This is a genomic window from Cohnella sp. GCM10027633, from assembly GCF_042675445.1.
In the GTDB taxonomy this organism is placed as follows: Bacteria; Bacillota; Bacilli; order Paenibacillales; family Paenibacillaceae; genus Cohnella.
Genome location: NZ_JBHTGV010000001.1, coordinates 746625 through 860220, shown reverse-complemented (window position 1 = coordinate 860220; position 113596 = coordinate 746625). Strand labels below are relative to the sequence as shown.

Sequence of the window (113596 nt, the reverse complement as noted above, 5' to 3'; positions counted from 1 at the left end):
CGCGCTGCACGACAGTCCGGCGAACGGGCTGTGCGTCTGCACGGGCTCGCTCGGGGCGAATCCGGACAACGACATGCCGGCGATCGTCCGCCGCTTCGGGGCGCAAGGACGCATCAACTTCATGCATCTGCGCAACATCCGGTTCACGGGAGAGCGTTCGTTCGAGGAATCCGCGCACTTGTCGTCGGCCGGCTCGGTCGACATGGCGGAAGTCGTTCGCGCGTTGCGGGACGTCGACTTCGAAGGTCCGTTCCGTCCGGACCACGGCCGCATGATCTGGGGCGAGACCGGCAAGCCGGGGTACGGCTTGTACGACCGCGCGCTCGGCGCCGTCTATTTGAACGGCATGTGGGAAGCGTTGACGAAGGAGCGGGCGCGCCGCTAAGACGAATCCCGTTCGAACGTAAAGAAACGCTAATGAACATTATCAAACTTTTTTATCGGTCTATCTAGTGGCGCGGGCTTGCGCATGGTGTTACACTAGAGGGCAAAACGACGCAATGACGGGGGCGAATCGGTCGATTCGTCCTTTCGTCCGCACAAAGGAGCTTATTATGTCTTCCGAACTGATGCAATCGTTGCAACGCGAAAAAATCGTGGCCATTATCCGGGGCATCTCCGCCGAATCCGGCGACGCGACGGCGAAGGCGCTCGCCGAAGGCGGCATCGTCTTCCTCGAAGTGACGCTGAACACGGACGGCGCGCTCGGCATGATCTCTCGCTTCCGCGAGCAATACGGCGACCGGATGCGCATCGGCGCGGGCACCGTGCTCGACTTGGGACAAGCGAAGGAAGCGATCGCGGCCGGCGCGGAATACATCATCTCGCCGAACTTGGACGAGGAGGTCGTCTACCACGGCGTCGAGCAAGGCGTCGAAGTATGGCCGGGCACGATGACCCCGACGGAAATCGTGCGCGCTTACAAAGCGGGCGCTTCCGCGGTTAAGGTATTCCCGATGGGCTCTCTCGGCATCGGCTACCTGAAGGAAATCCGCGCGCCGCTCGGCCATATTCCGATGGTCGCGACGGGCGGCGTCAATCTGCAGAACATCCGCTCCGTACTCGACGCCGGCGCGATCGCGGTCGGCCTCGGCGGCAACCTCGTCGACAAGCAGCTCGTGAAGGACGGCAAGTTCGACGCGTTGGCCGAGCTCGCTAGATCGTACGTGAACGAGGTGCAAGGGGCGAAGACGGTATGATGGCGGCGGGTTCGCGCGCGGTCGACGTCGTCACGATCGGCGAGAGCATGCTCTCGATGCAGCCGATGAGCGAAGGGGCGCTGCAATACGCGCCGCTGTTCACGCGCACGATCGCCGGCGCGGAATCGAACGTCTCGATCGGGCTGTCCCGGCTCGGATTCAAGGTTCGGTGGGTAAGCCGCCTCGGAGCGGATCCGTTCGGAGACGTCATCTCCGCGACGTTGGCCGGCGAAGGCATCGACGTGTCCGAAGTCGTGCGCGACGGCGGATTCCCGACAGCGCTTTACTTCAAGGAGTTCAAGGGCTACGGCGATCCGAACGTCTACTATTACCGCCGCGGCTCGGCGATGAGCCAGGTGTCGCCGGACGACGTGAAGGACGCATGGTTCGCGGGCGCGAAGCATTTGCACGTAACGGGCATTACGCCGGCGCTCGGAGCTCGGTCGGCCGACGCGATTCGCGAGGCGATGAAGCGGGCGCGCGAGCTGGGGCTGACGGTATCGTTCGATCCGAACTTGCGCCGCAAGCTATGGAGCGAGGAAGAGGCTCGGCGTACGTTGTTGTCGCTTATCCCGCTGTGCGATATTTTCTTGCCGGGCGACGAAGAAGCCGAGTTCCTGGCCGGCGTCTTGGACGAGGAAGCGTACGGCAAGCATTTCCTCGCGATGGGACCGAAAGTCGTCGTCCTGAAGCTGGGCGAACGCGGTTCCATGGGCTTCTTCGGCGACGAGATCGTTCGCGCGGCTCCGCATACGGTGAAGCGCGTCGTCGACACGGTCGGCGCGGGCGACGCTTTCGCGGCAGGCCTGCTGTCCGGGCTCGTCGAGTTCGGTCCGCTGGATGCGGGGCACAACCTACTCCGCGCGCTCGAGCGGGCGAATACGATGGGCGCGATCGCCACGCAGTTCAAAGGCGACTGGGAAGGGCTGCCGAAGCGCGAAGAGCTGCTTCGGCTCCTCTCGGGCGGCCGTGAAGTAACGCGGTAACATAAGAAGGGACGGCACGGGGCGATTGTCCCGTTGCCGTCCCTTTTTGGTAGGAGCACGCAGTTTGACTAATCCGAACTGTGGTGCGCCGGAGTCCCGGTATCGAGCGTGCAGTTTGACCAATCCGAACTGGGGTGTGCCGGAGTTCCGATAACGAGTGTGCAGTTTGACTGATCCGAACTGTGAGGTGCCGGAGTCTCTGTATCGAGCGTGCAGTTTGACTAATCCGAACTGGATTGCGCCGAAGCCCCGACATCGAGTGTGCAGTTTGACTAAACCGAACTGGAGTGCGCCGAAGTCTCTGTATCGAGCGTGCAGTTTGACTAAACCGAACTGGTGTGCGCCGAAGTCTCGGTATCGAGCGTGCAGTTTGACTAATCCGAACTGTGGCGCGCCGAAGTCCCGGTATCGAGCGTGCAGTTTGACTAATCCGAACTGTGGAGCGCCGGAGTCGCGGTATCGAGCGTGCAGTTTGACTAATCCAAACTGTGAGGTGCTGGAGTCTCGGTATCGAGCGTGCAGTTTGACTAATCCGAACTGGATTGCGCCGAAGCCCCGACATCGAGTGTGCAGTTTGACTAATCAGAACTAGAGTGCGCTGAAGTCTCTGTATCAAGTGTGCAGTTTGACTAATCCGAACTGGAGCACGCCGGATCTCGCGAAGTAGCGCGGTCATGCCGCGCTATTTCAACCGCAGCACCTCTAGCGCCTCCGTCTGCCTCAACACCTTTTCCATCTCCGCCTTCATCTCTCGCCGCAGTTCTTCCTTCTCGTTTCCTTCCAAGAACGCCGCCTCGACGCCGTTCAGAATCAGCTCGGCGACTTCGCGTGGCGAGAAGCCGAAGCGTTCGACGAGTGCAGCGTATTCCCGCGTGATCGTCGTCCCCGAAACGCCCGGATTGTCGGTGTTCACGGTAACGAGCAGCCCGCGAGCCATATAATCCCGTATCGGGTAATCTTCCCAGCCGCCGACCGCGCGCGTCTGGATGTTGCTGGTCGGGCAAAGCTCGAGCGGAATGCGCCGATCGCGGACAAGCGCAAGCACGCGCTCGTCTTCCTGCAACCTGACGCCGTGCCCGATACGACTAGCCCCGAGCCGCGTTATTGCTTCTTGGATGTTGTCCGGACCGGCGGCTTCCCCGGCATGGATCGTGACCGGAATGCCCAACTCGCCGGCTCTCTCGAATACTTCTCGGAACAGCGCCGCGGGGTAGGCGGCTTCGTTGCCGGCCAGATCGACGGCGACAAGTCCTTGATCCTTGTACATGGCGGCGGCTTCGATCACTTCGAGATTCGCCGCGATATCGTGGTGCCGCATGCAGATGGCGATCGTCCGCGACTTCACGCCGTATTGGCGCGCGCCGATGTTCAGCCCCCGTATGACGTGGCGAATCGATTCGTCCGCGGATAGCCCCTTATGGCGGTGGAGCTGCGGAGCGAACCGAATCTCGATGTACCTCGTGCCGTGTTCGGCCGCTTGCCTGACGGCCTCGGTCGCGACGAAGGCGAGCGCATCCCCGGTCTGGAGGAAAGGGAGCACGAAATCGAATTTCGTTAAATACTCCGCCAAGTTCTCGCAGCATTGTTCTCCAACCTGCATGTATGGCAGCAACCGCTCCGGATCGTACGTCGGCAGCGGCATTCCCTGGAAGCCGGCGAGCGCGATTAACGTTTCCGGAGAGATCGAGCCGTCCAAGTGCACATGTAAATCGACTTTGGGCATGGCCGCTAACCATTGCGCCTTTTCCATCGTCCATTCCCCCTTGCGTATAGATGTGCCGAGATTGTTGTTATATAAAGTAACACAATTTTCTGATAATTCAAGAAAAAACCGCATTTTCGTTATATCTATGTCAGCTATATTTTCATCGGGTCGTCCGCATTGACGAAACGGCGTTTCGCATCCATAGTAAAATGCAACAGACGCGATCGCTTGCGCGAGTCATTCGGAGGTTGCGAAGGCCATGGGGACAGGGAGCCTATTCGACGCGAAGCTGCGGTCAGGCCGTTACTTGCCGCGTATATTCGCCTATTATTACAAACAATGGAACGGTTATACGATGGGCTTCCATCATCACGACTCAACCGAGATTATGTACGTCATACAAGGGAACTGCGTCGTCGAGGTCGAGGGAGTGCCGAACCAGCCGATCGAAGTCAAACTTCAAAAAGGGGAGTTCATCGTCATCGACGCGAACGTGCCGCACCGCCTCCTCGTGGAGCAGTCGTGCCGGATGCTGAACGCGGAATTCGGATTCGACGCGTTCGACGGAACATTCCCTTCCTTGATGGAATTGGCGGACGAGGAGCCTGCGTTAGGGGAGCTGATCGACTCGTCGGCATCGCATTTCACGCTGCAGGATCCGGAGGACGTCTATCACGCCCTTCGCAGCCTCGTCGTGGAGCTGGACGGCCAAGGCGGCGACCGCGGCGTGCTCGTGCGCATCCTGTTGTCTCAGGTTCTCATCCGGATCGGCCGGCTGCGCGCGGAGACGATCGCGCTCATGCATCAGCCCGCGGAAGTGTACGTGAAGCAATGCATCGCGTACTTGCATCAGAATTACGACCGGGGCATCCAGGTGAAGGATGTCGCCGCCGCCGTGAGTTTGCATCCCGGATACGTGCAGCGGATATTCAAGACGAACACCGGCCGGACGCTGATCGAATATTTAACCGCCTTGCGTATGGAGAAGGCGAAGATGCTGCTGCTCAATACGGACATTCCCATCGCCGACGTGTCGGAATACGTAGGGATCGGGAGCCGGCAATATTTTCACGCGATATTTAAGAAACATGCGGGATTTACGCCGATCGATTACCGCCGGACGAAGGATAGGCAACAGTACGATCGAAGATAAAAGTGAGGATTCCTGACAGTTTGTCTCCGAGGAAGTCATGATATTGATAACGCTTCATTGCCCTCCGCCGTTACAATGAACACATATTCAACGCCTAGCAGGCACATGACGGAGGGTGACGATTATGGCTTTCAAAATCGCGTTCATCGGGGCGGGCAGCATCGGCTTCACGCGCGGATTGCTCCGGGATTTGCTCAGCGTACCGGAGTTCAAGGACATCGAAGTGGCTTTTACGGACATTAACGCGCACAACTTGGATATGGTGAAGGAACTGTGCCAGCGGGATATCGCCGAGAACGGCTTGTCCATTCGCATCGAGGCGACGACCGACCGTAGGCAAGCGTTGGCGGGTGCGAACTACGTCATCTGCACGATCCGCGTCGGAGGTCTCGAAGCGTTCGCGACCGACATCGACATTCCGTTGCAATACGGCGTCGACCAATGCGTCGGCGACACGCTGTCAGCGGGCGGCATCATGTACGGGCAACGCGGCATCGCGGCGATGCTGGACATCTGCAAGGACATTCGCGAGGTGGCGGCCAAGGACGCGCTGCTGCTCAACTACGCGAACCCGATGGCGATGCTGACGTGGGCTTGCAACCAGTACGGCGGTGTGCGCACGGTCGGGTTGTGTCACGGCGTGCAAGGCGGACATTGGCAGATCGCAGAGGCCTTCGGCCTCAAAAAGCACGAGGTCGACATCATCTGCGCGGGCATCAACCACCAAACGTGGTACGTGCAAATTCGCCATAACGGCGAGGACATGACGGGCAAGCTGCTGGAGGCGTTCGAGAACCATCCCGACTTCAGCCGGACGGAGAAGGTTCGGATCGACATGCTGCGCCGCTTCGGCTATTACAGCACCGAGTCGAACGGACACCTCAGCGAATACGTGCCGTGGTACCGCAAGCGCCTAGACGAGATCGAGCAATGGATCGACCTCGGAAGCTGGATTAACGGCGAGACGGGCGGTTACTTGCGCGTATGCACGGAAGGGCGCAATTGGTTCGAGACCGACTTCCCGAACTGGATGAAGGAGCCCGCGCTCGTCTACGCGTCCGAGAACCGGAGCGAGGAGCACGGTTCGTATATTATCGAAGGGCTGGAGACGGGGCGCGTGTATCGGGGCCACTTCAACATGGTCAACCGCGGCACGATCTCCAATCTGCCGGACGATGCGATCATCGAAGCGCCGGGCTACGTCGACCGCAACGGCATTTCGATGCCGCTCGTGGGCGCGCTCCCGCTCGGGCCGGCGGCCGTGTGCAACGTCAGCATCTCAGTGCAACGCCTGGCCGTCGAAGCGGCGGTGCATGGCGACGACAAGCTGCTGCGCCAAGCGTTCATGATGGATCCGCTCGTCGGGGCGGTGTGCAACCCGAACGAGATTTGGCAGATGGTCGACGAGATGCTCGTCGCCGGTGAGCGATGGCTGCCGCAATACGGCGCGGCGATTGCGGAGGCGAAGGCGCGTCTTGCGTCAGGCAAGCGCGTGCCGACGCGCGAAGGGTACCGCGGCGCTGCCCGTCAGCACGTGAAGACGGTGGAAGAGATGCAGCAGGACCGCGAAGCGGCGTCGAAGAACGCCGGCGAGGCGGACAAAGGCAAGGAACGGGCGAAATCTGCCCATTAACGAGGAGAGGCTGTATCCCGAGCGCGAAGCCGCGCCAGGGATACAGCCTATTTTGATTGGCCGCGTAACCCGGAATATCCGGGTTACTGCCGGCGACACATCCGAAATCGGCCGCGTAACCCGGCAATTCCGGGCTACTGCCGGCGACACGCCGGATCCTGGCCGCGTAACCCGGATAATCCGGGCTACTGCTGGCGACACACCCGAAATCGGCCGCGTAACCCGGAAAATCCGGGCTATTGCCCGCGACACACCCGATCCCAGCCGCATATCCCGGCAATTCCGGGCTACTGCCGGCGACACATCCGATCCAGGCCGCGTAACCCGGAATATCCGGGCTACTGACCGTGACACACCCGATCCTGGCCGCGTAACCCGGAAAATCCGGGTTACTGCCAGCGAAACACCCGATCCTGGCGGCGTAACCCGGAAAATCCGGGTTACAGACCGCGCATGCCAGCCCCCGAGCGGCATTGGCGGCAAACCAACCAACTATGCCGTCGCACACCTTCTAGCACGCTCGCTTTTCATTCGATATAATGCGACATTTTACTCATAAACGATACCTATAAGAGCCATAAGGAATTATATATTGTGTCATAAATAGGAGTGTGTTATACATTACTTATGCCATTCATAGATTTTTACTTTCGGGGAGGATGTAAGTAGATGAAATTTTACTTGGATACTGGTAATGTGGAAGAGATCAAAAGAATCGTGAAGCTCGGCCTGGTAGACGGCGTTACGACGAACCCTACGCTGATCGCCAAAGAAGGCCGAGTGTTCAAGGAAGTCATCCAAGAAATCTGCTCGATCGTCAGCGGTCCGGTCAGCGCGGAAGTCATCAGCCTCGACGCCCTGGGCATGCTGAAGGAAGCGCGCGACATCGCGACTTGGGCGCCGAACGTCGTCATTAAGCTGCCGATGACCGAAGCGGGCTTGGAAGCGACTCACCAATTGTATCTGGAAGGCATCAAGACGAACGTCACCTTGATCTTCAGCGTGGCGCAAGGCTTGATGGCGGCCAAGGCTGGCGCGACGTATATCAGCCCGTTCGTCGGCCGTCTCGACGACATCGCCGTCGACGGCATGAAGCTCGTCAGAGAGCTTCGCCAGGTGCTCGATCAATACGGTCTCCAATCGGAGATCATCGCGGCCAGCATCCGCAATGTCGGACACGTAGAAGCCGCCGCTCTCGCGGGCGCGCACATCTCTACGATTCCGGGCACGTTGCTGCCGGCGCTGTGGAAACATCCGTTAACGGATATCGGAATCGAACGATTCCTTAAAGATTGGGAGAAAGTGCCGAAGCCTTGATGACGTTCGTCTCTCGCGCTCGGCGTTAGCGGCTCTCTCCCGAAGGAGGTAACGAATATCGAACTCACTTCAAGACAGCTGACGATCGTCGAGCTCGTGAAGAAGCACGCGCCGATCACGGGCGAGCAGATCGCGGAATCCCTCGGCATCAGCCGGCCGACAATCCGATCGGACTTATCCGTTCTCGTGATGCTCGGCTATATCGACGCAAAGCCGAAGGTCGGCTATTTCCTCGGCAAGGTGATGACCAGCGAAGGCCAGCTCAACGAGAGGCTCCGGCAACTGAAGGTCAAGGACGTCATGAACCGTCCGGTCGTCATTCAGGAGAGCGCGACCGTGAACGACGCGGTCATCGCGTTATTCATGGAGAACACGGGCTTCCTGACCGTAACGGACGAGTCGGGCGCGCTCTCGGGCATGGTGTCGCTCAAGGACCTGCTGAAGGTGACGCTCGGCAATCCGAGCGCGGCTACGATTCCGATCAGCATGGTGATGACGCGATCGACCCGCATCGTGACGGTCGGTCCGGAGGATTCGGCGCTGGACGCCGCGAAGAAGATGCTGGATCACCAAGTCGGCGGGATGCCGGTCGTTAGCGTGAACAAGGACCGTAACCGTTACGAGGTCGTCGGACGGATTACCAAAACCAATATGACGAATATACTGGTGGAGTTGACGTCAGGCTATATGGCCGAGTAGGGGGACGGATCATGCCGGAGGAACGACAGAAAATCATTTTCGTATGCTCCGACGCCATCGGCGAGACGGCGGAAGCCGTCGCGCGGGCGACGACGCGGCAATTCGCGACGGAGCAAGTGAAGATCAAGCGGTACGGCAACATCAAGCACGAGGACGAGATCAAGGCGATCATCGCGGAAGCGACGCTCGCGGGCGGCTTCATCGCCTACACGCTCGTCCAGCCGGAGCTTCGCGATACGATGCGGGAAGAGACGATCCGCCTCGGCGTGCGCGCCGTCGACGTCATGGGGCCGATGATGCAGGCTTTTATCGATACGTTCAACGATTCGCCGAAGTATAAGCCGGGCTTGCTGCACGAGATGGACGACAACTACTACCGCAAGATCGAAGCGATCGAATTCGCGGTCAAATACGACGACGGCAAAGACGCGCGGGGACTGCTGCAGGCGCAGGTCGTCCTCGTCGGCGTGTCGCGCACCTCGAAGACGCCGCTGAGCATCTTCCTTGCGCACAAGGGCATCAAGACGGCGAACTATCCGCTCACGATCGAAGTGAAGCCTCCAGAGGAGCTGTTCGTGAAGTCGAACCGGCTGATCGTCGGCTTGACGATGCATCCAGACCGGCTGCTGAAGATTCGTACGGAGAGGCTGAAGGCGCTAGGGCTGCCGAGCCGCGCGCATTACGCGTCGATGGAACGCATCGAGAAGGAGATCGCGTTCGCGGCGGAGATGATGGCCAGGCTGCAATGCCCGATCATCGACGTGTCGGAGAAGGCGATAGAGGAAACGGCCGGACTCATTATGGATATGCTTGTATAATCGTCGGCGAGGCGCTGCCCCGCGACATACGAAAGCCCGAGCTGCGAGGGAACGTTCCCTTGGCCGCTCGGGCTTTGTATATTGGATTCGTTCCTTACGCGAGCTTCTCTCGGATCATTTGCAGCTTGCGCTGCGAGCAGGAAACCCGTTTGGAGGAATCGCCGAAGAAAATATGCGCTTGGCCCATCGAAGAGATGTTGCGGATATTGACGTAGCAGTCCGAAGATACGCGGAAGAAAGTTCCCGTGTCCGCGATCAGACTATTTCTTTCGTCGGCGGACATTCTTTTTTTGATGTTATAATTCCGCCCGTGAAAGCTGATCAACCCATGCGTACCGACCTTGAAGAACAACGTGTCCGCTTTCGGATCAAAGTCCTCGTATACGTTCTTCGTCTGCATCGCTACATTCATCGTTCCAAATCCCCCTTAGAAAGATGTTTGCTTGGTAGCGCTTTCAGTATAGCACAAGTTTTGGGGGATTGGTAGATTTTCTAAGATTAATTATGGGATATTACAAAAGAAAAGCCTCGCGTCCGGCGGAGACCGCAAGGCGCGAGGCAGGCGATTAGTTCAGGCGAAGACGAATCACGTTCCAAGACGCGCGGGCGAGCGTCGCGTTCACCTTGGAACCGTCCGCCGCGGCGTTGCCGCCGGCATGAGGGGCGACGCGATTCGGCGATGAAGCGTCGTTCGAGGCCTTGAGATCGTCGTTCTCCAGCACGAGATGTTCGATGACGCGGCAATCGCCGAAGCTGCGCAAGTCGACTTCGAGCGGCAGCGCGTCGGAGAGATGCCGGTTCACCGCGAAGACGGTAATCTCGCCGGCTTCTTCATTGTATACGGCGATCGACTCCAGGTACGGGATATCGGTGATGTCCTTCGTATCGTACTTCGGCGAAGTGACGAGCGGCACGAGCGCCTGTCCGCGGCCGTAGACGGAAGCGTGCATGTACGGATAGAAGATCGTCTGCGCCCAAGCGGCTCCGCCGTTCTCGGTCATGATCGGCGCGATGACGTTGACGAGCTGGGCGAGGCAAGCCATGCGGACGCGGTCGGAATGCTTCAAGAGCGCGATGAGCAGGCAGCCGACGACGAGCGCGTCTTCCATATTATAGACGTCTTCGAGCTGAGGAGGCGCGATCTGCCATGGCTCGAGCTTGCGGTCCGCGTCGTTGGAGTGGAACCAGACGTTCCATTCGTCGAAGCTGAGCATCATCTTCTTCTTGCTGCGCTTCTTCGCCTTGATGTAATCGCACGTGGCGACGACGCTGCCGATGAAGTCTTCCATCTGGAGCGATCGGCCGAGGAACGTCGGCGTGTCGTTCTCCGCGTTGCCGTAATAGCTATGCAGCGACAAGAACTCCACATGCTCGTACGTATGGTCGAGCACGGTCGCTTCCCATTCCGGATAAGTCGCCATTTCCCGGGTGGAGCTGCCGCAGGCGACGAGCTCGATCGTCGGGTCGACCCATTTCATGACCTTGGCGCTCTCGAGCGCGACGCGTCCGTATTCGACCGCGTTCTTGTGCCCGATCTGCCACGGTCCGTCCATCTCGTTGCCGAGACACCATGTCTTGATCGCGTGCGGCTGCTTATAACCGTGGCTGACGCGAAGATCGCTCCAATACGAGCCGGACGGATGGTTGGCGTATTCGACGATGTTGCGCGCTTCGTCGACGCCGTGCGTGCCGAGGTTGATCGCCCACATGACGTCGGTGCCGGCGACGCGGCTCCAGTCGACGAATTCGTTCATGCCGAATTGGTTCGGTTCGATCGTGCGCCAAGCGAGTTCGAGTCGGCGCGGACGAAGGTGCTTCGGACCGACGCCGTCTTTCCAATCGTAACCGGACACGAAGTTGCCGCCCGGGTAGCGGATGATCGGCACTTGCAGCCGTTGGATCAGGGATAGGACGTCTTGGCGGAAGCCGTTCTCGTCGGCTTGCGGGTGACCGGGTTCGTAGATGCCGCCGTAGACGGCGCGTCCGAGATGTTCGATGAAGGAACCGTACAACCGGTTGTCGATGTTGCTGATGACGAAATCTTTGTCGACGATCATTTTTGCGGCTTGCGTCATGGGGAATTCTCTCCTTTTTGAATTAACATATGTATGAATCGGTTATTGTAATTGTACATCCAAGATCTATTAAAGCGTAAAAGATGTCGGTTTTCAACTGAAATTTCGCGCTTTAGTTGCTTTTCTTTGGATTTATATTTATATTAATCAATAGCGAAGTATCGTACGTAACGAGGAATGGAAACGAGGAATGCCTGTGATCAAGGCGAACACGGACCGCAAATGGTTGCCCTTATACGAAGCGCTCGCCAGCGACGTGCGGCTGCGCATCATCGAGCTCGTCTCCGAATCGCCGCTGAACGTCAAGGAAATCGCGCAGCGCACGGCGCTCAGCAGCGCGATCGTTACGATGCACGTCCGCAAGCTGGAGGCTGCCGGGCTCGTGCAGACGAAGATGGTACGCAAAGCGGGCGGAACGCACAAAATGTGCATGCTCGCGGAGTCCGGCATCGAGATCGCGCTGCCTCAGGCGCCGGCCGAGGAGCGGCCGTATCACGAGCAGCACATTCCGGTCGGGCACTATACCGCGTTCGAGGTGTATCCGACGTGCGGCCTCGCGACGAGGGACAAGCTGATCGGGCAATACGACGACCCGCGCTATTTTCTCGATCCGGAACGGGTGAACGCATCGATCCTGTGGTTCGGGCGGGGATACGTCGAATATACGGTGCCGAATTACTTGCTGGCCAGCCAGCGTCCGACGGAGATCGAGATCTCGTTCGAGATCGCTTCGGAAGCGGAAAGCTCCAACGAGCAGTGGCCGTCGGACATTCGGTTCTACTTGAACGGCACTCGGCTGGGAGAATGGACGAGTCCCGGCGACTTCGGCAAGACGAGAGGACGTTATACGCCGGAATGGTGGGCGGTGCCGATTAACCAGTACGGGCTGTGGAAAGCGCTGCGGGTGAACGACAAGGGGACGTACATGGACGGGCAACGGATCTCGGACGTCACGATGGACGAACTGCGCCTCGACAGCCGATTCTGGACGCTTCGCTTCTCGGTCGAGGAGGACGCCGCGCACGTCGGGGGCATGACGTTGTACGGCGCGGGCTTCGGGAACTATAATCAAGATGTACAATTACGCGTCTATTACGGCAAGAGGAGAGCAAGCGATGATTAACCGCAAAGTGACGGCTTCCGAGGGCGGCAAACGGCTGCATCGGTTCTTACGGAATTTAATGCCGAACATTCCGCTCGGCCAAATCTATAAGATGATCGATCAAGGCAAAGTGAAGGTGAACGGCAAGCGCAAAAACCAGAACTACGAGCTCGTCGCGGGGGACGAACTGGCGATCTACGTCGAGGAAGAGGCTTACAAGGAAGCGAGCATCGGGCAGAAGAAGACGAAATACGTCGGCGTCAACGCCAATATCGACGTCGTCTACGAGGACGCGGAGTTGCTCATCGTCAATAAGCCGACGGGCATGCTGACGCATCCGGACCAAGCCGACCAGAAGGATACGCTCGTTAATCGGGTACATGCGTACTTGTACCGTAAGGGCGAGCTGGACAGCCCGATGTTCATGCCGGCGACGGCGAACCGGCTCGACCGGAACACGAGCGGTCTGGTGCTCGTCGGGAAGACGGCGGGCATGCTGCACCAGCTGAACCAATGGATCCAGAAGCACGAGCTGAGCAAATATTACGTCACGATCGTCGAAGGCCACCTGACGGGGGAAGGCACGTTGTCCGGCGATTTGATCCGCGACGAGAAGGCGAACCGCACGCACGTCGTGAAGAGCGCCGCGGACGCCGATCGTCACGGCGGCGCGGACAAGACGAAGACGGCGATCACGCATTACCGCGTGCTTCAGCCGGGCGCGTCGTATTCCCTCGTTGAGATCGAGCTCGTCAGCGGGCGGACGCACCAGATTCGCACCCATTTCCAGAGCATCGGCCACCCGCTGCTCGGCGACATCAAGTACGGCGGACGCCGCTACGGGGACGTCAACCACCAATTGCTGCACGCGTGGCGCATCGTATTGCCGGAGGGCCGCGAATTCAAAGCCCCGTTGCCCGCGGAAATGAAGGCGGTCGCTGACAGGATCGGGTTGAAGGTGTAGAGCGGGAGAGGATGCGTTTCTTCGTCACCGCGACAATGGAAATGTTATACTGATGTTGTAGCGTGATTAGGTCTTATCCGGAGGTACATTATGGATAATAGGGACGGATTAGAATCTATCGGCGACAATGAGCTTTACGTCACCAGAGAGAGCATTCTTCGGTTATTCGAAGAAGTCGACGATGATTTGCTGGGGCAACCGATCATCGAAGTGTTCGTCGTCGGTTATTCGGCTATTGTACTCGCACGGAAGAACAATCGGGGCTCCAACGACGTCGACATTATCCCATCCAGATTCTCGAGGGTGTTCGCGGATCATGGGCTTGAGGTGTTCGACGAGCGTTATTTTTATCTCCCTACGGATTACAAGACAAGAGCGCAGCCGGTAGACCGGGATTACAGAAGCTTGCTGGTCAAGTACGTCGATCCGCACGACATCTGGTTCACGAAGTTGGCCGCTTTCCGCAACAAAGATAAAGCGGATATGATTCAAATGATCAAGGAAAGCGTCGTCGATCCGCAAGCGCTGGATGCGATGTTCCACGATTGGAACAAGCACTGGTTCAACGGGAGCGATGAACTTGAGAACAATTATGCCGAGGTGAGGCACCATGATTCCGCGCGCGATCATTCCTGAGGACGATTATTTGAGTGCGTTCCGGGATTACGTCTTCGAATTGGCGCGAAAATGGATCGGGGTACGTGTGGAATCTTTGAATGCGGAAGCGGTATGCGAGAGAATTCAACAAATGTCCGTATCCAATCATCGCGCATCATACTTGCTCTATTTGCTTCCGTTCGCGAAGACAAGCTTTGTCGATCCTCCGTGGCAGAGCCCGGCGCAATCGATGCGAAGGGTGCTGTTAAGCATCCGGCTGAACGGGTTGCCATACAACGACTTCATGCTAAATCGCTTTTGCGACATCTTGCTTGGACAGACGGACAAGAAGAAGCTGTTCGCGGAACCGCTCCCGGAAGACTACAAAGATTTGCAGAAGCTTGTATGGACGTTTATCGTTACGTTCAGAAAAGCGATCTCCGTGCAGTATTCGCAAGAGGCCGACGTGATATAACGACTTCGAGCGGGGCGAGACCCGCCGACGAATTCACCGTTCGTTCACAGCTTTGTCCCGTGGCGCTTGCTATGATGTTGATAGGATTCATCTTATCAACGGAGGGCTTGCCGCAATGGGTAACACGCCAATCGGACGCATGCGCGCGATCGGGACGGTCGAAGCGTTGTCTTTTTTAGTATTGCTGTTCATCGCTATGCCTCTTAAATATTGGGCGGACGTGCCTGAGGCGGTAACGGTCGTCGGAATCGCGCACGGATTTTTCTTCTCGCTGTACGTGCTGGCGCTGCTTAACGCGCTTATCGTTCGCAAGCTGTCGTTGTTGCAGGCTCTCGTCGGATTCGTCTGCGCGTTCCTGCCGTTCGGGCCGTTCGTGTTCGATCGCCAGCTTAGGGGACGGGAATAGGCTGTCGGAGTAGGCGTCGCGCAACAAACCTCTGAATCGCAACACCCCTCGGACGGCCGCAAGGCCGTCTTTCGCTTGTCCGGCCGGTGAAGCGCTTTCCCCCAAAAAGTCCATCCTTTTCTCCGAAAATGTCCATTGAACGGCCCGTGACGAGGGAGTAAGATAAGGACGACCTAATTGAGAATCATTATCAAACGGAGGCTATGCAAATGAGATTCATCGGCAAGACGTTCCACGCGAGAAAACCGGCAGCCGCGCTGATCGCGCTTCTGCTGTGCGCCGCGGTGCTAAGCGCATGCGGCTCGAATAATAACGGCAACAACGGCGCTTCGCCGAACGCAAGCCCGTCCGATCAAGCTTCGCCGTCGGCTTCCGCCGCATCGCCGTCCGCTTCCGCGTCCGAGGAGAGCAATGCGCCGTCGGCACGCGCGGTCACGGACGCGCTCGGCAGAACGGTCGAGATTCCGGCGAAGCCCGAGCGGATCGTCGCGCATTATTACGCTTCTGAGTTCACGGCGCTGAACGTGCCGCTCCTCGGCACGAACTTCTTGAACGCGAAGCTGGCGCTGACGGAAGAGCAGCTGCAGGGCATCGAAGACGTCGGCGGCGAAGGATTGGCGCCGAACCTGGAGAAGCTGTTGTCGCTCAAGCCCGACTTGATCGTCGTGCCGGATTTCTTGGAAGCGACCGATATCGACGCGCTGGCCAAGATCGCTCCGACGGTGGCGGTAAGCTACAGCGCGGATACGTTCTCGCACCTGCGCACGATCGCCGATCTCGTCGGCCAGCCGCAGCTCGCGGAAGACTGGATCGCGAGCTATACGAAGAAGAGCGAAGAGAAGCGCGCGGAAGTGAAGCCGTTCCTGACGGAAGGGGAGACCGCGTCGGCGTTCGTCGTATACACGGACGGCAAAGCTTACATCTACAATAAGCAACGACTCGGACCGACGATGTACGACGCGCTCGGCTTCGCGGTGCCCGAGAAGGTGCAGGCGCTGTTCAAGGACGCGCCGGACGAACTGTGGAAGGAAATTTCCCTTGAGCTGCTGACGGAGTACGCGGGAGACCGCATCTTCCTCGTCACGCCGGGCGAAGACGAAGCGGGCAAGAAGGCTCTCGAGGAAGTCGTTAACGGAGCGGTGTGGAAGTCGCTGCCTGCCGTGAAGAACGGCAAAGCTTATCTCGTTACGGGCCGCTGGGCGATGAACGATCCGCTTACGCTCGACTGGCTGCTCGATGAGATGCCGGCTCTATTGACCAAGTAAGGACATGCGCAGGCTGCCCCGAAGCGAATCATTCGCTTCCGGCGGTCTGTTTTTTTGCGCGATGATCCGCTATAATCGTTGTTAATGATAATCATTATCAATTATGGATGGGTGGAAGGGAACATCATTCCTTATGCATAACCACGCAAAGAAAAATACTTGTCCGCCTGTCTTACGATTGCTGAGCGCCGAACGATGGGAGAGCGAGGCCGGAGCGGACACGAATATCTTATCCGAATCCTACGAGCTGCTGGCGATTTCGCAGGGCGCCGGAAGCGCGCGGGTCGACGGGAGCGAGCAACGCATTGCGCGAGGCACGATCTTGCTCGCGACGCCGGGAACGACGGTATCGCTGCGAGACGGCGCCATGCCGCTGCTCGGCTATCGGCTTGCCTACGAGGTCGAGCGCGACGACGCGGGGCTGTTCGGGCGAACGCGACTATACGAATGCGAGACATTCTCGCGAATCGAGGAGACGCTGTCTCTCTTGGCTGCGAGCGCTGCGGATCGGGATCAAGAACGCAACGCGCTTGACGCTTTCGACGAGCATATCCGCTTCCAGTCCTTGCTGAGCGGATTGCTTCGGAGTTCAAGGGAAGAGGCGGAGGAGCCGCGTTCCGACCGGGACGCGATCGCGCGCGCGATCGCCTACATTCGGCGCGCGTACGCCGAAGAGATCGAGATCGGGCGGCTGGCGGAGGAAGCCGGAATGAGCAGATGGCGATTCGGCCATCTGTTCAAGACGTTAACGGGGCATACGCCGATGAGCTACTTGACGGACGTGAGGATCGAGCGCGCGAAGCGGTTGCTGGCGGGTTCCGCGAACCGCATCGGCGATGTCGCGGGCAGCGTCGGCTTCAAGGACGAATATTATTTCAGCCGTAGGTTCCGCAAGACGACGGGCATGTCGCCTACGCAATTCGCGAGGAGCTCGTCCGCCGAACCGCGGATTTGCTCCATACAATATCTCGGAGAGCTGCTCGCTCTCGGCATTACTCCGATCGGCGCGAACAACGCGGTTCTCGGCGCGTTCCCGGAAGCCGCGCGGGACGTCAAGGGCATTCGGGACGATCTCGACGACGTTCAGCTGATGAGCCTGAATCCCGATCTGATCGTCTACCCGAGCTTCCTCCCGACCGCCGTCACGAACCGCCTGAAGCAGGTCGCGGCAACGGTCGAGATCGATTGGGAGGCCGACGTGTATTCCCGGATGCGCGGCATGGGCCGGTTGTTCGGCAAAGAGCGCGAAGCGGAAGCGTGGATCGCCGCTTACTTGACGAAGGCAGAGCGGACGAGACGCAAACTGCGCGGCACGATCGGGCAAGAGGAGACGGCGTCCGCGTTCGTGTTCCATGCCGGCGAGCTGTACGTCTACGGAGGCCATCACTTCGGCCATACGCTCTATGAGGGCATCGGCTTCAAGCCATCGAGCGGCATCCAATCGTTGATCGACGCCGACCGCAACACCAAGTGGCTGCCGATTCCCGTCGACTCGATCGGGCAATACGCGGGAGACCGCGTCTTCTTCGCCGTGCCGGAACGGGGGAAAGACGCGGAGGAAGGAAGAAAGCTGCTTAATCACCCGGCTTGGCGCGACTTGTCCGCGGTTCGCCAAGGTCGCGGCTACGTCGTCAGCGATGTCTGGGCGAGCTACAATCCGGTGACTCTCGACAAGCATCTTGACGAGATCGTTCAATGGCTTCGGGCTTAGGAGGCAGCATCGTTCATCCGCGCGAATCCCTCGCGACATAGCCCCGTTCGATCGATACCCGGCGACACCCGGCAATCTCGATCTCTCGCGCTCCGAATTCCCGGAGGCCGCCGACGAGAACGAGGTTGCCTTCTTCGTCGTCTCCCGCCATCGCGAACGCCGCCGCGTGCGGGAACGCATCCGCTAGCGCGGCGTATACGGAACCGATCCGCTTGTCGTTCCGAGGCTTGCCGAACAGGTTGAATAGAAGAACGCCGCCCGGAGCGAGCTTGCTCGCGGCCGTACGGAAGAAAGTCGGCGTCGTCAGCGACCGAGGCGTCCCGTCTCGCGTGAACGCATCCGCGACGATCGCGTCATATGCGCCGTCGTCTTCTCGCGCAAGCCATTCTCCGCCGTCGCCGATCCTCACGTTATCCGTCTTATAATCGAAATAGGTTCTGCTCAGCTCGACGACCGCGCGATCGATCTCCGCGACGACGACGTTGCGGTTCGCGAAGCGCATCGGAATCGTTCCGACGCCGTGACCGATGACGAACAAGCTGCGCAGCGCCGGACGCAGCGCCTCCAACAAGCCGATGACGGCTCGTTGGTAGGCGAGGACGACGCGTTCCGGCCGCCTGAGATCGATCGCCCCTTGAACCGCATCGTCCGCGAACCGCATGCAGCGGAACCTCCCGGTCTCCCCGTAGAGCTCGCCCGTTTCGTATACCGTTATTTCGTTATGCTCGCTTGACTCCCGCGCCAATACATGCACTGCCGATCTCCCCCGCCCAGGTATCGTTCGCTATCGATATCATGCATACTAACATCGGCTTGTTCGGGTGGCAATCGCCGGCCGCGGGTTGCAATCCCGTTCATATTCCGTTCATAATAACTTTATATGATGTTTTTTACATATGCACAATACGAACTACCATTCTTGATCCGGAGATGATGCAAGTGCTGAAGTTGTTTCGATATCTACGACCCTACCGCTGGACGGTCGCGCTCGCGCTGCTGCTGATCTTGATCCAGTCGCTCTGCGAGCTGTATTTGCCTACGCTGATGGCGGACATCGTGAACGAGGGCGTCATCCCCGGCAACAAGCCGTATATTTGGCGAGTCGGCGGCTTCATGCTGCTCGTCACCGCTGTCGGCACGCTGATCTCGGTCGGGGCGAGCTATCTGTCCTCGCGCATCGGCTCGGCTTTCGGCCGCGACGTGCGGAGCAAGACGTTCAAGCACGTCTCGAAGTTCTCGCTGCAGGAATTCGATCAGATCGGGACGGCGTCGCTCATTACGCGGACGACGAACGATATTACGCAGGTGCAGCAAGTGTTGATCATGATGATCCGGATGATGGTGGCGGCGCCGATGATGTGCATCGGCGGCCTCATCATGGCGGTATCGAAGGATGCGAAGCTGTCGCTTATATTCGTCGCCGCGATTCCGATTCTGGCGCTGACGATTTACTTGATCGCGGGCAAGGCGATTCCGTACTTCCGCGTCATGCAGAAGAAGGTCGACCGCCTCAACCTCGTCCTGCGCGAGAATCTGACCGGTATCCGCGTCATCCGTTCGTTCAACCGGGGCGATCACGAGCGCAAGCGGTTCGACGAAGCGAACGCCGACTTGACCGATACGGCCGTCCGGGTGAACCAGATCATGGCGTACATGATGCCGATGATGATGCTCATCCTGAACTTCTCGCAGATCGCGATCATCTGGTTCGGCGGCTTGCGGATCCGAAGCCACGGCATGGAAGTCGGCGACCTGATGGCGTTCTTGCAGTACGCGATGCAGATCATGTTCTCGCTCATGATGCTGTCGATGATGTTCGTCATGGTGCCGCGCGCGTCCGCTTCGGCGGTACGCATCAACGAGGTTCTCGCGACCGAGCCGGTCATTCCGGATGATCTCGATTCGAAGGAGGGGGCGGATGCCGTGACTGCTCGCGGAGTCGTGGCGTTCGACAACGTCTCGTTCCGTTATCCCGGAGCGGAGAATGCGGCAGTCGAGCAGATCTGCTTCACCGCGAGCCCCGGCGAAGTGACCGCGATTATCGGCGGTACGGGATCGGGCAAGACGACGTTGCTGAACTTGATCACGCGCTTCTACGACACGGCCGAAGGCCGCGTCACGATCGACGGAACGGACGTGCGCGAGCTGACGCTCGATCAGCTTCGCTCGCGTATCGGCCTCGTGCCCCAGAAGGCGCTGTTGTTCACCGGCACGATCGCGGACAACATTCGGTTCGGCAAGGAAGACGCCACCGAGGAAGAGATCGCGCACGCGGCGCAAGTCGCGCAGGCGGCCGAGTTCATCGGCGGCATGCCGGAAGGCTACGCCACGCCGATCGCGCAGGGCGGCACGAACGTCTCGGGCGGCCAGCGGCAGCGGTTGTCGATCGCCCGCGCGCTCGTCAGGAAGCCGAACGTCTACTTGTTCGACGACAGCTTCTCCGCGCTCGACTTCAAGACGGACGCGAAGCTGAGGGACGCGCTGAGAAGCGAGACTTCGAGCTCTACGGTTATTATCGTCGCCCAGCGGGTCAGCACCGTCATGGACGCCGATCGGATTATCGTGCTAGAGGACGGCCGAGTCGTCGGCAACGGCAATCACAAGGAGCTCATGGCGAGCTCGTCGGTCTATAGAGAAATCGTAGCTTCGCAGCTGTCCGAGGAGGAGATCGCATGAGCCAGCAACAACAGCGCCCGCCCGGCGGACCGGGCGGCGGCAGAGGCCCGATGGGCGGCGGCTTCGGCGGCATGGGCGGCATGGGCATGCCGGTCCAAAAAGCCAAAAACTTCAAAGTCACGCTTCGCAGGCTCGCAGGCTATTTGAAGCCGTATAAAACGAACCTTATCATCGTCCTCGTAACCGCCGTGCTTAGCACGACGTTCTCGATTTTCAGCCCGAAGCTGCTCGGCCATGCGACGACGCACCTGTTCGAAGGGGTCATGAGCACGACGGGCATCGACTTCGGACCGATCGCGAACATTATTATGCTATTGATAGGCTTGTACGTCATCAGTTCGTTGTTCACGTATATTCAGCAGTACGTCATGGCCGGCGTAGCGCAGAAGACGGTGTACGGACTGCGCAACGAAGTGAACGAGAAGCTGGGCAAGCTCCCGCTTAAGTATTACGACTCGCGAACGCACGGCGAAATTCTGAGCCGCGCGGTCAACGACGTGGACAATATCAGCAATACGCTTCAGCAGAGCTTGACGCAGCTGATCACTTCCTTGATCTCGATTATCGGCGTCGTCATCATGATGCTGACGATCAGCCCGCTGCTGACGCTCATCGTGCTGCTGACATTGCCGCTATCGGTGCTCGTCATACGGGGCATCGCGAAGAAGTCGCAGACGTACTTCAAGTCGCAGATGATGGAGCTCGGCAAGCTGAACGGTCACGTCGAGGAGATGTACACCGGGCATCAGGTCGTAAAAGCGTTCGGGCAAGAGGACCGGTCGGTCGCCCGGTTCGACGACACGAACGAGCGGCTGTACGCGTCCAGCTGGCGCGCGCAATTCGTCTCCGGCGCCATCATGCCGCTCATGAACATGGTGAGCAATATCGGGTACGTGGCCATCGCCGTCATCGGCGGCATTCTCGTTACGCGCCAAGCGATCAAGATCGGCGACATTCAGGCGTTCATCCAATATACGCGCCAGTTCACGATGCCTCTGACGCAAACCGCGAACATCGCGAACGTCATTCAATCGACGATCGCTTCCGCCGAGCGCGTGTTCGAGCTGCTGGACGAAGCGGAGGAAGTGCCCGAATCGAAGGAAGCCGCGAAGCTGAAGTCGCCGGAAGGCCGCGTCGAGCTGCGCGACGTCAGCTTCGGTTACAAGGAAGGCGCGCCTCTCATCGAGCATATGAATATCGACGTGCGCAGCGGACAGACGGTCGCCATCGTCGGGCCGACGGGAGCGGGCAAGACGACGCTCGTCAACCTGCTCATGCGGTTCTACGAGCTTAGCGGCGGCGCGATTACCGTCGACGGCGTCGACATTACGCGCATGACGCGCGGCGAGCTGCGCAGCCTGTTCGGAATGGTGCTGCAGGATACGTGGCTGTTCAACGGCACGATCCGCGACAACATCGCGTACGGACGGCTCGGCGTGTCGGAGGAGGAGATCGTGCATGCGGCGCGGGCCGCGCATGCGGATCACTTCATTCGGACGCTGCCTGACGGCTACGATACGATGCTGAACGAGGAAGCGTCCAACCTGTCGCAAGGGCAGAAGCAACTGCTCACGATCGCGCGGGCCATACTGGCCGATCCGGCGATCTTGATCTTGGACGAAGCGACGAGCAGCGTCGATACGCGGACGGAAGCTTACATTCAGAAGGCAATGCACGAACTGATGAAGGGGAGAACGAGCTTCGTCATCGCGCACCGGCTGTCGACGATTCGCGACGCCGATCTGATTCTGGTCATGAACCAAGGCAGCATTATTGAAAAAGGGTCGCACGAAGAGCTACTCGCGAAAGGCGGATTCTACGCGGACCTGTACAACAGCCAGTTCGCCGCGGGCGGGCTGAGCAGGAGTCCGGCCTGACTTGACGCAGGGGCCGATTCATCGGATGATGGTAGGGTACGAGAGGGAGAGGAATGAAAGAGATGTCCGAATTGCAACGAGTCATTAAAGAACGGCGCAGCGTTGGCAGAGTGAAGCAAGACGCCGTGCCTAAGGAATTGATCGAACAGATGATCGAGGCGGCCGTCTGGGCGCCTAACCATCACGGCACGGAACCTTGGCGTTTCATCGTCATGACGGGAGAAGGCAGACGCGTGCTCGGCCAGGCGTACGTCGACTACTCGGCTGCCGCGATCGAAGCGCTGCCGGAGGAAGAGCGCCAAGAACGCATCGGCAAGGAAATCGCCAAGGCGTACCGCTCTCCGGTCGTCATCGCGGCGATTTGCTCGCCGTCTTCGAATCCGAAAGCGATCCGCGCGGAAGAATTCGCGGCGACGCACGCGGCGGTGCAGAACCTGCTGCTGACCGCGCACGACGTAGGCCTAGCTGCCGTCTGGCGTACCGGAGATCCGGCCTATCACCCGGCGATGAAGGCTGCGCTCGACGTGGCCGAGCATGAAGAAATCGTCGGCATCGTCTTCGTCGGGTATCCGGAGCTCGCGCTGCATGCCGGCAAGCGGATCCCGGGCGCCGAGAAGACGCGCTGGATCGAGAACTAATTTGGGATGAAGAAACGCCGCTATCCGGCCTATTGGCCGAGTAGCGGCGATTTTTAGTTACGGGAGTCTCATTCGGATTTCCAAATTCAAGGAGGTGATGTATGCTAGGATCGTAGCCTAATACGTAAACACAGAGGAGAGAACATCATCGTTAGAGCCGCATATTTGCTTCCCTATGCAACATGGTTCCTCGTGTCTTACATCATTATAGATCGCTCTTTGCTCGAACATAGGGCGCAATTATCGACGTATCTCCTGATCAGCTTCGTCGTCGCGCTTGCGCTCGAAGTATTCAGAAATCGCTGGCTGAACGCGGACTTCCGAATGACGAAGGCGAGGTGGATCGTTTACGCGGCGGGCAACGCGGCGATCGGCATCCCGTTGATCACCGTGAAGCCCAGCGAGTGGAAAGGCATTTTGCTGCTAATCGGCAGCGTGGCTATCATGGCCGCTTCCTCGACGATCTTTGGCGTAATCATGGCCTTCACGGTTTAACCTCGATCTTGAACGTCCCCGCCGAATCGCCTTTCTTCCAGAATCCGTGGATCGCGTAATAATACACGCCGGGTTCCAACGGGGCTTTAACTACGCCGTCCTTAATCTCGGCTCCATGGAACGTTCCATCCTGCGTTTGCATGCTCGCTTGCAGCGTTTTCGGGTCCGAACCGGAATACCGGATTTTCAGCTCAACCCCGGGAGGAACGGTCGTGGCCTTCTTCTCCTCGAGCTGCGACTTGGCATCGGCGTAGTCCGCGCACTTATTACCCCAGCAATAGCTGTTCTGCGTCACCGGTACCTTCGTCTTGCCCGCGGCGACGAGAGGGAGCGGAGGATCGCCGAACATGCAGCCGGACAATAGTAACATCGCGCAAGTCCATATTAATAGAAGGGCCTTCGCTTGTAATCTCATGGATAACACCTCCATGGGATTAGACGTGAAGATCCTTATTTTGGTTGCGAATCGAACTCCGCCGCCCCATTACTCCTCGCAAGCGACCGCCGAACGCCGAACGATCATGTCCGCGGGCAGCACGATCTTCTTCCATGGCATTGGCGGATCTCCGCGTTCCTTCATCCGATCGACGAGCATCTGCATGCCCAAGTAGCCGAACTGATACGCTTGCTGCGCGATGACCGTCAGGAACGGATTGACGTCCGACAGCGGTCCGAGATCGTCGAAGCAGACGAGCGACACGTCTTCCGGGACGCGCTTGCCCTGCGCCGACAACGTGCGGAATACCTCGACCGCGAGCACGTTGTTGCCCGCCATGATCGCGGTAGGCGGCGGATTCATCCCGCGAAGCCAGTCGTCGATCGCCGACAGGTCGCTGCGCGGCTCGAACGCCGTCTCCAGCACGTAATGCTCGTCGTAGGCTAGATCGTTCAGCTTCAACGCCTCGCGATAGCCTTCGAGCCTCGTTCGCGCGCTCGATACGTGACTCGAGCCGTTAATCAGCGCGATCCGCTTATGCCCGAGAGAAGCCAGATGGTCGACGAGCCGGCGCGCGCCTTCCTTGCCGTCCCCGAGCACGATATCCGCGCCTATGCCCGGTACTTCGCGGTCGAGCAGCACGAACGGGACTCCGTGCTTGCGCAGCGTCTCCAGGTGCGGCAGCGACGCGTCGCCCGTCGGTGCGAACAGCACGCCGTCCGCGCGCGTCGCGAGAATCGTATCCAGATAATCCTTTTCCTTATCGAGACTCTCGTCGGAGTTGCCGAACAGAAGCCGATAGCCGTGCTTCTTCGCCGCATCCTCGGCTCCCCTCGCCAGCGTCGTATAGAAAGGGTTCGTAATGTCCGTAATGAGCAGGAACAGCAGGTTGCTCTGCTGGAGCACGAGGCTTCGGGCCATTTGGTTCTGCACGTAGCCGAGCTCGTCCATCACGCGGCGGACTTTCGCTCGCGTCTTGTCGCTGATTTTGCCGGTGTTATTGATAACCCTGGATACCGTCATCGCGGAGACGCCGGCTTTGGCCGCAATATCGTAGATCGTAACCATAAAAGGCGCTCCTTGTCTGCAATCTTATGGATTCCACTATAACGAAACTTGCGATTGACAGCAAGCGTTTTCACTGTTAGGTTAATGTTATCGGTAACATTATTCATTCTATTGGAGGTTTGCGACAATGGCAGACAACGGCTTCAGATGGCAAGGCGGATTCCCTAAGATCGGCATTCGTCCGACGATCGACGGCAGACGCAAAGGGGTGCGCGAATCGCTCGAGGACCAGACGATGAACATGGCGATCGGGGTGGCGAAGCTGCTGACCGACAACCTTAGATATCCGAACGGCGCGCCCGTGGAAGTCGTTATCGCGGACAGCTGCATCGGCGGCGTCGCGGAATCCGCGGCGGCGGCAAGCAAGTTCGCCAAGGAAGGCGTAGGCGTCTCGATCACAGTCACGCCTTGCTGGTGTTACGGCACCGAGACGATGGACATGGATCCGTCGATTCCGAAGGCGGTATGGGGCTTCAACGGCACCGAGCGTCCGGGCGCGGTATACTTGGCGGCGGTATTGTCCGCTTACGCGCAGAAGGGTCTTCCGGCGTTCGGCATCTACGGAGAGGACGTGCAGGACGCGGGCACGACCGACATTCCGGAGGACGTGAAGGGCAAGCTTCTCGGCTTCGCGAAGGCAGGCTTAGCGGTCGCTTACATGCGCGGCAAATCGTACCTGTCGATGGGTTCCGTCTCGATGGGCATCGCGGGCTCGATCGTCAACGACGCGTTCTTCCAAGAATACCTCGGCCTCCGCACGGAGTACGTGGACATGTCCGAATTCGTACGCCGCATGGACGAAGGCATCTATGATCCCGTCGAATACGAGAAAGCGCTCGCTTGGGTGAAGGAGAACTGCAAGGAAGGGCCGGACAACAATCCGCCTTCCATCCAAACAACGCGCGAACGCAAGGACAAGGACTGGGAGACCGTCGTTAAGATGACGCTGATCGCCCGCGACCTCATGGTCGGCAACCCGAGGCTCGCGGAGCTGGACTTCGGCGAAGAGGCGATGGGCCATAACGCGATCGTATCCGGCTTCCAAGGCCAACGCCAATGGACGGACCACTTCCCGAACGGCGACTTCATGGAAGCGATGCTCAACTCCTCGTTCGACTGGAACGGCATTCGCGCGCCTTACATGGTGGCGACGGAGAACGACAGCTTGAACGGCGCGGTCATGCTGTTCGGCAACTTGCTGACGAACACGGCGCAGATTTTCGCGGACGTGCGGACGTACTGGAGCCCGGCTTCCGTCGAGCGCGTGACCGGCCACAAGCTGACGGGTCTCGGCGAGAACGGCTTGCTTCACTTGATCAACTCCGGTCCCGCGACGTTGGACGGCACGGGCGAGCAGACGAAGGACGGCAAGCCGGCGATGAAGCCGTTCTGGGAAATCAGCCAGGAAGAAGCGCAGAAGTGTCTGGACGCGACGAGCTGGCGCCCGGCGTCGGTCGAATACTTCCGCGGGGGCGGCTATTCCTCCGACTTCCTGACGCGCGGCGGCATGCCGATGACGATGTCCCGCCTCAACCTGGTCAAAGGCATCGGGCCGGTGCTGCAGATCGCCGAAGGCTACTCGGTAGAACTGCCGGACAACGTGCACGATACGCTCGACAAGCGTACGGATTCCACGTGGCCGACGACTTGGTTCGCGCCGATCTTGACCGGAGAAGGCTCGTTCAAGAGCGTGTACGACGTCATGGACAACTGGGGCGCGAACCACGGCTCGATCAGCTTCGGCCATATCGGCGGCGACCTGATCACGCTCGCTTCGATGCTGCGCATACCGGTGTGCATGCACAACGTGCCGTCCGATCGCGTATTCCGTCCGCGCGCATGGGGCCTGTTCGGCACGCAAGATTCCGAGAGCGCGGACTACCGCGCATGCGACAACTTCGGACCGCTATACAAATAAACTAAGCGCCCGGCGGCCGGCCTAGGCCGCCGGATGATCGGAGGCACTCATTCATGAGCAATAGCGAAGCGATTCGCCAGGAATTATGCCATTACGCCCAGTTGACGGTCTCGAACAAGCTCGTCGTCGGACCTGGAGGCAACATCAGCGCGCGCCACGAAGGCAAGATGTACTTGTCCCCGAGCGGCTTCGCCCTTCACGAGATCAAGCCTGAGCAATGGGTCGAAGTCGACATCGAGACCGGCGCCATTACGGACATCGGCTTGCGTCCGTCTTCCGAGGTGCTGATGCACTTGTACGCCTATCGGCGTAATCCGAACATCGGCGCCATGGTGCACACGCACCCGCCGTATTGCATCGCGTTCACGCTCGTCGAGCGCGACTTGCCGATCATGTTCCCCGACCAAGCCGCGCTCGTCGGCAAGACGGTGTACGTCGATTACGTGCTGCCGACGACCGACAAGCTCGCGGATGCCGTCGTGGAGAAGATCGAGCACAGCTCGATTCTGCTCGGCAATCACGGGCTCGTGACGACGGGACGCAATCTTCGCGAAGCGTATTACCGAACCGAAGTCGTCGAAGAGAGCGCCAAGATCTATTTGATCTCCTCCGCCATTCGCGAACCGAAGGTGCTCACGAAGGACGAGGTCGAGGAGATTGCCTCTCTCGAGAGCGAAGCTTACCGCATTCAGCTGCTGCAAAAAATGAAATAATCGCGTAAGCGAGGTGTGACAGGTGACGAAGCTTGCGACGAATACGGCCGCTCTTGCTTTCGACATGGGCGCGAGCAGCGGCAGGGCATTGATCGGGCAATTGAAGACCGGCGATGACGGCGTAGCCCGGCTGGAAGTGACGGAAATTCATCGATTTCCGAATTACGCGATCCAGGTGGGCGACCATCTGCACTGGGACATCCTTCGGTTGCTCCGGGAGATCAAGAAGGGCATCCGTCTCGCTTTCCAGCTCGGTTACGAACCGGAGACGCTCGGCATCGACACGTGGGGCGTCGACTTCGGCTTGCTCGACGCGAACGGGGAGCTGGTCGGCAATCCGTACCATTATCGCGATCCCCATACCGACGGCATGATCGAGGAAGTCGGCTCGCTGATCGGCAAGGAGCGATTGTTCGAGCAGGGCGGCCTGCAGTTCATGCCGTTCAACACGGTCTACCAGTTGTACGCGATGCGCAAGGCGGGTTCGCCTAAGCTCGATATCGCCAAGACGCTGTTGCTGACGCCCGACCTGCTCGCGTACATGCTGACGGGCGTCAAGGCGTGCGAGTTCACGATGGCGACGACGACGCAGCTGTTCCATCCGGCCGAGCAACGTTGGAATACCGAGTTGATGGACCGGTTAGGCATTCCTTCTCACCTATTCCTTGATCCGATTCAACCGGGAACGATCGTCGGACCGCTGACTCGCGCCGTGCAAGACGAGCTTGGCGTTCCCTCCGTCCAGGCGGTCGCGGTCGGCACGCACGATACGGAATCGGCGATCGCCGCCGTTCCCGCGGGAGACGAACCGTTCGCGTACCTCGTGTGCGGCACGTGGTCGCTGCTGGGGACCGAGCTGGATGCGCCGCTGCTGACGCCCGAGACGATGGCGCTCGAATTCTCTAACGAAGGCGGCGTCGGCGGCACGTATCAGCTTCTGAAGAACATCATGGGCCTATGGCTGCTGCAGGAGTGCAAGCGCGAGTGGGACGAAGCCGGTAACGAGATAGGCTTCGGCGAGCTCGTCGGCTTGGCGGAAGCGGCGGAGCCGTTCCGTAGTCTCGTCCAGCCGGACGATGCCCGGTTCTTCCCTCCGGACGACATGGAGTCGCGCATTCGCGAATACTGCCGGGAAACCGGTCAGCCCGCGCCGCGGACGCCGGGAGAAGCCGCTCGCTGCATCCTGGAAAGCCTCGCGCTTCGATACCGGCAGGCGATCGAGCAGATGGAGCGATTGACCGGCAGAACGTTCGAAGGGCTTCATATGGTCGGAGGCGGCATCCAGAACCGCTTGCTGTGCCAATTCACGGCGAACGCGCTCGGTCGTCCCGTATGGGCGGGGCCGGTCGAAGCGAGCGCCATCGGCAATATGCTCGCGCAGCTCATCGCGACGGGGCGTTGCGCCGACTTGAAGGAAGCGCGGCGGTTAGTCGAGGCTTCGTTCCCGGTCGAGACGTACGAACCGGCGGGCGGCGAAGCTTGGGCCGCAGCCTACGAACGATTCATTACGCTCGGGAAGGGGAACTAACCGCATGTTGATTGGAATATCCAAGCTCATCTCGCCCGAACTGATCAAGGTGCTCATGGAGATGGGGCACGGCGACGAGATCGTGCTCGCGGACGGCAACTTCCCCGGCGCGAGCCACGCGCAGCGGCTCGTCCGCGCGGACGGCCATGCGATGCCCGAGCTGCTGGAAGCGATTCTCGCGCTGTTCCCGCTCGATCCATATGCGGTCAAGCCGGCGGCGCTCATGCAAGTCGTTCCCGGAGATACGGTGGAGACGCCGATCTGGGAGACGTACCGGGAGATCATCGCCCGCCGCTCCGGCTTCGAGGAGCCGTTCGAGCACGTCGAACGGTTCGCGTTCTACGAGCGGGCGAAGCAAGCGTACGCCGTCGTCGCCACGGGCGAAGGCGCGCTGTACGCGAACTTGATATTGAAGAAGGGCGTCATCAAGTAACATAAGTCTCGCATACGTTAGGACGGTCGACGGCGCAAGCCGCTCGGGCCGTCCTTTTCGTTCTCGTCTCCGGGCGAAATTTTATCCATATCGTTACGCTTTCAAGGTAGGGATTTCCATTATGGCGTCGAAATAACAACGATAGACAAGAGGAGGTATGCGAGTGGACCATCAACCGATCTACAAAGACGCCAACTTCACGCTCACGAAAGACCTGTTCATTACCGGCGGCGCCAGATTCGCCATGGCGCATCTGTCCTCGATCCGGCTGGTCAAGACGAAGAGGGAAATTCCGTACACGTTGCTCGTTCTCGAAGTCTTGCTGATCGTCGGCGGACTCGGGTGGGATTACCCGTATCACGGTTACGTCGCGTTGCTCGGCTTCCTCGGGTTGATCGGCTCCTCGCTCAACTACTTCCTTCGCAAGCCCGTGCACAAGCTCACGGTCGTCTTCGCTTCCGGAGAGAGGGAGTCGGTCGGATCTACCGATTACTCGTACTTGGAAAGCTTGGCGAACGCCTTCAGCCGCGCGATGGTCGAGACGAGATACCGCAACATATTGGGGCAGGCGTTGTAGTTTCATTTTCTTATACGCATGCGAAGATTACGATATAGGAATAATAGCCTCCGGCGCCTATAATGAGGGATAGCGTATTCTCATACAGGCTATAGGAGGCTTTATTATGCCGATATTGTTCGATGAACTGCAACGCGTATTCCATCTGCAAACCCCTAAGACAAGCTATGTGATTCAATTGATAAAAGACGGTGTTCTCGTTCACGCGTATTGGGGCCGCAAAGTCTCGGAAGCGCCTTGGACGGGCATGCTCGAGCTCCAAGAGCGCTCTTCGTTCTGTCCGAATCCGTACCCGGACGACCGGTCGATCTCGTTCGATACGCTGCCGCAGGAATACCCGGCTTACGGCGGCAGCGACTTGCGCCATCCTGCCTACCAAGCGCAGCTTGCCGACGGAACGACGATTACCGAGCTGCTCTACAAGAGCCATCGCATCTTCGCGGGAAAGCCCGCGTTGGAAGGATTGCCGTCGACGTACGCGGAGAGCGACGACGAAGCGCAGACGCTGGAGCTTACTCTTCGCGACGATTACGCGGGACTCGAAGCCGTGCTTTCTTATACGGTGTTCGCTTCGCACGACGCGATCGCGAGATCGGTCAAGCTCGTGAACGCGAGCGGCAAGCCGATTCGTCTGCTTCGCGCGCTTAGCGGCAGCGTCGACTTCCGCCGCGATCGCTTCGAGCTGCTGCAGCTGTCCGGCGCGTGGGCGCGTGAGCGCGACGTGTACCGCCGCCGCTTGACGCCGGGCACGGCTTCGGTCGAGAGCCGCCGCGGATCGAGCAGCCATCAGCAGAATCCGTTCATCGCGCTGCTGTCGCCGGGCGCGGGAGAAGATCACGGCGAAGCCTACGGCTTCAGCCTCGTCTATAGCGGCAGCTTCGTCGCACAGGCGGAAGTCGATCAATTCCATACGACGCGCGTCTCGATGGGCATTAATCCGTTCGACTTCAACTGGCTGCTCGAGAGCGGCGAGACGTTCCAGACGCCGGAGCTCGTGATGGTCTATTCCGGCGAAGGGATCGGGGAAATGTCCCGTACGTATCACCGGCTCTACCGCACGCGGCTGTGCAGAGGCGAGTTCCGCGACCGCACGCGTCCGGTGCTCGTGAACAACTGGGAAGCGACGTACTTCGGGTTCAACGCGGACAAGATCGAGCAGATCGCGAAGACGGGCAGCGACCTGGGCATCGAGTTGTTCGTGCTCGACGACGGCTGGTTCGGCAAGCGGGACAGCGACAATAGCTCGCTCGGCGACTGGAAGGTCGATTTGAACAAGCTTCCGGAAGGCTTGGAAGACTTGGCGAAGCGCGTGAACCGGTTGGATATGCAATTCGGTCTCTGGTTCGAGCCGGAGATGGTGTCGCCGGACAGCGACCTGTACCGCGCGCATCCGGATTGGTGCTTGCACGTCGAAGGCCGCCGCCGTTCGGAGGCGCGCAGCCAGCTCATTCTCGACTTGTCCCGCGCGGACGTGTGCGATTACATCATCGAGTCCGTCAGCGAGATTTTGCGGAGCGCTCCGATTACGTACGTAAAATGGGACATGAACCGGAACATGTCGGAGATCGGCTCGGCGTTGCTTCCTCCTGAACGCCAGCGCGAGACCGCGCATCGTTACATGCTCGGGCTGTACCGCGTGCTGGAGACGATCACCCAGTCGTTCCCGCACATTCTGTTCGAGAGCTGCTCGGGCGGCGGCGGGCGCTTCGATCCGGGCATGCTGCATTACATGCCGCAGACGTGGACGAGCGATAATTCCGACGCGATCAGCCGGCTTCGGATTCAATACGGCACGAGCATCGTGTACCCGATCAGCACGATGGGGGCGCACGTTACCGCCGTACCTAACCACCAGGTGCACCGGATCACGTCCCTCCGTACGCGGGGAGCGGTCGCGATGTCCGGCAACTTCGGCTTCGAGCTCGATTTGACGAAAATGTCCGACGAAGAGAAAGAAGAGGTTAAGCGGCAAGTAGTCGAGTACAAGGAAGCTCGCCATCTCGTACAGTTCGGCACGTTCTACCGGCTGCGCAGCCCGTTCGAGGGCAACGACACCGCTTGGATGACGGTGTCCGAGGACGGAACGGAGGCGTTCGCCGTCTACGTGCAGGTGCTCGCCGAGCCGAACGCGCCGTTCGATTGGCTGCGGTTCAAGGGTCTGGATCCGCAGGCGAAGTATCGCCTCGTCGGAACGGATACCGTATACGGCGGCGATCAGCTCCTGTATGCGGGGTTGCCGGTTCCCGGGCTTCGCGGGGACTTCCAGAGCCATACGTGGCGGTTCGTTAAGGTGTAAGATCGGTGCGTCGCGCGCCTTATCGTCACTATCCCGTTGAGTCAGGGGATGCGGGGGAGGCGCGCTTACCGTCACTATCCCGTTGAGTCAGGATTGAGAGGATACTGATCCATATCGTCACTATCCCTTCGAGTCAGAGGGCGGCCATGTATCGGATCGCCCCTTCGTGCGAACACTACGCCACGGAGGTGGATGACATGGACAACAACGAACAACGGGCCCAAGTGACGGCGGTCCGCAAAAACGGCGACGGCGACATCACCGAGCTGCAACTGTCGAACGGCCAAGTCGTCGGGTACAAGGAAGCGCAGCAGATGGCGAAGGCGAACCAGATCGACAACGTGAACGTATTCAAAGGCCGCGACGGCGACGAGCACCTACGCTCGAATCCGGATGGTCGCGAAGACAACAATCTCGATAACTTGCCGACTTTCTAATCGGCGCAAAGCGGCTTCGGCAGAGGATGATCCTCGGTCGGGGTCGTTTTTTTGCTCTGAGTTCCCTTAACACAAATCTTGGCCATTGTCCAAACCATTTCGAGGCCGACAACTCACATTATGAGACTTGTGAAAGACCAACTATTGAGCAATTGTGTCATTTCGCGGTCGAATTCCGACGTTTCGCGGACAGTGTATAGGATGTCGTCGAAAACTCATATAAAATGGGTATAACTGGATCTCCGGTGTGGTTAGTCGGTAAACGATGCGAATCGTGGTATCCGGTTAGCCGAAACGACAGCCACGGGAGGGAGGCAATCAACTTGTCGCAGATTAGAATCGACGTGAACGGCGTACAGGCCGAACACCGGAGCTTCAAGAGCGCGTACCGTAAGATCAAGGACGAGGGACAGCAACTGTCATCGACTCGGCAACGGATCGACGGCCGCATCGCAGCGCGAAGAGGCACCGATTCGCGGATGAGCCGCGCGGGATCGAGACTGACGAGGGTAGAAAATCAGCTCGAAGCGTTATATGATTTTATCGAACATGGTTTGCAATCCTACATACAAGCGGATGATAAAGCCAAGGAACACCCGTTTGACTATAAGAAGAAAAAGTCGATCTGGGAGAAGATCGGGGACGGCTTGCAGGCAGCAGCGCATGGAGTGACCGGGTTCATGGAAGGGACTGCCGAAGCAGTGATCGGTACAGTCGAAGGAATATGGACGATGGTGACCCATCCGATCGAGACGGTGCAGGGGCTCGTCTATGTCGTGAAGCATCCGCTTCAGACGGCGCAAGGAATATGGAAGGCGGTATCCGATTCCTGGACGAACGAAGTCGCGAACGGAGACGCGGATAGCCGCGGCAGATGGTTCGGCCGGATGATCAGCGAAGTCGCGTTAGCGGTCGTTGGGACCAAGGGGGTCGACAAGGTCGCGAAGTTGGCGAAAGGAACGAGGATCGTCAGAGAGGGACGTGGCGTGCGGATCGTTCACGTGGATGCACCGGAGAAAGTACATGCGCAGCCGGAGCCTACGAAGCCGTCTCCGAAGCCGGAGGGAGATAAACAGCCTAAAGGATTACCGGAAGCGTCGCCTAAAGCTAAAAAAACTTTCTCGGATATGAGTGCTGACGAGCAATTAGCTATAGCTAAGCAGTATTCCCGGAGAGCACCAATCGAAATACCAGAGAACGCGACCATGAAGACAAAGTCAATGGCTGATGGTTATGAACAATTAACTTACAAATGGAATGACGGAACGTACAAATACGAAGTAAGATGGCACACTAGAACTTCTGGAGCACCTGAAGATCAAGGAAACACCTGGGTTATTCAAAGAACAATTCCAGGTAGTGGTGGGAATAAGCCGCAATCCTACTTTAAGATTGGAGAAAATGAATGGGTCGAGGGGTATAAATGGTATGATGCAATTGCCGCCAGAAAAGCGGAAACCGCTACTCCGGAACAAGTTAGGATTCTAGACAAAGGGCATTGGAAGGAGTAATGTATGCATGAAAACGGAATTCGTTAATGCTGCCTACTATACAGGTTTTGAAGGCGAGCCTGAAATTGCTTTTGTCTATGAAATGACGAATGAAAGACAGGTTCTTAAATTGTGGACTGGTTACTTTGACACCATTATGGATTTAATGTGCCAGTATGAATCTTACAAGAATGGTATCTTGCATGAATATTACGTTCATGAAGGTTGGTACGAGGAAAGTCCTTGGGAAGTAACACAACTAGATGCTACAATTCAGTTGTTTAAGTCATTTCATTTACAAAGCGTGGATGTAAAGGCTGCTGAAGCATCACCGAATATCGTCCCCGTACTTCCTGATGTTGCACGTGAGATTATACAGTTTTTAGAACAAGCAAGGATTAATGGAAGCACAGTATATATCGTTTATGATTAATCTTTTTCCGAAGAAAAGATTGCGTCCCATGCGCTTTTAAGTGCGTCTACGCTTACATTTTAAACCTTAAAATAACACTAGGGCGTTGATTGAACAAGCCGTTTATGGTCAGACTCGAACATAAACGGCTTGTTTTTGTGTTTCAACTCACTTCCGTCGAGCTGTTATGAGCAACACTGGAAGTTCCGCTTAGGTGACTCGCTCCCACCGAGTTATTACGTCCGGGCGTCTTCCTGACCTGAAGGGATAGTGACCATAGCGTACCGCATACGGTCGACGCACGCGCCTGACCCGACGGGATAGTGACGATAAGGCCGCCTGAACCTCATCCACAACTCGTATGTACAACATAGCAACCTTCTGCAATACTATATTGTAAAAACGCCGAACTAGCAGTAAAATATCCATGTGATCATGTACGTACAAGTTAATCATCCATCACTTTCATAGGAGGAACTACCATGCTGCAATTGAAGCCTTACGTATTCTGGTTCGTAACCGGAAGCCAGCACTTGTACGGACCGGAGACGCTCGAAGAGGTCGCCGCGCACTCCGCGGAGATCGCCAAAGGACTGAGCGCCGCCGCTAACATTCCGTTCCCGATCGTATTCAAGCCGGTCGTCAAGACGCCGGACGAAATCCGCCAAGTGTGCATCGACGCGAACTCCGACGAGAGCTGCGCGGGCATCATCACCTGGATGCATACGTTCTCGCCCGCCAAGATGTGGATCGCGGGCCTATCCCAGCTTCGAAAGCCGCTGCTTCACCTGCACACGCAATATAACCGCGATATCCCATGGGATTCGATCGATATGGACTTCATGAACACGAACCAAGCGGCGCACGGAGACCGCGAATACGGCTTCATCGGCGCGCGCATGGGCATCGCCCGCAAAGTCGTCGTCGGCCACTGGCAAGACCCGCAAGTCCGCGCTCGCGTCGGCGGCTGGCAACGCACGGCCGTCGCGTCCGCGGAGAGCCAGCAGCTCAAGATCGCGCGGTTCGGCGACAACATGCGCCAAGTCGCGGTAACGGAAGGCGATAAAGTCGAAGCGCAAATCAAGTTCGGCTGGTCGATTAACGGCTACGGCGTCGGCGACCTCGTCGCCAAAGTCAACGCGGTGACGGAAGCGCAAGTCGAAGCGCTGCTCGGCGAATACGCGGAGCAGTACGATATCGTCGAAGCGGGACGCAATCCGGGACCGGTTCGCGACGCGATCGCTTACCAAGCGCGTATCGAGATCGCGCTCAAGTCGTTCCTCGAAGAAGGCGGCTTCACGGCGTTCACGACGACGTTCGAGGACTTGCACGGACTCGAGCAGCTGCCGGGCCTCGCGGTTCAGCGGCTCATGCAGCAAGGCTACGGCTTCGCGGGCGAAGGCGACTGGAAGACGGCGGCGCTGACGCGACTCGTCAAGATTATCGCCGGCGGCGTAGACACGTCGTTCATGGAAGATTACACGTACCATTTCGAGCCGGGCAACGAGCTCGTGCTCGGCGCGCATATGCTTGAAGTGTGTCCGACGCTCGCGGCGAGCAAGCCGCGCATCGAGGTGCATCCGCTCGGCATCGGCGGCAAAGCCGATCCGGCGCGCATCGTGTTCGACGGCAAAGGCGGTTCGGCGATCAACGTGTCCGTCGTGGACATGGGCAACCGGTTTCGCATGATCGTCAACGAAGTGGAAGGCGTAGCGGTCGACAAGCCGATGCCGAAGCTTCCGGTCGCGCGCGTCCTGTGGAAGCCGCAGCCGTCGCTGCAGCAATCGGCGGAAGCGTGGATTCTCGCCGGCGGCGCGCACCATACCGTCTACTCGTTCGCCGCTACGACCGAGCAAATGCTCGATTTCGCGGAGATCGCGGGCATCGAGTGCGTCGTCATCGACAAGAACACGAACCCGAACCAGTTCCGCAACGAGCTGCGCTGGAGCAGCGTCGCTTGGAAGTAAGCCGATAAGAATTCCGATGGGACATCTCGAAGCTGGCGCGTTGACGCGCGGCGGCGAGATGTCTTTTTTATATTCGCAGTGATCTTCGTCACACCTTGCCGCCGGCCGCGGGTCTATGATGGAAGAAGCAACCAGACAGGCCAAAGGAGCGGGTGTCATGACCTTGAAGCTGGGAATCGTGCAAAAAATGGTAATCGGAATTATAGGGGTATCGACGGTGACATACGCGACGAGCGCGTTCTGCTTATTGATCTTGAAGGACAAGCTGTCGATCATGCCGGACGGCGCGTTCGCCCTGCTGACGCTCGCGCTCGGCATATGCTGGACGGGCTTCCTTGGCTACCTCGCGGCGAGATGGTTCGTCAAGCCGCTGCTGGCGTTGACGACCGCGGCGCGCGAAGCGGCGAGCGGCAACTTGCAAGTATCGGTAACCGCGACGGGGTCCGACGACGAGATGCAGGCGCTCAACCGGGCGTTCGCGGAGATGATCGGGCAGCTTCGGGCCATGATCGCGAAAGTCGCCGACCATTCGCGGGCGACGGACGCTTACGCGGGCGAGCTTCAGGGAGCGATCGATCAGGCGACGAGCCATATTATGAGCATGACGGAGGAAGCGAACCTGATCTCGGAGAAGACCGAACGCCAATCGGATTCCGCCGACCACTTATTCGGTTCGGTGCGGACGATGACGGACGTCGCCAAGGAAATCGCCGAGGAAGCGCAGGAGACGAGAACCATTACGCGGACGATGACGGAATCGGTCGAGAGCGGCGAAGCGGTCATCCGGTCGTTGATCGACGGAATGCGGCGGCTGGCCGAGCTGAACCGCGATTCGTTCGGCATCGTGTCGGAGCTGAACGCGCACGCGGCTCGCATCGGCTCGATCACGAACGTCGTCGCCGAATTCGCGGAGCAGACGAACTTGCTCGCGCTCAACGCTTCTATCGAAGCGGCCAGGGCGGGCGAAGAGGGCAAAGGGTTCGGCGTCGTGGCGCAAGCGGTCAAGACGCTCGCCGAGCAGAGCGGAACCGCGGTCAAAGACATTCGCAAGCTGATCGAGCGCATCCAGCATCAGGCCGAGCTGGCCGCCCAGCGGATGTCGGAGCAACGGGAGCTGACCGAGCGCGAAGCGGAGAACGGGGAGATTTCGGCATCGGCGCTGCGCGTCGTCACCAAGGAGGTCGCCCGCGTGAACGGCCGCGTGGAGGCGATCTCGAACCAACTCGCGCAGCAAGGCGAGCAAGTCGAGCTCGCGCTTCGCGAGGCGCAGGCGATGGCCGCCGCGACGACGACGATCCGGAGCGGCGCGCAAGCCGTATTCGCGGCCGGCCAGCAGCAGACGGCGGTCATGGAGGAAATATCGGCGACGTCCGAATCGCTCAAGTCGAGCTCGGCGGCGCTTCGCAAGCAAGTCGGGGTCTTCGTCGTGAAGGGCGCATAGCCCGCGGCGCTTGGCGAATGGTGTTGAAGCCTTCCTGCGGGAGGGCTTTTTGCTTATTTTCACCGCGATTCCGAACGAAACGCGTCGAATGACCGAGAATGTTCGCGAATATGACGTGAACGGGCGGAAATGGCGCTATTTTATGCTCGCATGTCTGTTAAATATTTGCTAATCTGTTATAAGCGCAATTTTAACCGCATATATTGGTCGGGTCGTGGCGATTTCGTCACGAACTTTCTTGCGACTTTTTTGAAAATGGGGTGAAAGTTTTCATAATATTCGCTATAATATGTGTAAGTTTCGTGTGAATTGTAAGCAATATTAACATGTAGTTAACGTTTGTAATCGCCATGTAAACGCAAGATGCGTCGCTCTGCTCGTTCCAAGCCTACTTTCGGGAGGTGAATCCGCATGCAGGCTCCGCCGGCTTTGCTATCGACCGAGGACCTGTACTTGTTCAACACCGGGCAGCTGTTCCGCGCCTATCGGACGTTCGGGGCTCATCGGATGAGCTACGACGGCCGATCCGGCGTCAGATTCGCCGTATGGGCGCCGAACGCCAAGGCGGTGTCCGTTGTGGGCGACTTTAACGGATGGGCCTCCGGCGGCACGGGCTTCCCGCTGGAGCGGGTCGCCACGACGGGCGTCTGGTGCGGCTTCGTGCCGGACTTGACCGAAGGCGCCCGTTACAAGTACGCGATCGAGAACGCCAGCGGACTACTGACGCTGAAGTCCGATCCGCACGCCGTACGCAGCGAACTTCGTCCAAACACGGCGTCAATCGTCGCCTCCTTGGACCGTCACGAATGGCAGGACGAAAGGTGGATGCTCCGCAAGCGCGAACGCCCGCCTTACGACCGGCCGATGCTCGTCTACGAAGTGCATCTCGCCTCTTGGCGCATGGATGCTCCCGAGCAATTCCGCACGTACGAGACGTTGTCGGACGAACTCGTCGATTACGTCAAGTCGATGGGGTACACGCACATCGAGCTGCTTCCGCTGACGGAGCATCCGCTGGACCAATCGTGGGGTTACCAAGCGACGGGTTATTACGCGGCAACGAGCCGGTACGGTCCGCCGGAAGGACTTCAACTGCTCGTCGACCGTTGCCACCAAGCGGGCATCGGCGTGCTGCTCGACTGGGTTCCCGGCCACTTCTGCAAGGACGACCACGGCCTGCGGCTGTTCGACGGAACGCCGCAGTACGAAGACGCGGACGCCAGGCGCGCGGAGAAGCCGCTCTGGGGAACGCTCGCCTTCGATTTCGGCAAACCGGAAGTGCTCAGCTTCCTGCTCTCGAACGCGCTGTTCTGGCTTGACGTCTACCATATCGACGGCTTGCGCGTCGATGCCGTCGCCAGCATGATCGATCTGCACTTCGATAAGCCGGCCGACATGTTTACCTATAACAAATACGGCGGAACCGAGCATATCGAAGCGTTAACCTTTTTGCGCAAGCTGAACGAAACCGTCTTCCATTATTACCCCGACACCCTGATGATGGCCGAAGATTCATCCTCCTACCCGCAAGTGACGTCGCCTACGTACGCCGGAGGCCTCGGATTTAATTACAAGTGGAACATGGGCTGGATGAACGACATGCTCCGTTACATGGAGACCGATCCGTCGCATAGACCCTCCAAGCACTCCTTGACGACCTTCTCGCTGTTGTACGCCTTTTCCGAAAATTACGTATTGCCCCTGTCGCACGACGAAGTCGTTCACGGCAAACGCTCGCTCCTGAACAAGATGCCCGGCTCCTACGAGGAGAAATTCGCGAACCTGCGGCTGTTCTACGGCTATTGGATCGCGCATCCCGGCAAAAAGCTGCTCTTCATGGGCGGCGAATTCGGCCAATTCGACGAATGGAAGGACGCTGAGGGCCTCGATTGGCCCGTGCTGCAATATCCGCTTCATGAAAGCATGCACCGGTACGTCAGAGACTTGAACGCCGCCTACGCGAGAGACGAAGCGCTGTGGGGTCGCGATCACGACGGCGCGGGGTTCGAGTGGATCGACGTGAACAACGCCGAGCAGTGCATGCTGATTTTCCAAAGAACGGGCAAGACCGACAATGCGCCTACCGTCGCCGTATGCAACTTCTCCAGACATGCTCATCCGACCTACAGAATCGGCGTTACGGTGCCTGGCGGTTATCGCTTGACAATGAACAGCGACGATCGCGGCTACGGAGGATCCGGCCAGGCTTTGCCTTCGCGGACGGAAACCGAAGCCGTGCCGATGCACGGCAAGCCTTATAGCATCGTCGTTCCCGTACCTTCGCTTTCCTTGCAAATGTGGAAGTCAGAAACAGACAGCTAACAGCCTGTGATGCCTGCAAAATTGCATTTATTTTAGGGGAGGAGTGAAGTCCATGCGCAAAAACGAATGCATCGCGATGCTGCTGGCGGGCGGCGAAGGCCGTCGTCTCGGCGTCCTGACGAAAGACTTGGCCAAACCGGCCGTGCCGTTCGGCGGCAAATACCGCATTATCGACTTTACGTTAAGCAACTGCGCCCATTCGGGGATCGAAACGGTAGGCGTATTGACGCAATATCAACCGCTCGTGCTGACGCAGCATCTCGGCATCGGCACGCCTTGGGGGCTTGACCGCAGGGAAGGCGGCATGCACGTTCTACCGCCGTACGTCCGTCAGAAGGGCGGCACCTGGTATAAAGGCACGGCGAACGCGATCTATCAGAACATCGGATTCATCGAACGCTATGATCCGGAGTACGTCCTGATCATCTCGGGCGATCACATCTATAAAATGGATTACGATCTGTTGCTGGAATCGCATAAGCGGAATCGCGCGGACGCCACGATCGCGGTCATCAGCGTGCCGTGGGCGGAAGCGAGCCGGTTCGGCATCCTCAGCGTGGACGACGAAGGGAGAATCGTCGAATTCGCGGAGAAGCCGAAGAAGCCGACGAGCAATCTCGCGTCGATGGGCGTCTACATGTTCTCTTGGCAAGTGCTGAAGGACGCGCTCGTCCGCGACGAGGCCGAACGCAATTCCTCGAACGACTTCGGCAAGGACATCATCCCGACGTTGCTCGCGGAAGGCGCGCGCATGTACTCGCACCGGTTCGAAGGTTATTGGAAAGACGTGGGCACGATCGACAGCCTGTGGGAATCGAACATGGATTTACTCGAAGACCGGCCGCAACTGCAATTGAACGACAGTTCTTGGCGCATTTTCACGGCGAGCCCGAACCAGCCCGCGCAATATATCGCGCCGACCGCCAGGGTGCAAGGCGCGCTCATTAACGAAGGGTGCTTCGTCGAAGGCGACGTGAACCGCTCGGTCTTGTTCCCGGGCGTACAGGTCGGAGAAGGCAGCGTCATCGAAGATTCGGTTCTTATGCCTGGGGCCGTCATCGGCAAGAACGCCAGAATCATCCGCGCCATCGTCGGCGAAGGGGCAGTCGTGGAAGACGGATGCCAAGTCGGGTCGCTGGACGCGGAGGAGATAGCCGTCGTCGGCAACGGAGAGACGATCAAAGTCGAATTGCAGGAGGTCGAACCGGTATGAAGCTGCCGATGATGGGCGTCATTAATCTGATTCACGAAGCTGACGAGATGGGTTCGCTGACGGCGAACCGGTGCCTGGCGACGGTGCCGTTCGGAGGGCGGTATCGGCTGATCGACTTCGTGCTCTCTTCCATGGTCAACTCGGGCATTCCGCGCGTCGCCGTGTTCGCGCATACGAAGTACCGTTCGCTCATCGACCACCTCGGCTCGGGCAGCAACTGGGATCTTCACCGCAAGCGGAGCGGATTGTTCGTGCTGCCGCCGGCGCTCGAGGACCAGACCGACTTCGGCAAAGGCGATCTGTACCACTTCTATCGCAACCGGGATTACTTCGCGCGCAGCCCGGCGGAATACGTCGTCATCGCGAGAAGCCATATGGTGTGCAACGTCGACTTCGCCAAAGTGCTCGAGCAGCATCGCGAGTCCGGATCGGACATTACGGTCGTCTGCAAGCGGGAGCCGGACGGCATCCCGGGTCTCGCTCGCAAGGCTAAGGTGAACGAATTCGGCCGCATCGTCGAGATGCAGGACCACTTCGGCAGGCTCGCGAGCGACGTCGTGTCGATGGAGATGTACGTGCTGAGCAAGGAGCTGCTCGTCGATCTCGTCGAGACTTCGCTCGCGCAAGGACGCGACCACTTCGTGAGGCACGCGATCCTATCGCGGCTCGGCCAGCTGCACGTGAACGCGTACATGCACGACGGAGTGCTTGGCGTCGTCAATAACATCGCCGCGTACTACCGCCACAGCATGGAGTTGCTGCAGCCGGAAGTATGGCGCGAGCTGTTCTTCCGACCGGGCGCGATCTACACGAAGGTCAAGGACGAACCGCCGACCCATTATCGGTCCGGCGCCGACGTCAGCCACTCTCTCGTCGCGAACGGCTGCGATATCGAAGGCACCGTGACGAACAGCATCCTGTTCCGCGGCGTTAAAGTCGCGCGAGGAGCCGTGGTGCGCAACAGCATCGTCATGCAGAACGGAATCATCGGCGAGAACGGCGCGCTGGACAATTGCATTCTGGATAAGGAAGTGGAGATCCGCCCCGACCAGCAGTTGAAAGGCGCGACGGATATGCCGTTCCTGGCCGTCAAACGCAAAGTGATCTGATCGGTCGATCCGAATCTTCGATCTAACCCGTCAACTTCCACGAACAAGAGGGTGTCTACATGAGAGTGTTGTTCGCGGCATCGGAAGCGATGCCGCTCGTCAAGACGGGGGGGCTTGCCGACGTCGTCGGCGCGCTTCCCAAAGCGCTTGCGGAGATCGGCGTCGACGTTACCGTCATTCTGCCGAAGTACGGCGAAATTCCGAAGGAAATCCAAGATCGCACGACGACGCTGGCCGTCATGGACGTCCAGCTGGGCTGGCGCCGGCAATATTGCGGCTTGCAGGAAGCGTACGTCGACGGCGTCCGGTTCCTTCTCGTGGATAACGAGTTTTATTTCAAGCGCGGGTACTTGTACGGCTACGGCGACGAAGCGGAACGATTCGCGTTCTTCAGCTTCGCGGTGCTGGAGGCGATCAAGCATCTGGATACGCTGCCGGACATCATTCATTGCCACGATTGGCAGACGGGCCTTATTCCCTTCTTATTGAAGACGCGGTACGCGAACGAACCGGGTCTTCGGAATATCCGAACGTTGTTCACGATTCACAACCTGCAATTCCAGGGCGTCTTCTCCAGGGAATTGCTGCAAGACTTGCTCGCCGCCGGAGACGACGCGTTCACGCGGGACGGACTGGAGTTCTACGGCGGGGCGAGTTGCTTGAAGGCGGGCTTGCGCTATGCGGACAAGCTGTCCACGGTGAGCTATACGTACGCGCACGAGATTCAAGGACAAGAGTACGGCGAGAAGCTGGACGGCGTCATTCGCCAGCGCGCCGGCGACTTGTGGGGCATCTTGAACGGGATCGACACCGAGGTGTACGATCCGGCGACGGACCCGCATCTGGCGTTCCCGTATGCGGACTCGATGGCCGAGAAGCGGAAGAACAAGACGGCGCTGCAACGCGAGCTAAGCCTCGTCATCGACGAGAAGGTGCCTCTCGTCGGCATCGTCTCCAGACTGACTCGTCAGAAGGGCTTCGACCTGATCGCGGAAGCGCTGCCCGACATCATGAAGGAGAAGGTGCAGCTCGTCATTCTCGGGACGGGGGAGCCGGGCATCGAATCGATGCTGCATGCCGCCCAGGAGCGGTATCCGGGGCGAATCGTCGTCTGGTACGGCTTCAACGAGGCGCTCGCCCGCCGAATCTACGCGGCTTCGGATCTCTACTTGATGCCGTCCCGGTTCGAGCCATGCGGGCTCAGCCAGCTGATCGCGCTGCGTTACCGCGCCGTGCCGGTCGTGCGAGAGACCGGAGGGCTCAAAGACACCGTGCAATCGTATAACGAATATACAGGGGAAGGGAACGGATTCTCCTTCGGACCGGCCAGCGCGCACGACTTGCTCTACACCGTGAAGCGGGCGTTGCGGTTCTACGGCGACGCCGGGCATTGGGAGAAGATCGTTGCCAACGGAGCGGCGCGGGACTACGGCTGGACATCTTCCGCGCGCTTGTACGACAAGTTGTATAGGGAGCTCATCGGGGAATAGAGAGAGGAGAGGGACATACATGGCGCGTCATCTGGTCATCGGGAACGGCAAGCTCTTAGTCAACTTGGATAGCAACTGCTACATTCGGGACGTGTATTTCCCTTACGTCGGGCAGCAGAACCACGTCAACGGCCACCATTGCCGATTCGGCGTATGGGCGAACGGCGCGTTCGCTTGGCTGGACGATCCGGAGTGGCAGATCGAACTCGGTTACATCGAGGATTCGCTCGTCACGAACGTAACCGCCAGGCATGAGAGGCTCGGCGTGGAGCTGCAGTTGAACGACGGCATCCACCAACGGGAATGCATCTACCTGAAGCGCGTCGTCGTCCGCAACCTGGGCGACTTGCCGAAGGACGTCCGCGTGTTCTTCCACAACGACTTGATGATCGACGGCAACGAGGTCGGAGACACCGCGGCGTTCTATCCCGAGAACCGGACGCTGTTCCATTATAAAAGATCGTCCTATTTCATGTTCAACGGACGCTCCGATCAGAACGGCATCTATCAATATTCGACCGGCATCAAGAGGTTCCATTCGGCGGAAGGCACTTGGCGCGACGCCGAGGACGGCGAACTGATGGGCAACTCGATCTCGCAAGGCTCGGTCGACAGCACGATCAGCTTCCGTACGACGGTGCCCGCGGGAAACGAGCGGACGATCTACTATTGGATGTCCGTCGGCGCGAACATGGAAGAGGTCAAACGGCTCGACCAATACGTGCAGGAGAGCCATCCGGAGAAGCTGCTCAGCCGCATCGTCATCTATTGGAACCACTGGCTGTCTCGCGTCAGCGGACGTTACGGGGATTTGCCGCCGAGCGTCGTGCGCCAGTTCAAGCATAGCCTGCTTATCGTGCGCACGCAGATCGACGAACGCGGAGCGATCCTGGCGGCGAACGACACGGAGATACTGCAATACAATCGCGACCACTATAGCTACATGTGGCCTCGCGACGGCGCGCTTATCGCGGACGCGATGTCGCTCGCCGGCTATCATGGCATGATCGCCCCGTTCTTCCACTTTTGCGGACGCAACCTGTCGCCTGAAGGTTACTTGCATCATAAGTACAATCCGGACGGCACGGTCGGATCGAGCTGGCATCCGTACGTCGTGCAAGGCGTGCCGCGACTGCCGATCCAGGAGGACGAGACGGCGCTCGTGCTGTACGCGCTCTGGAAAGACTACGCCCGCCACGGAGAGATCGAGCTGCCGCAGTCGCTGTACAATACGCTCGTGCGCAAGGCCGCCTCGTTCCTGTGCGAATACATGGAGCGCGGCCTCGGTCTGCCGAAGCCGAGTTACGACCTGTGGGAGGAGCGTTACGGCATCTGGACGTACACGGCCGCATCCGTCTACGGCGGCTTGATGGCGGCCGCGTATTTCGCCGACTTGTTCGGCGATTATGACCGAAGCGACCAATACCGCAACGTGGCGGAGCAGATCAAGCAAGGCATCCTTACCCATCTGTGGGACGATGGGGCGGGGCGGTTCGCGCGCGGATTGACGTGGCAGGACGGCCAATGGGTCAAGGATATGACGGTCGAGAGCAGCTTGTTCGGCCTGTTCGAATTCGGCGTGCTGCCGGCGGACGACGAGCGTGTCGCGAGCACGATGAACGCGATCTCCGAGCGGCTTCGGATCCGGACGGACGTCGGCGGCATCGCGCGGTATACGAACGATTATTACTTCCGCCAATCGGACGACATCGACAAGGTGCCGGGCAACCCGTGGATCATCTGCACGCTATGGGTCGCGAGCTTCCAGATCGATACGGCGCGTATCCCGGAAGACTTGGCGGAGCCTCGCCGGACGCTGGAGAAGGTGGCCACGTTCGCCTTGCCCGGAGGCAACTTGCCGGAGCAGGTGCATCCGGAGAACGGCACGCCGTTGTCGGTCGCCCCGCTCACTTGGTCGCACGCGACGTACGTGCAGCTCGTGTGCAAGTACGTTCGCAAGCTGGAGCAGCTCGCTTCGCAAGGATAATGCCCGAGAGCCGCCTGGAGGCCGTCGAATGCGACGGCCTCCAGGCGGCTCTCTTGTCTTGCGAGGAATATATGGAGACAGGGGCGTTTATTCGCGACTATCCGTCCCGTTTGATATACTGGAACCATCTTACTTATCGTAGGGAGAGTTGCAGCTAATGAACTATCGTCCGCTAGGCAAGACGGGATTGAACGTCAGCGAGATCAGCTTCGGAACATGGGCCATCGGAGGTTCGTGGGGGCAGACGGATGAACGGGAATCGCTTCGCTCCCTTGACCGGGCGATGGACGACGGCGTGAACTTCTTCGACACCGCCGATGTATACGGGGACGGCCGCAGCGAGCGGCTGCTCGCGATCGCTACCAAGGGCAAGGAGGATCGGGTCCATATCGCCACGAAGTTCTGCCGCGCGGGCGACATCCACGATCCGGCGACGTATTCGGAGGAGAGAGTGCGCGAGTATTGCGAGGGAAGCTTGAAGCGGTTGGAACGCGAATCGATCGATCTGTACCAGATCCATTGCCCGCCGATCGCGATCCTGCGGGACGGAGCCGTGTTCGACGTGCTGGATCGACTGCAGGCCGAAGGCAAGATCCGCGCGTACGGAGTCAGCGTCGAATCGGCGGAGGAGGGGCTGCTATGCCTCGAGTATCCGGGCGTGCAGGCGCTTCAGATCATATTTAACCTGTTCCGCCAGAAGCCGGTCGCGGAATTGCTGCCGCAAGCGCAAGCGCGCCAAGTCGGTTTGCTCGCTCGGCTGCCGTTGGCCAGCGGACTGCTGACGGGCAAGTTCTCGGAGGGCGCGGCTTTCGAGGCGGGCGATCATCGCAACTTCAATCGGAACGGCGAATCGTTCAACGTCGGCGAGACGTTCGCGGGTTTGCCGTTCGAGAAGGGCGTCTCGTTATCGCGCGAGTTGGAATGGATCGCCGAAGGACGAGACGGTATGACCGAGGCGTCGTTGCGCTGGATTCTCGACCATCCCGCCATTACGTGCGTCATCCCGGGCTTCAAGAACGTTCGCCAAGTGGAGCAGAACCTCGCCGCGCAAGGCGTCCGGCCGTTCTCGGAGCCGGAGCTCGCGAGATTGCGCGCGTTCTACGATGACGAAGTGCATGCGCATATCCGCGGTTCGTATTAATCCCCGAAGCGAGGAGTTGATCGATATGGGCGGCGCAAGCAAGCCGAACCCGCCCGCCGTCGGGCGAGCGATCGTAGACCCGTTGTTCTACGTCCTTGCCGCGACGTCGGTGTTGTGCGCGCTCTTGATTTCGTTCCGGGAGACGCAGGTCGATTATCCGAATTACCGGTTTCTCATCTGGAACTTGTTCCTCGCGTGGCTTCCGCTCGCATGCTCGATGGCCGCGCTCGTCTGGGCGCGCGTCGCCAGCGGGGCCGCGCTCGCCGTCGGCGTCATCGTCTTCGCCGTCGCATGGTTGCTGCTGTTCCCGAACGCGCCGTACTTAATGACGGATTTCATCCACCTGATCTTCACGAGCCGGTTCGATCGGTCGGAGGTCGACGGGCTGCTTCTCTGGTACGACTTGGTGCTATACTTTCTGTTCACGTGGTGCGGACTGCTGCTAGGGTACGTCTCGATGAACCAGATTCACGCCATCGTCCGCCACTACTGGACTTCCGCGACGGGCTGGGCGTTCGTGTTCGCGAGCGCCATGCTAAGCGGCTTCGGCGTCTATCTCGGCCGAATCGTGCGCCTCAATAGCTGGGACGTCCTGCATCCCGGCCGGATCGTGCGCGACGTCGTCGACGCCATTCACTTCCGTTCGTTCGCCTTCTCCGTCTTGTTCGGCATGTTGATCCTGATCGTCTACGTCTCTCTCTATGCCATTGCCTCCCGCGGACGCGGAGACGCTTCGCGCACGTTATCGTCCTAGCGATTAGGACGATCCGTACAGCCTCCTGTATTTCTCGGGCGTCATGCCTTCCTTCTGCCGGAACGTCGCGATGAAGTGGCTCGCGTCGCGGAACCCGACGGCTTCGCCGATCTGGCGGACGGACATCTCGGGCCTGGCCGGCAGCCATTCCTTCGCCTTGCGCAATCGCAATTGAATCAAGTAGGCGTATGCGGACTGTCCGAACGATTCCTTGAATCGCTCGTTCAACTGCCGCGTGCCGATCTGCAGCCGCTGCGCCATCTCCGCCAACCCCACGTCGGGGTTGGCGTATTCTTTGTCCAGCCAGACGAGCAGCCGCCGTACCCGCTCCAATCGCTTCGAGAGGGAGGGGAGCTGGTTGTTCGCGGCGTTCGTCTTGAGCAGCGTCAGGAACCGGTATAGCTCCGCGGAGTTGTTCCAGCCGGACGGATCTTCGCCCGACTCGGCGAGCTCCAGCATCCGGAGCAGCTGTCCGGCCATGATGTCGTCTGATTGCTCCCATTGGAACTTGTCTGGCGATGCGCCGAACAACGTCGCCGCGCACTGATCGGTCAAGCTGCCCGCGAACGTCAGGTAGGCGGTTCGCCACCGGGCGGATTTCGCTTGATAGGAATGGGGAATATTGGGGTAGAGCAAGAAACCCGTTCGCTCGGGAAGTCTCCATGTCGCGCCGAGCGCACGGAGCTCTCCTTCGCCTTCGAGCGTCTGCAGCCAATGGTAACAGGGGTAGCCGTCCGGTCGGTTGATGGACTCTTGATCTAAGTTGAGTCCGATTGTCTCGATCTGCAGCGGCAGCGGGTCGGCGGTCGGGGCGACGAAGCGGCGAAGCATAAGCGTCAACCTCCAGATTGTTATATTCGATGTCCTATATATTATATAGGATGCCGTCGTTATAACAATTATAATCGAAGCTAAGAGTACGGATTATCCTATCGACGACGAGGTGCGCGAATGATTAACAAGGCGAAGCCCAAAATATGGTATGGCGGAGATTACAATCCGGATCAGTGGGAGAAACCGGTCTGGGACGAGGATTTACGGATGTTCAAGCTGGCCGGCATCGACGTCGCGACGTTGAACGTGTTCGCGTGGGCGCTCAATCAGCCCGACGAGGATACGTATGCGTTCGATTGGCTCGACGAGATGATGGACAAGCTGCACGCGGAAGGAGCCGGCGTGTGCCTCGCCACGAGCACGGCCGCGCATCCCGCATGGATGGCGCATCGCTATCCGGACGTGCTGCGCGTCGACTTCGACGGCCGCAAGCGGAAGTTCGGCGGTAGGCACAACTCGTGTCCGAACAGTCCGACGTACCGCAAGTTCTCTGTACGCATGGCGGAGAAGCTGGCGGAACGCTATAGAGACCACCCGGCGCTGCTCATCTGGCACGTGTCCAACGAGTACGGCGGATATTGCTATTGCGACAATTGCGCCGAAGCGTTCCGGGAATGGCTGAAGGAGCGGTACGGGTCGCTGGAAGCGGTGAACCTCGCGTGGAATACGGGCTTCTGGGGCCATACGTTCTACGATTGGGCGGAGATCGTGCCGCCGAACGCGCTCAGCGAAGAGTGGAACGGCTGGAACGGCCGCCGGGCGACGAACTTCCAAGGCATCTCGCTCGACTATTGCCGGTTCCAATCGGACAGCATGCTCGAATGCTACAAGCTCGAATACGAGGTGTTGAAAAAACATACGCCCGACGTTCCGATCACGACGAACTTGATGGGCGCGTTCAAGGATCTCGATTACCAGAAATGGGCGAAGCATCTGGACGTCGTCTCGTGGGACAACTACCCGTCGCTCGATACGCCGTACAGTTACACCGCGATGATGCACGATCTGATGCGCGGACTGAAGCACGGCCAGCCGTTCATGCTCATGGAGCAGACGCCGAGCCAGCAGAACTGGCAGCCTTACAATTCGCTCAAGCGTCCGGGCGTCATGCGGCTGTGGAGCTATCAAGCGGTCGCCCACGGCGCGGACACGGTCATGTTCTTCCAGCTTCGCCGTTCGATCGGCGCTTGCGAGAAATATCACGGCGCGGTCATCGAACACGTCGGGCACGAGCATACGCGGGTATTCAAGGAATGCGCGCAGCTCGGCGCGGAGCTCCATAAGCTCGGAGATACGCTGCTCGATTCGCGAGTAGAGGCTAGAGTCGCCATCCTGTTCGATTGGGACAACTGGTGGGCGGTGGAACTGTCCAGCGGTCCGACGATCGCGCTGAAATACGTACAGGAAGCGCACAAGTTCTACGATGCTCTCTACAAGGCCGGAATCGCCGCGGACGTCGTCGGCGTCGATTCGGACTTGTCCGGCTACGACGTCGTGATCGCGCCGGTCATGTATATGGTGAAGCCGGGCGTGGCGAGCAAGATCGAAGCTTACGTCGAAGGCGGCGGGAAGTTCGTGACGACGTACTTCAGCGGCATCGTCGACGAGAACGACCGGGTGACGCTCGGCGGTTATCCGGGGGAGCTCCGCAAGGTGCTCGGGATTTGGTCCGAGGAGATCGACGCGTTATTGCCGACGCAGCGCAATCGCATCGTCGTGACGAACGGGACGATCGGCCCGCAAGACAGCTACGAATGCGGCATGCTCTGCGACCTCGTTCATCCGGAAGGCGCGGAAGTCGTCGCGGAATACGGAGAGGACTTCTATCGCGGCATGCCCGCGCTGACGGTTAACCGGTTCGGCGCCGGCGAAGCGTGGTACTTGGCGACGAGTCCGGAAGAGGCGTTCCTCCGGGAATGGCTGCCACGGCTTTGCTCGACCGCGGGCGTAGCGCCCGTCTTGGCGGACATTCCCGACGGCGTCGAGGCGACGGTTCGCGTCAAAGGCGGCGCGCGGTACCTGTTCGTGCTGAACCATAACGCGGAAGAGGCTGCGGTTCGGCTTGGAGGCGTCGCGGGCACGGACCTGCTGACGGGAAACCGGGTGAGCGGCACCGGCGTATTGCCGGGTCGGGATTTATGGATATTGGCGATATAAGCCAGAATGCGAAGCCGAATAAGACGGCCGGGCGGCGAACGATGCCGTCCGGCCGTTTTTTTGACGCGGAAGGGCATTCTTTCGTGAGAAAATATTAATGCGTCTATTCGACAACGGACAAGGAATTTCGAGGTCGAACAGGGAAATGTATCCTGACAAGGGAATCAACGTTCGCCAACAATCTGCTGCAAGGGTGATTGCCATTATTCCGAATCCGCTCGCCGACGACCGCAATATGCTGCGCGTACTGAAGACGTTCCTGGATCGCACCTCGGACAGCGTGTTCATCGCGGACAGGAACGGCATTACGCTTGAAGTGAACAGAAGATTCGAAGAGCTGTACGGAATTTCGCGGGAACGCATCGTCGGGCGCGTCGTTCCGTTGGAACCCGAGGGCTTGGCCGCAGTAGAGACGGCGTTCGCCAATGCCGCGGGCGGAGACGAGGTCGCCGTTCCGGGTATCCGAAGGTTTCGGGCAAACGGAGAGGCGTTCATGGTGGACGTCGTCGTCGCGCCGATGCGCGACGATTCGGGCGAGTTGTTCGCCTTCATCGTCGTGGAGAGCGACGTAACGGGCAAGCAGAACGTAGAGAACAAGCTGCGCGAGAGCGAAGAGCGGTATCGGGTACTCGTGCACAGCTTGCCGGAGCCGATCCTCGTGTACCGGGACTTTATTATCGTATTCGTCAATCCCGCCGCCTACCGGCTTCTCGGCGCGAGCGCGCCGGAGCAGCTGCTCGGGCGGCACGTGAGCGAGTTCATGCATCCGGACGAACGGCCCGATTACGATTTCATCATGGAACATCAACCGTGCGCGTATGCGGACGCCGCGGCGAAGGAACATCGTTCCGTTCGGCTGGACGGAACGATCGTTCACGTCGAAGTGAATCCGGTGCCGATCAATTACAAGGGCCAGCCGGCCGTTCAGCTCATGTTCCGCGACGTGACGGAGCAGAAGCTCGCCAAGGCGAAGCTTGCGGCCAAGGAGAAGGAGCTCAGCCGCATCCTGAAGCTGTCGCCCGAGCCGATCGTTCTGCATCAAGCGGGGATCATCACGTTCGTCAACGATATGGGAATCAAGCTGCTGCGGGGGGCTTCGATCGACCAGTTCGTCGGCAAGCCGGTCGTCGGCCTGTTCTGCGACAGCCAGCACCCCGATATCGTGGAACGGATGAAGCGCGTCGTCGATTCCGAAGAATACATGGAATTCGTCGAGCTGAAGCTGAAGCCGCTCGCGGGGGAAGTCGTCGACGTCGAGGTCGCTTCGATCTGCGTGTACAAGTATTTGGAGCAACCGGTCGTTCAGATCGTCATCCGCGACTTGACGGATCGCAAGCGCGCCGAAGAGCTCGTCCGAAGGTCGGAGAAGCTGTCCGTCGCCGGCGAGCTCGCGGCGGGCGTCGCGCACGAGATCCGCAACCCGCTTACGGCGCTTAGAGGGTTCATGCAGCTCTTGAAAGCGAAAAATACCGATTACGTCGACATCATGCTCATGGAGATCGACCGGATCAGCTATATCGTGAACGAGTTCATCGGGATGGCCAAGCCGCAAGCGCTGAACTTTATCTCCTGCGACTTGACGCAGCTCATTGAAAGCGTCATCACGTTCATGCAGCCGCAGGCGCTTCTATTCAGCGTGCAGATGGAGCTTGCGATCGGTTCGGACGTCGGAAGCACGGTAATCGAGTGCGAGCCGAACCAGATCAAGCAAGTGTATATGAACGTGCTGAAGAACGCGATCGAATCGATGCCCCGAGGGGGCAGCGTCAGCATCTCGATCATGGAAGGCGCGGATGGGCATCTGCTGACGCGCATCGTCGACCAGGGCGTCGGCATACCGGAAGAGCGGCTAGGCAAGATCGGAGAACCGTTCTTCTCGCTGAAGGAGAGCGGTACCGGTCTCGGCCTCATGGTGTGCAACAAGATCGTGGAAGCGCACAGGGGCAAGCTTCGCATTTCCAGTACCGTCGGCGTAGGGACGACGATCGAGGTGTCGTTGCCCATCCGCCTGAATGCCGCGTTGCGTACGTAGGAATGCTAGCTTCATAGAGTCTTTTCGGAGGGTTTTCATTCCCCGGGAAGGCTCTTCTTTGCGTCATTGAGTCATGTAACCTCACATTTATTTTGACAAACCCGCCATATTATAGCATCTGCACAGCGGTTCCAATCTATTATTAGTAACAATCCCTAAAGACATAATGCTAATTGTGTTATAAAATATTACACAAAGTATAACAATCCTTCGTTCATAGTGTGATGCGTTAGTGTAGGTGACGTGGATTCGAGGAGGAAGCAGAATGGCAATGATGCCGCGCAAGGAACCGTATCCCGGCAACCATCCCGAGGACGCGTTATTTACGGTGAGGGAATTGCTCGGCATCCCTCCGATGAAGGAAGCGAAGCTCGTCGCCGGGCAAACCGGTCTGCACCGTGCCATTAGCCGGGTGAACGTGATCGAAACGGCGGATATTCTGCCTTGGGTGAAGCCCGGGGAATTCCTGATGACGACCGGCTATGCCGTCCGGGAAGAGCCGGAACGCTTCTTGCAGCTTATCCCCGAGCTGGTTAAGCGCGGCGTCGCCGCCATGGGGATCAAATCGAAGCGGTTTGCCGAGGATGTGCCGACGGAGATCGTGAACGAGTCGGAGAAGCTTGGGTTCGCGCTGCTCGAGCTTCCGCCCGAGCTCGCGTTCTCGGATCTCGTCGGAGCTTGCATGGAGCGAGTGCTCGCGCAGGAGACTTCGCAGTTGGCAGACCTTCAGAACCGCATACAGAGCATGACTCGCCTGCTGCTTGACGGCAGCGGCCTCTATGCGTTGTTGGACGCGATGGAAGAGATGCTCGGCAATCCGGTCGTCGTCGTGCGCGAGCACGACAAATCGTGGCTGTCCGCGAGCCTCCGCGGCGCGGAGCCGACGGAAGTCTGGCCGCTCGTTCAATCGCTCTCCTACCGTCAGATCGGTCGCGGCGCGAACGGCGGGTTCGCGTTGCTCCAGAACGCTTACCGGGTATACGTGAGCCCGATCCCTTCGCGCCGGATGAAGCAAGCGTGCCTCGTGCTGCTCGAGAAGGACCGGGATATCGTCCCTCTCGACGCGCTCAGCGTCGACCGGCTGTCCTCGCTCGTCGGCTTGGAGATGGCGAACGTCGAAGCGGTGCGCGAGGTCGAGGGCAAATATTTGGATCAATTCCTGCAGGATTGGCTGTCCGGCAAAATCGTCTCGGACGCGGACTGGAAACTGCGCGCGGACGTATGCGGCTGCGCGATACCCGAAGGCTCGCGCATATGCGCGGCGCTCATCGGCTGGAATCGGAGCGATCCGGCGCCGGAGAAGCTGCGGGAGGTGACCCGCAGGCTGCGTTCGGAGCGGCTGAGGTCGCTGGACGGCTTGCTGGCCGCGCCGGTCGGCGACGAGCTCGCGCTCGTGCTGCCGCTCGGGCGTTCCTCTCTCGCGGAAGGCGCGGAGGCGTTCGAGCAGCTGCTGGGCAGACTGTTGACGGAGCTGCGACCGCTCCTGGGAGACCGCGAACTGCGGCTGTTCGCCGGCAGAGTCACGGACCGGTACGACGGGCTTCACGCCAGTTGGTCGCAAGCGAGGAGGGCGCGGCAGGTGGCCGAAGTATGCGCGCTGCCGGGAGAGATCGTCACGTACGACCGGCTGGGCGTCTACTCGTTGCTCTATTTGATCCCGCCGGGGGACGAGAGAGAGCAATTTCTGTCGCGGTTCGCCTTGCCGCTGCAGCAAGCGGACCGCAAAGGCGGCGGCAGGCTGGTCGAGACGCTGGAGATGTTCTTCCGCTGCAACGGCAACATTAAGCTGACGAGCGAGAAGCTGTACGCGCACTACAACACGATCGTCTACCGGCTCGAGAAGATCCAATCGATTCTCGGCGTTTCCCTCGACGATCCGGAAGACCGGCTGCAGCTTCATCTGGCGCTTAAGCTCGGCCGGATTTCGCCGGGGACGCCCGGATAACGGCCAACATGGAAAAAAACCTTGCCGACGACGCGTCGGCAAGGTTTTTTTCTCTGTGGGCGGCAAGCTTAGGGCTTACCAGCCGGCTTTAAGGATGATAACGAGCAGGATGAAGAGGACGAGAGCGAAAGCCGCCGTTCCCATGCCGCCATGATGACCGCAACCTGTTCCTGCAACTGGATAACTCATTGAGCAAACCTCCCGAGATTTAGGTGTGTGATGGCGAATCACAATGTCAGCATATGGCGGGGGGGAGCTCGAATCCTGTACGTTTGTACCGGGTACGCGTATAATCCCGGTTATTTCAGCGAATGTCCCGATCGGGAAGCCGATTGAATTGCCGGATGTGCTTCACTCGGGTTTCCGCGGTCAGAGGTCCGCCGATGCCCGCCCGAAGCATGGACGAAGACGATAGCGCGGTGACGTCCACGCATCCGATGCGAATGTCCGGAGAGCAGTCTATCGACCGGAACGCCACGTCCGCGCAAGTCTCCAACGTATAGACCGGACGCGTGAACAGCTCGTACGCGGCGAACCGCGTCTCGTCATGATCGTATACCGGCACGGCCCGCTGAACGGCGATCGCGCGGGAGAACAAGGCGGTCTTCCCGTTATCGCCGAAGTGGGCGACGCTCGAGGAGCCGACGGTGTTGACGAACAGTCGCCCGATATTCGTGCTTCTAGGCCGATGCGCCGTCATGAGAGGTCGTCCTCCGGCAAGTCGGGCAGCGGCGCGATCGGTCCGACGATGACCGATTCCGGCGGCGTGTCGAAGAACGAGTAGAGACGAATCGAATCGGTATCGCCGAGCAAGAACGAGGAAGAGCTCGATACGCCGAGGATTCTGATCGAGCCTACGGTTACCGGACCGTTGACGACGGATAGGCTGTAGGGGGGCGGCGCGTTCACGGGCGCGACGTCCCCCCTTCGTTCGCGGACAGCTTCTGCAAGTAGGCGGCGAAAGCGCCGTTGATGTCTCGCGTCGTCTTCTCCTTGATCTCCGCGCGCCATTTGCCTTGGTCCTCTTCCGATCCGTCCTTCGGAGGCGGCTTCATGGTTACGTAGTAGCGAACTCTCTCGTTCAGTTGCCTTCTGACGTCTTCGACGACTTTGGCGCGGTGGTCTTCGTCGAGCGGGATCGCGTACTGCCTCTCCAGCGCGATCAACGCCCGCGCCCCTTCCCGGTCCATGTAAGCGCCGATCTCGGCTTGCATGCCGCGGACGGGGTCGTCGTCGGCGCCTTGCGGCGACGGCTCGACTTTCCAACAGGGGGCGCCCGGCGTCTCGAGCGATTCGATGCTCGGCATCCCTTGCGGAGTAATGCCGACGTTGAGCGTTCCCTCCAAGCGATTCACCTTCAGCTGGTCGAAGTGGTATTCGACGTGCAACGGCGGCTGGCTCTTGATGTCTTCGATCTGCTTCTGCATCGTCTGCATCTGAATCATAAGCAACTGCAGTTGCTGCTCCGAGCGGTAGAAGCGCTGCAGCAGCGTCGGCCAATCGTAGATCGGCGGCGGCGCCGCTTGCTGCGGCATTGCATTGGGCGGTTGTGTCAAAGCCATCGCGGATTCCTCCTTCAGGTCGGATTCGGGAGCGGCACGAGCGACAAGGAGGAGAGCGCCTCGCCGACTTCGTCCAACTCCGGCGCCGGTTCGGTGAACCCGCCGGAATTGTACATCTGGGACAACGATTGAATGCTGCCCGCGCTCCCGATCTGAAGCACGGAAGAGTTCGTGACCGCTTCGACGCGGAGCTGGCCGATCGTAATCGTCTGTTTGATATTGAACGTAATCATGCGACGACCTCTGCTCCGGTTGCCGTATTCTCGGTCGAATCCTGGAAGTCCGTATCGTTCGTGTTCGTCGCGCTTACCGCGTTATTGCTGCGGGATAAGTCGCCGGTAATGAAGGAGCCCGCGCCCGCGTAAGTTTTGGAAGTGCTCGAAGGAGAGACTTGAAGCGCATCGCCGAATTGAACCACACTGCCCGAGCCGACGCTGAGAATTTTGACGTTGCCGATTATGCAGGGCATGGGGAGTAACGACTCCTTTGCTGTGGGGTCATGCAACAGTGTATGAAGGCGAACGCCCAGAGGTTCGTCGGCGGACGCAGGATGCGAGGTGCTCGCGCACGGCTTCGACGCATGGGCATATGCTGAAGAAGAAGCGTCAGACGAGGAAGGTTGGGAGAGGGATGGGCTCTTTTTTCGACAGCGGGCCGCTTCCGGATTGGAAGCTCGTGCAGCAGTGGCTCGGCCGCGATTTGCCTTGGAAGCTCGTCGAGCAGTGGGATAAGCAAGGGAACTCGTCGTGGCTGAACGATTACGTGCAACAGATGATGGACCGGTCGCGCCAAGAGGCGAAGACGAAGGCGAAGGCGAAGGGCCTGCGGCGAATGGACATCCGGAAGGACGCGAAGCACGTTGCCGTTACGTTGGCGCTGGACCCGGAGATCGACCTGCGGCGGCTGCAGCTATTCGCGACGTCCGACCGGCTTCGCGTGACGGGATTGCCGAACGACGGCAAGCAGTCGATTCGGTTTCCGTGCCTCGTCTACCCCCGTTCCGGCAGAACGGTCGTCAAGCAGGGACAGCTCGTCGCGCGCTTTCGCAGACGTCCTCCCGATAAATCCGAATACGAATTGTTTATAGCGCCGTAAATCGGTATAATGCTAGAGGAATCAACCCGCTGGCGGCGACGCGGTTCGGGTTGGAACGGGTTAAGGGGGCAGTTTGTCGTGGATTTGGTCGATATCAAAGATCTTTCGGCCGCCTTGTTCATTACGGGCGCGCTGTTCATTCTCGCGATCGGCTCGTTCTTGAGCTTGGGCGTGCTGCGGTTTTTCCAAGAAAACAAACGCCAGGGCTTCATGTATCTGGGGTTGTCCGTCGTATCGTTCGTCGCGCTCGTGTTGACGATGAACACTTGGTTCGTGTAGCGTCCGATCGGATGCGGCGCGGAACGAAGCTCCGGTCGGTTCCGGGGCTTTTTTCGTTGCGTTCGCGGGGCGACCGTCGGTGAGGTTTGACATTGCCTCCGCCCATCCTGCATAGTTAGGGTATTCAGGCTAGACAGGGAGTGTTGCCGCGGATGCTCAGACGGGCCGTTCAGCTTCCGATCCGTTTCTACCGAACGTTCATCTCGCCCTTGAAGCCGCCGACGTGCCGATTCGCGCCGACCTGCTCGCAATACGCGCTGGAGGCGATCGAAGTGCACGGCGCGGCGAAGGGGACTTACTTGGCGGTGCGCCGCATTTGCAAGTGCCATCCGTTCCACCGCGGGGGATTCGACCCCGTTCCTCCCCGCGAACGCCGCCCGAGCGCGGATCCGGACGGAAATTCCGCGCATGGAAGTTGACAAGAGCGCGTCTGTTCGGCTATATTGTGGGCAATAACTTGAATAATCGTATTTTCCGACGAAGGGATAAGTACGAAGAGACGCGCCAGAACAGAGAGCCGGGGGAGCTGGGAACCGGTCTGGAGCCGCTTCGGAAAATGGTCCCGGAGGAATCGTCTTCGAGCGAGCCGCGGCGCGGCCGTAAGGGGATGACGCGAGTCCGGCGTTAACGGAACGTATTCAAGAGCCTTCGCGACGCGGCGTTATCGGTCGCCGGAGGGAATTTGGGTGGTACCACGTGAGCAACGACTCTCGTCCCATACGGACGGGAGTTTTTTGTCTTTACCGACGAATAAGCGCGGGTTCGCGCGAAGGAGATGGCGATATGCCGGAAAACAACAAATCGTTCTACATTACGACGCCGATCTATTATCCGAGCGACAAGCTTCATATCGGTCACGCGTACACGACGGTGGCGGGCGACGCGATGGCGCGCTACAAGCGGCTTCGCGGCTATTCGGTGCGATACCTGACGGGTACCGACGAGCACGGACAGAAGATCGAGCGGAAGGCGCAGGAAGCCGGCAAGACGCCGCAGCAATTCGTGGACGATATCGTCGTCGGCATCAAGGAGCTGTGGGGCAAGCTCGACATTTCGAACGACGACTTCATACGCACGACCGAGACCCGGCATAAGGCGGCCGTCGAGAAGATTTTCGCGCGGTTGCTCGAGCAAGGCGATATTTACAAGGGTGCGTACGAAGGTTGGTACTGTACGCCGTGCGAATCGTTCTTCCTGGAGCGCCAGCTCGTGAACGGCAACTGCCCGGACTGCGGACGTCCGGTCGAGTGGGTGCAGGAAGAGTCCTACTTCTTCCGGATGAGCAAGTACGCGGACCGGCTGTTGGCGTATTACGAGGAAAATCCGGGCTTCATCCAGCCGGAATCGCGCCGCAACGAGATGATCAATAACTTCATCAAGCCGGGGCTGGAAGATCTCGCGGTGTCCCGCACGACGTTCGATTGGGGCATCAAAGTGCCGGGCGATCCGAAGCACGTCATCTACGTCTGGATCGACGCGCTGTCGAACTATATCACGGCGCTCGGCTACGGTTCGGACGAAGACGCGCTGTATAAGCAGTTCTGGCCCGCGGACGTGCATCTCGTCGGCAAGGAAATCGTACGCTTCCATACGATCTACTGGCCGATCATGCTTATGGCGCTCGATATTCCGTTGCCGAAGAAGGTGTTCGCGCACGGTTGGCTGCTCATGAAGGACGGCAAAATGTCGAAATCGAAAGGCAACGTCGTCAACCCGGTGTCGCTCATCGAGCACTTCGGGCTTGACGCGGTTCGCTATTACTTGCTGCGCGAGGTGCCGTTCGGTTCGGACGGGGCGTTCACGCCGGAGAACTTCGTGGAGCGCATCAACTACGATCTCGCGAACGATCTGGGCAATCTGCTCAACCGGACCGTCGCGATGATAGACAAATATTTCGGCGGCGAAGTTCCGGCATTCGAGAGCGGCGCGACCGCGTTCGACGGCGATCTGGAACAATTGGCGAAGGCAACGGTGAACAAAGTCGAGGAAGCAATGGAGAACATGGAGTTTTCCGTCGCGCTGAGCGCCGTCTGGGCGTTCGTCGGGCGCACGAACAAGTATATCGACGAGACGCAGCCGTGGGCGCTCGCCAAGGACGAGGCGAATCGTCCGGCGCTCGCCTCCGTCATGGGGCATTTGGCGGAGAGCCTTCGCATCGTCTCGATTCTCATTCAGCCGTTCTTGACTTCGACGCCTCGCAAAATCTGGGCGCAGCTCGGGGTCGCGGAAGGCGAGCTGACCGCATGGGATAGCGCGCACGCGTTCGGCGGCGCGCTCGCCGGCACGAAGCTGAGCAAGGGCGATCCGATCTTCCCGCGGCTCGACATGGCGGTCGAGGTGCCGTGGATCGTCGAATCGATGGGCGGCGGCGCGAAGGCCGAGGAAGTTGCTCCTTCGGCCGATGCCGCCAAGGCGCCGGCAACGGCGGAAGCCGCGCCTGCCGAAGCGCCCGAGCTGAAGCCGGAGATCGACATCGAGGCGTTCGCGCAGGTGGAGCTGCGCGTGGCGCAAGTCGTCGCGTGCGAGCCGGTTCCTAAGGCCGACAAGCTACTCAAGCTGCAGCTCGATCTCGGCTTCGAGAAGCGCCAAGTCGTCTCCGGCATCGCCAAGCATTACAAGCCGGAGGAGCTCGTCGGCCGCAAAGTCATTTGCGTGACGAATCTGAAGCCGGTCAAGCTGCGCGGCGAGCTGTCGCAGGGCATGATCCTCGCGGCTTCGGTCGGCGACCAGCTGACGCTGGCGACCGTGCCGGACAGCATGCCTAACGGCGCGATCGTGAAGTAAATTTGTTTGCCGAGAGCCTGCGTTCCCGTAAGGGGGCGCAGGTTCTTTATTTTGTTTTGTTGCGCGGCGCGGCGTAGTTTGGGTTGGTCGAACTGCATGGTGATTGTAGGTGGATTTGCGCGTCGTAGTTTGGATTGGTCGAACTGCATGGCGCAGAAAGGTTGATGCGAGCGTCGTAGTTTGGATTTGTCGAACTGCATGGCGCTAATAGGTGGATGCGAGCGTCGTAGTTTGGATTAGTCGAACTGCATGGCGCTAATAGGTGGATTGGCGCGTCGTAGTTTGGATTAGTCGAACTGCATGGCGCAAAAAGGTTGATGCGAGCGTCGTAGTTTGGGTTAGTCGAACTGCATGGCGCTAATAGGTGGATTCGCACGGCGTAGTTTGGGTTAGTCGAACTGCATGGCGCAGAAAGGTTGATGCAAGCGTCGTAGTTTGGGTTGGTCGAATGGAGTGAACAATTGAGAGTGATAGAGATTCGCGCCACAATCCGGTAACCCGGCAATTCCGGGCTATTGCGCCGCAATATCAGAATTGCACTTGAGTAACCCGGCAAACCCGGGCTATTTCGCCGCAATATCAGAATTGCACTTGCGTAACCCGGCAAACCCGGGCTATTGCGCCGCAAACTCGGAATTGCACTGACGTAACCCGGCAATTCCGGGCTATTTCGCCGCAAACTCGGAATTGCACTGGCGTAACCCGGCAAACCCGGGCTATTGCGCCGCAAACTCGGCATTTCACTTGCGGAACCCGGTAAACCCGGGCTATTGCGCCGTAAACACGGAATTGCACATGCGTAACCCGGAATTCCCGGGCTATTGCGCCGCAAACTTAGAATTGTACTTGCGTAACCCGGCAAACCCGGGCTATCGTGCCACAAACGGCGGATTGCAACTCTCCAGTTGACACGCCGATAGAGCGGCGATATAATTACCCATGTTCTTAATAATAAAAATTACGATTAAGAGGTAAACGCCATGATAACCAAACGCAAATCGTCTCTCGCCGTCCTGTCGCTCGCGCTTACGTTCGCGCTGACCGCCTGCGGAGGCGCGAAATCCGATAACGCCGAAGGCAAAGTCAACGTCGTCACGACGATCTATCCGCTCTATTACATCGCCGAGCAAATCGGCGGAGACGATGCCAGCGTCGTCAACCTGGTCGCAGCTGGAGTCGAGCCACACGATTGGACGCCGAAGAGCCGCGACTTAACGCGCGCGACCGAAGCGCAATTGTTCATCTATAACGGAGCCGGTCTCGAGGGCTGGGTGGACGACTTCCTGCCCGCGATCGGCAAGGGCGACGCGATGACGGTCGAAGCGAGCGAAGGCATCGCGCTAATCGACAGCGAGGGCGAAGAGGAAGAGCATCACGAAGAAGGCCACGACCATTCGGACCTCGCGTTCGACCCGCACACGTGGGTAAGCCCGCGCTCCGCCCTCGCGATGGCGCTGAACGTCAAGGACGCTTACGTAGCCGTCGACCCCGACAACAAGGCGGACTACGAGGCTCGCTACGCCGAGCTGAACGGCAAGCTGAAAGCGCTGGACGAGAAGTTCGCGCAAGGCTTGGCGCCGTATGCCGGTCGCGATATCGTCGTCTCCCACCAGGCGTTCGGCTACCTGTGCAGAGACTACGGGCTGAACCAGATCGCGATCATGGGCTTGTCGCCGGAAGCGGAGCCCCGCGCGCAGGATTTGCTAGACATTTCCGAGCACGTCAAGGAGCACGGCATCAAGACGATTTTCTTCGAGGAGCTCGTGTCCGACCGGCTGGCGAAGACGCTCGCGAGCGAAGCCGGCGTCGAGACGATGGTGCTCAGCCCGCTCGAAGGATTGACCCCGGAGCAGGAAGAGACGGGGGACGATTACTTCTCTCTCATGGAGCGCAACCTGCAAAACTTGCAGAAGGCGCTGCAGTGATCTAACATGACAAGTAGGAACGCAGGCTCGGGAGGAGGAATCGCCATGAACGGCAACGCTGCAACGACGACGCCGATTCTCGGCTGCCATCGGGAAATCATCCAATTGAATCAAGTCTGTTACGCCTACGAATCGAAGCAAGTGCTATCGGACGTGAACTTCACCGTGCGCGAGCGGGATTTCGTCGGGCTGATCGGCTCCAACGGCGCCGGCAAGACGACGCTGCTGAAGATGATCGTCGGGCTGTTGCGTCCGCAATCGGGGGGCATCTCGCTGTTCGGCACGCCGGCCGCGAAGTTCAAGGACTGGAACCTGATCGGCTACGTGCCGCAGCGAAACCACTTCAATCCGCTGTTCCCCGCGACGGTGCGCGAAGTGGTGCAGTCCGGCTTATACGGACGCCGGAAGCTGTTCCGCCGCGTGACGAAGGCGGACGTCTCCCGCACGGAGGACGCGCTGAGCACGCTGCGCATTCAGGACTTGGCGGACAGGCGCATCGGCGCGCTGTCCGGGGGACAGCAGCAGCGCGTATTTCTGGCGCGCGCGCTCATCAACAATCCGAAGCTGCTCATTCTCGACGAACCGCTGACCGGCATCGACCTCGAGACGCAGACGAACTTTTTCAACCTGATCCGCCACATGCACCAGCACCACAACATCACGTTCCTCATGGTGTCGCACGACATGGAGATGGTGCGTTCCTATTTGGGCGAGACGCCCAAGGAGAAGGCCGGCAAGCTCAACTTCTACGTGCGCCACTCGCACGATATCGAAGATTGCGCGGAGACGGACTTGCTGCACTCCCTCCGGAAAGAAGGTTAACGACGCTTGGACTTATTGACGGCCGAATTTTTTCAATATGCGCTCATCGGCGGCGCGCTGATCGCCATTACGGCGCCGCTCATGGGATTGTTCCTCGTGCTGAGGAGGCTCGCCATGATCGGCGATACGCTGTCCCATGTCAGCATCGCCGGCGTAGCGCTCGGACTGCTGATTAACGTCTATCCGGTCGCGATCGGCCTTCTGTTCGCGATCGTCGCTTCTTTCGGGGTAGAAATGCTTCGGAGAACGTACAAGACGTATGCGGAGCTGTCCCTCGCGATCATTATGTCGGGCGGCATCGCGCTGGCGTCTATTCTGTTCACGCTCGGCAAAGGCTTCAATCTAGACGTCAGCACGTATATGTTCGGCAGCATCTACACGCTGACCGGCACCGACCTTACGGTCATCGCGGTCGTGACGGCGGTCGTTCTGTCGGTCGTTCTCATTCATAAAAAAGAGCTGTTCCTGCTCACGTTCGACGAGGACGCCGCGGCGGTCAGCGGCTTGCCGGTCCGCTACTTCAACATCCTGATCAGCGTGCTCACCGCGCTCGTCATCAGCGCGGCGATCAAGATCGTCGGCGCGCTGCTCGTCTCCGCGCTGCTTACGATCCCGGCAGCGTGCAGCTTGGCGTTATCGAGAAGCTTCAGACAATCGATTATCCTCGTCGTCGTCATCGGAGAGATCGCCGTATTGTCCGGTCTATGGATCGCCGGCGTATGGAACTTGGCGCCGGGAGGCACGATCGTGCTGCTGCTCATCGGGGTGCTCGCGCTCTCGCTCATGTCGAAGCGGATGTTCCGCGTCTAATGCAAGCAAGCGCCGAAGGAGGAATCGTAACATGTCAGACGTCAACGTAGGCATCGCGTTCGCGGCGGGATTCGCTTCGTTCATCTCGCCATGCTGCCTGCCGTTATATCCCGCGTACTTATCCTACATAACGGGCGTATCCGTAACCCAGATCAAGACCGACACGAGCGTAAGCATGCGCATGCGGACGATGAGCCACACGTTCTTCTTCATTCTCGGCTTCTCGGCCGTCTTCTTCGCGCTCGGCTACGGCACGAACGCGTTCGCGACCGTGTTCCGGGACAATCAAGACATGATCCGGCAAGTTTCCGCGATCTTCATCCTGCTGATGGGCTTGTTCCTGCTCGGCATCTTCCAGCCGCAGCTTCTGCTGAAGGAACGCAAGATGAACATGAAATGGCGGCCGGCCGGCTACTTCGGCTCGTTCTTGTTCGGCATCGGCTTCTCGGCAGGCTGGTCGCCGTGCATCGGACCGATCCTGTTCGCGATCCAGGCGCTTGCCGCCACGAGTCCCGGCGCGTGGATCGGCATGACGACCGCGTACTCGATCGGGTTCGCCGTTCCGTTCTTCGCGCTCGCGTTCTTCATCGGCCAAGCCCGCTGGATTCTGAAATATTCAGCCACGCTCATGAAGATCGGCGGCGTGCTCATGATCGTCATGGGCGTGCTGCTGTTCACCGACCGAATGACTTCGATCACCGTATGGCTGAACAGCGTTACTCCGGCTTGGCTTACGTTCTAGACTTGCCTGCGTCCGTCCGATCGGTGTATGATAAAGTGATGTTGACGATCGCAGGAAAGGGGAATCCGCTTTGCCGACCCCGAGCATGGAAGACTATCTGGAACGCATCTATCGGTTGATCGACGAGAAGGGTTACGCCCGCGTCTCCGACATCGCCGAAGGGCTGGAAGTGCATCCCTCGTCCGTGACGAAGATGATCCAGAAGCTCGATAAAGACAATTACTTGATCTATGAAAAATACCGAGGGCTCGTTCTGACGAACAAAGGCAAGAAAATGGGCAAGAGGCTCGTCGAACGCCACCATCTTCTCGAATCGTTCCTGAAGGTGATCGGCGTGCAGGAGGACAACATCTATCACGACGTCGAGGGCATCGAACACCACTTGAGCTGGGATTCGATCACGTGCATCGAGACGCTCGTCGAATACTTCAACCGGGATGCGGCGAGGGGCGAAGAGCTCGCGCGCATCCGGGCGGAGCTCGATACGGAATAAGCGATAACGGCCGGGCGGCGTTGCTGCCCGGCCGTTTCGCGTCTATCGGCGACGGCCGGCGTATTAGGGCGAGCCGTCTCGCATATGCATGGAAGCGATGGCGGAAGCGGCTCCGATATCGCTTCGCGCGGAGGTGGAATCCATGCAACGACGGGTATCGGTTAACGCCGTGTTCGAGGGCGGCGGCGTCAAGGGGATCGCGCTCTCCGGCGCCGTGCAGGCGGCGGAGGAATGCGGCGTCGCGTTCGATCGCGTGGCGGGAACGTCGTCGGGCAGCATCGTGGCGGCGTTAATCGCGGCGGGCTGCGGCGCGGCGGAGCTGAAGGCGATCATCGAGAGAACGCCGTTCAGCTCGTTCCTGAAGCGATCCTCGTTGTTCAACTTGAAGCTGGCGGGGCCCGTCATCCGGTTATTCCTTCGCAAAGGCTTGTATTCCGGAGACGCGCTGGAGCAATGGATCGCCGGGATTCTGTCGTCCAAGGGCATTCGGGTGTTCGGCGACTTGCCGCCGGGCAAGCTGCAGATCATCGCCTCCGACATTACGAACGGCAAGCTGCTCGTCCTGCCTCAGGACATCGAGGCGTACGACCTCGATCCGCGCATGCTGCCCGTCGCGAAGGCGATCCGGATGAGCGCGAGCATTCCGTACTTCTTCGATCCGGTCGTCGTTCGCCAACCGCAGCGCTACAAAGCCCGCGTGAAGGCCAGGTCGTCCTATATCGTCGACGGCGGCCTGCTGAGCAACTTCCCGCTGTGGTTGTTCGACCAGAAGGGGCAAGCGGGCGACGCCGCGCGGGTGTTGGGGTTCCAGACCGTTGGCCGGTCGGAGACGCAGCCGCATCGGATCAACGGACCGATTACGATGTTCCAGGCGATGTTCGAGACGATGCTGAGCGCGCACGACCAGCGTTACATCGAACAGCACGACCGCGCCCGCACGATCAAGATTCCCGCGCTCGGAGTGCGTACGACGCAATTCAACCTGTCGCCGGAACTTAGCCGAGAGTTATACGACTCCGGACTTGAGGCGGGACGGAAATTTTTCAAGCAATGGCGGCCCTTGCACGAACCTTCCGATAATCACGGGGCGCATGGTTCGTCCAACTCGCGGGTGGCGATCGGAGGCAAACGGATCTGAGGACGAACGGCGGCAATAACGACGGAAGCCCTCCGGGCAGTCTGTCTGCCGGGAGGGCTTCGCTTCGTCAATGGTACTTGGGCGGTTCGTCATCCTTGTTCTTGCGGCGGCCTTCGATAACGGTGAACGGCGATTCCCGGCGCTTGGACGCCTGGTTCGCTCTCGGGTTCAACCGGTAAGGCTCCTTGATGCCGTTCTTATTGGACGGCTTCGTTCCGCGATGCCGCGGCTTACGGAACCTGCTCGGCGGAAATTTATAGAGCAGGAATACGATGGCGACGAGCGTCAGCGGAATGACGAGCGATCCGACCGCGCCGCGGGAGAAGCTATCCGCGAGACCGATGACGGCCAGCGCGATGACGACGAAGAACCATGGTTCGATACGGTTTCGCATAGCGTACCTCCGATCAGGATGGACTAACCTGCCGGTCTAGCTCTCTCATCCGGTTGAATGAAGCGATGGATACGGCGACTTGGTCGTCGTGCGGTTCTTTGGTCGTCAGCAGCTGCAACCAGAGACCCGGAGCGCCGAGCCATTTAAGCACCGGAATATCTCTAAGCGCGTTCGTCCATCTGAGCACCTCGTAGGATACTCCAAGCACGACGGGCAGCAGGACGATCCGTTGCATGATCCGCTCTCCCATCGTCTGCCAGTCGAAGAACGAATAGATGATAACGCCGACGATCACGGTGAAAATAATGAAGCTGCTTCCGCAACGGTAATGGAGGCGGCTGAATTTTTGTACCGCTTCCACGGTCAATTCCGAGCCGGCCTCGTACGCGCTGATGACTTTATGTTCCGCGCCGTGGTATTGGAATAACCGCTTGATCAACGGCGTTTGGGAAATAAACCAAAGGTAGCAGAGCAGGAACACGATTTTGATAGCGCCTTCTAGCAGGTTGTGCAATATCTTATTCTCGAACGCTTGTCCAAAGATCATACTTTCCAAAAAAGTCGGAACCAACGTGAAAATGAGCTTGCCGACGACGAACGAAAGAATACCGACGACCGCGACGCCGAGAATCATCGTCAAATTCCAACGTTCCTTCGCTTTCGGCTGTTCCGGCTGCTCGCCCGATTCGTCCTCCGCGTAAGCTTCGGCGGAATAGGTCAAGTGCTGGGAGCCCTTGGCGGCGGATTCGACGATGCCGATAATGCCGCGCAGGAACGGAATTTTCTTCAGCTTGGGCAAGAAGCGCTGAGGCTTCTTCGGCACTTCGAAAAACGTGATTTCCCGGTCTTTGCGCCTTACGGCGGTAACGTGCACGTGTTTGCCCGCGAACATGACGCCTTCTATGACAGCCTGTCCGCCGTAAATCGACGTGGGTTGCTGCGACATAATGGACCACCTGCTTCTTTGTATGTAGCTATTAGTTTACTAGATTGAAGGGCGGAATGCCACAGGGAATGGATGCTGAGCGCGGTCGCGCCGATTAATCGGGGCGCGGCGGGGCCATACTATACCGCAGTTTTCCATTACGCGCATAAGGGTGGTCGGCATGTCGGAGAAGCAAACGGGGAACGGAGAGGGAAGGAGCGGCCGGGAGAATGGCTCTACGGTTACGGCGAGCGCGTTCGTCCACAGTCTGAGAATCGGTCTGTTCGGAGGCATCATCTGGGGGCTCGTCCGATGGCTTGCGACGGGACTGAACTTCACGGACGTCACGCAGGCGTTCTTGCTCGATCCGTTCGTCGAGCGCAAGCTGCTCGGTTCGGTCTGGTGGCAGCTCGGCGGATGGTTCGCGTTCATTGCCATGTCGGTGCTCGCCGCGCTCGTCTACTGGCTCGCGCTCGGACGTCTGAGGGGGCCGTGGCCCGGACTGCTGTTCGGTGCGGCTTGGTGGGGGGTGTTCTACGCGCTCTTGGGGCCGTTCATCGGCGCGGTGCCTTCGCTGCGGACGATCGGCTGGGATAGCATGGTCACCGACTTCTGCCTATACGCCGTATGGGGATTGTTCATCGGATACAGCATCGCGTTCGAGCTTCACGACGAAGCTCATCGCGAGCCTAAGACGAACGCCGCCCAAGGCAAGGCGCAGCCGTCCTCCTGACGCCAAGGACGTCCGAAACAACCGTTTTCTTGCCCCTCCGCCTGTGATACAATGTCAGGTGAACTTTACCGGCGGAACAGAAGCGGCAACAGGAACGGACATCGGCTGCCGGTAGCGGGAGGAGACACCGACTATGCTCAGCATTCTCGTATTGCACGGACCGAACCTCAACATGCTTGGCGTTCGCGAACCCGGCGTATACGGCTCGAAGACGCTAGCCGAGATCGAAGCCGATCTGATCGTGCTCGCGAAGGCGTTAGGCGCCGAACTGCATTTTTTCCAATCCAACCACGAGGGCGCGCTATTGGACGAAATTCACGCCGCCTACGGCAAGCGCGACGGCATTCTGATCAATCCGGGCGCGCTGACGCATACGAGCATCGCGCTTAGGGACGGCCTATCCGCTGTCGGGTTGCCCGCGGTCGAAGTCCATCTGTCCAACATCCATAAGCGCGAGCCGTTCCGGCACGTCTCGGTTACGGCGCCCGTCGTGATCGGACAAATCTCCGGCTTCGGTCCCGTCAGCTACGAGTTGGGGCTTCAAGCTCTTTGCCGTCATATTCAAGCCTGAATCGGGAATAGGGCGAGGAGGAACAATCCATCATGCCAAACAATCGCGTATCCCGCTTGCGGGAGCTGCTATCCAGATCGAACGGGGACGCGCTGCTCGTCACCCATCCGGTGAACCGCCGTTATTTGACGGGATTCACCGGTTCGGCGGGCGTCGTGCTCGTCACGCAGGACAAAGCCGCGCTGCTGACCGATTTCCGTTACCGCGAGCAAGCGCCGCAGCAGGCGACGGGCTTCGAGATCGTCGAGCACGGCCAGAGCATGAATCAGACGATAGCCGAAGTTCTGACGCAATGGGGAGTCAAGACGCTGTTGTTCGAAGAAAGCAACGTGACGTTCGCTTCGTACCGCGCGCTCGAGACGGCGCTCCCGTTCCTGCGGCTGCAGCCGGGCGGCGGACTCGTGGAGCAGCTTCGCATGGTCAAGGAAGAGAGCGAGATCGCGGTCATGCAGGAAGCGGCCGACTTGGCGGACCGCGCGTTCGCGCACATCCTCGGCTTCGTCAAGCCCGGCGTCAAGGAAACCGACATCGCGCTGGAGCTTGAAGTATTCATGCGCTCGCAAGGCGCGACGAGCTCTTCCTTCGATACGATCGTCGCCAGCGGCGAACGCTCGGCGCTGCCTCACGGCGTCGCCAGCGAGAGGGTCATCGGCCGGAACGAGTTCGTGAAGCTCGACTTCGGCGCTTACTATAACGGGTATTGCTCCGACATAACGCGGACGGTCGTCGTCGGCGCTCCGAGCGACAAGCACCGCGAAATTTACGGCATCGTGCTCGAAGCGCAACTGCACGCGCTCGAGCATCTCGCGCCCGGCATGACGGGCAAAGAAGGCGATGCCTTGACGAGGGATATCATCACAAGGTATGGTTATGGTGAATATTTCGGCCATGGGACGGGCCATGGACTCGGGATGGAAATCCACGAGGCGCCAAGGGTTTCCGTCGCGGGCGACATCGTATTGACCCCGGGCATGACGTTTACGGTCGAGCCAGGCATCTATCTCCCCGGCTTCGGCGGCGTTAGAATCGAGGACGACGTCGTAATGACGGAATCCGGGATCCACATTCTTACCCGATCCCCTAAAGATCTGATCGTATTGGATTAAGCGGACGGGACGTTTCCACAGGAGGGAATTTTCGCAGTGATTTCCGTTAACGATTTCAAAACAGGCCTTTCCATCGAAGTGGACGGCGACATCTTCTCCGTCACCGACTTCCAGCACGTCAAACCGGGCAAGGGCGCGGCGTTCGTCCGCTCCAAGCTCAGAAACCTGCGCAACGGCAACGTCGTCGAGAAGACGTTCCGCGCGGGCGAGAACGTAGGACGCGCGCAGATCGAGAACCGCGCGGTGCAATACCTGTACAACTCCGGTTCCGACTACACGTTCATGGACAACGAGACGTTCGACCAGTTCGAACTGAACAAGAACCAGCTCGAGTGGGAAATCAACTTCCTGATCGAGAACATGACGGTTAACATCTCCAGCTATAAGGACGAGATTATCGGAATCAGCATTCCGAACAGCGTTAACCTTAAAGTTGCCGAGACCGAGCCGGGAATCAAAGGAAACACGGCGCAAGGCGCGACGAAGAGCGCGAAGCTGGAGACCGGCTTCAGCGTGCAAGTGCCGCTCTTCATCAACGAAGGCGACGTGCTGACGATCGATACCCGCGACGGCAAATACGTTTCGCGCGCTTAATCCATCGCTCGCAGGACGAAAGTCCCCGTTTTTCGCAAGTTTTTGCGGAAAACGGGGATTTTATTATTTTTGGGCATTTAACCTTGTGCTATAATATACTGATGTATGCACATATTCTCTTGCAGTATTTAACATGGGGAGTGAATTACGGGTGTCATTGTTCGTGATGAAGTTCGGCGGCAGTTCCGTCGGCACGACCGAGCGGATGGGACGGGTAGCGCAGCGGATCGTCGACAAGAAGCTGCAAGGCCACCGCGTCGTCGTCGTCGTATCGGCGATGGGAGATACAACGGATGACCTGATAGAGAAGGCGAACGAGATCAACGCCAATCCGCCTGCGCGCGAGATGGATATGCTGCTCACGACGGGCGAGCAAATTTCCGTCGCGCTCTTGTCGATGGCGATCCATAAGCTCGGACACGGCGCGAAGTCTTATACCGGTTGGCAGGCGGGAATCGTCACCGAAGCCGTTCACGCGAAGGCGCGCATTAACGATATTTCTCCCGAACGGATCTTCAAGGCGCTGGACGACGGCAACGTCGTCATCGTCGCGGGTTTCCAAGGGATGACGGAAGACGGCGAGATCACGACGCTCGGACGCGGCGGCTCCGATACGACGGCGGTCGCGCTGGCGGCGGCGATCCAAGCGGACGCTTGCGAAATCTACACGGACGTCGACGGCGTCTATTCCACGGACCCGCGCATCGTGAAATGCGCGCGCAAGCTGGACACGATTTCCTATGACGAGATGCTGGAACTGGCCCACCTAGGGGCGGCGGTCCTGCATCCGCGAGCGGTCGAATACGCGAAGCACAACAAGGTCAATCTTGTCGTGCGTTCTAGCTTCACGAATAACGAAGGCACGTTGGTGAGGGAGGAAGCAGAGATGGAACAGGGTATTGTCGTACGAGGGATCGCTTATGATAAGAACGTCGCGCGGATCAGCGTGCTTGGCGTAGAGGACATTCCGGGCGTGCTCGCGAAGATGTTCGGCGCGCTGGCTAACAACGGCATCGACGTGGACATCATCGTCCAAAGCGGCGTGCAAGACGGCAAGGCCGACTTCTCGTTCACGGTTTCGTCCGCGGATCGCGCGAAAGCGATGGACGTTCTGGGCGGCATCAAGAACGCCGTGCCTTACCGCGAAGTTTCCTACGAGGAAGGCCTCGTGAAAGTATCGATCGTAGGCGCCGGCATGGTATCGAACCCGGGCGTCGCGGCGACGATGTTCGAAGCGATCTCTAGCGTCGGCGTCAGCATCAAGATGGTCAGCACTTCCGAGATCAAAGTCTCGTGCGTCATCGCGGCCGAGAAGGTCCACGACGTCGTTCGCGCGCTTCATACCGCGTACGGCTTGGATACGGCGGACAGCGTGTTCGTCGGCGGCCCTCAGGATCGTCGGTAAAAGTCAGCTGAATAGCAAAGGAACGGCACCGTTGACTCGGTGTCGTTTCTTTTGTACTTAAGATTTTATCGATGATAAAAGAGGGCATGTATCTCCTGAAGAGCGAAGCGCCTGCTTCTTACGGTCGAGAAATCACCTTGTCACGGGGTTCCCAATCAGATTTCTCGACTGTAACAGCAGCGAAAGGAGATACATGCCCGGCAACTCTTACATCGAAAATAAAGATTTGGCATTTACTTCCCTACAAACAACTGAATGATCTTAATGAACACCGCCGTAATGCCCGCCGCCATAAGCGGACCGACCGGGATGCCGCGCAGGAACAAGATGCCGACGATCGAGCCGATGACGATGCCGACGATGAGCTGAGGGTCGATCCGCAGCATCTCCAGTCCCCGGCTGTTCAGGAACGTCGCCGCCGCGCCTCCGAGCAAGGCTACCCAGCCGATCCAGCCCGAGAACGCGTTCACGATGTCTTTGCCTTGCACCCGCCCGGAGGCGAACGGAACGAGGACGGCGAGCGTGAGGAACAGCAAGCCGAGCTCCATGCCCCTTCGTTCGATGGAAGGCAAGTAGCGTTCCAGATGGACTAGCTTGACGATCAGCAGAACGCAGGCGGCCGTCGTGATGATGGGCGAACGGCCGATCAGGCCGATAACGATGAGTGCGACGAGCACCAGATCTCCATACATGACGGCGACACGCTCCCGAGCCTTCTGCGGCATGATGGTACACGATATGGAACAAGCCCCGCGTTTAGAACGCGGGGCTTGTTTTTATCCAAGCGGCTTAGATCATGTAATCGGCGACGTACGCGGCGCGATGCAGATCGAACGTATCCGAGCGGAGCCCTCGGCGCATCGTCTCCAAGGAGACGACGTCGTGCACGGAGACGTTGCCCAGATTGACGTCCGGGCCGAGCGCCTTGATGAGCGACACCTGCTGGTCCTTCAGCGGCGCTTCCCATAGGACGCGATCCAACCTCGGGACGGCCGCGGCCATATAGGCAAGCTCCGCTTCGCGGCAGCGGCCGCTCTCGTCGAACAAGCCGACCCCGACTCCCGATTCCCTCGCTTCCACCGTCACGAGTTCCGCCCCGCATTCCCAATCCCGTTCCGCGGTCGCGGCGAATTCCTCGACGTCGATTCGCGATCCGAACAATTTTTTGCCGTATTCGGTGTACACCTTCAAGCCGAAGCTTACGCCGTCCCGGATCAGGTTATCCCGTTCCCGGCGGCCGAGCGCGATCGTACCGTCCGATACTTCGATGCCTCCGAACCCGATCGACAGCACTTGGCGGAAGAAAGCCGGGACGAGATCCTGGTTGTATGCCGCTTCGAGCAGCGTGCCCCCGGGGATCACGACGATTCCGTGCTTCGACGCCAGCTCGATCTTGGCCCGAAGCAGGGCGGGCGGGAAGATGGCCGAAGTGCCGAATCCGAATTTGACGATATCGATGCAGTCGCCGGACGTATCGAGCAAATCCGCGAACGCGCGCAGGCCCAAACCTTTGTCGATGACCATCGTGCGGCCCGTCGCCCGCGGCTTCGCCTGCCTGCGTCCGCTCGGGTCCGCCAACCGCGAGGGCCATTCGGCGTTAGTGGTAGTCGTATCCATACTCAACTCTCCCCGTTGTCTCAGAGGTGGAATCACATGCCAATATATGCGCTCGCCTAGAGCGGGGTTCCATCCCCGTTGACGCGGAACGTTCGAAAATGTCGCGCCGGCGAGACAAGTTGCCCCCTTCGCTCGCATACCATTCCATATAGAAGGATAGGAAGGAGAGGTTGCAGTGGATAAAGCCGCATTCAGCATGGCGATGCTGCGGATTCTGTCCGGATGCATCGAAGTGACCGCCGCGATCGTCATGCTGAGAATGAACGACGTGCAGAAGGCGCTCGTCGTCAACTCCATGCTCGCGCTCGTTGGGCCGTTCGTGCTCATCTCGACGACGACGATCGGGCTGATCGGATTATCGGACAAGCTGTCTCCCGTGAAGCTGATCTGGATTCTAGCGGGCGTCGGCTGTCTATTAATCGGAGTGCTGCGCAAGTGACTTTTGCTAGACGGCAGAGCGGCCAAGCAGGCATAATCCCCGCGTACAAGCATACATATGAAACAGCTACGAACATCTCGCGCCGGAAGGGAGGAATCGCGTGCAGCCATCTTTGTCGTCGTTGTTCGGAAGTTCGCTGCGGGGCGTATTGGAACGAATACCCGCGGAGGCGGCACGGACGCTCGAAGAAATCCGCATCCGCGAAAACCGTCCTCTCGAGATCGGCTACGGCAGCCGCAGCGCGTTCGTCCGTCCGGACGGTTCCTTGACGGAGGACTATCGGAGCGCTTACGTGCCGGGCACGGAGGAAAGCCGGACGTTATTGGAGAGAGTGACGAACCATTCGTTATACGCGGTAGAAGAAGAGCTGCGCAGAGGATACGTGACGGTGCCCGGCGGGCATCGCGTCGGCTTGGCGGGGAGAACGGTGCTCGACCGGGGTTCGGTCGCGCACTTGCGGGACATCGCGGGATTCAACGTGCGGATCGCGAGGGCGCGAGTCGGCGTCTGCGCGACCGTGCTTCCCGGGCTGCTCGATCTGCCGTCGCGGACGATACGCCACACCTTGATCGTGTCGCCTCCGCAGCAAGGAAAGACGACGCTGATTCGGGATTTGGCCCGCGCGATCAGCGCCGGAGAATGGCACCATCCTCGTGCAAGCGATTGGCGGGGGCGCAAAGTCGGCATCGTGGACGAGCGCTCGGAGATCGCCGCGTGCGAACGGGGCGTGCCGACGTTCGACCTCGGCCCGCGTTGCGACGTGCTGGACGCTTGCCCGAAGGCGGAAGGAATCATGATGATGGTGAGATCGATGTCTCCCGAAGTCATCGCCGTCGACGAGATCGGACGTCCCGAAGACGCGGCGGCCCTGAACGAAGCGATCCACGCCGGCGTCAGGGTGCTGGCGACGGCGCACGCGGCGAGCATCTCGGACGTGTTCGCGCGCCCCGTGCTCGCGCAGCTTGCCGCGGACGGCGTGTTCGGCGCTTACGTGCTGCTCTCGCGCAGCGGAGGCAAGGTCGAGCACCGGATCGTCTCGGCGGAGGAAGCCGCGATGGAAGCCGCCGGGCGCGGCCGCGCGCTCGCGGGAGCCGTTCCGCGGGACGCGCCCCCCCGGCCCGCGCGCGAATCGCCGGCGAACGCCGGCAACGCGCGGCAGCCGGAAATCGCGCCGCAAGCCCCGGCGCTCGTCACGGTGAAGACGAGGCCGATGCCGGCGATCCGTTCGCCTAACGCCGAGGCGCAAGGAGCTGAGGGCGATGCTTAAATTCATCGGCGTCGCGCTCGTCTTGTTCGCCGGAACGATGATCGGCTTCGTGCAGGCGGCAAGGTACGCGGCCCGCCCGAAACAGATCCGCCAGCTGCTGCATGCGCTGCAACGGCTGGAGACGGAGATCGGCTACGGTCAGACCCCGCTTCCGCAAGCGCTCGACCGCATCGCGGCCGTGATCGCGATGCCGGTGTCGCGGATGTTCAAGGACATCGCCGTCTCGCTGACTACCGAATCCGCCCGATCCGGCGCGACGGTCAGGGAAATCTGGGAGCGGGTCATCGCCGCCGGATGGCAGGATACGGCGATGCGGGCGCCCGAGCAGGAAGCGATGCTCCGCCTTGGGTCGACTCTCGGCGCGAGCGGACGCGACGACCAGCTGAAGCACATTCGGCTCGCGATGGCGCAGTTGCAGGCTGAGGAAGCGTCCGCCAGGGACGACCAGCAGCGATACGAGAAGCTAAGCCGGAGCCTGGGCGCGCTCGGAGCCGCGTTGATCGTTATTCTGATCGTGTAGTAGGGGGCCGCGAACGATGAACATCGACATCAGCACCATCTTCCAAATCGCCGGCATCGGCATCATCGTGGCTATGATTCATACGGTGCTGAAGCAGATGGGCAAGGAAGACATGGCGCACTGGGTAACCGTCATCGGGTTTGTCGTCGTCCTGTTCATGGTCGTGCGGCTTCTCAATGACCTTTTCCAGGAGATCAAGACGATATTTCTGTTCCAGTAGGTGATGTCGGTGGATATTCTCCAAATCGTCGGAATCGGGTTTCTCGCCACGGTGCTTATTCTCGTCATACGGGAACAGAAGCCGATGTTCGCCTATTTGCTCGCAGCCTTCGTCGGCGTCGCGATCTTCCTCGCGCTCATCGGCCAGATCGACAGCGTCATCTCCGTGCTGGAAGAGCTGGCGGATCGCTCGGGGATCCCTTCGGTGTATTTGAAGACGATGCTGAAAATCATCGGGATCGCCTACATCGCGGAGTTCGGCGCGCAGATCGTCAGGGACGCGGGACTCGAGAGCATCGCATCGAAAATCGAATTCGCCGGCAAAATGCTCATCCTGGTCATGGCGGTGCCGATCATCAGCGTCATCGTGGAGACGGTGCTCAACTTGCTGCCGGCCTGACGCGTATTCGCGGGATCGGAGGGAAAGGATGCGCCGCCATACGGTAAGAGGCAATAAGCTGATGATCGCGCTGCTCGGAATCGTGCTCTATTGGCTCGCCGGCGGAGTCGCCTCGGCATACGCCGACGCGCCGGACGCATCGGTCCCGTCTTCGCGGACGGAAGGCTCGGGCGTCTCGGACGACCTTGTCCGGATTCAAAGCGACCAACTCGATACCGCGCAAATCCAAAAGTATTGGAACGACCTGAGAACCGAGTACGGCGGCTACTTCCCGGACGGCAAGCTTCCAGAGCTCAAGGAGCTCATGTTCCCGAGCGGGGAAGGCTGGAATACCGGACAAGCGCTGGCCGGACTCGCCCGGTTCTTCCTGCACGAAGTTCTCTACAGCGGCAAGCTGCTCGTCACGATCGTGCTGCTCACCGTGTTCACGATGCTGCTCGAGACGATGCAGAACGCGTTCGAGCGGAACGCGGTCAGCAAAGTCGCCTACGCGATCTCTTATATGGTATTGATCATTCTCGCCGTCAACAGCTTCCGGACGGCGACGTCGTACGCGGGAGACGCGATCAGCAGCATGGTGCAGTTCATGCTCGCGATGGTCCCGCTGCTGCTGACGCTGCTGGCGGGAACGGGCGGCGTCGTATCCGCGGCCGTCCTTCATCCGCTGATCGTGTTCATGATCCACACGATCGGCACGTTCATCCATCTCGTCGTGTTCCCGCTGCTGTTCTTCTCGGCGGTGCTGCACTTAGTCAGCTCCATTACCGAGCGGTACAAGGTCACCCACCTGGCGAACTTGCTGCGGAACGTCGCCGTCGGGCTGCTCGGCATCATGCTCACCGTCTTCCTCGGGGTGCTCTCGGTGCAAGGCGCGACCGGAGCCGTAACGGACGGCGTGGCGATTCGCACGGCGAAGTTCGTGACCGGCAACTTCGTGCCGGTCGTCGGCAAGATGTTCTCGGACGCGACGGATACGGTCATGTCGGCAAGCTTGCTCGTGAAGAACGCGGTCGGCATCGCCGGCGTTATCATGCTGCTGTTCCTGTGCGCGTTCCCCGCGCTGAAGGTGCTCACGCTCGCGTTGATCTACCGGCTCGCCGGCGCGATCATGCAGCCGCTCGGCGACACGCCGATCGTGCACTGCCTGCAGACGATCGGCAAGACGCTCATCTACGTATTCGCGGCGCTCGCCTCGGTCGGTCTGATGTTCTTCCTGGCGGTCACGATCATCCTCACGGCAGGCAACGCGGCGCTCATGATTCGATAACGCAAGGGAGGCGCCCGGCGGATGGGATTGATGGACGGACTATCGGGCTGGCTAAGGCAGATCATCGCGGTGCTGCTGCTCGCCTCGCTCATCGATCTGCTGTTGCCCAACCGAACGATGCAGCGGTACGTCCGGCTCGTCGCGGGATTGTTCATTCTGCTGACGGTCGCGACGCCGGTGCTCGGATGGATGAAGGGCGACTTCGGAGACAAGCTGGCGGAAGGGCTTAGCAGCGTGGAACGGTCGCCGCAGGGCGCGCCGGAACAGTTGGCCATGATCGAGGCCGAAGGGGCGCGCCTGCGCGCCAATCTGACGGATCAGGCGGCGAATCTGGCCGCTGCGAGATTGGCGTCCGCGATCCGATCGGACGTGGAAGCGAGCGAGAATCGCGCGGTCCGCAGCGTCGACGTTCGGTCGGCGCGGGACAAGGACGGCGGTTGGACCGTGACTGGCGTGAAGGTCGTGTTCGAGCAGACGGACGCGGAAGCCTCTCGGTCCGCGGGCGCGATCGCTTCCGTGAAGGAAGTCGAACCGATCGCCGCCGTAGACATCCAAGTGGAAGTCGGAGGCGAACGGAGCGGAGCGGACGGCGGCGGGAACGACTTGCCTGCGCAAGAGGCCGTCGCCGAGGCGTCGGTCGTCGACGAAGCGCTCGAATCGCGCGTCGTCTCGCTCGTGTCGGCTAGGTACGGGATCGGCCGGGGACTCATTGAGGTCAAGGAAGCGCCCGTCGGCGCGAACGGAACAAGGAGGTGAGACGATGGCGAAATGGCTGCAGCAGATGGAGTCGTTCATCGGCGGGGGCACGGGCGGCCCGCGCAGGGTCAAGGCGTTCCGCTGGCTCGTGATCATCGGGCTCGTCGGCGCGGCGCTGATGCTCGCCGCTTCCTTGCTCAACATCAAGCCGATCGATCCGGGAGGCTCCACCGACCTGTCTCCTCCGCGCGACGAGGATCCGCAGCAGCAAGCGGCGTTCATCGGCGGCGGAGAAACCAAGAGCGATCCGATCGCCGATATCGAGACGCAGCTGGAGAGCAGGCTGAAGGACTTGCTGGAGTCGATGGTCGGAGTCGGCACGGCGCAAGTGCTCGTCACCGTCGAATCGACCGAGGAGACGGTGCTCGGCCTGAACGAGAAGAAGACCCAGCAAATTACCCAGGAATCGGATCGCAACGGGGCGAACCGGCACATCACCGAGGTGACGAACGACGGGCAGGTCGTCCTGTACGAAGTGTCCGGGAGCCAATCCCCGATCGTCGTGAAGAAGCTGAAGCCCAAAGTCAGAGGCGTCATCATCGTGGCCAAAGGCGCGGAGAACATGACGGTCCATAAGTTGATCGCCGAAGCGGTATCCCGCGGCCTGGACGTCCCTTTGCATAAAATATCAGTCGTTCCGCGCAAGACGTAAGCCGCCCGTCGGATATGCCCGAAGCTTCAACCATATGAAAATTGGGAGGAATCGCGCAATGAACAACAAACGTCAAACGATCTGGTTGGTGTCGATGCTGAGCTTGATGGTCATCCTGTCCGCGTACTACTTATTCACGGAGGACGTCACGCCGGCCGACAACGCGAGCGGCATTACGGATACGGCGAACGATCCGTCGGGAGCTACGAAGGCAAACGGCACGAACGTCGACGGACTCGAAATCACGCAAGTGGATACGGTCACGGGAGAGACGGACGGACAGCAGACGGACGACACCCAAGCCGCGGCGGAAGATCCGTCCGGATTGTCGCCGGAAGACCAAGCCGTCATCAACAACTTGGGCAATCTGAAGGGCTCCGAGTTCCTCGACCAGATCCAGCTGCAGCGCATGGAGGCGAGGGATAAGACGGCGGTCGGCTTGCAAGCGATCATCGCCGACACGAAGAACGCGACTCCGGAAGAAGCGCAGGACGCGTCGGAGCAGCTCACTCGCCTCGAGGAGACGGACGAGCGCATCACCGCCCTCGAATCGAAGCTTCTCCAGGACTTCGACAACGCGGTCGTCGAAGCGAAGGACGAGAACACTTACAAAGTCATCGTGCTCAGCGAGAAGCTCGACAAGAAGCGCGCCGTCGGCATCGTCGAGCTCGCGACGAACGAGCTGAAGGTGACGCCGGACCGCGTCAGCGTGCAAGTCGTGGAGCCGCAATAACCGGACGCGAGCAACGGGGACGCCCTTCCTTCGGAGGGCGTCCCTTCGCGCGTTCGGGCTCCTCTGACGGCACGGCGGGCTTATTGGACACTTTCCATTTTATTCGTTTATGATATAATAAGTCCGTTATGGGAACGAACGAGCTTTCTTCACACGGGGAAATCCCGATTCAAGGAGTGACCGACATGTTTAAGCTGAGCGAAATCAAAGAATTGATCAAATTGGTAGATCAAACGTCCGTACAAGAACTGGAAATCGAGAACGAAGGCACGCGCATCGCCATCCGCAAGCCTGGCCGCACGGAAGTCGTCAACGTGCAAACCGCACCGCTTTCTCATACATACTTGCCCGCGGCCGTTCAAGCGCCCGCAACCGCTCCCGCAGCTCCGGCGCCGGTCGCGGAAGCGAAACCCGCGGCGGATCAATCGAACCTGCACAAGATCGTCTCGCCGATGGTCGGCACGTTCTATCGCGCGCCGTCTCCGGACGCGTCCGTGTTCGTTAACGTCGGCGACCGGGTGAACGACAAATCCGTCGTCTGCATTCTGGAAGCGATGAAGCTGATGAATCCTTTGGAAGCGGAAGTGAAAGGCGAAATCGTGGAAATTCTCGTGGAGAACGGCCAGCTCGTCGAATTCGGCCAGCCGCTGTTCCTGGTCAAGCCCGAATAATCGCCAAGGAGGATTCCAACTTGAAATTTCAGAAGATATTGGTCGCCAATCGCGGCGAAATCGCGGTGCGCATCATTCGCGCCTGCCGCGAGCTCGGGATAACCGCCGTCGCGGTGTATTCCGAAGCCGACCGCGAATCTTTGCACGTCCGCCTGGCGGACGAAGCGTATTGCATCGGGCCGACGGCATCCAAAGACAGCTATCTCAACCTGACGAATATCATGAGCGTCGCGACGTTGACCGATTGCGACGCGATTCATCCCGGTTACGGGTTTCTGTCCGAGAACGCGGACTTCGCGGACATTTGCGAAACGTGCAACGTCACGTTCATCGGACCGTCCGCCGAGGCGATCAGCCGCATGGGCGACAAGTCCGTCGCCAAGCAGACGATGAAGGACGCCGACGTTCCCGTCATTCCGGGTTCGGACGGCTTGGTCGAGGATTTGGACGACGCGATCCGCGTCGCGCGCGAGATCGGCTATCCGGTCATCATCAAGGCGACGGCCGGCGGCGGAGGCCGCGGCATTCGCCTCGCGGAGAACGAGGAGATGCTCGTTCGCGAGATAACGACCGCGCAGCAGGAAGCGCAGAAGGCGTTCGGCAACGCGGGCGTCTATCTGGAGAAGTACTTGACGGGCATGAAGCACGTCGAGATTCAGATTATCGCCGACAAGCACGGCAACGTCGTGCATCTGGGCGAACGCGACTGCTCCGTGCAGCGCCGCCGCCAGAAGCTCGTCGAGGAAGCGCCTTGTCCGGTCATGACGCCGGCGCTCCGCGATCGCATGGGCCAGGCGTCCGTTCGCGCCGCCCAAGCCGTTAATTACTCCGGCGCGGGCACGATCGAGTATTTGCTCGGTCCGGACGGACAGTTCTACTTCATGGAGATGAATACTCGCATCCAGGTCGAGCATCCCGTTACCGAGATGATCACCGGCATCGATCTGATCAAGGAGATGATCGCGATCGCCGAAGGCGAGCCGCTCTCCTTCACGCAGGAGCAAGTGAAGATCAACGGTTGGGCGATCGAATGCCGCATCAACGCGGAAGATTCCGAGCGCAACTTCATGCCTTCCCCGGGCCGGATCGGCTTCTACTTGCCTCCGGGCGGACCGGGCGTCCGGGTAGACAGCGGCGCTTATTCGCAATACATGATCTCGCCGCATTACGACTCGATGATCGCGAAGCTGATCGTCTGGGCGCCGACGCGCGACGAAGCGATCGCCAGAACGCGGAGAGCGCTCAGCGAGTTCATGGTCGAAGGCGTCAAGACGACGATTCCGTTCCATATGAAGCTGATGAACCATCCGATATTCAACAGAGGGACGTTCGACATTAAGTTCCTCGAGGAGCACGACGTCAACGGCGACGTGGATCCGTCCCGCGAGCAAGTACGCTCTTAGGGCGCGGGTCAAGCGTTTGTCATAATTATCCGGGAATGCTATATTAATGAGTAGTGAAGGCGAATGCTCGGACATCACCCATTTGCCGGTTCATATGGAGGTGGAACGAAGCATGGAAACGATAGCTCCGGAATACGAACGCACCGACTTGGGAACGATCGAGATCGCTCCCGAAGTCATCGAGGTCATCGCGGGTCTCGCGACGATCGAAGTCGAGGGCGTGGCGGGCATGAGCGGAGGGTTATCCTCCGGGATCGCCGAGCTGCTCGGACGGAAGAACTTGTCCAAGGGCGTGAAGGTGGAAGTCGGCCAACGCGAAGCGGCGATCGACGTATCGATCATCGTGCAATTCGGCAAGCGAATTCCTGACGTCTCGACGGAAATTCAACGCAACGTCAAACGGTCGATCGAGACGATGACCGGACTGACGGTCGTAGAAGTTAACGTACACGTACACGACGTGCACTTCAAACCGGGCGATAAGCCCGGCGAAGACGATGCGCACGGCCGTGTCAGATAATCGCGTTGCCGCGTCATGACTTGCGCGGCAACGACGCCTTTCCGGTCTGCGGATGACGGCCCTCTGACGAGTAATTCCCGCAGGGATTCTCGCTAGAGGCCTTTTCGTTATCATTCGGCTTGTAAGTATCGTCATCTGCTAATGGGGAACAGGGAGGACCTTCCGTTGATTAAATTGTTGGACAGGCTGCTGCTTTTCTTGTATAGCATCGCTATCGGCGTCATCTCGGTATTCGCGATCGTCGCGGCCGGCGGCGGATTGAACGAAGGCGGATTGCACGATTGGGTGGACGAATTCACCGGAGGCTCGGACGCGGTACAAATGTCGGTGATCGGCGTCTCGGTCCTGCTGCTGCTCATCAGCATTCGGTTCTTCGTCTTATCCATGAGCCGCGGCGGCAATCACGCGCCTTCCATCAATCAACGCACGGAGCACGGAGACATCCGCATTTCCGTCGAGACCGTGGAGAACCTCGCGCTGAAGGCGGCTTCGCGCACGCGCGGCGTCAAAGATCTAAAGGCGCGGGTGCGCGTATCCGAAGCCGGCTTGGAAATTCAAATTCGCGCTTTCGTCGACGGAGACGGCTCCATCCCCTCGTTGTCCGAAGAGATGCAGCGCTCCGTATCGCAGCATATTGAAGAGACGACGGGCATTCCCGTCGCCGAGGTGTCCGTCTTCATCGCCAACGTGACGCAAGCACCGACGACCTTCAAAAGCCGCGTGGAATAGGAGGGGCCGCCATGTGGAAATACGCGTGGGATACCTACCGCGGTCGGATCTCCGGCATCGCCTTCGGCCTGTTCCTGGTCTTCATCTATTTAATCGCGGGCTTCTGGGATATGTTGTTCTGCGCGCTGATCGTCGGCGTCGGTTATTGGATCGGCAAGCAAAAGGACGATGGACGTGGTCCGCTGCTTCCGTGGGAGCGCTTGACGGAGTGGGTAACGGATCGTTGGCCCCGGTCGCGATAATCCCTGTGATCGTTCATGCCCGACCGGCGACGGCGAAGCTTCGGCTTTCGAGTCGCCGAAGCTTCGGGTACAGAATCGCTCATAGGTTTTTTTGCGTCCAAGGGCATCATACTAGGTTTAACGGCAATATTCACGCAAGATTCAGGAGGACTCATGAAACGCAGACTGGCTAGAGAGATCGCGGTACAAAGCTTGTACCTTATGGAAATGAACGGCGTTACCGGCGACGAAGCGGTGAACGTCGTCATGGAGGAAGCGCGCCAAGAGAACGAGATCGGGGCCGAAGTCGGCGAGTTGGCGAAGATCGACGCGTATACGCGCGAACTGGTCGCCAGCGTCACCGAGAAACGCGAGACGATCGACCAACAGCTCGCCGTCTATTTGACCGGGTGGCAAGTCGATCGCTTATCGCGAGTCGACCGTCAAGTGCTGCGTCTGGCGACGTACGAGATGCAATTCTGCGACGACGTGCCCGCGAAAGTCGCGATCAACGAAGCGATCGAGCTCGCGAAGCATTTCGGCTTGGCGGAGAACGGCAAGTTCGTGAACGGCGTGCTTGGCCGAATGCTGAGAGAGCAAGATGAGCAGACACAGGGGGAGAAGTAAACGATGACTGCGCAAATAATCGATGGCAAAAAAATAGCGGCCGAAATCCGCGAGGAGCTTCGCCAAGAAGTCGAACGGTTGAAAGGCAAGGGCGTTACGCCCGGACTCGTCGTCATTCTCGTCGGCGAGGACGCGGCATCCCAAGTATACGTGAACAGCAAAGCCAGAACGTGCGAGCAACTGGGCTACTACTCCGAGGTCGTCCGCTTGCCGGCGGAGACGTCCCAAGAAGCGTTGCTCGATCATATCGACCGCTATAACAACGACGATCGCGTTCACGGCATTCTCGTGCAGCTTCCGTTGCCGAAGCATATCGCCGAGAAGGCGATCATCGACGCGATCGCCGTCGAGAAGGACGTCGACGGCTTCCATCCGGTCAGCGTCGGCAATCTGATGATCGGAGACGAATCATTGCTGCCGTGCACGCCGGCCGGCGTCATCGAGTTGCTGAAGCGCACGGGCAACGCTCCCGCCGGCAAGCACGCGGTCGTCATCGGACGCAGCAACATCGTCGGCAAGCCCGTATCGATGCTGCTGCTCCGCGAGAACGCGACCGTGACGATCTGCCATTCCCGCACGACGAACCTGCCGGAGATCGCGAAGCAGGCGGACATTCTCGTCGCCGCAGTCGGCATCCCGAAGCTCGTCAAGAAGGAATGGGTGAAGGAAGGCGCGGTCGTCATCGACGTAGGCGTGAATCGGCTGCCGGACGGCAAGCTGTGCGGCGACGTGGATTACGACGACGTGCTGGACACCGCCGGTTGGATTACGCCGGTTCCGGGCGGCGTCGGCCCGATGACCATCACGATGTTGATGGCCAACACGCTCAAGTCCGCCAAGCGCGCGAACGGCATCGGCTAAGCGAGGCTCGGAGGCCGGGCGCGCGACGGGAAGGAGACGGTTGCGATGGACCAAGCGAAGGTATTAACCATTCGAGACATTAACCGTCTCATCAAGATGAAGCTAGAGGGCGATTCAAGCCTTCAGGATATATGGCTGAAAGGCGAAATATCGAACTTCACCCGCCACTCCAGCGGACATATGTACTTCACGCTGAAGGACGAAGGCGGAAGACTGAAATGCATTATGTTTGCCTCCTACAACCAGCGGCTTCCGTTCGCTCCGAAGGACGGAATGAAGGTGCTGGCTCGCGGAGGCATCTCCGTTTATGAACGGGACGGGCAGTACCAGTTCTACGCGACCGCGATGCAACCGGACGGCATCGGAAGCCTGTACTTGGCATTCGAGCAGCTGAAGCGCAAGCTGGAGATCGAAGGGTTGTTCTCCGAGCGGTTCAAGCGCCCGATTCCGGTATACCCCCGTACGGTAGGCGTCATCACGTCGCCTACGGGGGCGGCCGTAAGGGATATTCTGATTACGATCGAGCGGCGCAATCCGGCCGTGAACGTGCTGCTCTACCCGGTATCCGTCCAAGGCAAGCAGGCGGCGCCTTCGATCGTCAAAGCGATCGAGGCGATGAACGCGCTCGGCGAAGCGGACGTACTGATCGTCGGACGAGGCGGCGGCTCGTTGGAGGAACTGTGGGCGTTCAACGAAGAGTCGGTCGCCCGGGCGGTTCGCGGCTCGCGCATTCCGATCATATCCGCGGTCGGACACGAGACGGACTTCACGATCGCGGACTTCGCCGCCGATCTGCGGGCGCCGACGCCGAGCGCGGCCGCCGAGTTGGCCGTGCCGCACGCGGCGGAGCTGAAGCAACGGCTCTCCTATATGCACCAGCGGATGCGCAAATCGCTTCGGATGCTGCTCGACCGGTCGCAAGAGAGGTTGAACCGGGCGTCTCGCTCTCCGTACTTCCTGCAACCGAAGCGCAGCCTATTCATTCAGGCGGAACGCCTGGACCGGCTGCGCGAACGGCTGGACTATCGGATGAACGCCCAATTCGCCCGCAATGCGGACAAGCTTACGAGGCTGTCCGGACGGCTAGCCGCCCGCAGTCCCGTCCAGCAGGCGACGATGGCCCGGCAACGGCTGGACGGAATGCAGCGGACCTTGACGATGGCGATGCGAGGGTTGTCCAAGTCGCATGCTAACCGTTTCGGTTCGCTCGTCCGCCATCTGGACGCGTTAAGCCCGCTGAAAGTGATGGCGCGCGGGTACAGCCTCGTCTTCGACGAGCAAGAGCGCAAGCTCGTTCGTTCGATCGAAGGCGTGCAGCCCGGCGACCTGGTTCGCGTACGGCTCGCGGACGGGAAGCTAAGCTGCCAAGTATGGGGAATCGAAGGGGAGGAACGCGCATGACGGCGAAGAAGACGACGGCGGACAACGCAACGACGGAAGAGCAGGCTTCGATGACTTTCGAGCAGGCGATGGAGTCGCTCGAGTCGATCGTGGCGAAGCTGGAGAGCGGAGACGTGCCGCTGGAGACGGCCATCGAGCTGTTCCAGGAAGGGATGCGGCTGTCCGGATTGTGCGGGCAGAAGCTCGAGCAAGTCGAACGGCGCATCGAGATGCTGGTCGAAGGCGAAGGCGGCACGCAACGCAAGCCGTTCGCGCCGAGCCAGGGAGACAGCTAGAGGATAAGGGGAATCGGCGTAACGATGTCAGACAATTTGGAATCGTATTTACGGATGCGGCGCGAGAAGGTCGAACGGGCGCTGGCGTCGGTCGTGCCGGAAGAGTGGTCGGTTCCGGCGAAGCTTAAGGAGTCGATGGATTACTCGCTGCTCGCCGGCGGGAAACGGCTCCGTCCGATTCTCGTCCTTGCCGCCGCGGAAGCCGTCGCGGGAGACGAAGCCGCGGCGGATCGCGCGATGCCGTTCGCCGCAGCCGTCGAAATGATACATACGTATTCGCTCATCCATGACGATCTGCCCGCGATGGACAACGACGATTATCGTCGCGGACGGCTCACGAATCATAAAGTATACGGCGAGGCGATGGCCATTCTGGCCGGCGACGGCTTGTTGACGCATGCGTTCCACGTCGCGGCGGAAGCCGTTCGACTGGGCGTGCCCGCCGAGCGCGCGCTTGCCGTCGTCGCCGAGCTTGCCCGCTTCGCCGGCCTGCCCGGCATGGTCGGGGGCCAAGTGTCGGACATGCTCGGCGAGCAAGGCGTAACGTCTCTGGAGCAGTTGGAATACATTCATCTGCACAAGACGTCCGACTTGATCGCGTTCAGCCTTCGGGCGGGCGGTCATGCCGCCGGCGCGGACGACCGTCAGCTTTCGGGGTTAGGCGCGTTCGGCCGCAACCTCGGCCTTGCGTTCCAAATCCAAGACGACATCCTGGATTTGACCGGGGACGCGGAGAAGCTGGGGAAGCCGGTGAAGAGCGACGAGCGGCAAGAGAAGGTGACGTATCCGTACTTGATCGGCTTGGACGCGAGCCGCGATCGCGTTCGGAAGTTGACGGCCGACGCGAACGACGCGCTGAACGAGGCGTGTCTCGCGAATGCCGGACGGTTGCGGGAGATCTCCGATTATTTGTTGTCGCGCGATCATTAAGCGGCCGGCCATCTTTCATCGTCAATATCCCCTTCGCTCAGGGGCGGGCAAGCCGGGTCGGCTGCCTTCTCCCGGCGAAGGGGATTTTGATTGTCGGCGAATCCGTTCGACGGAATATTTCTTTGTTACCTAAGCGCTGCTACTCCGTATGTCATAAGAGGTTTAGGCATTGGATAGGCGTTATGGTATAATAGGCGTAATACCCAAACGAGGAAAGCGGGGAACAGGCTTGCTGCTCGACACAATCGACAGTCCATCGCAGCTTAAGAAATTATCGCTGCCCGAACTTTCTCTCCTGTCGGAAGAAGTTCGGCAATTTCTCATACAAAAATTGTCCGCGACGGGCGGTCATCTCGCGCCGAACCTAGGGGTCGTCGAGTTGACTCTGGCGTTGCATTACAGATATAACAGTCCGATCGACAAAATGATATTCGACGTGGGCCACCAAGCTTACGTTCACAAAATGTTGACCGGACGCAAACACCGGTTCGATACCCTTCGCCAGAAGGACGGCTTGTGCGGCTTCGTGAAACGCAACGAAAGCGAGCACGACGTCTGGGAAGCCGGCCACAGCAGCACGTCCCTGTCCGCGGCGATGGGGATGGCATTGGCTCGCGACCTGAAGGAACAGTCGAACAATGTCATCGCGATTATCGGCGACGGCGCGCTGACGGGCGGGATGGCCCTCGAGGCGCTGAACCATATCGGCCACGAGAAGCGCAAGCTTATGGTCGTGCTTAACGACAACGAGATGTCGATCGCGCCGAACGTCGGAGCGATTCACAACTATCTCGGCAAAGTCCGCTCGGAGAAAATTTACCGCAAAGCCAAGGACGAACTCGACTGGTTGCTCCGCAAAATTCCGGCTATCGGCGGCAAGCTGGCGACGACGGCGGACCGGGTGAAGGACAGCCTGAAATATTTGGTCGCGCCGGACGGCATGCTGTTCGAGGAATTCGGACTGAAATATTTCGGACCCGTCGACGGTCACGACATTCCGAAGCTGCTGGAGACGTTCAAACAAGCCGACAGCGTCAACGGTCCCGTGCTCGTGCACGTATTGACGGTCAAAGGCAAGGGCTATTCGCCCGCCGAAGCGGATTCGCATACGTGGCACGGCGTATCCGGCGCCTATAAGATCGAGTCGGGTCAAGTCATTAAGCCGGTAGGACCTCCGATGTACACGGAGGTGTTCGGCAACACGCTCATCGAACTCGCCGAGCAAGACAAGCGAATCGTCGCGATTACGCCGGCGATGCCGGGCGGATCGGGATTGCTGAAATTCGCGAAGAAGTTCCCGGATCGCATGTTCGACGTCGGCATCGCCGAGCAGCATGCCGCGACGATGTCCGCCGCGCTCGCGATGGAAGGCATGAAGCCGGTATTCGCGGTATACTCCACGTTCCTGCAAAGGGCATACGATCAAGTGGTGCACGATATTTGCCGCATGAACTTGAACGTCGTCTTCGCGATCGACCGCGCGGGCTTAGTCGGCGCCGACGGAGAGACGCATCAAGGCGTATACGATATTCCGTTCCTCAGACATATACCGAATATGGTCATCATGATGCCGAAGGACGAACGCGAGCTGCGCGACATGCTGAAGACGGCCGTCGACTACGATCAAGGCCCGATCGCCGTTCGCTATCCGCGCATCCAAGGCACCGGCGCGGTCGTCGACGCGGCTCCCGTGCCGATCGAGATCGGCGCGTGGGAGACGATTCGCGACGGCGATTACGCCGCCATCGTCGCGATCGGCCCGATGGTGCAAGTGGCCGAAGAAGCATCGGAACTGCTCCGCCGGGAAGGCCTGAACGTCCGCGTCGTGAACGCGCGGTTCGTGAAGCCGCTCGACGAACGGATGCTGCTGTCGCTCGCCAAGGAACATCTGCCCATGCTCGTACTGGAAGAAGGCTCGATTCAAGGAGGGCTAGGGAGCGCGATCATGGAATTCTACGCGCTGAACAACATCCATACCGCGCAGGTTCATCTGGCGGGCATACCGGATCTGTTCATCGAGCACGCTTCGATCAAGGAGCAGCGCGAGCAATGCGGATTGACGGCGGAAGCGGTCGCGAGACAGCTGAGCACGCTCGTCGTTCGTCAAAGGCAGCGTGCGACTTGATGGAGAAGGCGACCTCTACCAAAGAACGGCTGGACGTCTTGTTGCTCGAATTGGGCTACTTCGACAGCCGGGAGAAGGCTAAGGCGGCCATTATGGCGGGTCTCGTCTATATTGGCACCGAGAAGGTCGACAAAGCCGGTACGAAAGTGCCCCGGGATTCGGCGTTCACGGTGAAGGGAGCGCCTCACCCTTACGTCAGCCGCGGAGGACTGAAGCTCGAGAAGGCGATTCGTACGTTCGGCATCGATCTGAACGACGCCGTCATGCTCGATATCGGCGCTTCGACCGGCGGGTTCACCGATTGCGCGCTGCAGAACGGCGCGAAGCTCGTGTACGCGATCGACGTCGGGTACAACCAACTCGACTGGTCCTTGCGGCAGCATGAACGGGTGCGAGTCATGGAGCGGATGAATTTCCGCCATATGACGCTCGACCAGCTGGATGCCGATCGGCCGGCTTTCGCCTCCATCGACGTCAGTTTCATTTCGCTCAAGCTCATCTTGCCCGTATTGGCGCAGTTGCTCGAGCCGGGCGGACGTACGGTCGCGCTCATCAAGCCCCAATTCGAGGCGGGCCGCGAGCAAGTCGGGAAGTCCGGCGTCATACGCGATCCGGCCGTTCATGCGAACGTGCTGCGCGAAGTGCTCGCGTTCGCGGACGCGCTCGGTTTCCGGCTTCTAGGGTTAACCTACTCGCCGATCACCGGCGGAGAAGGCAATATCGAATTTCTCGCTTACTGGCAGCTGGAAGGCGACGCCGCGGTCGGGGACCGTAACGGTTCCCGCGCGGCATTCCTGGAAGGCGAGCTTCCCGCGTTGGTTGCAAGAACGGTAGAGGAAGCGGCGTCGAACTTCCGTCGCGGCGCTTCCTGAACATCGATTTGCCCGGTATCGACCCGGAGCTGCCGAAGAACGGCCGGATATCCACCGGGCCGTCCTCCGCCGCTTCGGGTTTTTGACTTGTTCCATTAGAGGATTTAAGCCCGCCGATCGCGAATGGAATTTAGGAACATTGTCTAGAATCCGGCATGCATCATCGCTCTCCGCTCGCATACGTCGGACAAGAGGGGGGCGACCGGCGTGGATAAGCTCGGCGACGTTCTGATCATGCTTATCGCCGCGGGCGTGATGGTATGGTGGATTATCAGGAGGCTGGACCGCTGGCTGCACGAGCCGCCGGGGTCGCGTCTCAGGAAGCTGGCCAAGGCGGGAGGCGTAGAGCCCGACGCGGCGGTCGAACTGCTGCAGGAGCATGGCTTCGACGTTCTGTCGGGCAAGCATCGCGTTCCGCTCGGCGTGAAGGTCGACGACGGACCGATGCAGCCGACGCGTCTCTATTTCGATTACTTGGCTGCGAAGGAACATAAGTATTACCTCGTTAAGCTCGAACGCGCAAGACAGCCGACCGAATGGACGGCCAGCGGGCTTCGCGAGCGGCTGCTCGTATTCGCGCTGCTATTCCCCGATTGCGAAGGCATCGTCATCGCCGATCCGGGAGAAAAGCAAGTTCGAACGGTAAGATTCAAAGTGGAGGATGGCGACGAATGAAAGGACAACGTCAGCGTAAAATTCGCGAATTGATCGGCACCCAGGAAATCGAGACGCAAGAGGATCTCGTGGAAGCGCTCGGCGCCGAAGGGATGCAAGTAACGCAAGCGACCGTATCGCGGGACATCAAGGAAATGCAATTGATCAAAGTGCCGCTCGAAGACGGGCGATACAAGTACTCGATGCCGCAAGATCAGCGCTTCAATCCCGCGCACAAGCTGAAACGGGCGTTGCTCGATCATTTCGTCAGCGCGGACGCCGCGGAGAACCTGGTCGTCTTGAAGTGCTTGCCGGGTACCGCGGGTACGATCGCGTCTCTCATCGACGGCATGGATTGGCCGGAAATCGTCGGTACCGTAGGCGGCGACGATACGACGCTCGTCATCTGCAGATCGAAGGCGCTCGGACAAGACCTTACGCGCCGAATTCACGAAATGATGGAATAGCTTCGCGCGCGTCCATATCGAATACAACCAAGCTTCGGCCGAACACGGAGGGGAACGAGACATGCTTCGGGAATTGACGATTCGGAATTTGGCAGTAATCTCGCATGTAAACGTCCGGTTTCATGCCGGATTTCACGTCTTGACGGGGGAGACGGGCGCAGGCAAGTCGATCGTCATCGACGCGCTGGCGTTAACGTCGGGCAGCCGGGGATCGGCGGATATGATTCGGCACGGCACCGACCGCGCGGACGTCGAAGCGCTGTTCGACGTATCGCCCGGCCATCCGGTGTGGGAGACGTTAAGCCGGCTCGGCATCGATGCCGACCGCGAAGAGACGCTGATCGTACGCAGGGAAATTCAAGCGCAAGGCAAATCGTCCGCCCGCATTAACGGGCATAGCGTCACGCTGGCGATGCTGAGGGAAGTCGGCGAGCATCTCGTGAACATTCACGGCCAGCACGAACCGCAATCGCTGTTGCGCACGGACCGCCATCTGGAATGGCTGGACATGTTCGCGGGGGACTCGATCGCCGACCAGAAGGATCAATTCGCGAAGCTGTACCGGCAGTACGTCTCCGTCGGCAAAGAAAGACGCGACCTGGAGTCGAAGTCCAGACAAGGGCTGCAGATGCTCGATCTGTATCGTTATCAGATCGAAGAGATCGAGCAGGCGAAGCTGAAGCCGGGCGAAGACGAATCCCTGCAGGACGAGAAGCGCAAACTAACGCATGCCGAGAAGCTGTCGGAAGCGGTCGCGGAAGCCCACGAGCTGCTGTACGGCAACAAGGGAATGGGCGCGATTTCTCGCGCGCTGAACCGCCTGCGCGACGTTGCCAAAGTCGATCCCGCCGCGCTGGAGCCGCTCGTGGAGCAGTTGCAATCCGCTTATTACGGCGTGGAAGACGCGGCGTACCAGCTGCGCGATTACCGCGAGACGATCGAGTTCAATGCCGACCGGCTCGAAGCGATCGAGGAACGGCTCGACCTGATCCATTCGCTCAAGCGTAAATACGGAGAGACGATCGAGACGATCGTAGCCTATATGGAACAAATCCAATCGGAAGCGGCCCAGCTCGAGAACAGCGACGAGCTGTTAAAGTCGCTCGCCGAACAAGAGGAAGCGTTGCTCGCGGAGCTGCGGGCGAGAGCCGACGCGTTGTCGGCCATTCGCCGAGACGCGTCCCGCGTGCTCGCCGCTTCGATCGGGGACGAGCTGGCGGCGCTTCAGATGAACCGCTCGGTATTCGAGGTGAAGCTCGTCTCCGGTCCGCTCACCGCCGCGGGCATCGATACGGCGGAATTTCTGCTGTCCTCGAATCCGGGCGAACCGCCGAAGTCGCTCGCCAAGATCGCGTCCGGCGGCGAGATGTCCCGCGTCATGCTGGCGCTTAAGGCGATCTTCGCGCGCATCGACGAAGTGCCGGTGCTCGTCTTCGACGAAGTCGATACCGGCGTAAGCGGCCGCGCCGCGCAAGCGATCGCGGAGAAGCTGTCGCTGCTGTCGCGCGATTGCCAAGTGTTCGCGATCACGCACTTGCCGCAAGTCGCGTGCATGGCGGACCATCAGTACGAAATCGCGAAGCAGGTGACGGAGCAATCGCGGACGATTACTTCGGTCACGGAGCTCTCGTTCGGCGAGCGGATCGAGGAGTTGGCGAGGATGCTCGGCGGCGTGGAAGTAACGGAAAAAACTCGTCACCATGCACAAGAAATGCTTGCGCTGGCCGAAAGCCGAAAAAACGCGTAACGGCGCGTAAAGACGTTATCGTAGGAAGCTTTTCGGGAACATAAAAGCGGGGGGGCGCGGTTACCTTATAGGTACGTCATCGGCGGTTATCGAATCCGTCGGATAACCTGTAAGGGAGCGTGAGAACTTGTACCAGCAACCGTCCCGAAAACGCCGGATGGGACTCGTCATCGTTCTAATCCTCTGTATCGTCGTCTGTTCCGCGCCCGTTCAGCACTTCGCGGCATTCCCGAGCACGCTGAGAATGTTCCAGGGACAGCCGGTATCGTTGCATTACGCGATGCCCGTCCACGCGCAAGTTAGCGTCGATCCGCGGGTCGCCGGCATCAACGGAAGCAGCGACGGTACGGTCCCCGTCGACCTGAGCCAGCCTTTATCCATTCAGCCTAAGCATAGCGGCCATACGAAGCTGACGCTCCGGTTGTTCGGCAAAATCCCGATCAAGACGGTCAAGCTGCAGGTCGTTCCGGATCTCCGGGTCATTCCCGGCGGACAGACGATCGGAGTGAAGGTGAAGTCTGCCGGCATTATGGTCGTCGGACACCATCTGGTGCAATCGGCCGCGAACAAGAAGCTATCGCCGGGCGAGGACGCGAAGTTAAGGCTCGGCGACCTGATCGTGGAGATCAACGGAGAGCCTTGCAACGACATTTCCAAGATCGCTTCGTACGCCGAGTCCGCGGGCCGCGACCGAGCTTCCCTCCGGTTGCTCGTGCAAAGAGGCAAGGAACGGTTCCGCACGACGTTGACGCCCGCCTACGATACGGACGACAAAGCCTGGCGTCTAGGGCTCTACATCCGCGACTCGGCCGCCGGCGTCGGTACGCTAACGTTCTACGCGCCCGATCAAGGCGTATACGGGGCGTTAGGGCACGTCATCACCGATATGGACACGCAGACGCCGATCGTCGTCGGCAGCGGGGAAATCCTCCAATCGAGCGTAACGTCGATTTCGAAGAGCCAGAGCGGCGAGCCCGGTGAGAAGCGCGCGCATTTCGTGAAGGAAGGCCGCACGCTCGGAAGCGTGGAGCGCAATACGCCGTTCGGTATTTTCGGCAAAATGAAGGAGATGCCCAACCATGCCTACCGCGCGGAGCCGATGCCGGTCGCATTTGCTGAAGAAGTCGAGGAAGGCCCTGCGCAAATCTTGACGGTCGTGAACGGTCAGAAGGTGGAGAGATTCAATATCGAAATCGCGCACGTCTCCAGACAGTCGTCTCCGGCGACGAAGGGGATGGTCATCCGGATCACGGATCCGAAGCTATTGGAGCGTACCGGGGGCATCGTGCAAGGGATGAGCGGCAGTCCGATTATCCAGAAAGGCAAGCTCGTCGGCGCCGTAACGCACGTATTCGTGAACGATCCGACCTCAGGATATGGGTGCTTCATCGAGTGGATGCTACAAGATGCGGGAATTATGTTGAACGGAGCGCAACAGCAACCAACATCTAAGGCGGTTTAACGCCTTAGATTTTGCGCATCCAAGTCAAATGAAAACCCGAACGTTTGTCGAAAAACACCGAAAACAATCGCTATTTGACGCAAATTAATAATTATATTCGATTGCAACAAAAAAATAAAGAAAAAATTTCAAAGCGAGAAGGATTTGCGAAACGCAATGTCGAAAACGGATAAACAGGGAAACGATAACTACGTTTTCAGACTAAAATCTCGCACAGAGAAAGGGAGGACCAGACATTGCAGCGGATTGAAGTGTTCCTTGCAGACGACAACCGAGAATTTACGAACTTGTTATCAGAGTACATCCAAGAGCAGGATGATATGACGGTCATCGGAGTGGCGTACAACGGAGAAGAGGTTATCCGTCAGCTGGAGGAAACCCGCAGGGTTCCGGATGTCATGATCCTCGATATTATTATGCCGCATTTGGACGGGCTTGGCGTTCTTGAAAAATTGCGGGATATGAATTTATCTCCGATGCCGAAGATCATCATGCTGACGGCATTCGGCCAAGAGAACATTACGCAGCGCGCGGTACAACTCGGTGCTTCTTACTACATATTGAAGCCGTTCGATATGGATGTTCTCGCCAATCGCATTCGTCAGCTCGCGGGTATCGCATCGCCGATAACCGTCGGTTCGTCCTCGTCTTCGGTCAGCGGCTCGATCCGTTCGAACATCGTTCCGATCGGCAAGCCGAAGAACCTCGACGCGAATATTACGAGCATCATTCACGAGATCGGCGTTCCGGCCCATATCAAGGGCTACCAGTACTTGCGCGAGGCGATCACGATGGTGTACAACAACATCGAGATTCTCGGCGCGATTACGAAGACGCTGTATCCGGCGATCGCCGAGAAGTTCAAGACGACGCCTAGCCGCGTCGAACGCGCGATCCGCCACGCGATCGAGGTCGCTTGGACGCGCGGGAACATCGACAGCATCAGCCATCTGTTCGGCTACACGATCAATATCGCGAAGTCGAAACCGACGAACTCCGAGTTCATCGCGATGGTCGCCGACAAGCTGCGCATCGAGCACAAGGTTAGCTGAACCGAGGTGTAATGACGTAAGAGACAACCGAACCGCTAGCCATCCGAACGTTCCATTCGGATGCTGGCGGTTATTTTTTAGCTCGTTTTAATGTACGGTTCCGAAAATCTGATATAGTAGGGAGGTTGGTTTTTATATTATAAGGAGGTCATGAATGATATGAACGAAGAGAACAAAGACCAGGCGAATACGCCGGCAAGCGAAGAACGGGGCGTCGCGGAGACGTTGAACGTAGAAAACGCGGAACAAGCGGAGAACGAAGTAGCGGCGACGGCCGAGGCTGCGGTAGCCGGAGCCGGAGCCGGAGTCGTCGTATCGGCGCCGCAATCGCCGATGTCGGCCAAGCCGTGGATCGGCGTATCCGTCGTGGCGGTAGCTGCCCTCGCGTTCGTTCTGATCGCGAATCCGTTCGGAGGATCCAGCGACAAGCTCGGCACGTTCGACGGCGGTGCCGTCACGAAGAACGACTTCTACGAAGAGATCAAAGCCCAAGTGCCGGCGGAGCAATTCACGGGCATGGTGGATTCGATCATCGAGAAGAAGCTGATCGCGAAGCTGGCCGACAAAGCGGGTCTCGCGGTAACGGACGAGGAGATATCCAAGGAAATCGGCAAGTACGAGACGAACTTCGGGGGAGCGGAAGCGTTCCAGCAGGCGCTCGACCAGAACGGCATCGATCTCGCGACGTTCAAGGCGCAGCAGATCATTCCGATGGTGCTCAAGACGAAGCTGTACGCCGAGCAACATCCGGCGACCGAGGACGACTTCAAGAAGTACTTCGAGGATAACCAGAACACGTTCGCGACGACGCCGAAGCAAGTGAAGGCATCGCACATTCTGGTCGCTACGCAGGAAGAAGCCGACGCGATTCTCGCCGATCTGAAGGCGGGCCAAGACTTCGCGACGATCGCGAAAGCCAAGTCGGTCGATACGGGCTCCGCGGTTAACGGCGGCGAACTCGGCGATTTCTTCGGACCGGGCGCGATGGTGCCGGAGTTCGAGGAAGCGGCGTTCAAGCTGAATAAAGGCGAGATCAGCGAAGTCGTCCCATCCGAATACGGCTTCCACATCATTAAGGTTACGGACGTGAAGGAAGCGGTAGTACCTCCGTACGACGAGAAGAAAGCGGACGTGGAGAACGCTTACTGGACCGAGCAGCTCGGCACGAACGAATCCGAGTGGCTGGACAAGCTCAAGGAAGACAACAACGCGAAGAACCTCGTCGAGGAGAAGGAACCGGCGGCTTCGCCAAGCGCGTCTCCGGCAGCGTCTCCGTCGGCATCCGCGCCTGCGGAGTCCGCTCCGGCTTCGTCCGCGGCGGCGCAATAATCGGTCGAATATATCGGAAAAAGGCTCCTGCCGCCCGAATGGGCGCAGGAGCCTTTGCGCGTTATGCGTATGGCCGTTATTCCGACGGCTTGTCTTCTGCCGGTTTGGCGCTCGGACGCGGCGGCCGCTTCGGTCGGAAGCGGGGGGACAAATAATTGCGTTTGCGATCGCGATAGAATACCCATCCGCCGATGAAGGCGATGCCGATCAAGAACAAGAACGCTCCGAGGATGAATGATCCCCATGCAAAATCGGGCGTGAGCGTTACGTCTCCCATATCCGCGAAGTAATCGAAGAGCGCGTCCTTCATGAGCAGGAAACCATAGGCTGCTCCTAAACCGGGAATGACGAGAAGCAGGATGGCGATAAGTCTCTGCAGGATTAACTTCATGAGGTCGTCTGGCCCTCCTTCCACTTCTATCATCATAACGATTTAGAGAGCCATTGTCTATGAAAGCGTCTTATTGGCGTATTTTCCCGGTAGATTCGGCATGCCGGCGAAGCTCGTCGCCGCGCGACGCCAAGGGGTTTTGTCCGATGGCTCAAAACGCGGTACAATAGGAGGCGAGTAACGATACGGAGGGGAAACCGAACATGCCAATCGAAGTCGATGTCGCCATTATCGGCGGCGGGCCGGGAGGCTATACCGCGGCGGTCAAGGCAGCGCAAGCGGGCCGGAGCGTCGTCATCATCGAGAAGGACAAGCTTGGCGGAACGTGCTTGCACCGCGGCTGCATTCCTAGCAAATCGCTGCTGAGAAGCGCGGAAGTATACGCGACGGTCGGGGCTGCCGCTTCCTACGGCATCAGCGTTCCCGGCGGCACGGCAAGCGTCGACTGGCGCGCGGTGCTGTCGCGCAAGACGGGCATCGTCGATCAATTACATAAAGGGCTTCAAGCGCTCATGAAGCAGCATCGCATAGAGGTGCTGCAAGGGAGCGGCAGAATTATCGGGCCGAACATCTTCTCCCCGCGCAGCGGCTCGATCTTCGTCGAGCTGGATAACGGCGACACGGATACCGTCGTGCCGAAGCACGTCGTTATCGCGACGGGGTCGCGGCCGCGCAGGTTGAGCGGGCTGCCTTACGACGGCTCGGTCGTCGTCACGAGCGACGAAGCGTTCGACTGGCCGAACCTTCCGGCGTCGGTTCTTATCGTCGGCGGCGGCGTCATCGGCGTCGAGTGGGCGTCGATGCTGAGCGACTTCGGCACGGCGGTAACGCTGGTCGAAGCGTCGGACCGTCTCTTGCCGGGCGAAGACAAGGACGTTAGCGCGGAGCTTGCCAAGGCGCTTAAGAAGAGGGGCGTGAACGTCCTGACCGGAGCCGCGCTGCAGGTCGAATCTTGCGCGTTGCGAGAAGACGGCGTCCAAGCCGACATCGTCGCCGGAGGCAACGCGATCACGGTCGCGGCGGAGCGCATGCTCGTGTCGGTCGGAAGGGAAGGCAACGTCGATCAGCTCGGATTGGAGAATACGGGCGTTACGGCGGACAAGGGCTTCATTAACGTGAACAAGAAGACGCTGCAGACGGGCGAGTCCCACATTTACGCGATCGGGGATTGCATCGGAGGCGTGCAATTGGCGCATGCCGCCATGCACGAAGCGACGGTCGCGGTCGATCATCTGCTCGGCGTCAAGACGACCAGAACCGAGGACCGCGACATTCCCCGCTGCATCTATTCCCGGCCCGAAGCCGCGTCGATCGGATGGTCCGAGGCGGACGCCAAGACGAACGGCTTCGACGCGAAGGTCGCCAAGATCCCGCTGCGAATCCTCGGCAAGGCGCTCGTCCACGGCGAGAGCGAAGGCTTCGCCAAAGTCGTCGCAGACCGTAAGAGCGGGGACTTGCTCGGCGTGCACCTCGTAGGCGCGCACGCCACCGACATGATCGCCGAAGCGTCCCTCGCGCGTCTGCTGGACGCGGTGCCTTGGGAGATCGGGCGCGCGATTCATCCGCACCCGACGCTGTCGGAGGCGTTGCAGGAAGTGATGCTGGCGCTGGACGGCGCCGGGCATGCTTAATTAGTAGTGCCGATGCAACATCCCCATCGTCCCTGCGCGCACGAATAGACGCTTCGATCGCGTTCTAGAAATTGCGCGCAGATGGACGTTTCTTTTTGTATTCGGGGAGAGTATAATAGGGATTAAGTTCAAGTATTAAGACCAGGTTATAATACAAAGCGAAACCTAGGAGGACGCGCCCATGAGACCATCCGGTTCCGTCCAGCACACCCTAAGACATACCGCGCTAGGCTTGACCGACGAACGCGCCGTCGACATGTACAAGACGATGATGCTCGCTCGCAAATTCGACGAGCGGGGACAATTGCTCAAGCTCGCCGGCAAAGTCAACTTCCACATTTCCGGCATTACCCAAGAACCCTCGCAAGTCGCGATGGGCTTCGCCATGGATACGGCTAACGACTGGTTCCTTCCGTATTACCGCGATTACGGACTCGTGCTGTCGGTCGGGATGACTGTCAAGGATCTGATGCTGTCGCTGTTCGCGAAAGCGGAAGATCCGAACAGCGCCGGACGCCAGATGCCGGGTCACTTCGGCAGCAAGCGGCTGCGCATGGTAACGGGCTCCAGTCCGGTAACGACTCAAGTGCCGCATGCGGCGGGCATCGCGCTGGCGGCGAAGATGCGGGGAGAGCCGTCGGTATCGATCGTATGCTTCGGTGACGGCTCGAGCAACCAAGGCGATTTCCATGAAGGCTGCAACTTCGCGGGCGTTCATAAGCTGCCCGTTATCTTCGTCTGCCAGAACAACCAATACGCGATTTCGACGCCGATGGCCAAGCAGACGCGAGGCCAGATCTACGACCGGGCGCTCGGTTACGGATTCCCCGGCGTTCGCGTCGACGGCTTCGACGCGCTCGAAGTGTATCGCGTCGTGAAGGAAGCGCGCGAACGCGCGATCGCCGGCGAAGGTCCGACGCTGATCGAGATCATGACGTACCGCGTAACCGGGCATTCCACGACCGACAACGACTTGGAATACCGTACGAAGGAAGAGGTCGAGCCTTATAAGAAGAACGACCCGATCCTGACGTACAAGCAGTATCTCGCGGATGCGGGCCTATGGTCCGAGGAGCAGGAAGCGAAGCTGCAGGCGGACATCCGCGCTGTCATCGACGAGGCGACCCAATACGCGGAGCGCGCGCCATTCCAGACGCCGGAGCAGTCGATGCTGCACGTCTACGCGGACAGTACCGGGGAGGTCAACTGAGATGGCGGTCATTGAATATATCGAAGCGATCCGGCTGGCGATGAAGGAAGAGATGGAACGCGATAGCAGCGTGTTCATCCTCGGCGAGGACGTCGGCAAGAAGGGCGGCGTATTCGGCACGACCAAAGGATTGTACCAGCAATTCGGCGAAGATCGGGCGATCGACACGCCGCTCGCGGAATCGGCCATCGCCGGCGTCGCGATCGGCGCGGCCATGGTCGGCATGAGGCCCGTCGCCGAAATGCAGTATTCCGACTTCATGTTCCCGGCGACGAACCAGATCATCAGCGAAGCGGCCAAAATCCGCTACCGCTCCAACAACGACTGGGATTGCCCCGTCGTCATCCGCGCGCCGATCGGCGGCGGCATCTTCGGCGGCCTGTACCATTCCCAGTGTCCGGAGTCCGTCTTCTTCGGCACGCCGGGCCTCAAGATCGTCGCTCCCGCGACCGCGTACGACGCGAAAGGGCTGCTGAAGGCCGCCATCCGGGATCCGGATCCGGTCTTGTTCTTCGAGAACAAGAAGTGCTACCGTCTCATCACCGACGAAGTGCCGGACGAGGACTACATCGTTCCGATCGGCAAAGCGAACGTCATGAGGGAAGGCGCCGACATTACGGTCATCGGATACAGCATGCCGCTGCACTTCGCGATGCAGGCCGCGGAAGAACTGTCCCGGGACGAAGGCGTCGAAGCGCACATCCTCGACCTGCGCACGATTCAACCGCTCGACCGCGAAGCGATTCTCGCCGCGGCCGCGAAGACGGGCAAAGTACTCATTATCCATGAAGACAATAAAACAGGCGGCGTAGGCGCGGAAGTGGCCGCGATCATCGCGGAGGAGCTGCTCTACGATCTCGACGCGCCGATCCGCCGGCTATGCGGCCCGGATCTTCCGGCAATGGCGATCAATCCGCCGGCGGAGAAGCATTTCCTGCTGAACAAGGACAAGGTCAAAGCGGCCATGCTGGAGCTTGCGCGGTACTAAGACATCCGGCAGCCGGGCTGCCGGGAAGGGGATTACGAATGGCTAAACAAATCGTCGAAATCACGATGCCGCAGCTTGGCGAATCGCTCGTATCCGCAACGATCGAGAGTTGGCTGAAGCAGCCGGGCGATCACGTGGACATGTACGAGCCGCTGTGCGAGCTTATTACCGATAAGGTAAACGCCGAGCTTCCGTCCACCGTCAAAGGGAAAGTCGTCAAGATTCTCGCCGGAGCCGGCGAGACGATCGAAGTCGGCGCAGCGATCTGTCTCGTGGAGACGGAGGCGGACGCGTCGGAATTGCCTGCGCCCGAGGCCGAAGCGGCGCCTGCCGCCGCGATCGGCGTATCGGCTCCGCAGGGAAGCCAGCGGCCGTCAGGCGTATCGGCTTCGGGCAAGTCCGATCCGAGCGCGCCGATGCGCGGACGCTATTCCCCGGCGGTACAGAAGTTGGCGGCCGAGCGCGGTATCGACCTGAATCTTGTGCCGGGTACGGGAGAAGGCGGTCGCATTACCCGCAAGGACGTGCTCGATTACGTTCCCGTCGTTACGGCTCCCGTCGCGGTCCCGGCGGCTGCCGCTCAGCCGGCCGCGCGCGCCGCCGAGACGCCGGTCATCCCGACGATCGTCGTCGAAGGGCAGACGGCTCCCGGGCGCGAATACTACATCGACGTCACGCCGATGCGCAACACGATCGCCAAGAACACGCGCCAGAGCGTGACCGAAATTCCGCACGCGTGGACGATGGTCGAAGTCGATCTGACCAATCTCGTGCAGCTTCGTTCCAAGCTGAAGGACGACTTCATGAAGAACGAAGGCATCAACCTGACTTACATGCCGTTCCTCATGAGCGCGGTCGTCTCGGCGATCAAGGAATTCCCGATCATGAACTCCGTATGGGCCGTCGACAAAATCGTCGTGAAGCGCGACATCAACGTGTCGCTCGCGGTAGGGACGGAAGGTTCCGTGCTGACGCCGGTCATCCGCAACGCCGATCAGAAGAACATCGTCGGTCTCGCGCACGAGATCAACGACTTGGCGAAGCGCACGCGCGAGGGCAAGCTGAAGCTGGCCGACATGCAGGGTGGTACGTTCACGCTGAATAACACCGGCACGTTCGGATCGGTATTGTCCTATCCGATCATCAATTACCCGCAGGCGGCCATTCTGACGTTCGAGGCGATCGTGAAGCGTCCCGTCGTCATCGGCGACATGATCGGCGTTCGTTCCATGGTGAACCTGTGCTTGTCGTTCGACCACCGGATTCTCGACGGCGTCATCTGCGGCATGTTCCATCAACGGATCAAGGCGAATCTCGAGAGCTACAACATGGATACGAAGTTGTACTAAATCCGATACGGCCGCGCATGAGCGCGCCCGATCGGCCAGAGGGCTGTCCCGCGCGCGACGTCTGCTAGACGCGAGGGACGGCCCCTTGCCGTCTTCGCGGCCCGACGCGAATTGCAGTCGGCGAATTCAATGCGATACAATAAGGACAGTCGTACACGGGAGGAGGCTTGGTACTAGCATGAGAAGCATTCGCGCGGAGTGGTTGTCCATGATGGACTACGGCGAGGCTTGGGATTTGCAGAAGAAGCTCGTAGGCGAGATCGATCGCGAGGAACGAGGCGAGGCGCTGCTGCTGCTCGAGCATCCGCCGACGTACACGATCGGCTCGGATCGCCATCCGGAGCATCTGCTGTACGGCGCCGAGGAGCTGGCGGAGCGCGGCATCTCCCTATACGAGATCGACCGCGGCGGCGATATCACGTATCACGGACCGGGGCAGCTCGTCGGTTATCCGCTCTTGTACTTGGACGCGGTAGGGCTGGACCTGCACCGCTACTTGCGGACGTTGGAGGAAGCGATCATCCGCTTGCTCGCCGAATTCGGAATCGAGGGCGGAAGGAAGCCCGAGTATACCGGCGTATGGGTCGGGGATTCGAAGATCGCCGCCATCGGCGTCAAATTCAACAAAGCCCGTACCCGGCGGGGATTCGTCACCAGTCACGGCTTCGCCTTGAACGTGAAGCGCGGAGTCGAGCAGGAAGGGTTCCGGGGAATCGTGCCTTGCGGCATCTCCGAATACGGCGTTACTTCGATCGAGGCGCTGACCGGTTCGACGTTGGACGTCGAAGAGATCGGCCGCCGGATCGTGCCCCATTTCATGGAGGCGTTCGGCTTCGGTTCGGATAACGGGAACGTTATTGCAGCAAGAAGCCTACGCTCATGACGAGCGTCGAGACGACCATCGTGACGAGCGTTACATAGACGACGATTTTGATCCAGCGGGTGTTCATCGGGCATTGCCTCCCTTACCATCGGCTTGTCTTACGTTCTATTATAAATTAAAGCATCGCCAGGAGGAAAGATCATGGTTCAGAAACAAAGGCTGATCGACGAGTTCATGGAGCTCGTCCGCATCGATAGCGAGACGAAATACGAGACGGAAATCGCCAAGACGCTCCGCGCGAAGTTCGAAGCGCTCGGCCTCGAGGTGACGGAGGACGACGTCGGCGCCACGATCGGGCACGGCGCGAACAACCTATTCGCTTGGCTGCCCGCTACGCCGGGACAAGAGAGCGTGCCGGCGATCCTGTTCACCTCCCATATGGATACGGTAAATCCGGGCAAAGGCATACAACCTCGCCTCGACGAAGACGGTTATATTCGCGGGGACGGAACGACGATTCTCGGCGCCGACGACAAGGCCGGCTTGGCCGCGATGTTCGAAGCGATCCGACAGCTGCGTGAGAACGGAACGGCTCACGGGGCGATTCAGTTCGTCATCACCGTCGGCGAGGAGTCCGGCTTGCTCGGTTCCCGGGCAATGGACGGCTCGCGGTTGCGCGCGAAGTTCGGTTACGCGCTCGATTCGAACGGCGAAGTCGGGGCGATCGCCGTCGCGGCGCCGACGAATTCGCGCCAATTCATTACGATCCGCGGCAAGGCCGCGCACGCCGGCGTGAATCCCGAGGACGGCATCAGCGCCGTTCAGGTCGCGTCCAAGGCCGTATCGCTCATGAAGCTGGGCCGCATCGACGACGAGACGACCGCGAACATCGGCCGGTTCGAAGGCGGAGGAGAAGTGAACATCGTAACGGACACGATCAAGATCTACGCCGAGGCGCGCAGCCGCGTGCAAGAGAAGATGGATCGCCAAGTCGAGCTGATGCGCGAAGCGGTGGCATCCGCGGCTACGGAGTACGGAGCGACCTTCGAGTTCCAGTCGCTCACGATCTATCCGGCGTATTCGTACGGGGACGGAGACGAAGTCGTCGAGGTCGCCAAGGCGGCGATCGGGCGCATCGGACTCACGCCTCGCCAATTCGGTTCAGGCGGCGGCAGCGACGCGAACATGTTCAACGGGAACGGCGTGCCGACGGTCAACCTCGCGGTCGGGTACGAGGACATCCATACGACGAAGGAACGGATCAAAGCCGACGATATCGTCAAAGTGACGGAGCTGGTCGTCGCGATCGTCGTGGAGACGGTCCGGCGCAACGGTTAGTGCATCCATAACGAGAACAGGATGGAACGGATTTTACATCTGCTCCATCCTGTTTTTTTTATTAACCATTAAGATCTTGAGCGCACTTCCTGACGCATGAACAGCAAGTACGACGCGACGAACATGACCGCCGTCTCCGCGACGAGCGCGACGACGTGGGGCCAGACGAGTAGGGCGCTCTGTCCGAGCGACAGCGGAGCGGAAATCGCGCGGTATGCTTGCTCCTGGGTGACGAACGAGCTCAGCGTCCGCACGTCGGGAAGCAGCATCGTGGAAGCCGCCTCTTGGAACAGGTTGGCGGGCGATAGCCTCTCCAGCAGCGTCATCCATCGCGACTGTCCGAGCACGGCCGCAGCGTCGGTCGGATCGGTCGGTGCCGTCGCGTTGCCGATCATGCTGACGATCATGCCGTAGAACACGAGGAAGAAGATCCAGAGCGCGATGCCCGACAGCGCCGAAGTCGCGGCCTGCTTGAACCGGACGGAGAAGAAGAGCGAGACGTTCAACCATAGGCCCACGTATACCGTCGTCAGCAGCAGCGTGAGCACGACGCGTCCGAACTCCTCCGGAGACGGCGGGTAGCCGATCGTGAACAGGCCCATGCCCATGACGAGGAAGCCGAGGGAGAAGACGACGACGGCGATGAGCAGCAGTCCGGCGACGAACTTCGCGTTCAGCAGGTCGTCGCGATGGACCGGCTGAGCGAGCACGCGGCTGAGCGTCCCTCTGCCGCGCTCCGTATTGATCGCGTCGAAGCCGAGCGACAGGCCGATGAGAGGCGCGAGGAACGACAGGAACGTCAGGAAGCTGGGAAGCGTACCGTCGGAGACGGTGAACATGCTTAGGAACAGAAACCTGGTGTCCGTGCCGCCCCCGTCTGCCGCGACGCCGTCCTTCAGCGCCGTGACGGCCGTATAGATCGAACCGACGCACGCCAACACGACGATGCCGAGCAGAATCGCGAATCTCCAACTTCGGATATGGTCGCCGAACTCCTTCTGGACGATGACCCAGAACGGCGGCGCACGACGGGCGCGTTCCGCGTCTACCGTGCGTTCGGCCGCCGAGCGCGGTCCCCGGAACATGCCGGCGAGCCGAGGGCGAAGCTTCTCAACCCAGACGCTCACGAGCGGTCCCTCCTTCGAAATAGCGGTGATAGATGTCGTCGAGTCCGTAGACTCGCGGAATGAAGGCGTGCAGCGCCGCTCCGCGGGCGACGACGGCGCTCGCCAGCTCGACCGGGGCATCTCCTTCGCCGGTCACGGTGACGCTGACCGTGCCGTTCGCGCCTTCGTCCGAGGCTACTTCGACGCGGCCGACGCGTTCGACCGCCAGCAACGCCTGCTCGAGATCCGCGCTCCAAGGGGAGACGCTCATGTCGACGCGGAACGTTGACGCGCCGTCGAGCTGCCGGGCCAGCGTCTCGATATCTCCCGACGCGATCAGCTTGCCGCGGACGAACAGGCCGACGCGGTCGCAGATTTGCTGCACCTGATGCAGGTGGTGCGACGACAGCAGCACGGTCAGCCCTTCGTTGCGGCTCAAGTCGCGGATGAGCGTCAGCAGCTCGCGGACGCCTTCCGGGTCGATGCCGAGCGTCGGTTCGTCCAGGATGATGACTTGCGGCTGCTTGATCAGCACGTCCGCGAGCCCGAGCCGCTGGCGCATGCCGCGAGAGAAGGCGCCGACCTTCTTGCGGGCCGCCTCGGCCAATCCGACGCGTTGAAGCAGCGATTCGGCGCGCCGGCGCGCTTCATCCGCCGGGATGCGGTTCAGCCGGGCCGTATAGATCAAGTTGTCGAGCGCGGTGCGGTCGTCGTAGAAGCCGACGTCGTCCGGCATGTAGCCGACTTTGCGCTTCACCTGCATCGGATTGCGCGTCGCGTCGATGCCGCACACGCTCGCGATGCCGGACGTCGGCTCGGCGAGGCCGAGCATCATGAGGATCGTGGTCGTCTTGCCGGCGCCGTTCGGCCCGAGCAGGCCGTAGATTTCGCCCGGATAGATGTCCAGGTCGAGGCCGTCGACGGCGGTGAATGCCCCGTACATCTTCGTCAGCCGCTTCAGCTCGATGACGGGGGCGGTAGCGCGAGTCGTCACGATTACCGCCTCCCGTACTTGCGGAACAAGGCGTATACACCTCCGAGCACCGCCGCGATGATGAGCACGCCGACCCAACCCCAGAGCACGGACGTCTTCACCGTCATTCGCACGGCGGCGTCCGCCGTCTTGGCGGAAGATTGCGCCGCGAGGCTGACGACATAGTCGCCGGCGAGCGCCTTGCCCGACGCTTTAACGTTCGCCGTCACGGTCGTCTGCTCGCCTGGTTTCAGCGATTTGATCGTCTTCGGCTCGAAGCTCAGATCCCATTTCGCGGGAGGCTCGCCCGTCAGCGTCACGTCGGTAAGCTCGGCGGAGCCGGTGTTCTTGACGACGAGCTCGAGGTTACGTTCCTTGCCGGTCGTAATATCCGCGCTCAGCCGCTCGTCTGCCGTCGTCAGGCTGATGCCGTACGTGCCCGTGATGACCGCCTGCACATGCGCGTCCGCCGACGTGTCGCCGCTGACCGCGTGCACCGGAATGTCGTACGTGCCGGCTTTGGCGCTGTCGGCCGGCGTCAGGGCGAGCGTCACCGTCTTCGAGGCTTTCGATTCGATGTCGACGGACGTGACGCTCTCACCGCCGACCGTGAAGCGGGCGTCCCAGCCGGCAGGCGCCTCCGCGGCCAGGGCGTATTGCTGCTTCGCCGCGGTGCGGTTGTCGAGGCTCAAGCTGTACGTGAACGACGTATCGGCGTGCCCTTGCTGGTTCGGCTGCTCGATCTTCAGCTCCGATTCGTATGTGCCGCCTTCCGCGACGTTTACCTTCAGCCCGAGGCTGCCGAACGAGCCCGCATTCAACGTGAAAGGATAGTCTCCTTTGCTCACTTCGTACGGTACGTCAATCGATAGGGTAAGTGTTTCCGACAAACCCCCCTTCACCGCGATTTCGCGGATCGGATGGCCTCCGGCGGTCAGCTCGTAGCCCCAGTCCTTGCCTCCCGAGTCGAACGACAGGGCAGCAGCACGAATATCGTCCGTTCCGTTGATCAGCTCGATATCGTAGCGAAGCGTCTCTCCGGGCGATGCCGACAAGTACGTGTACGGAGTATAGAGCGCGGCTTCGGATGCGGCCGACGCGGGTGCGGCGGCGGAGGCCAGCCCGAGCGTCAGCCCGACAGCCAACGCGAGGACGAGATGGGTTTTCAACTTGCAGGTTAACCTTGACATGTTCGTTTACCCCTCCTGGGCGAGATTGATCTTTCATCCCCATTACGCGCGGAGGCGGCTCGCGGATTTAGGTCCGGAAGTTAAATTTTTGCTTAGCGGAAGCTTAAAGGAAGATAAAAAAACCGGGAGACCGTTTGCGCGGCGACGAAATTTTGATATCTATGGAATTAAGCAAACAAAGTTACCCGAGAGGTGGTTACGATGGATTCGCAGAAGGATAGCCGCTCGCACGGGGAGCTCGCGGAGCTGCTCGCGCAAGTTCGCGAAGGTTGCGAGGACGCATTCGACGCGTTCTACGCGAAGGCGGCGCCGTTCATCTACGGTTTGTCGCGCAAGCTGCTCGGCGACCGCATGGAGGCGGAGGACGTCTGTCACGACGTGCTGCTCGCGGTCATCGCCGGCGCGGACAAGTACGACCCGGCGCGCGGCTCGGCGGAAGCTTGGCTGGCGGTGCTCGCGAAGAGCAGGTGCATGGACCGGCTGCGCAAGCGCAGCAAAATCGCGCTCGAGCAGCAGGAACCCGCCGAAACGAAGGAAGAGACGGCGATCGGGCTGCCGGAGCATCGCGTCATCCGCAAGCTGGAGCGGGAGGCGCTGCGCGGAGCGTTGGCGCAACTGCCCGGCGAGCAGCGGCAGACGATCGCGGCCGCGTACTTCGGCCATCGCACGCACAAGGATTTGGCGGACGCGTGGCAGGTGCCGGTCGGGACGATCAAGTCCCGGGTGCGGTACGGGCTGCACCATATGCGAAAGACGATGGAACGTCTCGGCTGGATCGGAGAGGAAGGGATGGGTTGACATGGATGAGCGCCGATGCGGCGTCCCGGAGGAATGGTTGATCGATTGGCTGCGGGGCAATCCGCCCGCGGGCACCTGCGACGCGATGAGTCGCCATCTCGAAGGCTGCGCGGATTGCGTGGCGGCGCTGCAGGAATGGCGGGAGCTGCTCGGCGAAGAGAGCTTGTCCGAGGCATTGCCACCGGAGGCGGAGAAGAGCAAGCGATTGCTGCGAACCCAAGTCCGGCGCGTCGGTTGGCGACGCCGGGCCGCGAAGCTCGGCACGGGAAGCGGATGGATCGCGGCCGCCGCGTGCGCGATCGCGTTCATGCTCGCCGTTCCCTCGCTGTTGGAGCGGCAATCCGGGCAAGCGGAGCAGCGGAAGCCGGCGCAAGCGTACGCGGCCGCTTACGAGCCGAACGGAGCGGCGCTCATGGCGCGTTCCGATACGGTCGTCTACGCGCTGGAGGGAGCGGGCGTCGCGTCATCGGGCGATCTTGGCGCGGGGCGGCCGTCGGCGACGGCGTGGGTGAACGGGCGGACGGGAGAGATGTTCCTGCTGCTCGAAGGATTGCTTCCCTCCGATCGGTTGGACGTGCAGGCGTGGGGCAACCTCGACGACCGCCTGACGAACCTCGGCTTGCTCGAATTCCATAGCGACCAGGGCCATTTGTATTCCCGTAACGGACGGCTGCCCGCGTACGAGGAAGTCGCGTTCACTATCGAGCCGAAGGGCGGCAGCACGGCTCCGACGTCGCCGCGCAGCGCGACCGTGCGGCTGTCGCAATAAGGGGAGGCGTTGGGCTACTTGCCCGGGGAAACCGCGTGGCGAAGCAAGGCGGCGAGCGTCATATCGCCGCCCTTTCTTTTTTGCTCCTGTCGAAGCGCCTGACGGATCTCCCATGCTTTGCCGACGAACCGAAGCTGACACGGCGTGGCGTATTTTTTGAGCAAGGCTGACGCACCTCTTTCGCTTCGGATGGGCCGACCGCGGAACCGACGCTTGCAATTCGGCGGACAAGCTTATATGTTGAAGCTATGTGCCGACAGGGGCTTTCATGACAGGAGGAAATCATTAATGAGCGAGAACACGAAACCGAAGCACGCTTTTTACGAGGAGACGCTCTCGACGAAGCCGATCTTTGAAGGACGCATCATCAATCTGCAAGTCGATACCGTCCGGTTGCCGAACGGCGATACCGCGACGAGGGAGATCGTACGCCATCCCGGCGCGGTGGCGGTCGTGGCGCTGTTGGACGGCAAGCTGCTCGTCGTCGAACAGTTCCGCAAGCCGCTCGAGAATGCGCAGGTCGAGATTCCGGCAGGCAAGCTGGACGGGGGCGAGAGGCCGGAGACGGCGGCGATGCGCGAGCTCGAGGAGGAGACCGGCTACAAGGCGGCCAAGCTGACGAAGTTGAGCGAATTCTCGACGTCGCCGGGTTTCGCCGACGAAATCATCCATTTATACGTCGCCGATGAGCTGAGCAAGGGGGAGGTCCATCTCGACGACGAGGAATTCCTCACGTGCGAAGCGATAACGTTGGAGCAGGCGCTGGCCTACGTGCGGGACGGTCTCATCTGCGACGCCAAGACGCTGATGGCCGTCTACGCGTGGCGCCTCTATTCGTTGACCGGCAAGTGGGAATGACGCCTAAGCGGATCTTCGCCGACTTGCACGTCCATATCGGCCGCAGCGAAGGCGGGCAACCGGTCAAGATCAGCGGGAGCAAGGCGCTGACGTTCCGATCGATCGCGCAGGAAGCATCCGAGCGCAAGGGGATCGGGCTGATCGGCATCATCGACTGCCAATCTCCCGCGGTTCAGGCGGACATTCGCGCATGCCTCGACAACGGGGAGATGGAGGAAGTCGAAGGCGGAGGGATTCGGTACCGGGAGACGACGCTGTTGCTCGGGGCGGAGATGGAAGTGAGAGACGAGGGCGGAGGACCTTACCATTTGCTCGGCTACTTGCCCGATCTTGCCGCGATGGAGGAATGGACGCGGTGGTTGAACCCGCTCGTGACGAACGTGAACTTAAGCTCGCAGCGCGTTCGAGCGACCGGGAGGGAGCTGCAGCGCGAGCTGCTGGCCCGAGGCGGCATGCTCGCGCCCGCGCATGTCTTCACCCCGCACCGCGGCTTGCTGGGCTGTTCGGCCGATCGCTTGGCGGACCGATTGGACCCGGACGGGATCGCGGCCGTGGAGCTCGGGCTCAGCGCCGACGCGGAGATGGCGAGCCGATTGTCCCAGCTGGATCGCTATCCGCTCTTAACGAACTCGGACGCCCACTCGACGGGCATGATCGGCCGCGAATGCAACGAGCTGCTGCTGGCCCGGCCTTCGTTCGAGGAGCTGCGGCTTGCGTTAGCCGGTCAAGAGGGCCGCGGCATCGTCGCGAACTACGGCTTGCACCCGCAGCTGGGCAAGTATCATTCGAGTTACTGTCTATCCTGCCATGCCGCGCTACAGTCCGAGGATGAAGAGGCTTGCCCGTCGTGCGGCGGCCGCAAGCTCGTGCGAGGCGTCTCCGGCCGCATCGACAGGCTTGCCGATCGCGAGGAGGGGTCATCGCCCGTCGGCCGCGCGCCGTACAAGCCGCAAGTGCCGCTGAGCTTCTTCCCGGGCGTCGGACCTTCGATGCGCGCGAAGCTGCTGACGGAAGTCGGGACGGAGATGGAAGTGCTCCACCGGGCGCCCGAAGCCGCGCTCGAGGCCGTCTGCGGCCAGAAGATCGCCAAGCTGATCGCCTGTGCCCGCCGCGGCGAGCTTGCGTTCACGGCAGGCGCCGGAGGCGCGTACGGCAAGATCGGACGATCATAACGGCACGCTTGTCCGCATAAGCATAGGTACGAACTACGTTTCGACCCGATGCGGGAAGGACAAGGAGGGCGTGCCCGTGAAGGTGCGGCTATGGAATATGTCGGCTCGCGACAATTTGAATCTATACGCGTTTATGTTCGCTCTGGTCGTCGTCGGAGCCGTCTTCGGCGTGCTGCTGGCCGGCGCGCTGACGCTCGATCAGCAACAGGAGCTCGCCGATCAGATGGGAGTCTATATGTCCGCCGTCAAGGACGCCGGCCAATTCGACGGGTGGGAGGCGTTCCGGGACAGCTTCGTCTTCTACGGGAAGTGGCTCGGCCTGATTTGGCTGCTCGGGTTGTCGGTCATCGGCTTGCCGCTCGTGCTCGTGCTCGATTTTCTGAAAGGGATGCTGATCGGCTTCGTCGTCGCCTTGCTCATCCAGCAGCTCGCGTGGAAGGGCGTGCTCTTCTTCCTGGCGTCGGCGGCGCCGCAGAACGCGATCGTCGTGCCGGCGCTTATGATCGCCAGCGTATCGGCATCGCGGTTCGCTTCCTTCATCGTTCGGGAGAGGCTGCTCCGCAAGAAGGGGCAGCTGCTGCCTCCGTTCCTCGCGCATACGGCGGTCACCGCCCTCATGCTCGTTATGCTGCTATGCGCCTCGCTATACGAAGCGTTCGTCGCGCCGAAGCTGCTAGAGCACGTAACGCCGGTCGCGAATACGTCGATTGCCGGCGAATTACGGTGACGATCCGACAAGCGCAAGCGAATCGTCGACGATTATGCAAGGTTGAGGTTTGACTTATCGAACGGGCGCGCCCTATAATGGAAGCATGCTGTGTCTGCGACCGGAGGGGAAATCATGGAAGCCCGCATTGAAAAAGTAAAGCAACAACTGCAATCCCAGGGCTACAAGCTGACTCCGCAAAGGGAAGC

Annotated in this window: 117 protein-coding genes (2 of these 117 only partly in view); 94 read left to right on the top strand and 23 right to left on the bottom strand. The window is 59.8% G+C overall.

The window, feature by feature from the left end; translation table 11 throughout:
- From uxuA to ACFQZG_RS03890, 3 genes are all read left to right on the top strand, one after another.
- Positions 1-385, top strand: partial view of a mannonate dehydratase gene (uxuA, locus tag ACFQZG_RS03900; RefSeq protein ID WP_378150115.1) — the end only. Its footprint begins 668 nt before the window's first position; 385 of the gene's 1053 nt are visible here — the last part of the coding sequence; the start codon falls outside the window, past its left edge; its stop codon occupies positions 383-385.
- A gap of 169 nt (positions 386-554) precedes the next feature.
- Positions 555-1199, top strand: a complete 645-nt coding sequence (locus ACFQZG_RS03895; RefSeq protein WP_378150113.1) for a bifunctional 4-hydroxy-2-oxoglutarate aldolase/2-dehydro-3-deoxy-phosphogluconate aldolase — start codon at positions 555-557, stop codon at positions 1197-1199.
- Positions 1196-2185, top strand: a complete 990-nt coding sequence (locus tag ACFQZG_RS03890; RefSeq protein ID WP_378150111.1) for a sugar kinase — start codon at positions 1196-1198, stop codon at positions 2183-2185. Before ACFQZG_RS03895 ends, ACFQZG_RS03890 begins: the two co-directional genes overlap by 4 nt.
- 682 nt (positions 2186-2867) lie before the next feature.
- Here the strand turns inward: ACFQZG_RS03890 and add are convergent.
- On the bottom strand, positions 2868-3935 hold the full coding sequence (gene add, locus ACFQZG_RS03885) for an adenosine deaminase (protein WP_378150109.1): 1068 nt from the start codon (positions 3933-3935) through the stop codon (positions 2868-2870).
- Positions 3936-4149: 214 nt separating this feature from the next.
- Here add and ACFQZG_RS03880 point away from each other — a divergent pair, with 214 nt between their 5' ends.
- The 5 genes from ACFQZG_RS03880 (at position 4150) to ACFQZG_RS03860 (ending at position 9510) form a co-directional block, all read left to right on the top strand.
- A complete protein-coding gene (locus ACFQZG_RS03880; protein ID WP_378150107.1) occupies positions 4150-5043 on the top strand; it encodes a helix-turn-helix domain-containing protein in 894 nt (297 codons plus the stop codon).
- 124 nt (positions 5044-5167) lie between these two features.
- A complete protein-coding gene (gene melA / locus ACFQZG_RS03875; protein WP_378150105.1) occupies positions 5168-6676 on the top strand; it encodes an alpha-glucosidase/alpha-galactosidase in 1509 nt (502 codons plus the stop codon).
- A 669-nt stretch (positions 6677-7345) separates the two neighbouring features.
- Entirely contained in the window at positions 7346-7993 is a 648-nt protein-coding gene (gene fsa / locus ACFQZG_RS03870; protein ID WP_378150103.1) for a fructose-6-phosphate aldolase, read from the top strand.
- A gap of 78 nt (positions 7994-8071) precedes the next feature.
- Complete coding sequence (locus ACFQZG_RS03865; RefSeq protein WP_378150438.1) at positions 8072-8692, top strand: helix-turn-helix transcriptional regulator; 621 nt, start codon at positions 8072-8074, stop codon at positions 8690-8692.
- 11 nt (positions 8693-8703) lie between these two features.
- Complete coding sequence (locus tag ACFQZG_RS03860; protein ID WP_378150101.1) at positions 8704-9510, top strand: pyruvate, water dikinase regulatory protein; 807 nt, start codon at positions 8704-8706, stop codon at positions 9508-9510.
- Positions 9511-9604: 94 nt separating this feature from the next.
- Here the strand turns inward: ACFQZG_RS03860 and ACFQZG_RS03855 are convergent, their stop codons facing one another.
- Together ACFQZG_RS03855 and arfA are read right to left on the bottom strand one after the other, a co-directional pair.
- Positions 9605-9922, bottom strand: coding sequence for a LytTR family transcriptional regulator DNA-binding domain-containing protein (locus tag ACFQZG_RS03855; RefSeq protein ID WP_378150099.1), 318 nt, complete (start codon positions 9920-9922; stop codon positions 9605-9607).
- Between the two features lie 154 nt (positions 9923-10076).
- Positions 10077-11585: an arabinosylfuranosidase ArfA gene (gene arfA, locus ACFQZG_RS03850; protein WP_378150097.1), complete on the bottom strand. Its 1509-nt coding sequence runs from the start codon at positions 11583-11585 to the stop codon at positions 10077-10079.
- Between the two features lie 196 nt (positions 11586-11781).
- On the opposite strand from arfA, the gene ACFQZG_RS03845 reads away from it, so the two are divergent.
- From ACFQZG_RS03845 to ACFQZG_RS03815, 7 genes are all read left to right on the top strand, one after another.
- Positions 11782-12708 (top strand): ArsR/SmtB family transcription factor, encoded by a 927-nt coding sequence (locus ACFQZG_RS03845; protein ID WP_378150095.1) that lies wholly within the window; start codon positions 11782-11784, stop codon positions 12706-12708.
- The gene (locus ACFQZG_RS03840) at positions 12701-13651 is read left to right on the top strand and encodes an RluA family pseudouridine synthase (RefSeq protein WP_378150093.1); all 951 of its coding nucleotides are present in this window, start codon (positions 12701-12703) and stop codon (positions 13649-13651) included. Before ACFQZG_RS03845 ends, ACFQZG_RS03840 begins: the two co-directional genes overlap by 8 nt.
- A gap of 90 nt (positions 13652-13741) precedes the next feature.
- Positions 13742-14287, top strand: a complete 546-nt coding sequence (locus tag ACFQZG_RS03835; RefSeq protein ID WP_378150092.1) for a DUF6036 family nucleotidyltransferase — start codon at positions 13742-13744, stop codon at positions 14285-14287.
- 112 nt (positions 14288-14399) lie between these two features.
- Entirely contained in the window at positions 14400-14723 is a 324-nt protein-coding gene (locus tag ACFQZG_RS03830; protein ID WP_378150089.1) for a hypothetical protein, read from the top strand.
- Positions 14724-14838: 115 nt separating this feature from the next.
- Complete coding sequence (locus ACFQZG_RS03825; RefSeq protein ID WP_378150087.1) at positions 14839-15129, top strand: DUF3817 domain-containing protein; 291 nt, start codon at positions 14839-14841, stop codon at positions 15127-15129.
- Positions 15130-15338: 209 nt separating this feature from the next.
- Positions 15339-16394 (top strand): ABC transporter substrate-binding protein, encoded by a 1056-nt coding sequence (locus ACFQZG_RS03820; RefSeq protein ID WP_378150085.1) that lies wholly within the window; start codon positions 15339-15341, stop codon positions 16392-16394.
- A 133-nt stretch (positions 16395-16527) separates the two neighbouring features.
- Positions 16528-18105 carry a helix-turn-helix domain-containing protein gene (locus ACFQZG_RS03815; protein WP_378150083.1) on the top strand — a complete coding sequence of 526 codons (1578 nt, stop codon included), beginning with the start codon at positions 16528-16530 and terminating at the stop codon, positions 18103-18105.
- Between the two features lie 13 nt (positions 18106-18118).
- On the opposite strand, the gene ACFQZG_RS03810 is transcribed toward ACFQZG_RS03815, so the two are convergent.
- A complete protein-coding gene (locus ACFQZG_RS03810) occupies positions 18119-18859 on the bottom strand; it encodes a spermidine synthase (RefSeq protein ID WP_378150082.1) in 741 nt (246 codons plus the stop codon).
- A gap of 185 nt (positions 18860-19044) precedes the next feature.
- Between ACFQZG_RS03810 and ACFQZG_RS03805 the strand changes: the two genes are divergently transcribed.
- The 4 genes from ACFQZG_RS03805 to ACFQZG_RS03790 all read left to right on the top strand — a co-directional run bounded on the left by ACFQZG_RS03805 (position 19045) and on the right by ACFQZG_RS03790 (position 23791).
- Positions 19045-20781, top strand: coding sequence for an ABC transporter ATP-binding protein (locus ACFQZG_RS03805; RefSeq protein ID WP_378150080.1), 1737 nt, complete (start codon positions 19045-19047; stop codon positions 20779-20781).
- Complete coding sequence (locus tag ACFQZG_RS03800; RefSeq protein WP_378150078.1) at positions 20778-22658, top strand: ABC transporter ATP-binding protein; 1881 nt, start codon at positions 20778-20780, stop codon at positions 22656-22658. The genes ACFQZG_RS03805 and ACFQZG_RS03800 overlap by 4 nt, the downstream gene beginning before the upstream one ends.
- A 53-nt stretch (positions 22659-22711) precedes the next feature.
- Positions 22712-23296, top strand: coding sequence for a nitroreductase family protein (locus tag ACFQZG_RS03795; RefSeq protein ID WP_378150076.1), 585 nt, complete (start codon positions 22712-22714; stop codon positions 23294-23296).
- 192 nt (positions 23297-23488) lie between these two features.
- Positions 23489-23791 carry a hypothetical protein gene (locus ACFQZG_RS03790; RefSeq protein WP_378150073.1) on the top strand — a complete coding sequence of 101 codons (303 nt, stop codon included), beginning with the start codon at positions 23489-23491 and terminating at the stop codon, positions 23789-23791.
- On the opposite strand, the gene ACFQZG_RS03785 is transcribed toward ACFQZG_RS03790, so the two are convergent.
- Together ACFQZG_RS03785 and ACFQZG_RS03780 are read right to left on the bottom strand one after the other, a co-directional pair.
- Positions 23781-24206, bottom strand: coding sequence for a hypothetical protein (locus ACFQZG_RS03785; RefSeq protein WP_378150072.1), 426 nt, complete (start codon positions 24204-24206; stop codon positions 23781-23783). The two genes, ACFQZG_RS03790 and ACFQZG_RS03785, sit on opposite strands and share 11 nt — an antisense overlap.
- 69 nt (positions 24207-24275) lie before the next feature.
- Positions 24276-25295: a LacI family DNA-binding transcriptional regulator gene (locus ACFQZG_RS03780; RefSeq protein WP_378150071.1), complete on the bottom strand. Its 1020-nt coding sequence runs from the start codon at positions 25293-25295 to the stop codon at positions 24276-24278.
- Positions 25296-25422: 127 nt separating this feature from the next.
- On the opposite strand from ACFQZG_RS03780, the gene ACFQZG_RS03775 reads away from it, so the two are divergent.
- The 18 genes from ACFQZG_RS03775 (at position 25423) to ACFQZG_RS03690 (ending at position 48523) form a co-directional block, all read left to right on the top strand.
- Positions 25423-27213 carry an L-fucose isomerase gene (locus ACFQZG_RS03775; protein ID WP_378150070.1) on the top strand — a complete coding sequence of 597 codons (1791 nt, stop codon included), beginning with the start codon at positions 25423-25425 and terminating at the stop codon, positions 27211-27213.
- A gap of 53 nt (positions 27214-27266) precedes the next feature.
- The gene (locus tag ACFQZG_RS03770; RefSeq protein WP_378150068.1) at positions 27267-27926 is read left to right on the top strand and encodes a class II aldolase/adducin family protein; all 660 of its coding nucleotides are present in this window, start codon (positions 27267-27269) and stop codon (positions 27924-27926) included.
- A 64-nt stretch (positions 27927-27990) separates the two neighbouring features.
- Entirely contained in the window at positions 27991-29454 is a 1464-nt protein-coding gene (locus tag ACFQZG_RS03765; protein ID WP_378150437.1) for a rhamnulokinase, read from the top strand.
- A gap of 4 nt (positions 29455-29458) precedes the next feature.
- Entirely contained in the window at positions 29459-29887 is a 429-nt protein-coding gene (gene fucU / locus ACFQZG_RS03760) for an L-fucose mutarotase (protein ID WP_378150067.1), read from the top strand.
- A 163-nt stretch (positions 29888-30050) separates the two neighbouring features.
- On the top strand, positions 30051-30464 hold the full coding sequence (locus tag ACFQZG_RS03755; protein WP_378150065.1) for a DUF6232 family protein: 414 nt from the start codon (positions 30051-30053) through the stop codon (positions 30462-30464).
- 106 nt (positions 30465-30570) lie between these two features.
- A complete protein-coding gene (locus ACFQZG_RS03750; protein WP_378150063.1) occupies positions 30571-32760 on the top strand; it encodes an alpha-galactosidase in 2190 nt (729 codons plus the stop codon).
- Between the two features lie 197 nt (positions 32761-32957).
- Positions 32958-33197: a DUF3892 domain-containing protein gene (locus tag ACFQZG_RS03745; protein ID WP_378150062.1), complete on the top strand. Its 240-nt coding sequence runs from the start codon at positions 32958-32960 to the stop codon at positions 33195-33197.
- A gap of 323 nt (positions 33198-33520) precedes the next feature.
- Positions 33521-34708 (top strand): hypothetical protein, encoded by a 1188-nt coding sequence (locus tag ACFQZG_RS03740; RefSeq protein WP_378150061.1) that lies wholly within the window; start codon positions 33521-33523, stop codon positions 34706-34708.
- 7 nt (positions 34709-34715) lie between these two features.
- On the top strand, positions 34716-35120 hold the full coding sequence (locus ACFQZG_RS03735) for a hypothetical protein (protein WP_378150059.1): 405 nt from the start codon (positions 34716-34718) through the stop codon (positions 35118-35120).
- A gap of 461 nt (positions 35121-35581) precedes the next feature.
- Positions 35582-37066, top strand: coding sequence for an L-arabinose isomerase (araA, locus tag ACFQZG_RS03730; protein ID WP_378150057.1), 1485 nt, complete (start codon positions 35582-35584; stop codon positions 37064-37066).
- Between the two features lie 157 nt (positions 37067-37223).
- The gene (locus ACFQZG_RS03725; RefSeq protein ID WP_378150056.1) at positions 37224-38507 is read left to right on the top strand and encodes a methyl-accepting chemotaxis protein; all 1284 of its coding nucleotides are present in this window, start codon (positions 37224-37226) and stop codon (positions 38505-38507) included.
- A gap of 411 nt (positions 38508-38918) precedes the next feature.
- Positions 38919-40829, top strand: coding sequence for a 1,4-alpha-glucan branching protein GlgB (gene glgB / locus ACFQZG_RS03720; protein WP_378150054.1), 1911 nt, complete (start codon positions 38919-38921; stop codon positions 40827-40829).
- 52 nt (positions 40830-40881) lie between these two features.
- Positions 40882-42042, top strand: coding sequence for a glucose-1-phosphate adenylyltransferase (locus tag ACFQZG_RS03715; protein ID WP_378150052.1), 1161 nt, complete (start codon positions 40882-40884; stop codon positions 42040-42042).
- Complete coding sequence (glgD, locus tag ACFQZG_RS03710; protein ID WP_378150050.1) at positions 42039-43151, top strand: glucose-1-phosphate adenylyltransferase subunit GlgD; 1113 nt, start codon at positions 42039-42041, stop codon at positions 43149-43151. The genes ACFQZG_RS03715 and glgD overlap by 4 nt, the downstream gene beginning before the upstream one ends.
- A 59-nt stretch (positions 43152-43210) precedes the next feature.
- The gene (glgA, locus tag ACFQZG_RS03705) at positions 43211-44641 is read left to right on the top strand and encodes a glycogen synthase GlgA (RefSeq protein WP_378150049.1); all 1431 of its coding nucleotides are present in this window, start codon (positions 43211-43213) and stop codon (positions 44639-44641) included.
- A 19-nt stretch (positions 44642-44660) separates the two neighbouring features.
- Positions 44661-46628, top strand: coding sequence for a glycoside hydrolase family 15 protein (locus tag ACFQZG_RS03700; RefSeq protein ID WP_378150047.1), 1968 nt, complete (start codon positions 44661-44663; stop codon positions 46626-46628).
- A gap of 157 nt (positions 46629-46785) precedes the next feature.
- A complete protein-coding gene (locus ACFQZG_RS03695; RefSeq protein WP_378150045.1) occupies positions 46786-47769 on the top strand; it encodes an aldo/keto reductase in 984 nt (327 codons plus the stop codon).
- Positions 47770-47794: 25 nt separating this feature from the next.
- A complete protein-coding gene (locus ACFQZG_RS03690) occupies positions 47795-48523 on the top strand; it encodes a DUF1361 domain-containing protein (RefSeq protein ID WP_378150044.1) in 729 nt (242 codons plus the stop codon).
- Between the two features lie 3 nt (positions 48524-48526).
- Here the strand turns inward: ACFQZG_RS03690 and ACFQZG_RS03685 are convergent, their stop codons facing one another.
- Positions 48527-49354 (bottom strand): AraC family transcriptional regulator, encoded by an 828-nt coding sequence (locus ACFQZG_RS03685; RefSeq protein WP_378150043.1) that lies wholly within the window; start codon positions 49352-49354, stop codon positions 48527-48529.
- A gap of 120 nt (positions 49355-49474) precedes the next feature.
- Here ACFQZG_RS03685 and ACFQZG_RS03680 point away from each other — a divergent pair, with 120 nt between their 5' ends.
- The 3 genes from ACFQZG_RS03680 to ACFQZG_RS03670 all read left to right on the top strand — a co-directional run bounded on the left by ACFQZG_RS03680 (position 49475) and on the right by ACFQZG_RS03670 (position 55491).
- Positions 49475-51514: a beta-galactosidase gene (locus tag ACFQZG_RS03680; RefSeq protein ID WP_378150042.1), complete on the top strand. Its 2040-nt coding sequence runs from the start codon at positions 49475-49477 to the stop codon at positions 51512-51514.
- 145 nt (positions 51515-51659) lie between these two features.
- Positions 51660-53546 carry a PAS domain S-box protein gene (locus ACFQZG_RS03675; protein WP_378150041.1) on the top strand — a complete coding sequence of 629 codons (1887 nt, stop codon included), beginning with the start codon at positions 51660-51662 and terminating at the stop codon, positions 53544-53546.
- 265 nt (positions 53547-53811) lie between these two features.
- Positions 53812-55491 carry a PucR family transcriptional regulator gene (locus ACFQZG_RS03670; protein ID WP_378150040.1) on the top strand — a complete coding sequence of 560 codons (1680 nt, stop codon included), beginning with the start codon at positions 53812-53814 and terminating at the stop codon, positions 55489-55491.
- Positions 55492-55566: 75 nt separating this feature from the next.
- Here the strand turns inward: ACFQZG_RS03670 and ACFQZG_RS03665 are convergent, their stop codons facing one another.
- The 6 genes from ACFQZG_RS03665 to ACFQZG_RS03640 form a co-directional block, all read right to left on the bottom strand.
- Entirely contained in the window at positions 55567-55680 is a 114-nt protein-coding gene (locus ACFQZG_RS03665; RefSeq protein WP_378150038.1) for a sporulation protein YjcZ, read from the bottom strand.
- Between the two features lie 115 nt (positions 55681-55795).
- Positions 55796-56191: a spore germination protein GerPE gene (locus tag ACFQZG_RS03660; protein ID WP_378150037.1), complete on the bottom strand. Its 396-nt coding sequence runs from the start codon at positions 56189-56191 to the stop codon at positions 55796-55798.
- Positions 56188-56400: a spore gernimation protein GerPD gene (locus ACFQZG_RS03655; protein WP_378150036.1), complete on the bottom strand. Its 213-nt coding sequence runs from the start codon at positions 56398-56400 to the stop codon at positions 56188-56190. The genes ACFQZG_RS03660 and ACFQZG_RS03655 overlap by 4 nt, the downstream gene beginning before the upstream one ends.
- Positions 56397-57053, bottom strand: coding sequence for a spore germination protein GerPC (gerPC, locus tag ACFQZG_RS03650; protein WP_378150034.1), 657 nt, complete (start codon positions 57051-57053; stop codon positions 56397-56399). The genes ACFQZG_RS03655 and gerPC overlap by 4 nt, the downstream gene beginning before the upstream one ends.
- Before the next feature lie 14 nt (positions 57054-57067).
- On the bottom strand, positions 57068-57283 hold the full coding sequence (locus tag ACFQZG_RS03645) for a spore germination protein GerPB (protein ID WP_378150436.1): 216 nt from the start codon (positions 57281-57283) through the stop codon (positions 57068-57070).
- Entirely contained in the window at positions 57283-57522 is a 240-nt protein-coding gene (locus ACFQZG_RS03640) for a spore germination protein (protein ID WP_378150032.1), read from the bottom strand. The genes ACFQZG_RS03645 and ACFQZG_RS03640 overlap by 1 nt, the downstream gene beginning before the upstream one ends.
- Before the next feature lie 161 nt (positions 57523-57683).
- Between ACFQZG_RS03640 and ACFQZG_RS03635 the strand changes: the two genes are divergently transcribed.
- From ACFQZG_RS03635 to ACFQZG_RS03590, 10 genes are all read left to right on the top strand, one after another.
- On the top strand, positions 57684-58148 hold the full coding sequence (locus ACFQZG_RS03635) for a hypothetical protein (protein WP_378150030.1): 465 nt from the start codon (positions 57684-57686) through the stop codon (positions 58146-58148).
- Between the two features lie 78 nt (positions 58149-58226).
- A complete protein-coding gene (locus ACFQZG_RS03630; protein ID WP_378150028.1) occupies positions 58227-58427 on the top strand; it encodes a hypothetical protein in 201 nt (66 codons plus the stop codon).
- Between the two features lie 152 nt (positions 58428-58579).
- The gene (gene yidD / locus ACFQZG_RS03625) at positions 58580-58846 is read left to right on the top strand and encodes a membrane protein insertion efficiency factor YidD (RefSeq protein ID WP_378150026.1); all 267 of its coding nucleotides are present in this window, start codon (positions 58580-58582) and stop codon (positions 58844-58846) included.
- 364 nt (positions 58847-59210) lie between these two features.
- A complete protein-coding gene (gene metG, locus ACFQZG_RS03620) occupies positions 59211-61211 on the top strand; it encodes a methionine--tRNA ligase (RefSeq protein ID WP_378150025.1) in 2001 nt (666 codons plus the stop codon).
- Positions 61212-62191: 980 nt separating this feature from the next.
- Positions 62192-63136, top strand: a complete 945-nt coding sequence (locus tag ACFQZG_RS03615; RefSeq protein ID WP_378150023.1) for a metal ABC transporter solute-binding protein, Zn/Mn family — start codon at positions 62192-62194, stop codon at positions 63134-63136.
- A gap of 45 nt (positions 63137-63181) precedes the next feature.
- Entirely contained in the window at positions 63182-63958 is a 777-nt protein-coding gene (locus ACFQZG_RS03610; RefSeq protein ID WP_378150022.1) for a metal ABC transporter ATP-binding protein, read from the top strand.
- 6 nt (positions 63959-63964) lie between these two features.
- Positions 63965-64768, top strand: a complete 804-nt coding sequence (locus ACFQZG_RS03605) for a metal ABC transporter permease (RefSeq protein ID WP_378150020.1) — start codon at positions 63965-63967, stop codon at positions 64766-64768.
- A gap of 31 nt (positions 64769-64799) precedes the next feature.
- Positions 64800-65510 (top strand): cytochrome c biogenesis CcdA family protein, encoded by a 711-nt coding sequence (locus tag ACFQZG_RS03600; protein WP_378150018.1) that lies wholly within the window; start codon positions 64800-64802, stop codon positions 65508-65510.
- Between the two features lie 70 nt (positions 65511-65580).
- Complete coding sequence (gene mntR, locus ACFQZG_RS03595; protein ID WP_378150017.1) at positions 65581-66003, top strand: transcriptional regulator MntR; 423 nt, start codon at positions 65581-65583, stop codon at positions 66001-66003.
- A 142-nt stretch (positions 66004-66145) separates the two neighbouring features.
- The gene (locus ACFQZG_RS03590) at positions 66146-67141 is read left to right on the top strand and encodes a patatin-like phospholipase family protein (RefSeq protein ID WP_378150015.1); all 996 of its coding nucleotides are present in this window, start codon (positions 66146-66148) and stop codon (positions 67139-67141) included.
- Between the two features lie 67 nt (positions 67142-67208).
- Here ACFQZG_RS03590 and ACFQZG_RS03585 read toward each other — a convergent pair whose 3' ends face one another.
- Both ACFQZG_RS03585 and ACFQZG_RS03580 read right to left on the bottom strand, forming a co-directional pair.
- Positions 67209-67535 (bottom strand): hypothetical protein, encoded by a 327-nt coding sequence (locus ACFQZG_RS03585; protein WP_378150013.1) that lies wholly within the window; start codon positions 67533-67535, stop codon positions 67209-67211.
- A 13-nt stretch (positions 67536-67548) separates the two neighbouring features.
- The gene (locus ACFQZG_RS03580; RefSeq protein WP_378150011.1) at positions 67549-68481 is read right to left on the bottom strand and encodes a DUF1385 domain-containing protein; all 933 of its coding nucleotides are present in this window, start codon (positions 68479-68481) and stop codon (positions 67549-67551) included.
- Positions 68482-68641: 160 nt separating this feature from the next.
- Here ACFQZG_RS03580 and ACFQZG_RS03575 point away from each other — a divergent pair, with 160 nt between their 5' ends.
- The 5 genes from ACFQZG_RS03575 (at position 68642) to ACFQZG_RS03555 (ending at position 72869) form a co-directional block, all read left to right on the top strand.
- Complete coding sequence (locus tag ACFQZG_RS03575) at positions 68642-69193, top strand: YqhR family membrane protein (RefSeq protein WP_378150010.1); 552 nt, start codon at positions 68642-68644, stop codon at positions 69191-69193.
- 133 nt (positions 69194-69326) lie between these two features.
- Entirely contained in the window at positions 69327-69764 is a 438-nt protein-coding gene (gene aroQ, locus ACFQZG_RS03570; protein WP_378150009.1) for a type II 3-dehydroquinate dehydratase, read from the top strand.
- A 32-nt stretch (positions 69765-69796) separates the two neighbouring features.
- Positions 69797-70870 (top strand): M24 family metallopeptidase, encoded by a 1074-nt coding sequence (locus ACFQZG_RS03565; protein WP_378150008.1) that lies wholly within the window; start codon positions 69797-69799, stop codon positions 70868-70870.
- Positions 70871-70906: 36 nt separating this feature from the next.
- Positions 70907-71464, top strand: a complete 558-nt coding sequence (efp, locus tag ACFQZG_RS03560; RefSeq protein WP_378150006.1) for an elongation factor P — start codon at positions 70907-70909, stop codon at positions 71462-71464.
- Between the two features lie 151 nt (positions 71465-71615).
- On the top strand, positions 71616-72869 hold the full coding sequence (locus tag ACFQZG_RS03555) for an aspartate kinase (protein WP_378150005.1): 1254 nt from the start codon (positions 71616-71618) through the stop codon (positions 72867-72869).
- 233 nt (positions 72870-73102) lie between these two features.
- On the opposite strand, the gene ACFQZG_RS03550 is transcribed toward ACFQZG_RS03555, so the two are convergent.
- Positions 73103-73561 (bottom strand): DUF441 domain-containing protein, encoded by a 459-nt coding sequence (locus ACFQZG_RS03550; RefSeq protein ID WP_378150004.1) that lies wholly within the window; start codon positions 73559-73561, stop codon positions 73103-73105.
- Positions 73562-73658: 97 nt separating this feature from the next.
- On the bottom strand, positions 73659-74486 hold the full coding sequence (gene comA / locus ACFQZG_RS03545) for a phosphosulfolactate synthase (RefSeq protein WP_378150003.1): 828 nt from the start codon (positions 74484-74486) through the stop codon (positions 73659-73661).
- Between the two features lie 175 nt (positions 74487-74661).
- Here comA and ACFQZG_RS03540 point away from each other — a divergent pair, with 175 nt between their 5' ends.
- From ACFQZG_RS03540 to ACFQZG_RS03410, 27 genes are all read left to right on the top strand, one after another.
- A complete protein-coding gene (locus ACFQZG_RS03540; RefSeq protein ID WP_378150002.1) occupies positions 74662-74925 on the top strand; it encodes a YqhV family protein in 264 nt (87 codons plus the stop codon).
- 100 nt (positions 74926-75025) lie between these two features.
- Positions 75026-76192: a stage III sporulation protein AA gene (gene spoIIIAA / locus ACFQZG_RS03535; RefSeq protein WP_378150000.1), complete on the top strand. Its 1167-nt coding sequence runs from the start codon at positions 75026-75028 to the stop codon at positions 76190-76192.
- A complete protein-coding gene (spoIIIAB, locus tag ACFQZG_RS03530) occupies positions 76185-76712 on the top strand; it encodes a stage III sporulation protein SpoIIIAB (RefSeq protein ID WP_378149998.1) in 528 nt (175 codons plus the stop codon). Before spoIIIAA ends, spoIIIAB begins: the two co-directional genes overlap by 8 nt.
- Before the next feature lie 16 nt (positions 76713-76728).
- Positions 76729-76932 (top strand): stage III sporulation protein AC, encoded by a 204-nt coding sequence (gene spoIIIAC / locus ACFQZG_RS03525; RefSeq protein ID WP_027085066.1) that lies wholly within the window; start codon positions 76729-76731, stop codon positions 76930-76932.
- A gap of 9 nt (positions 76933-76941) precedes the next feature.
- Positions 76942-77331, top strand: coding sequence for a stage III sporulation protein AD (gene spoIIIAD, locus ACFQZG_RS03520; protein WP_378149996.1), 390 nt, complete (start codon positions 76942-76944; stop codon positions 77329-77331).
- 28 nt (positions 77332-77359) lie between these two features.
- Positions 77360-78598, top strand: a complete 1239-nt coding sequence (gene spoIIIAE / locus ACFQZG_RS03515; RefSeq protein ID WP_378149994.1) for a stage III sporulation protein AE — start codon at positions 77360-77362, stop codon at positions 78596-78598.
- 21 nt (positions 78599-78619) lie between these two features.
- Positions 78620-79354, top strand: coding sequence for a stage III sporulation protein AF (locus ACFQZG_RS03510; protein WP_378149992.1), 735 nt, complete (start codon positions 78620-78622; stop codon positions 79352-79354).
- Positions 79355-79358: 4 nt separating this feature from the next.
- Positions 79359-80006 carry a stage III sporulation protein AG gene (gene spoIIIAG / locus ACFQZG_RS03505; protein ID WP_378149990.1) on the top strand — a complete coding sequence of 216 codons (648 nt, stop codon included), beginning with the start codon at positions 79359-79361 and terminating at the stop codon, positions 80004-80006.
- A gap of 58 nt (positions 80007-80064) precedes the next feature.
- Positions 80065-80739: a SpoIIIAH-like family protein gene (locus tag ACFQZG_RS03500; RefSeq protein WP_378149988.1), complete on the top strand. Its 675-nt coding sequence runs from the start codon at positions 80065-80067 to the stop codon at positions 80737-80739.
- Between the two features lie 185 nt (positions 80740-80924).
- Complete coding sequence (accB, locus tag ACFQZG_RS03495) at positions 80925-81410, top strand: acetyl-CoA carboxylase biotin carboxyl carrier protein (protein ID WP_378149987.1); 486 nt, start codon at positions 80925-80927, stop codon at positions 81408-81410.
- 20 nt (positions 81411-81430) lie between these two features.
- Positions 81431-82813 carry an acetyl-CoA carboxylase biotin carboxylase subunit gene (gene accC, locus ACFQZG_RS03490; protein ID WP_378149986.1) on the top strand — a complete coding sequence of 461 codons (1383 nt, stop codon included), beginning with the start codon at positions 81431-81433 and terminating at the stop codon, positions 82811-82813.
- Between the two features lie 112 nt (positions 82814-82925).
- Complete coding sequence (locus tag ACFQZG_RS03485) at positions 82926-83333, top strand: Asp23/Gls24 family envelope stress response protein (RefSeq protein ID WP_378149984.1); 408 nt, start codon at positions 82926-82928, stop codon at positions 83331-83333.
- A 165-nt stretch (positions 83334-83498) separates the two neighbouring features.
- Complete coding sequence (gene amaP / locus ACFQZG_RS03480; RefSeq protein ID WP_378149982.1) at positions 83499-84062, top strand: alkaline shock response membrane anchor protein AmaP; 564 nt, start codon at positions 83499-83501, stop codon at positions 84060-84062.
- Positions 84063-84073: 11 nt separating this feature from the next.
- A complete protein-coding gene (locus ACFQZG_RS03475) occupies positions 84074-84304 on the top strand; it encodes a DUF2273 domain-containing protein (protein ID WP_378149980.1) in 231 nt (76 codons plus the stop codon).
- 153 nt (positions 84305-84457) lie between these two features.
- Positions 84458-84910 carry a transcription antitermination factor NusB gene (nusB, locus tag ACFQZG_RS03470; protein WP_378149979.1) on the top strand — a complete coding sequence of 151 codons (453 nt, stop codon included), beginning with the start codon at positions 84458-84460 and terminating at the stop codon, positions 84908-84910.
- 3 nt (positions 84911-84913) lie between these two features.
- Complete coding sequence (gene folD, locus ACFQZG_RS03465; protein ID WP_378149978.1) at positions 84914-85771, top strand: bifunctional methylenetetrahydrofolate dehydrogenase/methenyltetrahydrofolate cyclohydrolase FolD; 858 nt, start codon at positions 84914-84916, stop codon at positions 85769-85771.
- A gap of 45 nt (positions 85772-85816) precedes the next feature.
- Positions 85817-87172: an exodeoxyribonuclease VII large subunit gene (gene xseA, locus ACFQZG_RS03460; RefSeq protein WP_378149977.1), complete on the top strand. Its 1356-nt coding sequence runs from the start codon at positions 85817-85819 to the stop codon at positions 87170-87172.
- Positions 87169-87447, top strand: a complete 279-nt coding sequence (gene xseB / locus ACFQZG_RS03455) for an exodeoxyribonuclease VII small subunit (RefSeq protein WP_378149976.1) — start codon at positions 87169-87171, stop codon at positions 87445-87447. The genes xseA and xseB overlap by 4 nt, the downstream gene beginning before the upstream one ends.
- A gap of 24 nt (positions 87448-87471) precedes the next feature.
- Positions 87472-88377, top strand: coding sequence for a polyprenyl synthetase family protein (locus ACFQZG_RS03450; RefSeq protein WP_378149975.1), 906 nt, complete (start codon positions 87472-87474; stop codon positions 88375-88377).
- 229 nt (positions 88378-88606) lie between these two features.
- Complete coding sequence (dxs, locus tag ACFQZG_RS03445; RefSeq protein ID WP_378149974.1) at positions 88607-90502, top strand: 1-deoxy-D-xylulose-5-phosphate synthase; 1896 nt, start codon at positions 88607-88609, stop codon at positions 90500-90502.
- On the top strand, positions 90502-91374 hold the full coding sequence (locus ACFQZG_RS03440; protein ID WP_378149972.1) for a TlyA family RNA methyltransferase: 873 nt from the start codon (positions 90502-90504) through the stop codon (positions 91372-91374). The genes dxs and ACFQZG_RS03440 overlap by 1 nt, the downstream gene beginning before the upstream one ends.
- Before the next feature lie 207 nt (positions 91375-91581).
- Positions 91582-92049: a hypothetical protein gene (locus ACFQZG_RS03435; RefSeq protein WP_378149971.1), complete on the top strand. Its 468-nt coding sequence runs from the start codon at positions 91582-91584 to the stop codon at positions 92047-92049.
- The gene (gene ahrC / locus ACFQZG_RS03430; RefSeq protein WP_378149969.1) at positions 92046-92495 is read left to right on the top strand and encodes a transcriptional regulator AhrC/ArgR; all 450 of its coding nucleotides are present in this window, start codon (positions 92046-92048) and stop codon (positions 92493-92495) included. The genes ACFQZG_RS03435 and ahrC overlap by 4 nt, the downstream gene beginning before the upstream one ends.
- Positions 92496-92556: 61 nt before the next feature.
- Entirely contained in the window at positions 92557-94242 is a 1686-nt protein-coding gene (gene recN, locus ACFQZG_RS03425) for a DNA repair protein RecN (protein WP_378149968.1), read from the top strand.
- Between the two features lie 157 nt (positions 94243-94399).
- Complete coding sequence (gene spoIVB / locus ACFQZG_RS03420; RefSeq protein ID WP_378150435.1) at positions 94400-95704, top strand: SpoIVB peptidase; 1305 nt, start codon at positions 94400-94402, stop codon at positions 95702-95704.
- Positions 95705-95940: 236 nt separating this feature from the next.
- Positions 95941-96756 (top strand): sporulation transcription factor Spo0A, encoded by an 816-nt coding sequence (gene spo0A / locus ACFQZG_RS03415; protein WP_378149966.1) that lies wholly within the window; start codon positions 95941-95943, stop codon positions 96754-96756.
- A gap of 159 nt (positions 96757-96915) precedes the next feature.
- Positions 96916-98085, top strand: coding sequence for a foldase protein PrsA (locus ACFQZG_RS03410; RefSeq protein WP_378149965.1), 1170 nt, complete (start codon positions 96916-96918; stop codon positions 98083-98085).
- A 76-nt stretch (positions 98086-98161) separates the two neighbouring features.
- Here the strand turns inward: ACFQZG_RS03410 and ACFQZG_RS03405 are convergent, their stop codons facing one another.
- Complete coding sequence (locus tag ACFQZG_RS03405; RefSeq protein WP_378149964.1) at positions 98162-98476, bottom strand: DUF2627 domain-containing protein; 315 nt, start codon at positions 98474-98476, stop codon at positions 98162-98164.
- 203 nt (positions 98477-98679) lie between these two features.
- On the opposite strand from ACFQZG_RS03405, the gene lpdA reads away from it, so the two are divergent.
- From lpdA to lipB, 5 genes are all read left to right on the top strand, one after another.
- Complete coding sequence (gene lpdA, locus ACFQZG_RS03400) at positions 98680-100107, top strand: dihydrolipoyl dehydrogenase (protein WP_378149962.1); 1428 nt, start codon at positions 98680-98682, stop codon at positions 100105-100107.
- A gap of 181 nt (positions 100108-100288) precedes the next feature.
- A complete protein-coding gene (locus ACFQZG_RS03395; RefSeq protein ID WP_378149960.1) occupies positions 100289-101317 on the top strand; it encodes a thiamine pyrophosphate-dependent dehydrogenase E1 component subunit alpha in 1029 nt (342 codons plus the stop codon).
- Between the two features lies 1 nt (position 101318).
- The gene (locus tag ACFQZG_RS03390) at positions 101319-102305 is read left to right on the top strand and encodes an alpha-ketoacid dehydrogenase subunit beta (protein ID WP_378149958.1); all 987 of its coding nucleotides are present in this window, start codon (positions 101319-101321) and stop codon (positions 102303-102305) included.
- A gap of 38 nt (positions 102306-102343) precedes the next feature.
- A complete protein-coding gene (locus tag ACFQZG_RS03385; protein ID WP_378149956.1) occupies positions 102344-103654 on the top strand; it encodes a dihydrolipoamide acetyltransferase family protein in 1311 nt (436 codons plus the stop codon).
- Positions 103655-103832: 178 nt separating this feature from the next.
- Positions 103833-104537: a lipoyl(octanoyl) transferase LipB gene (lipB, locus tag ACFQZG_RS03380; protein WP_378149955.1), complete on the top strand. Its 705-nt coding sequence runs from the start codon at positions 103833-103835 to the stop codon at positions 104535-104537.
- Here lipB and prli42 read toward each other — a convergent pair.
- Positions 104509-104604: a stressosome-associated protein Prli42 gene (prli42, locus tag ACFQZG_RS03375; protein WP_378149953.1), complete on the bottom strand. Its 96-nt coding sequence runs from the start codon at positions 104602-104604 to the stop codon at positions 104509-104511. The two genes, lipB and prli42, sit on opposite strands and share 29 nt — an antisense overlap.
- Before the next feature lie 74 nt (positions 104605-104678).
- Between prli42 and ACFQZG_RS03370 the strand changes: the two genes are divergently transcribed.
- Positions 104679-105815 carry a M20/M25/M40 family metallo-hydrolase gene (locus ACFQZG_RS03370; RefSeq protein ID WP_378149951.1) on the top strand — a complete coding sequence of 379 codons (1137 nt, stop codon included), beginning with the start codon at positions 104679-104681 and terminating at the stop codon, positions 105813-105815.
- Between the two features lie 68 nt (positions 105816-105883).
- Here ACFQZG_RS03370 and ACFQZG_RS03365 read toward each other — a convergent pair whose 3' ends face one another.
- From ACFQZG_RS03365 to ACFQZG_RS03355, 3 genes are read right to left on the bottom strand one after another with little or no spacing between them, the layout of a single operon-like run.
- Positions 105884-106942: an ABC transporter permease gene (locus tag ACFQZG_RS03365; protein ID WP_378149950.1), complete on the bottom strand. Its 1059-nt coding sequence runs from the start codon at positions 106940-106942 to the stop codon at positions 105884-105886.
- Positions 106926-107864 carry an ABC transporter ATP-binding protein gene (locus tag ACFQZG_RS03360; RefSeq protein WP_378150434.1) on the bottom strand — a complete coding sequence of 313 codons (939 nt, stop codon included), beginning with the start codon at positions 107862-107864 and terminating at the stop codon, positions 106926-106928. The genes ACFQZG_RS03365 and ACFQZG_RS03360 overlap by 17 nt, the downstream gene beginning before the upstream one ends.
- Before the next feature lie 53 nt (positions 107865-107917).
- Complete coding sequence (locus ACFQZG_RS03355) at positions 107918-109084, bottom strand: COG1470 family protein (protein WP_378149948.1); 1167 nt, start codon at positions 109082-109084, stop codon at positions 107918-107920.
- Between the two features lie 201 nt (positions 109085-109285).
- Here ACFQZG_RS03355 and ACFQZG_RS03350 point away from each other — a divergent pair, with 201 nt between their 5' ends.
- Both ACFQZG_RS03350 and ACFQZG_RS03345 read left to right on the top strand, forming a co-directional pair.
- Positions 109286-109882, top strand: a complete 597-nt coding sequence (locus tag ACFQZG_RS03350) for an RNA polymerase sigma factor (protein WP_378149946.1) — start codon at positions 109286-109288, stop codon at positions 109880-109882.
- Position 109883: 1 nt separating this feature from the next.
- Positions 109884-110651: an anti-sigma factor domain-containing protein gene (locus ACFQZG_RS03345; protein ID WP_378149944.1), complete on the top strand. Its 768-nt coding sequence runs from the start codon at positions 109884-109886 to the stop codon at positions 110649-110651.
- A 14-nt stretch (positions 110652-110665) separates the two neighbouring features.
- Here the strand turns inward: ACFQZG_RS03345 and mciZ are convergent, their stop codons facing one another.
- Positions 110666-110815: a Z-ring formation inhibitor MciZ gene (mciZ, locus tag ACFQZG_RS03340; RefSeq protein ID WP_378149942.1), complete on the bottom strand. Its 150-nt coding sequence runs from the start codon at positions 110813-110815 to the stop codon at positions 110666-110668.
- 124 nt (positions 110816-110939) lie between these two features.
- On the opposite strand from mciZ, the gene ACFQZG_RS03335 reads away from it, so the two are divergent.
- From ACFQZG_RS03335 to fur, 4 genes are all read left to right on the top strand, one after another.
- The gene (locus tag ACFQZG_RS03335) at positions 110940-111509 is read left to right on the top strand and encodes an NUDIX hydrolase (protein ID WP_378149940.1); all 570 of its coding nucleotides are present in this window, start codon (positions 110940-110942) and stop codon (positions 111507-111509) included.
- Positions 111506-112681: an endonuclease Q family protein gene (locus tag ACFQZG_RS03330; RefSeq protein WP_378149938.1), complete on the top strand. Its 1176-nt coding sequence runs from the start codon at positions 111506-111508 to the stop codon at positions 112679-112681. Before ACFQZG_RS03335 ends, ACFQZG_RS03330 begins: the two co-directional genes overlap by 4 nt.
- A gap of 76 nt (positions 112682-112757) precedes the next feature.
- Positions 112758-113408: a stage II sporulation protein M gene (spoIIM, locus tag ACFQZG_RS03325; protein ID WP_378149937.1), complete on the top strand. Its 651-nt coding sequence runs from the start codon at positions 112758-112760 to the stop codon at positions 113406-113408.
- A 114-nt stretch (positions 113409-113522) separates the two neighbouring features.
- Positions 113523-113596: the beginning of a ferric iron uptake transcriptional regulator gene (gene fur / locus ACFQZG_RS03320; protein WP_378149935.1), read on the top strand. Its footprint extends 385 nt past the window's final position; the window shows 74 of its 459 coding nt (coding positions 1-74); the start codon lies at positions 113523-113525; the stop codon falls past the right edge of the window.

Bases quoted from the DNA above. Each gene is read 5' to 3' on its own strand.
- ACFQZG_RS03895 (WP_378150113.1), top strand. From the start codon at position 555: ATGTCTTCCGAACTGATGCAATCGTTGCAACGCGAAAAAATCGTGGCC.
- ACFQZG_RS03890 (WP_378150111.1), top strand. From the start codon at position 1,196: ATGATGGCGGCGGGTTCGCGCGCGGTCGACGTCGTCACGATCGGCGAG.
- add (WP_378150109.1), bottom strand. From the start codon at position 3,935: ATGGAAAAGGCGCAATGGTTAGCGGCCATGCCCAAAGTCGATTTACAT.
- ACFQZG_RS03880 (WP_378150107.1), top strand. From the start codon at position 4,150: ATGGGGACAGGGAGCCTATTCGACGCGAAGCTGCGGTCAGGCCGTTAC.
- melA (WP_378150105.1), top strand. From the start codon at position 5,168: ATGGCTTTCAAAATCGCGTTCATCGGGGCGGGCAGCATCGGCTTCACG.
- fsa (WP_378150103.1), top strand. From the start codon at position 7,346: ATGAAATTTTACTTGGATACTGGTAATGTGGAAGAGATCAAAAGAATC.
- ACFQZG_RS03860 (WP_378150101.1), top strand. From the start codon at position 8,704: ATGCCGGAGGAACGACAGAAAATCATTTTCGTATGCTCCGACGCCATC.
- ACFQZG_RS03855 (WP_378150099.1), bottom strand. From the start codon at position 9,922: ATGAATGTAGCGATGCAGACGAAGAACGTATACGAGGACTTTGATCCG.
- arfA (WP_378150097.1), bottom strand. From the start codon at position 11,585: ATGACGCAAGCCGCAAAAATGATCGTCGACAAAGATTTCGTCATCAGC.
- ACFQZG_RS03840 (WP_378150093.1), top strand. From the start codon at position 12,701: ATGATTAACCGCAAAGTGACGGCTTCCGAGGGCGGCAAACGGCTGCAT.
- ACFQZG_RS03835 (WP_378150092.1), top strand. From the start codon at position 13,742: ATGGATAATAGGGACGGATTAGAATCTATCGGCGACAATGAGCTTTAC.
- ACFQZG_RS03830 (WP_378150089.1), top strand. From the start codon at position 14,400: ATGTCCGTATCCAATCATCGCGCATCATACTTGCTCTATTTGCTTCCG.
- ACFQZG_RS03825 (WP_378150087.1), top strand. From the start codon at position 14,839: ATGGGTAACACGCCAATCGGACGCATGCGCGCGATCGGGACGGTCGAA.
- ACFQZG_RS03820 (WP_378150085.1), top strand. From the start codon at position 15,339: ATGAGATTCATCGGCAAGACGTTCCACGCGAGAAAACCGGCAGCCGCG.
- ACFQZG_RS03815 (WP_378150083.1), top strand. From the start codon at position 16,528: ATGCATAACCACGCAAAGAAAAATACTTGTCCGCCTGTCTTACGATTG.
- ACFQZG_RS03800 (WP_378150078.1), top strand. From the start codon at position 20,778: ATGAGCCAGCAACAACAGCGCCCGCCCGGCGGACCGGGCGGCGGCAGA.
- ACFQZG_RS03795 (WP_378150076.1), top strand. From the start codon at position 22,712: ATGAAAGAGATGTCCGAATTGCAACGAGTCATTAAAGAACGGCGCAGC.
- ACFQZG_RS03785 (WP_378150072.1), bottom strand. From the start codon at position 24,206: ATGAGATTACAAGCGAAGGCCCTTCTATTAATATGGACTTGCGCGATG.
- ACFQZG_RS03780 (WP_378150071.1), bottom strand. From the start codon at position 25,295: ATGGTTACGATCTACGATATTGCGGCCAAAGCCGGCGTCTCCGCGATG.
- ACFQZG_RS03775 (WP_378150070.1), top strand. From the start codon at position 25,423: ATGGCAGACAACGGCTTCAGATGGCAAGGCGGATTCCCTAAGATCGGC.
- ACFQZG_RS03770 (WP_378150068.1), top strand. From the start codon at position 27,267: ATGAGCAATAGCGAAGCGATTCGCCAGGAATTATGCCATTACGCCCAG.
- ACFQZG_RS03765 (WP_378150437.1), top strand. From the start codon at position 27,991: ATGGGCGCGAGCAGCGGCAGGGCATTGATCGGGCAATTGAAGACCGGC.
- fucU (WP_378150067.1), top strand. From the start codon at position 29,459: ATGTTGATTGGAATATCCAAGCTCATCTCGCCCGAACTGATCAAGGTG.
- ACFQZG_RS03750 (WP_378150063.1), top strand. From the start codon at position 30,571: ATGCCGATATTGTTCGATGAACTGCAACGCGTATTCCATCTGCAAACC.
- ACFQZG_RS03745 (WP_378150062.1), top strand. From the start codon at position 32,958: ATGGACAACAACGAACAACGGGCCCAAGTGACGGCGGTCCGCAAAAAC.
- ACFQZG_RS03735 (WP_378150059.1), top strand. From the start codon at position 34,716: ATGAAAACGGAATTCGTTAATGCTGCCTACTATACAGGTTTTGAAGGC.
- araA (WP_378150057.1), top strand. From the start codon at position 35,582: ATGCTGCAATTGAAGCCTTACGTATTCTGGTTCGTAACCGGAAGCCAG.
- ACFQZG_RS03725 (WP_378150056.1), top strand. From the start codon at position 37,224: ATGACCTTGAAGCTGGGAATCGTGCAAAAAATGGTAATCGGAATTATA.
- glgB (WP_378150054.1), top strand. From the start codon at position 38,919: ATGCAGGCTCCGCCGGCTTTGCTATCGACCGAGGACCTGTACTTGTTC.
- ACFQZG_RS03715 (WP_378150052.1), top strand. From the start codon at position 40,882: ATGCGCAAAAACGAATGCATCGCGATGCTGCTGGCGGGCGGCGAAGGC.
- glgD (WP_378150050.1), top strand. From the start codon at position 42,039: ATGAAGCTGCCGATGATGGGCGTCATTAATCTGATTCACGAAGCTGAC.
- glgA (WP_378150049.1), top strand. From the start codon at position 43,211: ATGAGAGTGTTGTTCGCGGCATCGGAAGCGATGCCGCTCGTCAAGACG.
- ACFQZG_RS03700 (WP_378150047.1), top strand. From the start codon at position 44,661: ATGGCGCGTCATCTGGTCATCGGGAACGGCAAGCTCTTAGTCAACTTG.
- ACFQZG_RS03695 (WP_378150045.1), top strand. From the start codon at position 46,786: ATGAACTATCGTCCGCTAGGCAAGACGGGATTGAACGTCAGCGAGATC.
- ACFQZG_RS03690 (WP_378150044.1), top strand. From the start codon at position 47,795: ATGGGCGGCGCAAGCAAGCCGAACCCGCCCGCCGTCGGGCGAGCGATC.
- ACFQZG_RS03685 (WP_378150043.1), bottom strand. From the start codon at position 49,354: ATGCTTCGCCGCTTCGTCGCCCCGACCGCCGACCCGCTGCCGCTGCAG.
- ACFQZG_RS03680 (WP_378150042.1), top strand. From the start codon at position 49,475: ATGATTAACAAGGCGAAGCCCAAAATATGGTATGGCGGAGATTACAAT.
- ACFQZG_RS03675 (WP_378150041.1), top strand. From the start codon at position 51,660: ATGTATCCTGACAAGGGAATCAACGTTCGCCAACAATCTGCTGCAAGG.
- ACFQZG_RS03670 (WP_378150040.1), top strand. From the start codon at position 53,812: ATGGCAATGATGCCGCGCAAGGAACCGTATCCCGGCAACCATCCCGAG.
- ACFQZG_RS03665 (WP_378150038.1), bottom strand. From the start codon at position 55,680: ATGAGTTATCCAGTTGCAGGAACAGGTTGCGGTCATCATGGCGGCATG.
- ACFQZG_RS03660 (WP_378150037.1), bottom strand. From the start codon at position 56,191: ATGACGGCGCATCGGCCTAGAAGCACGAATATCGGGCGACTGTTCGTC.
- gerPC (WP_378150034.1), bottom strand. From the start codon at position 57,053: ATGGCTTTGACACAACCGCCCAATGCAATGCCGCAGCAAGCGGCGCCG.
- ACFQZG_RS03640 (WP_378150032.1), bottom strand. From the start codon at position 57,522: ATGCCCTGCATAATCGGCAACGTCAAAATTCTCAGCGTCGGCTCGGGC.
- ACFQZG_RS03635 (WP_378150030.1), top strand. From the start codon at position 57,684: ATGGGCTCTTTTTTCGACAGCGGGCCGCTTCCGGATTGGAAGCTCGTG.
- yidD (WP_378150026.1), top strand. From the start codon at position 58,580: ATGCTCAGACGGGCCGTTCAGCTTCCGATCCGTTTCTACCGAACGTTC.
- metG (WP_378150025.1), top strand. From the start codon at position 59,211: ATGCCGGAAAACAACAAATCGTTCTACATTACGACGCCGATCTATTAT.
- ACFQZG_RS03615 (WP_378150023.1), top strand. From the start codon at position 62,192: ATGATAACCAAACGCAAATCGTCTCTCGCCGTCCTGTCGCTCGCGCTT.
- ACFQZG_RS03610 (WP_378150022.1), top strand. From the start codon at position 63,182: ATGAACGGCAACGCTGCAACGACGACGCCGATTCTCGGCTGCCATCGG.
- ACFQZG_RS03600 (WP_378150018.1), top strand. From the start codon at position 64,800: ATGTCAGACGTCAACGTAGGCATCGCGTTCGCGGCGGGATTCGCTTCG.
- ACFQZG_RS03590 (WP_378150015.1), top strand. From the start codon at position 66,146: ATGCAACGACGGGTATCGGTTAACGCCGTGTTCGAGGGCGGCGGCGTC.
- ACFQZG_RS03585 (WP_378150013.1), bottom strand. From the start codon at position 67,535: ATGCGAAACCGTATCGAACCATGGTTCTTCGTCGTCATCGCGCTGGCC.
- ACFQZG_RS03580 (WP_378150011.1), bottom strand. From the start codon at position 68,481: ATGTCGCAGCAACCCACGTCGATTTACGGCGGACAGGCTGTCATAGAA.
- ACFQZG_RS03575 (WP_378150010.1), top strand. From the start codon at position 68,642: ATGTCGGAGAAGCAAACGGGGAACGGAGAGGGAAGGAGCGGCCGGGAG.
- aroQ (WP_378150009.1), top strand. From the start codon at position 69,327: ATGCTCAGCATTCTCGTATTGCACGGACCGAACCTCAACATGCTTGGC.
- ACFQZG_RS03565 (WP_378150008.1), top strand. From the start codon at position 69,797: ATGCCAAACAATCGCGTATCCCGCTTGCGGGAGCTGCTATCCAGATCG.
- ACFQZG_RS03550 (WP_378150004.1), bottom strand. From the start codon at position 73,561: ATGTATGGAGATCTGGTGCTCGTCGCACTCATCGTTATCGGCCTGATC.
- comA (WP_378150003.1), bottom strand. From the start codon at position 74,486: ATGGATACGACTACCACTAACGCCGAATGGCCCTCGCGGTTGGCGGAC.
- spoIIIAB (WP_378149998.1), top strand. From the start codon at position 76,185: ATGCTTAAATTCATCGGCGTCGCGCTCGTCTTGTTCGCCGGAACGATG.
- spoIIIAC (WP_027085066.1), top strand. From the start codon at position 76,729: ATGAACATCGACATCAGCACCATCTTCCAAATCGCCGGCATCGGCATC.
- spoIIIAE (WP_378149994.1), top strand. From the start codon at position 77,360: ATGCGCCGCCATACGGTAAGAGGCAATAAGCTGATGATCGCGCTGCTC.
- ACFQZG_RS03510 (WP_378149992.1), top strand. From the start codon at position 78,620: ATGGGATTGATGGACGGACTATCGGGCTGGCTAAGGCAGATCATCGCG.
- spoIIIAG (WP_378149990.1), top strand. From the start codon at position 79,359: ATGGCGAAATGGCTGCAGCAGATGGAGTCGTTCATCGGCGGGGGCACG.
- ACFQZG_RS03500 (WP_378149988.1), top strand. From the start codon at position 80,065: ATGAACAACAAACGTCAAACGATCTGGTTGGTGTCGATGCTGAGCTTG.
- accB (WP_378149987.1), top strand. From the start codon at position 80,925: ATGTTTAAGCTGAGCGAAATCAAAGAATTGATCAAATTGGTAGATCAA.
- ACFQZG_RS03485 (WP_378149984.1), top strand. From the start codon at position 82,926: ATGGAAACGATAGCTCCGGAATACGAACGCACCGACTTGGGAACGATC.
- ACFQZG_RS03475 (WP_378149980.1), top strand. From the start codon at position 84,074: ATGTGGAAATACGCGTGGGATACCTACCGCGGTCGGATCTCCGGCATC.
- nusB (WP_378149979.1), top strand. From the start codon at position 84,458: ATGAAACGCAGACTGGCTAGAGAGATCGCGGTACAAAGCTTGTACCTT.
- folD (WP_378149978.1), top strand. From the start codon at position 84,914: ATGACTGCGCAAATAATCGATGGCAAAAAAATAGCGGCCGAAATCCGC.
- xseA (WP_378149977.1), top strand. From the start codon at position 85,817: ATGGACCAAGCGAAGGTATTAACCATTCGAGACATTAACCGTCTCATC.
- xseB (WP_378149976.1), top strand. From the start codon at position 87,169: ATGACGGCGAAGAAGACGACGGCGGACAACGCAACGACGGAAGAGCAG.
- ACFQZG_RS03450 (WP_378149975.1), top strand. From the start codon at position 87,472: ATGTCAGACAATTTGGAATCGTATTTACGGATGCGGCGCGAGAAGGTC.
- ACFQZG_RS03440 (WP_378149972.1), top strand. From the start codon at position 90,502: ATGGAGAAGGCGACCTCTACCAAAGAACGGCTGGACGTCTTGTTGCTC.
- ahrC (WP_378149969.1), top strand. From the start codon at position 92,046: ATGAAAGGACAACGTCAGCGTAAAATTCGCGAATTGATCGGCACCCAG.
- recN (WP_378149968.1), top strand. From the start codon at position 92,557: ATGCTTCGGGAATTGACGATTCGGAATTTGGCAGTAATCTCGCATGTA.
- spoIVB (WP_378150435.1), top strand. From the start codon at position 94,400: ATGGGACTCGTCATCGTTCTAATCCTCTGTATCGTCGTCTGTTCCGCG.
- ACFQZG_RS03410 (WP_378149965.1), top strand. From the start codon at position 96,916: ATGAACGAAGAGAACAAAGACCAGGCGAATACGCCGGCAAGCGAAGAA.
- ACFQZG_RS03405 (WP_378149964.1), bottom strand. From the start codon at position 98,476: ATGAAGTTAATCCTGCAGAGACTTATCGCCATCCTGCTTCTCGTCATT.
- lpdA (WP_378149962.1), top strand. From the start codon at position 98,680: ATGCCAATCGAAGTCGATGTCGCCATTATCGGCGGCGGGCCGGGAGGC.
- ACFQZG_RS03395 (WP_378149960.1), top strand. From the start codon at position 100,289: ATGAGACCATCCGGTTCCGTCCAGCACACCCTAAGACATACCGCGCTA.
- ACFQZG_RS03390 (WP_378149958.1), top strand. From the start codon at position 101,319: ATGGCGGTCATTGAATATATCGAAGCGATCCGGCTGGCGATGAAGGAA.
- ACFQZG_RS03385 (WP_378149956.1), top strand. From the start codon at position 102,344: ATGGCTAAACAAATCGTCGAAATCACGATGCCGCAGCTTGGCGAATCG.
- lipB (WP_378149955.1), top strand. From the start codon at position 103,833: ATGAGAAGCATTCGCGCGGAGTGGTTGTCCATGATGGACTACGGCGAG.
- prli42 (WP_378149953.1), bottom strand. From the start codon at position 104,604: ATGAACACCCGCTGGATCAAAATCGTCGTCTATGTAACGCTCGTCACG.
- ACFQZG_RS03370 (WP_378149951.1), top strand. From the start codon at position 104,679: ATGGTTCAGAAACAAAGGCTGATCGACGAGTTCATGGAGCTCGTCCGC.
- ACFQZG_RS03360 (WP_378150434.1), bottom strand. From the start codon at position 107,864: ATGTACGGGGCATTCACCGCCGTCGACGGCCTCGACCTGGACATCTAT.
- ACFQZG_RS03355 (WP_378149948.1), bottom strand. From the start codon at position 109,084: ATGTCAAGGTTAACCTGCAAGTTGAAAACCCATCTCGTCCTCGCGTTG.
- ACFQZG_RS03350 (WP_378149946.1), top strand. From the start codon at position 109,286: ATGGATTCGCAGAAGGATAGCCGCTCGCACGGGGAGCTCGCGGAGCTG.
- ACFQZG_RS03345 (WP_378149944.1), top strand. From the start codon at position 109,884: ATGGATGAGCGCCGATGCGGCGTCCCGGAGGAATGGTTGATCGATTGG.
- ACFQZG_RS03335 (WP_378149940.1), top strand. From the start codon at position 110,940: ATGAGCGAGAACACGAAACCGAAGCACGCTTTTTACGAGGAGACGCTC.
- ACFQZG_RS03330 (WP_378149938.1), top strand. From the start codon at position 111,506: ATGACGCCTAAGCGGATCTTCGCCGACTTGCACGTCCATATCGGCCGC.